This is a genomic window from Franconibacter sp. IITDAS19, from assembly GCF_023079515.1.
Classification (GTDB): Bacteria; Pseudomonadota; Gammaproteobacteria; order Enterobacterales; family Enterobacteriaceae; genus Franconibacter; species Franconibacter pulveris.
In genome coordinates, this window is sequence record NZ_JALJCP010000001.1 from 1 (window position 1) to 107,950 (window position 107,950).

Annotated in this window: 129 protein-coding genes, 2 tRNA genes and 4 pseudogenes (1 of these 135 cut by a window edge); 84 read left to right on the plus strand and 51 right to left on the minus strand. The window is 55.9% G+C overall.

Features of this window, described 5'->3' with window-relative positions:
• The first annotated feature begins 157 nt into the window (after positions 1-157).
• Positions 158-961, plus strand: coding sequence for a 2,5-didehydrogluconate reductase DkgB (gene dkgB / locus MT962_RS00005; protein ID WP_247363998.1), 804 nt, complete (start codon positions 158-160; stop codon positions 959-961).
• Positions 962-974: 13 nt separating this feature from the next.
• On the opposite strand, the gene yafC is transcribed toward dkgB, so the two are convergent.
• A complete protein-coding gene (yafC, locus tag MT962_RS00010) occupies positions 975-1,877 on the minus strand; it encodes a DNA-binding transcriptional regulator YafC (RefSeq protein WP_247364000.1) in 903 nt (300 codons plus the stop codon).
• Between the two features lie 106 nt (positions 1,878-1,983).
• Here yafC and MT962_RS00015 point away from each other — a divergent pair, with 106 nt between their 5' ends.
• Together MT962_RS00015 and MT962_RS00020 are read left to right on the plus strand one after the other, a co-directional pair.
• Positions 1,984-3,159 (plus strand): MFS transporter, encoded by a 1,176-nt coding sequence (locus MT962_RS00015; protein WP_024559204.1) that lies wholly within the window; start codon positions 1,984-1,986, stop codon positions 3,157-3,159.
• 126 nt (positions 3,160-3,285) lie between these two features.
• The gene (locus tag MT962_RS00020; protein ID WP_024559203.1) at positions 3,286-4,089 is read left to right on the plus strand and encodes an endonuclease/exonuclease/phosphatase family protein; all 804 of its coding nucleotides are present in this window, start codon (positions 3,286-3,288) and stop codon (positions 4,087-4,089) included.
• Positions 4,090-4,189: 100 nt separating this feature from the next.
• On the opposite strand, the gene mltD is transcribed toward MT962_RS00020, so the two are convergent.
• Entirely contained in the window at positions 4,190-5,560 is a 1,371-nt protein-coding gene (gene mltD, locus MT962_RS00025) for a murein transglycosylase D (protein ID WP_024561190.1), read from the minus strand.
• Positions 5,561-5,631: 71 nt separating this feature from the next.
• Positions 5,632-6,387, minus strand: a complete 756-nt coding sequence (gene gloB / locus MT962_RS00030) for a hydroxyacylglutathione hydrolase (RefSeq protein ID WP_247364001.1) — start codon at positions 6,385-6,387, stop codon at positions 5,632-5,634.
• 33 nt (positions 6,388-6,420) lie between these two features.
• On the opposite strand from gloB, the gene MT962_RS00035 reads away from it, so the two are divergent.
• The gene (locus MT962_RS00035; protein ID WP_024559200.1) at positions 6,421-7,137 is read left to right on the plus strand and encodes a class I SAM-dependent methyltransferase; all 717 of its coding nucleotides are present in this window, start codon (positions 6,421-6,423) and stop codon (positions 7,135-7,137) included.
• Here MT962_RS00035 and rnhA read toward each other — a convergent pair.
• Entirely contained in the window at positions 7,134-7,610 is a 477-nt protein-coding gene (rnhA, locus tag MT962_RS00040) for a ribonuclease HI (protein WP_024561191.1), read from the minus strand. The two genes, MT962_RS00035 and rnhA, sit on opposite strands and share 4 nt — an antisense overlap.
• A 51-nt stretch (positions 7,611-7,661) precedes the next feature.
• On the opposite strand from rnhA, the gene dnaQ reads away from it, so the two are divergent.
• Together dnaQ and MT962_RS00050 are read left to right on the plus strand one after the other, a co-directional pair.
• Complete coding sequence (dnaQ, locus tag MT962_RS00045; protein ID WP_024559198.1) at positions 7,662-8,396, plus strand: DNA polymerase III subunit epsilon; 735 nt, start codon at positions 7,662-7,664, stop codon at positions 8,394-8,396.
• Between the two features lie 133 nt (positions 8,397-8,529).
• Positions 8,530-8,606: transfer RNA gene (locus MT962_RS00050), tRNA-Asp, on the plus strand.
• Between the two features lie 56 nt (positions 8,607-8,662).
• On the opposite strand, the gene MT962_RS00055 is transcribed toward MT962_RS00050, so the two are convergent.
• On the minus strand, positions 8,663-10,144 hold the full coding sequence (locus MT962_RS00055) for an NCS1 family nucleobase:cation symporter-1 (RefSeq protein WP_247364002.1): 1,482 nt from the start codon (positions 10,142-10,144) through the stop codon (positions 8,663-8,665).
• A gap of 141 nt (positions 10,145-10,285) precedes the next feature.
• Between MT962_RS00055 and MT962_RS00060 the strand changes: the two genes are divergently transcribed.
• Genes MT962_RS00060 through puuE form a run of 3 tightly spaced genes read left to right on the plus strand, consistent with a single transcriptional unit; the run spans position 10,286 to position 12,706 of the window.
• Positions 10,286-10,999, plus strand: a complete 714-nt coding sequence (locus tag MT962_RS00060) for a GntR family transcriptional regulator (protein WP_247364003.1) — start codon at positions 10,286-10,288, stop codon at positions 10,997-10,999.
• Positions 11,000-11,001: 2 nt separating this feature from the next.
• Entirely contained in the window at positions 11,002-11,739 is a 738-nt protein-coding gene (hpxA, locus tag MT962_RS00065; protein ID WP_247364004.1) for an allantoin racemase, read from the plus strand.
• A 13-nt stretch (positions 11,740-11,752) separates the two neighbouring features.
• Positions 11,753-12,706 (plus strand): allantoinase PuuE, encoded by a 954-nt coding sequence (puuE, locus tag MT962_RS00070; protein WP_024559194.1) that lies wholly within the window; start codon positions 11,753-11,755, stop codon positions 12,704-12,706.
• A gap of 250 nt (positions 12,707-12,956) precedes the next feature.
• On the opposite strand, the gene hpxZ is transcribed toward puuE, so the two are convergent.
• The 4 genes from hpxZ to ggt are packed head-to-tail and all read right to left on the minus strand — an operon-like array spanning position 12,957 to position 16,488.
• On the minus strand, positions 12,957-13,340 hold the full coding sequence (gene hpxZ, locus MT962_RS00075) for an oxalurate catabolism protein HpxZ (protein ID WP_024559193.1): 384 nt from the start codon (positions 13,338-13,340) through the stop codon (positions 12,957-12,959).
• Entirely contained in the window at positions 13,337-14,713 is a 1,377-nt protein-coding gene (locus MT962_RS00080; protein WP_024559192.1) for an AtzE family amidohydrolase, read from the minus strand. The genes hpxZ and MT962_RS00080 overlap by 4 nt, the downstream gene beginning before the upstream one ends.
• A complete protein-coding gene (gene hpxX, locus MT962_RS00085) occupies positions 14,710-14,895 on the minus strand; it encodes an oxalurate catabolism protein HpxX (protein WP_247364005.1) in 186 nt (61 codons plus the stop codon). Before hpxX ends, MT962_RS00080 begins: the two co-directional genes overlap by 4 nt.
• Before the next feature lie 9 nt (positions 14,896-14,904).
• Entirely contained in the window at positions 14,905-16,488 is a 1,584-nt protein-coding gene (gene ggt / locus MT962_RS00090; protein ID WP_247364006.1) for a gamma-glutamyltransferase, read from the minus strand.
• A 115-nt stretch (positions 16,489-16,603) separates the two neighbouring features.
• Here ggt and MT962_RS00095 point away from each other — a divergent pair, with 115 nt between their 5' ends.
• The 6 genes and pseudogenes from MT962_RS00095 to MT962_RS00120 all read left to right on the plus strand — a co-directional run bounded on the left by MT962_RS00095 (position 16,604) and on the right by MT962_RS00120 (position 22,340).
• Positions 16,604-17,443 (plus strand): MurR/RpiR family transcriptional regulator, encoded by an 840-nt coding sequence (locus MT962_RS00095; protein ID WP_024559189.1) that lies wholly within the window; start codon positions 16,604-16,606, stop codon positions 17,441-17,443.
• A 201-nt stretch (positions 17,444-17,644) separates the two neighbouring features.
• A complete protein-coding gene (locus MT962_RS00100) occupies positions 17,645-18,886 on the plus strand; it encodes an alanine--glyoxylate aminotransferase family protein (RefSeq protein ID WP_247364007.1) in 1,242 nt (413 codons plus the stop codon).
• Positions 18,883-20,133, plus strand: a pseudogene (hpxK, locus tag MT962_RS00105) (allantoate amidohydrolase); the annotation flags it as partial. The gene MT962_RS00100 and the pseudogene hpxK, both read left to right, overlap by 4 nt.
• Positions 20,116-20,637 (plus strand): 2-oxo-4-hydroxy-4-carboxy-5-ureidoimidazoline decarboxylase, encoded by a 522-nt coding sequence (gene uraD / locus MT962_RS00110; RefSeq protein ID WP_268237259.1) that lies wholly within the window; start codon positions 20,116-20,118, stop codon positions 20,635-20,637. The pseudogene hpxK and the gene uraD, both read left to right, overlap by 18 nt.
• On the plus strand, positions 20,634-20,969 hold the full coding sequence (gene uraH, locus MT962_RS00115) for a hydroxyisourate hydrolase (RefSeq protein ID WP_024559186.1): 336 nt from the start codon (positions 20,634-20,636) through the stop codon (positions 20,967-20,969). Before uraD ends, uraH begins: the two co-directional genes overlap by 4 nt.
• 27 nt (positions 20,970-20,996) lie before the next feature.
• Positions 20,997-22,340, plus strand: coding sequence for a nucleobase:cation symporter-2 family protein (locus MT962_RS00120; protein ID WP_024559185.1), 1,344 nt, complete (start codon positions 20,997-20,999; stop codon positions 22,338-22,340).
• Here MT962_RS00120 and MT962_RS00125 read toward each other — a convergent pair.
• Together MT962_RS00125 and fadE are read right to left on the minus strand one after the other, a co-directional pair.
• On the minus strand, positions 22,333-23,103 hold the full coding sequence (locus tag MT962_RS00125; RefSeq protein WP_024560166.1) for an amidohydrolase: 771 nt from the start codon (positions 23,101-23,103) through the stop codon (positions 22,333-22,335). The two genes, MT962_RS00120 and MT962_RS00125, sit on opposite strands and share 8 nt — an antisense overlap.
• A 122-nt stretch (positions 23,104-23,225) precedes the next feature.
• A complete protein-coding gene (fadE, locus tag MT962_RS00130; protein ID WP_024560165.1) occupies positions 23,226-25,670 on the minus strand; it encodes an acyl-CoA dehydrogenase FadE in 2,445 nt (814 codons plus the stop codon).
• Positions 25,671-25,898: 228 nt separating this feature from the next.
• Between fadE and lpcA the strand changes: the two genes are divergently transcribed.
• Together lpcA and MT962_RS00140 are read left to right on the plus strand one after the other, a co-directional pair.
• Positions 25,899-26,480 (plus strand): D-sedoheptulose 7-phosphate isomerase, encoded by a 582-nt coding sequence (lpcA, locus tag MT962_RS00135; protein ID WP_247364010.1) that lies wholly within the window; start codon positions 25,899-25,901, stop codon positions 26,478-26,480.
• Positions 26,481-26,527: 47 nt separating this feature from the next.
• Complete coding sequence (locus tag MT962_RS00140) at positions 26,528-27,295, plus strand: class II glutamine amidotransferase (protein WP_024558407.1); 768 nt, start codon at positions 26,528-26,530, stop codon at positions 27,293-27,295.
• On the opposite strand, the gene dpaA is transcribed toward MT962_RS00140, so the two are convergent.
• Both dpaA and MT962_RS00150 read right to left on the minus strand, forming a co-directional pair.
• Positions 27,266-28,003, minus strand: a complete 738-nt coding sequence (dpaA, locus tag MT962_RS00145; RefSeq protein ID WP_024558406.1) for a peptidoglycan meso-diaminopimelic acid protein amidase — start codon at positions 28,001-28,003, stop codon at positions 27,266-27,268. The genes MT962_RS00140 and dpaA overlap by 30 nt on opposite strands.
• Before the next feature lie 261 nt (positions 28,004-28,264).
• The gene (locus MT962_RS00150; RefSeq protein WP_048887323.1) at positions 28,265-29,131 is read right to left on the minus strand and encodes a glycerophosphodiester phosphodiesterase family protein; all 867 of its coding nucleotides are present in this window, start codon (positions 29,129-29,131) and stop codon (positions 28,265-28,267) included.
• Positions 29,132-29,271: 140 nt separating this feature from the next.
• On the opposite strand from MT962_RS00150, the gene dinB reads away from it, so the two are divergent.
• From dinB to prfH, 4 genes are all read left to right on the plus strand, one after another.
• Positions 29,272-30,327, plus strand: coding sequence for a DNA polymerase IV (dinB, locus tag MT962_RS00155; RefSeq protein WP_024558404.1), 1,056 nt, complete (start codon positions 29,272-29,274; stop codon positions 30,325-30,327).
• A 224-nt stretch (positions 30,328-30,551) separates the two neighbouring features.
• Positions 30,552-31,025, plus strand: a complete 474-nt coding sequence (locus tag MT962_RS00160; RefSeq protein WP_024560161.1) for a GNAT family N-acetyltransferase — start codon at positions 30,552-30,554, stop codon at positions 31,023-31,025.
• A 253-nt stretch (positions 31,026-31,278) separates the two neighbouring features.
• A complete protein-coding gene (locus MT962_RS00165) occupies positions 31,279-32,418 on the plus strand; it encodes an RNA ligase RtcB family protein (protein ID WP_247364012.1) in 1,140 nt (379 codons plus the stop codon).
• Positions 32,415-33,032 (plus strand): peptide chain release factor H, encoded by a 618-nt coding sequence (gene prfH / locus MT962_RS00170; protein ID WP_247364014.1) that lies wholly within the window; start codon positions 32,415-32,417, stop codon positions 33,030-33,032. The genes MT962_RS00165 and prfH overlap by 4 nt, the downstream gene beginning before the upstream one ends.
• Before the next feature lie 112 nt (positions 33,033-33,144).
• Here the strand turns inward: prfH and pepD are convergent, their stop codons facing one another.
• Positions 33,145-34,602 carry a beta-Ala-His dipeptidase gene (pepD, locus tag MT962_RS00175; protein ID WP_024561762.1) on the minus strand — a complete coding sequence of 486 codons (1,458 nt, stop codon included), beginning with the start codon at positions 34,600-34,602 and terminating at the stop codon, positions 33,145-33,147.
• A 259-nt stretch (positions 34,603-34,861) separates the two neighbouring features.
• Here pepD and gpt point away from each other — a divergent pair, with 259 nt between their 5' ends.
• From gpt to crl, 3 genes are all read left to right on the plus strand, one after another.
• A complete protein-coding gene (gpt, locus tag MT962_RS00180; RefSeq protein ID WP_024558399.1) occupies positions 34,862-35,320 on the plus strand; it encodes a xanthine phosphoribosyltransferase in 459 nt (152 codons plus the stop codon).
• A gap of 108 nt (positions 35,321-35,428) precedes the next feature.
• Positions 35,429-36,676, plus strand: a complete 1,248-nt coding sequence (frsA, locus tag MT962_RS00185) for an esterase FrsA (RefSeq protein WP_024561763.1) — start codon at positions 35,429-35,431, stop codon at positions 36,674-36,676.
• Between the two features lie 57 nt (positions 36,677-36,733).
• A complete protein-coding gene (gene crl, locus MT962_RS00190; protein WP_024561764.1) occupies positions 36,734-37,135 on the plus strand; it encodes a sigma factor-binding protein Crl in 402 nt (133 codons plus the stop codon).
• Between the two features lie 108 nt (positions 37,136-37,243).
• On the opposite strand, the gene ompC is transcribed toward crl, so the two are convergent.
• Positions 37,244-38,350, minus strand: coding sequence for a porin OmpC (gene ompC / locus MT962_RS00195; protein ID WP_247364016.1), 1,107 nt, complete (start codon positions 38,348-38,350; stop codon positions 37,244-37,246).
• A 294-nt stretch (positions 38,351-38,644) separates the two neighbouring features.
• Between ompC and proB the strand changes: the two genes are divergently transcribed.
• The 3 genes from proB (at position 38,645) to MT962_RS00210 (ending at position 41,202) form a co-directional block, all read left to right on the plus strand.
• A complete protein-coding gene (gene proB, locus MT962_RS00200; RefSeq protein WP_024558395.1) occupies positions 38,645-39,748 on the plus strand; it encodes a glutamate 5-kinase in 1,104 nt (367 codons plus the stop codon).
• Positions 39,749-39,758: 10 nt separating this feature from the next.
• Entirely contained in the window at positions 39,759-41,012 is a 1,254-nt protein-coding gene (gene proA / locus MT962_RS00205) for a glutamate-5-semialdehyde dehydrogenase (RefSeq protein WP_247364018.1), read from the plus strand.
• Positions 41,013-41,126: 114 nt separating this feature from the next.
• Positions 41,127-41,202 (plus strand) — tRNA-Thr (locus MT962_RS00210).
• 14 nt (positions 41,203-41,216) lie between these two features.
• Here the strand turns inward: MT962_RS00210 and MT962_RS00215 are convergent.
• From MT962_RS00215 to MT962_RS00310, 20 genes are all read right to left on the minus strand, one after another.
• Entirely contained in the window at positions 41,217-42,335 is a 1,119-nt protein-coding gene (locus tag MT962_RS00215; RefSeq protein WP_247365039.1) for a site-specific integrase, read from the minus strand.
• Positions 42,257-42,607, minus strand: coding sequence for a helix-turn-helix domain-containing protein (locus tag MT962_RS22290; protein ID WP_247364020.1), 351 nt, complete (start codon positions 42,605-42,607; stop codon positions 42,257-42,259). The genes MT962_RS00215 and MT962_RS22290 overlap by 79 nt, the downstream gene beginning before the upstream one ends.
• 41 nt (positions 42,608-42,648) lie before the next feature.
• Positions 42,649-42,822: a hypothetical protein gene (locus MT962_RS00225; RefSeq protein WP_247364022.1), complete on the minus strand. Its 174-nt coding sequence runs from the start codon at positions 42,820-42,822 to the stop codon at positions 42,649-42,651.
• Positions 42,806-43,234: a DUF551 domain-containing protein gene (locus MT962_RS00230; protein WP_247364024.1), complete on the minus strand. Its 429-nt coding sequence runs from the start codon at positions 43,232-43,234 to the stop codon at positions 42,806-42,808. Before MT962_RS00230 ends, MT962_RS00225 begins: the two co-directional genes overlap by 17 nt.
• Complete coding sequence (locus MT962_RS00235; protein ID WP_247364026.1) at positions 43,231-43,611, minus strand: hypothetical protein; 381 nt, start codon at positions 43,609-43,611, stop codon at positions 43,231-43,233. Before MT962_RS00235 ends, MT962_RS00230 begins: the two co-directional genes overlap by 4 nt.
• Positions 43,611-43,856: a DUF4060 family protein gene (locus MT962_RS00240; RefSeq protein ID WP_247364028.1), complete on the minus strand. Its 246-nt coding sequence runs from the start codon at positions 43,854-43,856 to the stop codon at positions 43,611-43,613. Before MT962_RS00240 ends, MT962_RS00235 begins: the two co-directional genes overlap by 1 nt.
• A complete protein-coding gene (locus tag MT962_RS00245) occupies positions 43,853-44,512 on the minus strand; it encodes an MT-A70 family methyltransferase (protein ID WP_247364030.1) in 660 nt (219 codons plus the stop codon). Before MT962_RS00245 ends, MT962_RS00240 begins: the two co-directional genes overlap by 4 nt.
• Before the next feature lie 9 nt (positions 44,513-44,521).
• The gene (locus MT962_RS00250) at positions 44,522-45,766 is read right to left on the minus strand and encodes a phosphoadenosine phosphosulfate reductase family protein (protein WP_247364032.1); all 1,245 of its coding nucleotides are present in this window, start codon (positions 45,764-45,766) and stop codon (positions 44,522-44,524) included.
• 46 nt (positions 45,767-45,812) lie between these two features.
• A complete protein-coding gene (locus tag MT962_RS00255) occupies positions 45,813-45,980 on the minus strand; it encodes a hypothetical protein (RefSeq protein WP_247364033.1) in 168 nt (55 codons plus the stop codon).
• Complete coding sequence (locus tag MT962_RS00260) at positions 45,977-46,282, minus strand: hypothetical protein (RefSeq protein WP_247364034.1); 306 nt, start codon at positions 46,280-46,282, stop codon at positions 45,977-45,979. Before MT962_RS00260 ends, MT962_RS00255 begins: the two co-directional genes overlap by 4 nt.
• Before the next feature lie 202 nt (positions 46,283-46,484).
• Positions 46,485-47,357 (minus strand): ATP-binding protein, encoded by an 873-nt coding sequence (locus MT962_RS00265; protein WP_247364035.1) that lies wholly within the window; start codon positions 47,355-47,357, stop codon positions 46,485-46,487.
• 11 nt (positions 47,358-47,368) lie between these two features.
• Positions 47,369-47,527, minus strand: a complete 159-nt coding sequence (locus MT962_RS00270; RefSeq protein WP_247364036.1) for a hypothetical protein — start codon at positions 47,525-47,527, stop codon at positions 47,369-47,371.
• Positions 47,524-47,727, minus strand: a complete 204-nt coding sequence (locus MT962_RS00275) for a hypothetical protein (protein WP_247364037.1) — start codon at positions 47,725-47,727, stop codon at positions 47,524-47,526. Before MT962_RS00275 ends, MT962_RS00270 begins: the two co-directional genes overlap by 4 nt.
• A 68-nt stretch (positions 47,728-47,795) precedes the next feature.
• The gene (locus tag MT962_RS00280) at positions 47,796-48,038 is read right to left on the minus strand and encodes a hypothetical protein (protein WP_247364039.1); all 243 of its coding nucleotides are present in this window, start codon (positions 48,036-48,038) and stop codon (positions 47,796-47,798) included.
• 10 nt (positions 48,039-48,048) lie between these two features.
• Positions 48,049-48,207, minus strand: coding sequence for a host cell division inhibitory peptide Kil (locus tag MT962_RS00285; protein ID WP_247364041.1), 159 nt, complete (start codon positions 48,205-48,207; stop codon positions 48,049-48,051).
• Positions 48,197-48,364: a hypothetical protein gene (locus MT962_RS00290; protein ID WP_247364042.1), complete on the minus strand. Its 168-nt coding sequence runs from the start codon at positions 48,362-48,364 to the stop codon at positions 48,197-48,199. The genes MT962_RS00285 and MT962_RS00290 overlap by 11 nt, the downstream gene beginning before the upstream one ends.
• Positions 48,361-48,636, minus strand: coding sequence for an antitoxin (locus tag MT962_RS00295; RefSeq protein WP_247364043.1), 276 nt, complete (start codon positions 48,634-48,636; stop codon positions 48,361-48,363). Before MT962_RS00295 ends, MT962_RS00290 begins: the two co-directional genes overlap by 4 nt.
• Before the next feature lie 126 nt (positions 48,637-48,762).
• Positions 48,763-48,969, minus strand: coding sequence for a DUF551 domain-containing protein (locus MT962_RS00300; RefSeq protein WP_281732597.1), 207 nt, complete (start codon positions 48,967-48,969; stop codon positions 48,763-48,765).
• 255 nt (positions 48,970-49,224) lie between these two features.
• On the minus strand, positions 49,225-49,548 hold the full coding sequence (locus MT962_RS00305) for an antitermination protein N (protein ID WP_247365047.1): 324 nt from the start codon (positions 49,546-49,548) through the stop codon (positions 49,225-49,227).
• A gap of 364 nt (positions 49,549-49,912) precedes the next feature.
• Positions 49,913-50,548, minus strand: coding sequence for a LexA family transcriptional regulator (locus MT962_RS00310; protein ID WP_247364044.1), 636 nt, complete (start codon positions 50,546-50,548; stop codon positions 49,913-49,915).
• A gap of 109 nt (positions 50,549-50,657) precedes the next feature.
• Here MT962_RS00310 and MT962_RS00315 point away from each other — a divergent pair, with 109 nt between their 5' ends.
• The 18 genes from MT962_RS00315 to MT962_RS00400 all read left to right on the plus strand — a co-directional run bounded on the left by MT962_RS00315 (position 50,658) and on the right by MT962_RS00400 (position 60,079).
• Positions 50,658-50,873 (plus strand): helix-turn-helix transcriptional regulator, encoded by a 216-nt coding sequence (locus MT962_RS00315; RefSeq protein WP_247364045.1) that lies wholly within the window; start codon positions 50,658-50,660, stop codon positions 50,871-50,873.
• Positions 50,874-50,998: 125 nt separating this feature from the next.
• Complete coding sequence (locus tag MT962_RS00320) at positions 50,999-51,280, plus strand: lambda phage CII family protein (protein WP_247364046.1); 282 nt, start codon at positions 50,999-51,001, stop codon at positions 51,278-51,280.
• Between the two features lie 36 nt (positions 51,281-51,316).
• Positions 51,317-52,069, plus strand: a complete 753-nt coding sequence (locus MT962_RS00325; RefSeq protein ID WP_247364047.1) for a sigma factor-like helix-turn-helix DNA-binding protein — start codon at positions 51,317-51,319, stop codon at positions 52,067-52,069.
• Positions 52,062-52,211, plus strand: a complete 150-nt coding sequence (locus tag MT962_RS00330) for a DUF2740 family protein (RefSeq protein ID WP_247364048.1) — start codon at positions 52,062-52,064, stop codon at positions 52,209-52,211. Before MT962_RS00325 ends, MT962_RS00330 begins: the two co-directional genes overlap by 8 nt.
• Complete coding sequence (locus MT962_RS00335) at positions 52,204-53,118, plus strand: DNA replication protein (RefSeq protein ID WP_247364049.1); 915 nt, start codon at positions 52,204-52,206, stop codon at positions 53,116-53,118. Before MT962_RS00330 ends, MT962_RS00335 begins: the two co-directional genes overlap by 8 nt.
• Entirely contained in the window at positions 53,108-54,508 is a 1,401-nt protein-coding gene (locus MT962_RS00340) for a DnaB-like helicase C-terminal domain-containing protein (RefSeq protein ID WP_247364050.1), read from the plus strand. The genes MT962_RS00335 and MT962_RS00340 overlap by 11 nt, the downstream gene beginning before the upstream one ends.
• Positions 54,508-54,807: a hypothetical protein gene (locus MT962_RS00345; protein WP_247364051.1), complete on the plus strand. Its 300-nt coding sequence runs from the start codon at positions 54,508-54,510 to the stop codon at positions 54,805-54,807. The genes MT962_RS00340 and MT962_RS00345 overlap by 1 nt, the downstream gene beginning before the upstream one ends.
• Entirely contained in the window at positions 54,804-55,256 is a 453-nt protein-coding gene (locus tag MT962_RS00350; RefSeq protein WP_247364053.1) for a hypothetical protein, read from the plus strand. Before MT962_RS00345 ends, MT962_RS00350 begins: the two co-directional genes overlap by 4 nt.
• 202 nt (positions 55,257-55,458) lie before the next feature.
• Positions 55,459-56,133 carry a hypothetical protein gene (locus tag MT962_RS00355; RefSeq protein WP_247364054.1) on the plus strand — a complete coding sequence of 225 codons (675 nt, stop codon included), beginning with the start codon at positions 55,459-55,461 and terminating at the stop codon, positions 56,131-56,133.
• Positions 56,130-56,459 carry a hypothetical protein gene (locus MT962_RS00360; RefSeq protein ID WP_247364056.1) on the plus strand — a complete coding sequence of 110 codons (330 nt, stop codon included), beginning with the start codon at positions 56,130-56,132 and terminating at the stop codon, positions 56,457-56,459. Before MT962_RS00355 ends, MT962_RS00360 begins: the two co-directional genes overlap by 4 nt.
• A 180-nt stretch (positions 56,460-56,639) precedes the next feature.
• A complete protein-coding gene (locus MT962_RS00365; protein WP_348773161.1) occupies positions 56,640-57,185 on the plus strand; it encodes a DUF551 domain-containing protein in 546 nt (181 codons plus the stop codon).
• 272 nt (positions 57,186-57,457) lie between these two features.
• Positions 57,458-57,907 carry a recombination protein NinB gene (locus MT962_RS00370; RefSeq protein WP_247364057.1) on the plus strand — a complete coding sequence of 150 codons (450 nt, stop codon included), beginning with the start codon at positions 57,458-57,460 and terminating at the stop codon, positions 57,905-57,907.
• The gene (locus MT962_RS00375) at positions 57,900-58,070 is read left to right on the plus strand and encodes a NinE family protein (protein ID WP_247364058.1); all 171 of its coding nucleotides are present in this window, start codon (positions 57,900-57,902) and stop codon (positions 58,068-58,070) included. The genes MT962_RS00370 and MT962_RS00375 overlap by 8 nt, the downstream gene beginning before the upstream one ends.
• Positions 58,063-58,221: a hypothetical protein gene (locus MT962_RS00380; RefSeq protein WP_247364059.1), complete on the plus strand. Its 159-nt coding sequence runs from the start codon at positions 58,063-58,065 to the stop codon at positions 58,219-58,221. The genes MT962_RS00375 and MT962_RS00380 overlap by 8 nt, the downstream gene beginning before the upstream one ends.
• Positions 58,214-58,849, plus strand: a complete 636-nt coding sequence (locus MT962_RS00385) for a recombination protein NinG (RefSeq protein WP_247364060.1) — start codon at positions 58,214-58,216, stop codon at positions 58,847-58,849. Before MT962_RS00380 ends, MT962_RS00385 begins: the two co-directional genes overlap by 8 nt.
• A 94-nt stretch (positions 58,850-58,943) precedes the next feature.
• Positions 58,944-59,087 (plus strand): hypothetical protein, encoded by a 144-nt coding sequence (locus tag MT962_RS00390; RefSeq protein WP_247365053.1) that lies wholly within the window; start codon positions 58,944-58,946, stop codon positions 59,085-59,087.
• A 148-nt stretch (positions 59,088-59,235) separates the two neighbouring features.
• The gene (locus tag MT962_RS00395; protein WP_247364061.1) at positions 59,236-59,463 is read left to right on the plus strand and encodes a hypothetical protein; all 228 of its coding nucleotides are present in this window, start codon (positions 59,236-59,238) and stop codon (positions 59,461-59,463) included.
• Position 59,464: 1 nt separating this feature from the next.
• Positions 59,465-60,079 (plus strand): hypothetical protein, encoded by a 615-nt coding sequence (locus MT962_RS00400; RefSeq protein WP_247364062.1) that lies wholly within the window; start codon positions 59,465-59,467, stop codon positions 60,077-60,079.
• A 732-nt stretch (positions 60,080-60,811) separates the two neighbouring features.
• On the opposite strand, the gene MT962_RS00405 is transcribed toward MT962_RS00400, so the two are convergent.
• Positions 60,812-60,997, minus strand: a complete 186-nt coding sequence (locus tag MT962_RS00405; RefSeq protein WP_247364065.1) for a hypothetical protein — start codon at positions 60,995-60,997, stop codon at positions 60,812-60,814.
• A 353-nt stretch (positions 60,998-61,350) separates the two neighbouring features.
• Here MT962_RS00405 and MT962_RS00410 point away from each other — a divergent pair, with 353 nt between their 5' ends.
• The 26 genes and pseudogenes from MT962_RS00410 (at position 61,351) to MT962_RS00535 (ending at position 82,456) form a co-directional block, all read left to right on the plus strand.
• On the plus strand, positions 61,351-61,737 hold the full coding sequence (locus tag MT962_RS00410; RefSeq protein ID WP_247364067.1) for a hypothetical protein: 387 nt from the start codon (positions 61,351-61,353) through the stop codon (positions 61,735-61,737).
• A gap of 4 nt (positions 61,738-61,741) precedes the next feature.
• Positions 61,742-62,011 (plus strand): hypothetical protein, encoded by a 270-nt coding sequence (locus MT962_RS00415; RefSeq protein ID WP_247364069.1) that lies wholly within the window; start codon positions 61,742-61,744, stop codon positions 62,009-62,011.
• Positions 62,008-62,556: a glycosyl hydrolase 108 family protein gene (locus MT962_RS00420; protein ID WP_247364072.1), complete on the plus strand. Its 549-nt coding sequence runs from the start codon at positions 62,008-62,010 to the stop codon at positions 62,554-62,556. Before MT962_RS00415 ends, MT962_RS00420 begins: the two co-directional genes overlap by 4 nt.
• Positions 62,553-62,897: a hypothetical protein gene (locus tag MT962_RS00425; RefSeq protein WP_247364073.1), complete on the plus strand. Its 345-nt coding sequence runs from the start codon at positions 62,553-62,555 to the stop codon at positions 62,895-62,897. The genes MT962_RS00420 and MT962_RS00425 overlap by 4 nt, the downstream gene beginning before the upstream one ends.
• Entirely contained in the window at positions 62,894-63,184 is a 291-nt protein-coding gene (locus tag MT962_RS00430; protein WP_247364075.1) for a hypothetical protein, read from the plus strand. The genes MT962_RS00425 and MT962_RS00430 overlap by 4 nt, the downstream gene beginning before the upstream one ends.
• A gap of 129 nt (positions 63,185-63,313) precedes the next feature.
• Positions 63,314-63,529, plus strand: coding sequence for a hypothetical protein (locus MT962_RS00435; protein WP_247364077.1), 216 nt, complete (start codon positions 63,314-63,316; stop codon positions 63,527-63,529).
• 53 nt (positions 63,530-63,582) lie between these two features.
• Complete coding sequence (locus MT962_RS00440) at positions 63,583-63,816, plus strand: hypothetical protein (protein WP_247364078.1); 234 nt, start codon at positions 63,583-63,585, stop codon at positions 63,814-63,816.
• Between the two features lie 326 nt (positions 63,817-64,142).
• Positions 64,143-64,610, plus strand: a pseudogene (locus MT962_RS00445) (phage tail protein); the annotation flags it as partial.
• A gap of 285 nt (positions 64,611-64,895) precedes the next feature.
• Positions 64,896-65,162 (plus strand): hypothetical protein, encoded by a 267-nt coding sequence (locus tag MT962_RS00450; protein ID WP_247364079.1) that lies wholly within the window; start codon positions 64,896-64,898, stop codon positions 65,160-65,162.
• A gap of 50 nt (positions 65,163-65,212) precedes the next feature.
• Entirely contained in the window at positions 65,213-65,455 is a 243-nt protein-coding gene (locus MT962_RS00455; RefSeq protein WP_247364080.1) for a DUF2560 family protein, read from the plus strand.
• Positions 65,456-65,466: 11 nt separating this feature from the next.
• Positions 65,467-65,922, plus strand: coding sequence for a terminase (locus MT962_RS00460; protein WP_247364081.1), 456 nt, complete (start codon positions 65,467-65,469; stop codon positions 65,920-65,922).
• Entirely contained in the window at positions 65,922-67,379 is a 1,458-nt protein-coding gene (locus MT962_RS00465) for a terminase (protein WP_247364082.1), read from the plus strand. Before MT962_RS00460 ends, MT962_RS00465 begins: the two co-directional genes overlap by 1 nt.
• Positions 67,379-69,568: a portal protein gene (locus MT962_RS00470; RefSeq protein ID WP_247364084.1), complete on the plus strand. Its 2,190-nt coding sequence runs from the start codon at positions 67,379-67,381 to the stop codon at positions 69,566-69,568. Before MT962_RS00465 ends, MT962_RS00470 begins: the two co-directional genes overlap by 1 nt.
• A gap of 13 nt (positions 69,569-69,581) precedes the next feature.
• Positions 69,582-70,493: a scaffolding protein gene (locus MT962_RS00475; RefSeq protein WP_247364086.1), complete on the plus strand. Its 912-nt coding sequence runs from the start codon at positions 69,582-69,584 to the stop codon at positions 70,491-70,493.
• A complete protein-coding gene (locus tag MT962_RS00480; protein WP_247364088.1) occupies positions 70,493-71,797 on the plus strand; it encodes a P22 phage major capsid protein family protein in 1,305 nt (434 codons plus the stop codon). Before MT962_RS00475 ends, MT962_RS00480 begins: the two co-directional genes overlap by 1 nt.
• Positions 71,798-71,836: 39 nt before the next feature.
• Positions 71,837-72,079 (plus strand): hypothetical protein, encoded by a 243-nt coding sequence (locus tag MT962_RS00485; protein ID WP_247364089.1) that lies wholly within the window; start codon positions 71,837-71,839, stop codon positions 72,077-72,079.
• On the plus strand, positions 72,057-72,569 hold the full coding sequence (locus MT962_RS00490; RefSeq protein ID WP_247364090.1) for a packaged DNA stabilization gp4 family protein: 513 nt from the start codon (positions 72,057-72,059) through the stop codon (positions 72,567-72,569). Before MT962_RS00485 ends, MT962_RS00490 begins: the two co-directional genes overlap by 23 nt.
• Entirely contained in the window at positions 72,529-73,950 is a 1,422-nt protein-coding gene (locus MT962_RS00495; RefSeq protein ID WP_247364091.1) for a packaged DNA stabilization protein, read from the plus strand. The genes MT962_RS00490 and MT962_RS00495 overlap by 41 nt, the downstream gene beginning before the upstream one ends.
• Positions 73,950-74,645, plus strand: a complete 696-nt coding sequence (locus MT962_RS00500) for a phage tail protein (protein WP_247364092.1) — start codon at positions 73,950-73,952, stop codon at positions 74,643-74,645. The genes MT962_RS00495 and MT962_RS00500 overlap by 1 nt, the downstream gene beginning before the upstream one ends.
• Positions 74,642-75,097, plus strand: a complete 456-nt coding sequence (locus tag MT962_RS00505) for a DUF2824 family protein (RefSeq protein ID WP_247364099.1) — start codon at positions 74,642-74,644, stop codon at positions 75,095-75,097. Before MT962_RS00500 ends, MT962_RS00505 begins: the two co-directional genes overlap by 4 nt.
• A gap of 8 nt (positions 75,098-75,105) precedes the next feature.
• Positions 75,106-75,780, plus strand: a complete 675-nt coding sequence (locus tag MT962_RS00510; RefSeq protein ID WP_247364100.1) for a DNA transfer protein — start codon at positions 75,106-75,108, stop codon at positions 75,778-75,780.
• 10 nt (positions 75,781-75,790) lie between these two features.
• Positions 75,791-77,125: a phage DNA ejection protein gene (locus tag MT962_RS00515; protein ID WP_247364101.1), complete on the plus strand. Its 1,335-nt coding sequence runs from the start codon at positions 75,791-75,793 to the stop codon at positions 77,123-77,125.
• A complete protein-coding gene (locus MT962_RS00520; protein WP_247364104.1) occupies positions 77,126-79,513 on the plus strand; it encodes a lytic transglycosylase domain-containing protein in 2,388 nt (795 codons plus the stop codon).
• Between the two features lie 232 nt (positions 79,514-79,745).
• A complete protein-coding gene (locus MT962_RS00525; RefSeq protein WP_247364105.1) occupies positions 79,746-81,512 on the plus strand; it encodes a phage tailspike protein in 1,767 nt (588 codons plus the stop codon).
• 323 nt (positions 81,513-81,835) lie between these two features.
• On the plus strand, positions 81,836-82,075 hold the full coding sequence (locus MT962_RS00530; protein WP_247364108.1) for a DNA polymerase V: 240 nt from the start codon (positions 81,836-81,838) through the stop codon (positions 82,073-82,075).
• A complete protein-coding gene (locus tag MT962_RS00535) occupies positions 82,076-82,456 on the plus strand; it encodes a S24 family peptidase (RefSeq protein WP_247364109.1) in 381 nt (126 codons plus the stop codon).
• A gap of 681 nt (positions 82,457-83,137) precedes the next feature.
• Here the strand turns inward: MT962_RS00535 and MT962_RS00540 are convergent.
• The 3 genes from MT962_RS00540 to MT962_RS00550 are packed head-to-tail and all read right to left on the minus strand — an operon-like array spanning position 83,138 to position 84,412.
• The gene (locus MT962_RS00540) at positions 83,138-83,533 is read right to left on the minus strand and encodes a hypothetical protein (protein ID WP_247364110.1); all 396 of its coding nucleotides are present in this window, start codon (positions 83,531-83,533) and stop codon (positions 83,138-83,140) included.
• On the minus strand, positions 83,511-83,924 hold the full coding sequence (locus MT962_RS00545; RefSeq protein ID WP_071788782.1) for a polymorphic toxin type 44 domain-containing protein: 414 nt from the start codon (positions 83,922-83,924) through the stop codon (positions 83,511-83,513). The genes MT962_RS00540 and MT962_RS00545 overlap by 23 nt, the downstream gene beginning before the upstream one ends.
• On the minus strand, positions 83,921-84,412 hold the full coding sequence (locus tag MT962_RS00550) for an Hcp family type VI secretion system effector (RefSeq protein ID WP_024560485.1): 492 nt from the start codon (positions 84,410-84,412) through the stop codon (positions 83,921-83,923). The genes MT962_RS00545 and MT962_RS00550 overlap by 4 nt, the downstream gene beginning before the upstream one ends.
• Positions 84,413-84,751: 339 nt before the next feature.
• On the opposite strand from MT962_RS00550, the pseudogene MT962_RS00555 reads away from it, so the two are divergent.
• The 3 genes and pseudogenes from MT962_RS00555 to MT962_RS00565 all read left to right on the plus strand — a co-directional run.
• A pseudogene (locus MT962_RS00555) lies at positions 84,752-84,934 on the plus strand (transposase); the annotation flags it as partial.
• A 277-nt stretch (positions 84,935-85,211) separates the two neighbouring features.
• The gene (locus MT962_RS00560) at positions 85,212-85,739 is read left to right on the plus strand and encodes a hypothetical protein (RefSeq protein ID WP_247364111.1); all 528 of its coding nucleotides are present in this window, start codon (positions 85,212-85,214) and stop codon (positions 85,737-85,739) included.
• Positions 85,740-85,836: 97 nt separating this feature from the next.
• Positions 85,837-86,490, plus strand: a complete 654-nt coding sequence (locus tag MT962_RS00565; protein ID WP_247364112.1) for an AbiV family abortive infection protein — start codon at positions 85,837-85,839, stop codon at positions 86,488-86,490.
• A gap of 150 nt (positions 86,491-86,640) precedes the next feature.
• Here MT962_RS00565 and MT962_RS00570 read toward each other — a convergent pair whose 3' ends face one another.
• Positions 86,641-87,636 carry a hypothetical protein gene (locus MT962_RS00570; protein ID WP_247364113.1) on the minus strand — a complete coding sequence of 332 codons (996 nt, stop codon included), beginning with the start codon at positions 87,634-87,636 and terminating at the stop codon, positions 86,641-86,643.
• 336 nt (positions 87,637-87,972) lie between these two features.
• Here MT962_RS00570 and MT962_RS00575 point away from each other — a divergent pair, with 336 nt between their 5' ends.
• From MT962_RS00575 to MT962_RS00585, 3 genes are all read left to right on the plus strand, one after another.
• Positions 87,973-88,299, plus strand: coding sequence for a darcynin family protein (locus MT962_RS00575; RefSeq protein WP_247364114.1), 327 nt, complete (start codon positions 87,973-87,975; stop codon positions 88,297-88,299).
• A gap of 322 nt (positions 88,300-88,621) precedes the next feature.
• Complete coding sequence (locus tag MT962_RS00580; protein WP_247364115.1) at positions 88,622-90,766, plus strand: hypothetical protein; 2,145 nt, start codon at positions 88,622-88,624, stop codon at positions 90,764-90,766.
• Positions 90,736-91,443 (plus strand): DUF3142 domain-containing protein, encoded by a 708-nt coding sequence (locus MT962_RS00585; RefSeq protein ID WP_048887315.1) that lies wholly within the window; start codon positions 90,736-90,738, stop codon positions 91,441-91,443. The genes MT962_RS00580 and MT962_RS00585 overlap by 31 nt, the downstream gene beginning before the upstream one ends.
• A gap of 56 nt (positions 91,444-91,499) precedes the next feature.
• On the opposite strand, the gene MT962_RS00590 is transcribed toward MT962_RS00585, so the two are convergent.
• Together MT962_RS00590 and pepT are read right to left on the minus strand one after the other, a co-directional pair.
• Complete coding sequence (locus MT962_RS00590; protein WP_024560490.1) at positions 91,500-91,946, minus strand: hypothetical protein; 447 nt, start codon at positions 91,944-91,946, stop codon at positions 91,500-91,502.
• Positions 91,947-92,075: 129 nt separating this feature from the next.
• Positions 92,076-93,305 (minus strand): peptidase T, encoded by a 1,230-nt coding sequence (gene pepT / locus MT962_RS00595; protein ID WP_024558385.1) that lies wholly within the window; start codon positions 93,303-93,305, stop codon positions 92,076-92,078.
• Between the two features lie 117 nt (positions 93,306-93,422).
• Between pepT and MT962_RS00600 the strand changes: the two genes are divergently transcribed.
• Positions 93,423-95,018, plus strand: coding sequence for an ABC transporter substrate-binding protein (locus MT962_RS00600; RefSeq protein WP_247364119.1), 1,596 nt, complete (start codon positions 93,423-93,425; stop codon positions 95,016-95,018).
• A 53-nt stretch (positions 95,019-95,071) separates the two neighbouring features.
• On the opposite strand, the gene MT962_RS00605 is transcribed toward MT962_RS00600, so the two are convergent.
• The 3 genes and pseudogenes from MT962_RS00605 to MT962_RS00615 form a co-directional block, all read right to left on the minus strand.
• Positions 95,072-95,458 carry a thioesterase family protein gene (locus MT962_RS00605; RefSeq protein ID WP_247364122.1) on the minus strand — a complete coding sequence of 129 codons (387 nt, stop codon included), beginning with the start codon at positions 95,456-95,458 and terminating at the stop codon, positions 95,072-95,074.
• A gap of 90 nt (positions 95,459-95,548) precedes the next feature.
• Positions 95,549-95,752 (minus strand): annotated as a pseudogene (locus tag MT962_RS00610) (UbiD family decarboxylase); the annotation flags it as partial.
• A gap of 156 nt (positions 95,753-95,908) precedes the next feature.
• Positions 95,909-96,637 (minus strand): metallophosphoesterase, encoded by a 729-nt coding sequence (locus tag MT962_RS00615; protein WP_247364125.1) that lies wholly within the window; start codon positions 96,635-96,637, stop codon positions 95,909-95,911.
• Between the two features lie 141 nt (positions 96,638-96,778).
• Between MT962_RS00615 and MT962_RS00620 the strand changes: the two genes are divergently transcribed.
• Positions 96,779-98,362 carry a methyl-accepting chemotaxis protein gene (locus MT962_RS00620; RefSeq protein WP_247364128.1) on the plus strand — a complete coding sequence of 528 codons (1,584 nt, stop codon included), beginning with the start codon at positions 96,779-96,781 and terminating at the stop codon, positions 98,360-98,362.
• 54 nt (positions 98,363-98,416) lie between these two features.
• Here the strand turns inward: MT962_RS00620 and MT962_RS00625 are convergent, their stop codons facing one another.
• The 3 genes from MT962_RS00625 to MT962_RS00635 all read right to left on the minus strand — a co-directional run bounded on the left by MT962_RS00625 (position 98,417) and on the right by MT962_RS00635 (position 100,987).
• Positions 98,417-99,154, minus strand: coding sequence for an SDR family oxidoreductase (locus MT962_RS00625; RefSeq protein WP_024557726.1), 738 nt, complete (start codon positions 99,152-99,154; stop codon positions 98,417-98,419).
• 76 nt (positions 99,155-99,230) lie between these two features.
• Positions 99,231-99,608: a DUF4440 domain-containing protein gene (locus MT962_RS00630; RefSeq protein ID WP_247364131.1), complete on the minus strand. Its 378-nt coding sequence runs from the start codon at positions 99,606-99,608 to the stop codon at positions 99,231-99,233.
• Positions 99,605-100,987 (minus strand): MFS transporter, encoded by a 1,383-nt coding sequence (locus tag MT962_RS00635; protein WP_247364133.1) that lies wholly within the window; start codon positions 100,985-100,987, stop codon positions 99,605-99,607. Before MT962_RS00635 ends, MT962_RS00630 begins: the two co-directional genes overlap by 4 nt.
• 106 nt (positions 100,988-101,093) lie before the next feature.
• Between MT962_RS00635 and MT962_RS00640 the strand changes: the two genes are divergently transcribed.
• Positions 101,094-101,981: a LysR family transcriptional regulator gene (locus tag MT962_RS00640; RefSeq protein ID WP_247364135.1), complete on the plus strand. Its 888-nt coding sequence runs from the start codon at positions 101,094-101,096 to the stop codon at positions 101,979-101,981.
• On the opposite strand, the gene MT962_RS00645 is transcribed toward MT962_RS00640, so the two are convergent.
• Positions 101,950-103,200, minus strand: a complete 1,251-nt coding sequence (locus tag MT962_RS00645; protein ID WP_247364136.1) for an MFS transporter — start codon at positions 103,198-103,200, stop codon at positions 101,950-101,952. The genes MT962_RS00640 and MT962_RS00645 overlap by 32 nt on opposite strands.
• A gap of 330 nt (positions 103,201-103,530) precedes the next feature.
• Between MT962_RS00645 and MT962_RS00650 the strand changes: the two genes are divergently transcribed.
• From MT962_RS00650 to MT962_RS00660, 3 genes are read left to right on the plus strand one after another with little or no spacing between them, the layout of a single operon-like run.
• Positions 103,531-104,538, plus strand: a complete 1,008-nt coding sequence (locus MT962_RS00650) for an ABC transporter substrate-binding protein (RefSeq protein ID WP_247365058.1) — start codon at positions 103,531-103,533, stop codon at positions 104,536-104,538.
• Complete coding sequence (locus tag MT962_RS00655; RefSeq protein WP_034882056.1) at positions 104,538-105,584, plus strand: iron ABC transporter permease; 1,047 nt, start codon at positions 104,538-104,540, stop codon at positions 105,582-105,584. Before MT962_RS00650 ends, MT962_RS00655 begins: the two co-directional genes overlap by 1 nt.
• Positions 105,581-106,339, plus strand: coding sequence for an ABC transporter ATP-binding protein (locus MT962_RS00660; protein ID WP_024557733.1), 759 nt, complete (start codon positions 105,581-105,583; stop codon positions 106,337-106,339). Before MT962_RS00655 ends, MT962_RS00660 begins: the two co-directional genes overlap by 4 nt.
• Positions 106,340-106,387: 48 nt before the next feature.
• Here MT962_RS00660 and MT962_RS00665 read toward each other — a convergent pair whose 3' ends face one another.
• Positions 106,388-106,804: a CopD family protein gene (locus MT962_RS00665; protein ID WP_024557734.1), complete on the minus strand. Its 417-nt coding sequence runs from the start codon at positions 106,802-106,804 to the stop codon at positions 106,388-106,390.
• A 160-nt stretch (positions 106,805-106,964) separates the two neighbouring features.
• Between MT962_RS00665 and MT962_RS00670 the strand changes: the two genes are divergently transcribed.
• Positions 106,965-107,489: a GNAT family N-acetyltransferase gene (locus tag MT962_RS00670; protein ID WP_247364137.1), complete on the plus strand. Its 525-nt coding sequence runs from the start codon at positions 106,965-106,967 to the stop codon at positions 107,487-107,489.
• 146 nt (positions 107,490-107,635) lie between these two features.
• On the opposite strand, the gene MT962_RS00675 is transcribed toward MT962_RS00670, so the two are convergent.
• Positions 107,636-107,950, minus strand: the 3' end of a protein-coding gene (locus MT962_RS00675; protein ID WP_024557736.1) for an alpha/beta hydrolase. Its footprint extends 507 nt past the window's final position; only the last 315 of its 822 coding nucleotides appear in the window; its start codon lies off the right edge, out of view; it ends in the stop codon at positions 107,636-107,638.

The window sequence follows — 107,950 nt, forward strand, 5'->3', positions numbered from 1 at the left end:
TTATTATGAAGCCCTGAGCATTAGCTCAGGGCTTTTTTGTTTCTGCAGCCCCATTATTGCTTTAACAGCAATAATCCTCTGTCACTAGCGATCTTTTTCTTCTGCAGCTGACCCTCGATAATCTTCTTTCTCAACGAAAATGAGTTAAAGAGGATTTATGACAGTTCCTGCATTTGGTCTTGGTACCTTCCGTCTCAAAGATGACGTCGTCATCGCGTCCGTTAAAACCGCTCTTGAGCTGGGTTATCGCGCTATCGATACCGCACAAATTTATGACAATGAAGCAGCTATTGGTCAGGCTCTCGAAGAGAGCGGCGTTGCACGTCGCGATCTCTACATCACGACAAAAATCTGGACCGAAAATCTGAGCAAGGAAAAGCTCATTCCCAGCCTGAAAGCGAGTCTGCTAAAACTCCGCACTGATTATGTCGATCTGACGCTGATTCACTGGCCATCGCCTGGTGATGCCGTGGCGGTTGAAGAATTTATGCAAGCGCTGCTTGAAGCGAAGAAAGAAGGGCTGACGCGTGAAATCGGTATCTCTAATTTCACCATTCCGCTAATGGAACGGGCCATTGCCGCTGTCGGTGCTGAACAGATTGCGACTAATCAGATTGAGCTTTCGCCTTATCTGCAAAATAAAAAGGTCACGGCATGGGCTAAAGCACATGGTATCCCTGTTACATCGTATATGACGCTGGCTTACGGCAAGGCGCTGGAAGACGAAGCCATTGCCCGTATTGCGGCAAAGCATCAGGCTACGCCTGCGCAGGTTATTCTGGCCTGGGCACTGGCGCTGGGGTATGCCGTCATTCCGTCTTCAACGAAGCGAGCAAACCTGCAGAGTAACCTGCAGGCGCAACAGCTAACGCTTGATGAGGAAGATATGAACGCCATCGCCGCGCTCGATCGTAACGAGCGTCTGGTAAGCCCGGAAGGTTTAGCGCCCCAGTGGGACTAAGCGTCTGCTCTATTTACAGCCCTTCACGGGGCTGTTTCACATGTTCGCTCAGAAAATCGATGAATGCCCGGATGCGTGTACTAACGGCACGGTCGCTGTAATAAACTGCGCTAAACGGCATTTCTACGGGTAAGCGATGCTCAGCGAGCAATTCCACGACCTCTCCACTCGCTATTTCTTTATCAATCATATAGTCCGACAGACAGGCAATCCCATTACCTGTCAGACAGAGTTGCTTAATTGTCTCCCCGCTGTTGGAAGATAATCCCACCTGAATATCATGCAGCTGACCATCCTGCCGCGCCACCGGCCAGGTATTCAGCGACACGGGTTCGGTAAAGCCAAGGCAAACATGATCGTCGAGATTTTCGACGGTTTGCGGTACGCCATAACGATCCAGATAGTCAGGCGAGGCGACGAGCTTACGGTAACTGCTGAACAGAGGGCGAGCCCGCAGGCTGGAGTCTGTCAGATTACCGGCGCGAATAGCCACATCCACTTTACGCTCAATGAGATTGATAAAGGTTTCAGAGGAGACCAGCGAGAGCGTGACCTCCGGATAGCGTTCACGAAAAGGTTTGATTAGCGGCATTAAAAAATGCAGGACTACAGGCGTAGCGGCATCAATCCGCAGTAAACCGCGCGGCGTATGGCGGGTTTCCATTAGCTCATTCTCGGCGGCAGCCATCTCCTGCAAAATTTGTTGAACGCGACGGAAATAGCGTTCGCCTTCTTCGGTGAGACTAAGCTGACGCGTCGTGCGGTTCAGCAGGCTCACGCCAAGCTTCATCTCCAGCTTCTTAACCGATCGACTTACCGCCGAGTTCGCGAGCCGTAGCTGTTCTGCCGCCCGGCTAAAGCTGCCGCTTTCCACCACCGCGACAAAAATAGCTAGCTCTTCAGATGTTGCCTTCATTGTTGCTTCTCCGGCAAAATTTTATTGTGATTTTGAATATTTTTGTTATTTAAGCATTTCTCCATACTGCACGCCAACACTGAACCACTGCTTATGGAGATAAATTATGCCTCTGGCATTGCTCGCTCTGACCATCAGTGCCTTTGCAATAGGCACGACCGAATTTGTTATCGTTGGCCTTGTGCCCACTATCGCTGAACAGCTTGGCGTCTCGCTGCCTTCTGCGGGACTGTTGGTTTCGCTTTATGCTCTGGGCGTGGCGGTTGGCGCGCCGGTATTGACCGCGCTGACGGGAAAAGTGCCGCGTAAACAGCTGCTGGTCGGGCTGATGGCGCTTTTTACCGCGGGCAATGTGCTCGCCTGGCTGGCGCCGGGTTATGAAACGCTGGTTGTGGCGCGAGTGCTAACAGGCCTTGCGCACGGCGTTTTCTTTTCAATTGGTTCGACTATTGCCACAAGTCTGGTGTCAAAAGAGAAAGCGGCTTCCGCCATTGCCATTATGTTTGGCGGCCTGACCGTCGCGCTGGTCACCGGCGTGCCGCTGGGGACTTTCATCGGGCAGCACTTTGGCTGGCGTGAAACGTTTCTTGCGGTCTCGGCGCTTGGGGTGATTTCGCTTATCAGCAGCCTGATTCTGGTGCCGAAGGACATTCCTGGTCGCGCCGTTGCGGGCCTTAAGGCACAGCTTAACGTGCTGACGCATCCCCGCCTGTTGATGATCTACGCGATAACTGCGCTGGGCTACGGCGGCGTATTTACTGCGTTCACCTTCCTTGCGCCGATGATGCAGAGTCTGGCGGGTTTTAGCCCTGCGGCAGTGAGCTGGATCCTGCTCGGGTATGGCGTTTCTGTTGCTGTCGGCAATATCTGGGGAGGTAAACTGGCCGATCGCCATGGCGCAGTGCCTGCGCTTAAGTTTATTTTTGCCGCGCTGGCGTTGTTGCTGCTTGTCTTCCAGTTCACCGCTTCCATACAGTATGCGGCGCTGGCGACCGTGCTGGTAATGGGCATCTTTGCGTTTGGCAACGTGCCGGGTTTACAGGTTTATGTCGTGCAAAAGGCGGAGCAGTATGCGCCGGATGCTGTCGATGTCGCTTCCGGGTTGAATATCGCGGCGTTTAACGTAGGAATAGCGATGGGATCGGTCATAGGCGGCCAGACGGTAGCGCATATCGGGCTTGCCCAGACGCCGTGGATTGGCGCGGTGATTGTGGCTGTCGCCCTGGTGCTGGTGAGCCTGAGCGGCCGTCTCGATAGCAAGCCGCGTCTGGCGCTGGGTTAACTTTAGCTAAAGACAGTTCGTACATTTCCTCACTGCCTGGCGTTGAAACTGTGAGCTAAAATCCCTATAACTGATAAGCCGTCACGTCATTGTGACGGCTATCTCAACGGAGGCATTCAGCGAAACGTGCGAAAAACAACCTATGCCATGCGCTACATTGCCGGCCAGCCAGCAGAGCGAATCTTACCGCCAGGCTCCTTCTCGGGCATTGGCCAGGCGCTGCCGGCGGGGGAACCGTTGCCCGGACATGATGTGCTGCGTGTGCTGGTATGGAACATCTTCAAACAGCAGCGTGCCGAATGGTTATCCGTATTACAGACCTTTGGTAAAGATGCTCATCTGGTTTTGCTCCAGGAGGCGCAGACCACGCCTGAACTGGTCTCTTTCGCCACTAAAAATTATCTGGCTGCCGACCAGGTGCCTGCTTTCGTGCTGCCGCAACACCCCTCCGGCGTAATGACGCTGGCTGCGGCTCACCCAGTTTATTGCTGCCCATTGCGTGAGCGGGAGCCCATCCTGCGTCTGGCGAAATCGGCGCTGGTGACGGTCTATCCTTTGCCGGATAGCCGCATGCTGATGGTGGTGAATGTGCACGCGGTAAACTTCAGCCTTGGGGTGGATGTTTACAGTAAACAGTTAGGACCGATTGGCGATCAGCTGGCGCATCACAATGGTCCGGTCATTATGGCAGGGGATTTCAACGCCTGGAGCCGGCCGCGTAAAAACGCGTTATATCGCTTCGCCCGCGAGATGGCGCTGCGTGAGGTTCGCTTTACTGACGACCAGCGTCGTCGCGCTTTTGGCCGTCCGCTCGATTTTGTCTTTTACCGGGGATTAGCCGTGCATGAAGCTTCCGTGCTGGTTACCCGCGCTTCCGACCATAACCCATTGCTGGTCGAATTCAGCCCGGGCAAGCCTGAGAAGAAATAGGGTGGCATAAACGCGTTTGGTCGCCCGCTTAGTCTGAAAGCGGCGCAATAAAAAAGGCACCGGGGGAATCGGTGCCATTTTTAGCATTTTCGCGTTACGATCAGGAGTCCGGCGTCGCGCTATCGTTCACGAAGAGCGTGAGCTGGTCGCCAGGCCGCAATTTATCCGCATCGCTATTCCAGCGCATCACATCCTTGATGTTTACGCCGTGGCGCTTCGCAATGCTCGACAGAGAGTCGCCTTTACGCACGCGATAGGTAATGCTGTCGCTGTTGCTGGCGAGGCTTGTCGCGCCGCTGGCGCTGCCTACTGTTAACGTCTGGCCGATTTTCAGGTTCGCGCCGCGCAGGTTATTCCAGCGTTGCAGATCCTTCGTCGAAACGTTCATTCGCGCCGCGATAGTGGAAAGCGTATCGCCGGAGCGCACTTTATAAGTGCGGCTTTCAACCGGGCTCGCATCCGCCAGCATCTGCGGCTGGATAGCTTCGATTTCCCCGGCCGCCAGCGAGCTTCTCAGCTGCTCAGCATGCTTTTGCGGCACCATGACGTATTTCGGCCCGCTTTTGCCCAGCGTATCGCCTTTCACGCCCGCATTGAACGTTTTCAGCTTGCTGACAGGCATGCCGGCCATTTCCGCCAGCTGATCCATATCAACCGGGTTATTGACCTTCACGCGCGCCAGCGCACGACTTTCGTCGGACGTAGGCAAACGTACCCCGTAACGCTTGCTGTTTTTGAGAATATCACTCAAAGCCAGCATCTTAGGCACGTAGATTTTGGTTTCCTGTGGCAGTGAAAGCGACCAAAAATCCGTGGATTTTCCTCGTGCTTTATTCGCTTTCATTGCCTTCAATACACGACCTTCGCCGCTGTTATAGGCCGCCACGGTGAGTAACCAGTCGCCGTCAAACATGCGGTTAAGACGCTGCATCATATTGAGCGCGGCGGTTGTTGAGGCCACCACGTCGCGACGCGCATCATAATTGCGGGTCTGTTTTAAACCATAATTACGCCCCGTGCTCGGCACAATCTGCCAGATGCCAGCGGCATTCGCAGCCGATGTGGCGTGGGGGTCAAAAGCGCTCTCCACTATGGGTAGGAGTACCAGCTCCATCGGCATGTTACGTTTCTTAACCTGCCCGGCTATCCAGTACATATACGGCTCTGCCCGTAAAGTTACATCGTGGAGATAGCTCTTGTTTCTCAAATACTTCTGTTTTTGATCGCGGATCCGGTCATTTTCCGGTATCCCCATCTTTAGCTCGTCGCCAATGAAAGACCACAGGTCCTGATCTTGCGCGAGGAAGGTTCCATCGTCCATCCATCGCGCAGTCTGACCAGCAAACTTTCCTGCTTCCCCTTGACCAGCCGCAGAAAGGCTCTGTGCATGCTGTTGAACGCCGGCGTCTTGCTTGGTTGCCTGGCACCCCACAAGCAGGACAGAGGCGAGTAATATCGCTTTTGCCTTCATGTGTGTGTCAATAGTTGCTTAAAAGACGAGCGATGATAACTTTGAAGACCGCAGAGCACAAGCAGAAATTTTTAGAAACTATCTTTCTTTGCCCGTAACCAGGCGAATCGCTCTTCAGGGTGTTGCAAAGTTGTTTCTGTGTTTATTTTATTAATTAAATCAATATCATTCACGCGGAGAAATAAGTTGATTTGCCGTTCTTTTTTCAGATTTGAGGGGAGTGTTTTTTGGTTTTTTGCACGTAACTCTTTAACTTCTCGATAATATTGGGTTAAGTGCATATCCTCAGGCAGGATAGCCACTGAAAACGTTAAATTGCTTAACGTATATTCATGCGCGCAGCAAATCAGGGTTTCTTCCGGCAGCTGATTTAATTTTTGGAATGATTGGTACATCTGCGCTGGCGTGCCTTCGAAGAGACGACCGCAGCCTGCGGAAAACATCGTGTCGCCGCAAAAAAGATAAGGAAAACTGAAATAAGAGAGATGTCCTAAAGTGTGACCGGGCGTGGCAATAACGCTGAATTCATGCCCCAGTATGACAACCGCATCGCCTTCATGGACTATCTTCGTGGTTCCTTTGCCCGCCGTCTCCTGCGGCCCATACACAATGAGGTCAGGATAACGCGCCAGCAGCGCTTTAACGCCGCCTGTATGGTCATCGTGATGATGCGTCAGCAGAATGGCGACCGGCTGCCACGCGTTTTCCTCTATCGCTTTCAGAACCGGTGCGGCTTCGCCTGGATCGACAATCAGGCACTTTCCTTGTTCATCGCTCAGCACCCATATGTAGTTGTCCTGAAAAGCAGGAATACTGTTAAGATTCATAAATCACCTCACATTACGTTACGGAAGGTTGTGATGAAACCTGCAAGGACCCCTGCGGCCTTCACCGCGCCCGCTCACTGGAGCCAGTTGCCCTGGGGCGACTTTTACCGCGCGGCGCTGGAGCAGCAGCTTACGCCATGGCTTGGGAAGATGTATGGTTTTCATCTGCTTAAGATAGGCAACCTGAGCGCGGAGGTCAGCACGGAAGCCTGCGCCATTTCACATCAGGTTAACATTGCCCCGCAAGGGGAAACGTTGCAGGTAAAAGCTGACCCGCTTCATTTACCCTTTGCCGAAAAGTCGGTGGATGCCTGTCTGCTGGCGCATACGCTGCCCTGGTGCCCGGATCCGCACCGCCTGCTGCGGGAAGTCGATCGCGTATTGATTGACGACGGCTGGATGATCCTCAGCAGCTTCAGTCCGTTAAGCCTCCTCGGTGCCGGGAAAATGGTGCCTTTCCTGCGCCGCAAAATGCCCTATAACAGCCGCATGTTCACCATGATGCGCCAGCTGGACTGGCTCACCTTATTAAATTTTGAAGTGATGCATCACGGGAATTTTCAGGTGCTGCCCTGGCACCGGCAGGGCGGCAGGTTGCTGAGCACGCACCTGCCGGCGTTGGGCTGTATGCAGCTTATCGTGGCCCGTAAGCGAACCATTCCCCTTACGCTCAACCCAATGAAAGCGCGCAAAGCCAAAGCGCAGCTGCGCCCCGCCGTCGGGGCGACAAGGCAATACCGTAAACCTTAAAGCGCGGGCGCTTCGGGCAGATAACCCACATCTTCAAGCGTCGGGTTATTAGCCGCCTGGCGTGCGAGCTCATCGCAGCGCTCGTTTTCCGGGTGGCCCGCGTGGCCTTTCACCCACTCCCATTTAATCTCATGCTGACTAAGCGCCGCATCCAGCCGCTGCCAGAGATCGACGTTTTTAACCGGTTTCTTTTCCGCCGTTTTCCAGCCGCGCTTTTTCCAGTTGTGGATCCACTGGGTTATCCCCTGGCGGACATACTGGCTGTCGGTGCTGAGGGTGATAATGCAATGCTCGCGCAGCGCTTCCAGCGCCACGATAGCGGCCATCAGCTCCATGCGGTTGTTAGTGGTAAGACGATAACCCGCGCTGAACGTTTTCTCGTGCTGCTTATAGCGCAAAATAGCGCCGTAACCGCCGGGCCCCGGGTTGCCAAGGCAGGATCCATCGGTGAAAATTTCTACCTCTTTACGCATCTCTGGTAGACTTCCTGTGATTAAAAGCCCAAGTCTGACACAACGAGCGCTATGAGCACAGCTATTACAAGACAGATTGTCCTCGATACAGAAACCACCGGTATGAACCAGATCGGCGCTCACTATGAAGGGCACCGTATTATTGAGATCGGTGCGGTCGAAGTGATAAACCGCCGCCTGACCGGCAACAACTTTCATGTCTACCTGAAACCCGACAGGCTGGTGGACCCGGAAGCCTTCGGCGTTCACGGCATCGCCGACGAGTTCCTGATGGATAAGCCGACGTTCGGCGACGTGGTGGAGGATTTCCTCGACTATATTCGCGGCGCCGAACTTATCATCCATAACGCCTCGTTTGATATCGGCTTTATGGATTATGAATTCGGCATGCTCAACCGCGGCATTCCGAAGACAGAAACCTTCTGCAAAATTACCGACAGCCTGGCGCTGGCGCGCCGCATGTTCCCGGGCAAGCGCAACAGCCTTGACGCGCTCTGTTCGCGCTACGAAATCGACAACACCAAGCGTACCCTGCACGGCGCGTTGCTCGACTCCCAAATCCTGGCGGATGTCTATCTGGCGATGACCGGCGGCCAGACGTCGCTGAAATTCTCTATGGACGGCGAGGGGCAGCAGCAGCAGGGCGGCGAGGCGGCAATTCAGCGCGTTGTCCGTCAGGCCTCGTCGCTACGGGTGATAAGGGCCAGCGATGAAGAGATAATGGCGCACGAATCGCGTCTGGATCTGGTGCAGAAAAAGGGCGGCAGCTGCCTGTGGCGCGCCTGATGGCGGGCTATAATGAAGAGAAATTCAACGGCCGGGCGAAATTTGCAGCAAACGGTTAAAAGTGTGAGAAAAAGCGTTGACGGCCCTGGGGGCAATCCGTAATATGCGCCTCGTTCCCCAACGGGAACAATGCGGAGCGGTAGTTCAGTCGGTTAGAATACCTGCCTGTCACGCAGGGGGTCGCGGGTTCGAGTCCCGTCCGTTCCGCCACTATTCAGAAAGCCTGAATCAGCAATGATTCAGGCTTTCGTCTTTTCCGCCTTCGGTTATTCCTTCGACATCGCCACCTGCGCCGGGAAGCCGCTGACGTCCGTCGCGCGTTCATGTCGCGCCACCCAGCGGTAGCAGCCCGCGCCCAGCGCCGCGCCGATAAACCAGCTAAAGCTCGCCACCTCATGCAGCCCTGGAATAAAGCTGATGATCAGGCCTACCGCCACGGATGGAATGAGCGCGAAAATCGCCTTCGGATTAAAGCCGTTCTTGTACCAGTAGCGGCCTTTCGGCGTGTCATCGAAGAGGTCGTCGACGAACACCTTGCCGCGCTTAATCAGGTAGAAATCCGCCAGCAGAATGCCGAACAGCGGGCCGATAAACGCCCCCAGCACGTCCAGCGTATAGTGAATCAACTCGGGCGACTGGAACAGATTCCACGGCGTCAGTAAAACGGAACCTACCGCCGCGATCATCCCGCCGGTGCGAAAGCTAATCTTTTGCGGCGAGCAGTTAGAGAAGTCAAACGCTGGCGAGACAAAGTTGGCCACGATATTAATGCCGATGGTGGCGGTGATCATCGTCAGCAGCCCAATCGCCATGGCGAGACTGTTGCCCACGCGGCTGACGGTCTCGATCGGGTCCGTTATCATCTGGCCGAACAACGACTGCGTGCCGGAGACAATCACCACGGTGACGATGGAAAACAGCAGGAAGTTAAACGGCAGGCCCCAGCGGTTGCCGCGCTTAATTTCGCTCATGCTTTTTCCGTAGCGCGAGAAATCGCCAAAGTTCAGCAGCGGGCCGGAGAAATAGGAGACGACCAGCGCCGTGGCGGTAATCATCTGCCAGGTCTGCTCGCCAGTAGAAAGCGATTTGCTGGCAAGCGTAAAGGAGATGCCGTCAAAGCCGGTCTGATACAAAATCCAGCCCGCCAGCGCCATCATTACCACGTAAACCGCTGGCCCGGCGACGTCGATAAAGCGCTTAATCGCATTCATCCCGTGCCAGAACACCATCGCCTGCAGCACCCACATAATGCCAAAGCAAACCCAGCCTAAGTGCGAAAGGCCAAGGAAATGCCCCTCGGTCATGGTTGCGAGAGAAGGCCAGAACTTCAGCGCCACCAGCATTAACGCATTCGCGGCAAGGTAAGTCTGAATGCCGTACCAGGCGAAGGCGATAAGGCCGCGGATCACCGCCGGGATATTCGCGCCAAACACGCCGAACGCCTGGCGGCAGATAACCGCGTAAGGCACGCCCGCCATCTGGCTCGGTTTCGCCACCAGATTGGCGCACAGTTGCACGATGCAAATCCCTACCAGCAGACAGAGCAGTACCTGCCAGCTGGCAAGCCCCAGGGTGAAGAAGCTGGCGGCGACCACGTAGCCGCCCATGCTGTGCACATCCGACATCCAGAATGAAAAGATATTGTACCAGGACCAGGTCTGGTTGCGGGTAGGGGCCAGGTCGTCATTACAGAGCCGGGGGCTGTATCCGGCATTCGGGTTCACTTCTGCGGGCTCATGGTTTGGCATGGAATCTGCTCCTCTGAACAATGGCGACGAAATGTCTGCCATTGTCTTTGCAGGAACCAGGCCAGGTTTTTCTTTTTTGTGTACAAGAGAATTATTTGTTGTATACAAGAAGTGAAAGCCGACCATAGACGGGAGCTATAAATGAAGCGTGAAACGGGCTTAAGCGCCCCGCAGGAATTACCGGATAAAGAAGCGCATATCTGGCACTCGTTGCTGAATGCGATTGTCGAGCACCAGCTGCCGCCGGGCTGCAAGCTGCCGGAAGAGGCGCTGGCGGAGGTGTTTGGCGTTAGCCGCACCGGCATCCGTAAAGTGCTGACGCGCCTTGCGGCGGTGCAAATGATCGACATGACGCCCAGGCGTGGTGCATTTGTCGCCAGCCCCACGGTGGAAGCGTCAAAAGCTATCTTTCAGACCCGCAGCGTCATTGAGTGCGCTAACCTGCCGCACGTGCTTGCCCGCCTTCAGCCGCCTCATCTGGCGGGGCTGGAAAAGGTCGTGGCGCTGGAAGAGCAGGCGCACCGCGAAGGCGACGGCCCGGCGGCGATTCGCCACTCCGCCGCTTTTCATATTCAGCTACAGGCTATCTCCGGTAACGCCGTACTAACGGAGATGGTGACAAGCCTTACCCAGCGCTCCTCACTCGTTATCGCCGCATGGGGATCGCCCTGGCAGCGCGGCTGTCGTTGCGACGATCACGAAAAGCTTATCGATCTGCTGCGCGAAAAAGATCTCGCCGGGCTGACGGACGCGCTGGCGCACCATTTCACCCACATTGTAGAAAGCCTCTGCTTTGAACGCAGTGGAGAAACCCTGGCGGATTTCACCCGCCTGTTTGGCAAGGCGGAGGCGTAGTCATGAGCGGTTTTCGTATACAAGTTATCAACCCCAACACCAGCGTTGAGATGACGCGCACCATCGGCGAGGCGGCCCGCGCTGTCGCCATGCCAGGCACAGAAATTCTGGCGGTTTGCCCGACGCAAGGGGTGGAGTCCATCGAAGGGCATTTCGACGAAGCTATCGCCGCCGTCGGGGTGCTTGAGCAGATAAAGCGCGGTCAGGCGCAGGGCGTCGCCGGGCATATTATCGCCTGCTTTGGCGACCCGGGTCTGCTGGCGGCGCGGGAGCTGGCGAAAGGGCCGGTGATTGGCATCGCCGAGGCGGCCATGCACGTGGCGACGCTGGTGGCGACGCGTTTTTCTGTGGTCACCACGCTGCCGCGCACGGTCATCATCGCCCGCCATTTATTGCGCCAGTATGGCTTTGAACACCACTGCGCAGCGCTGCACGCCATCGATTTACCGGTGCTGGCGCTTGAAGATGGCACGGGTCTTGCTCAGCAGAAAGTACGCGAGCGTTGTATACAGGCGAAGAACGAAGACAACAGCGGGGCGATTGTGCTCGGCTGCGGCGGCATGGCGAACCTTGCCCGCGAGCTGACCGCCGAGCTTGGCATTCCGGTCATCGACGGCGTAACGGCGGCGGTGAAAATGGTGGAATCCCTGCTGTCGCTCGGTCTTGGCACCAGTAAACACGGCGACCTCGCGTATCCCAACAAAAAGCCGCTCACCGGCTGTTTTGAAATGCTGAGCTAAGAGGATACTAAGGATGCAAACTGTACCGGATCACCGCCATCACCTGAATGAAGCTTACCCGCGAGACATGCTGGGCTATGCAGGCAAACCGCCCCATGCCCGCTGGCCGGGAGAGGCGCGCATCGCCGTGCAGTTTGTGTTGAATTACGAAGAGGGAGGCGAGAACCATGTGCTGCATGGCGACAGCGGCTCCGAGCAGTTTCTCTCCGATATCATCGGCGCGGCAAGCTACCCGGATCGCCATATGTCGATGGACTCGCTCTATGAATATGGCTCCCGGGCGGGCTTCTGGCGCATCCATGAAGAGTTCCAACGCCGGGGCCTGCCGATGACTATCTTCGGCGTGGGTATGGCGCTTGCCCGCAACCCGGCGATTGTCGAGGCGATCAAAGCGGCGGATTACGACGTGGTGAGCCACGGCTGGCGCTGGATCCACTATCAACATATGAGCGTGGAAGAGGAGCGCGCGCACCTGCGTCAGGCCATCGACACGCTGGAGACCCTGTTTGGCAAAAAGCCGCTCGGCTGGTACACCGGGCGCGACAGCCCCAATACCCGCAGGCTGGTGGTGGAGCAGGGCGGGTTTCAGTACGACAGCGATTATTACGGCGACGACCTGCCGTTCTGGACGGAGGTGGAGTGCGAAGATGGCGGCCGCAAGCCGCATCTGGTCATCCCCTACACGCTGGATGCTAATGACATGCGCTTCGCCACTGCCCAGGGTTTCAACACCGCCGAGCAGTTTTATACCTATCTGAAGGACAGTTTCGACGTGCTGTATGCCGAAGGGGAGACCGCGCCGAAGATGATGTCGGTGGGCATGCACTGCCGCCTGCTGGGTCGACCGGGGCGTTTTCGCGCGTTGCAGCGTTTTCTGGACTATGTGCAGAGCCACGACCGCGTGTGGGTCTGCCGCCGCCAGGATATCGCCGACCACTGGCTGAAAACGCACCCCTACGCGAAGTAGCCCCTCACCCCGGCCCTTTCCCCGGCAGGGAGAGAGAGTCGGTCAGCTTTGCGGATGTGGGAGAGGCGCGTGTAGAGCGGCGAAACCCGGGTTCCCTTTCCCCTGGGGTGAGGGGCGCCGGAAAGCAGCTTGGCTTTATGGATACGGTTTTTAGCCTGAGCGCGGTGAAAATGCCCTGACCAACGGCGTATACCGTTTCCCTCTCCCCCATGGGGAGAGGGTTAGGGTGAGGGGCCGCAGCGAAACGCCGCTATTCCATCAAACTCACATGTGCGGCCACAATGCGCCAGCCGAACGGAAACTTCACCCACGTCTGCATCTGACGGCCGATGCGATCGCTGCCTTCGCGGGTGAACTCGGTGCTGGCGACCGCCATCTCGTCGCCGAAGGTGGTGATGGTGGTATTGCGCAACGTACGGTCTAAGCCCTGCGAAGGGCGCGCCGCGCGAAACGCGCGGATTTGCTCAATGCCATACAGGTTTTCCGTCGCGCCGTAGCGTACCGTGCGCTCGTCCACCCAGAAAAGCGCATCCAGCGTCGCCACATCATTCGTGACCAGCGCCTCTTCGTAGCGATAAAAGGCGGCGCGAACTTCGTTTAACACCGCCGGGCGATCGATATTATCCCTGTTCATCTCTTCACCTCCACGTTGACCACACCCAGATTTTCAAGCCGTTTCGCCGCCTGCAAACATGTCGCCTCCCGCCACGGCGCCCCGATAAGCTGCACGCCGATGGGCAACCCCTTCGCGGTCATCACCGGTACGGTAACGACCGGCAGGCCAAGAAACGAGATGGGCTGCGCCAGCATTCCCATGCTCGCTTTGACCGGCAAATCGGTATGGTTGATACGCATTGTCGCCGCGCCGATTTCCGTTGCGCAGCAGGGCGTGGCGGGGGCCAGCAGCAGGTCGACATTATCGAACAGCCCCAGCGTCTGGTCGCGAAACCAGCCGCGAAAACGCTGCGCCTGCGTGTACCAGGCTGAAGGGGTCATCGCGCCCGCCAGCAGGCGTTCGCGGGAGTTGGGTTCAAAGCGGTGCGGCTCGGTTCGAAGCTGCGGCAGATAGTGATTTCCTCCCTCGGCGGCGGTCAGCAAAAACGCCGCCTGACGCGCCAGCTCCGCTTCCGGCAGCGTCAGCGTTTCCTGGGCGCCGAGCGCTTTCGCCACCTGCGCCACCGCCGTGCGCGCGTCTTCATCGCACCAGGTATCGAAGTAGCCTGTCAGCACGGCGCAGCGCAACGGCGTCTCTGCTGCAAGCCGCGTTGCCGCCGGTTCAACCGGGCGGGGCGACTGAAAGCGGTCTGTCTCATCCGCGCCCTGCAGCGCGTCGTAAACCTGCGCCAGGTCTTCCGCTGAACGCGCCAGCGGGCCGATGTGGTCAAGGCTTGCGACAAACGGCACGCTGCCGCTGCGCGAAAGGCGTCCGAAAGTGGGTTTCAACCCCAGCACGCCGCACAGCGAGGCGGGCACGCGTATGGAGCCGTTGGTGTCGGTGCCGAGCGTAAAGTTCACCATTCCGGCCGCCACCGCCGCCGCGGAGCCGCCCGAGGAGCCGCCCGCCACCCGCGTCAGGTCGTGCGGGTTATGCGTGGCGCCATAATGGCTGTTCTCGGTGGTAAAGCCGTAAGCGTAAGCGTCCATGTTCAGCGCCCCGCCGAGCAGCGCCCCCGCGCGGCGTAGTTGCGAGACGGCGAACGCGTCTTTCGCCGCGGGCGGCTGCTGGCTGAAAAGCGCCGCGCCCGCAAGCGTGGTTACGCCGTCGATGTCGAAGAGATTTTTTACGGCGTAAGGCACGCCGGCAAGCGGTGGCAGCGGCTGGCCCTGCGCACGAAGCTGGTCGACGCGCGCCGCCTCCTGCAACATTCTCTCCTGCGAAACGTGCGTGAACGCGTTCACCGCCGGGTTGCTTCGCTCAATGGCGGCAAGCGTCTGTCGCGCCAGCTCGGCGGCGGAAAAATGGCCCTGCGCCAGCCCTTCACGGATAGCCTTAATGGATAAACTCATAGCCGGTACACTCCCGCCACTTCCTGGCGCTGGTCCAGCGGGAAGGCGAGCAGCGGCGCGGCCATGCTGGCGATGCGCGAAAGCTGGGTTTCAAGCTCGGCGCGCCGGGCATCGTCCAGCGGCACGGCCAGCAGCTGTTCCATCAGCCGGATGTAAGCCGGCCATTCGAAAGTTTCGTTCATTTTCTCTCCTTAAAATCCGGCGGCGCTGCCGTTGCTGCGCGGGTCGAAGGCGCCTTCCAGCATGCCGTTGGTATGGCGAACAATCGCCCCCGCGTGGCCCACCGCCTCGCTGAAGTCGGGCAGCGCTTCCACCTCATGGCCCAGCTCGCGCAACCGCTGGAAGGTCTGCGCGCTGAAGCGCCCTTCAAGCTTGAGGCTATCGCTCGCCTGGCCCCAGGTACGTCCGAGCAGCCAGCGCGGCGCGCTTACCGCCTGCTGCAATCCCATCCCCTGAATCACATGGCGGGTGAAAATGGCGGCCTGAGTTTGCGGCTGGCCGTCGCCGCCCATGGAGCCGTAAACCAGCGTGCGGCCATCCGCCAGCCGGGCGGCGGCGGGGTTGAGCGTGTGGAATGGCTGTTTGCCGGGGGCGAGCGCCAGTAAATGCGCCGGGTCGAGGCTGAAGGCGGCGCCGCGGTTTTGCCACAGCACGCCGCTTTGCGGCAGCACCACGCCGCTGCCGAATTCATGATAAATGCTCTGGATGAACGACACCGCCATGCCGTTGCTGTCGATAACTCCCATCCACACCGTGTCGCCCGGGCCTTTGCCGGCGCCCCATCCGGCGGCGCGGTTGTCGTCCACTTCCGCCGCCAGCGCCGCCAGCTTGTCTGCCTCCAGCAGGCTTTGCACCGGCAGCGTAACGTGGCGCGGGTCAGTAATGTACTTATCGCGCAGCGCAAACGCCTTTTTGGTCGCCTCGACGATGCGGTGTACGGTTTCCTCTTCGTCGGCGTGAGCCATATCCAGATGGTCGGTGATGCCGAGAATGGCGAGCGACACCAGCCCCTGGGTCGGCGGCGTCATGTTATAGATTTCGCCATGGGAGTGGTGTAGGCGCAGCGGCACCCGCTGACGGGCGCGGTGAGCGGTGAGATCCTGGTACGTTATCGGCATGCCGAGCTCCGCCATCTCCTGCGCCATCAGCTTTGCCAACGGCCCGCGATAAAAGCTCTCCAGCCCTTCGGTGGTCAGCCGCGTCAGGGTTTGCGCAAGCTTCGGCTGGCAGAAACGCGAGCCGGGGCGCGGTGTTTCGCCCCGGGTGAGAAAGGTCTGCGCAAAGCCTGGCATCTCCACCAGTTCAGCGTATTTATTCTCTGTGGCGTGCGCCTGAGAGAGCGTAACGGGAATGCCGTCGGCGGCGTAGCGGATGGCGTCGGCAAGCAGGCGAGACAGCGGCAAGCGCCCGCCGCCCCAGCGGGCGGAAAGCTTCAGCGCCTCATCCCAGCCGCTTATCGTCCCCGGCACCGTCAGCGCCGCGCGGGGGCCGCGATGGGGAATGGCGGCATGGTCAGCGTACCACTCAAGTGTGGCGAGCGAACCCGCCGCGCCGCTGGCGTCTATCGCCACCGGTTCGCCCTCCGGCGGCACAATCAGCCAGAAGCCGTCGCCGCCGATGCCGTTCATGTGGGGATACACCACGGCGATGGTCGCGGCGGCGGCCACCATCGCTTCTATCGCGTCGCCGCCGTGGCGCAGCACCGAAAGCGCGGTTTCGCTGGCGAGGTGATGCGGTGTTACCGCCATGCCGGAAGGGGCCATATTGCTTTGCATCGTGTTGCTCTCTTATGGGCAAGTCAGGTAGGGGGTGAGGCAAAAACCGTTCCAGGTTGACCGTATTCGTTTCATTGTGCGAGGGTAAGATGAAACGAAAGTTACAGGAGCAGCCATGCAACAGTTAGACGAGCGCCTGCGCGCCTGCTACAGCCAGCTTTCCGTGCAGGAGCAGCGCGTGGCGGCTTTCATTATGGATCATTTCGACGACCTGATTAGCTACAACAGCGTCGAGCTGGCCCGCCTTAGCGGGGTATCGAAAGCGACGGTAAGCCGCCTTTTTAAGCGCCTTGGCTACGATCGTTATAAGGCGATGCGCGAAGAGCTGCGCGAGCTGCGCCAGAGCGGCATGCCGCTTGCGGAGAACCGCGACGCGGTGCAGGGCAACACGCTGCTGGCGCGCCACTACAAGCAGGAGATGGCGAATCTGGCGCAATGGGTGAACGCGCTGGACGCGCAGCAGTTCGCCGGGGTGGTCGGCGCGCTCGGCAGCGCGCGCCGGGTTTTTATTCTCGGCCTGCGCAACAGCGCGCCGGTGGCGCTGCATCTGCGCCAGCAACTCTTGCAAAGCCGCGGCGGCGTTACGCTTATCCCGCAGCCGGGCCAGACGCTGGCGGAAGAGCTGGTGGATTTAACCGCGGAAGATTGCGTGGTGGTGGTGGCGTTTCGCCGTCGGCCCCGCGTTATCCGCCCGCTGCTTGCGCAGTTGAAGCAGCAGGGCGTCCCGGTGGCGCTTATCAGCGAACCGCAGGCGAGCGGCCTGAGTGGGCTTGCCCGCTGGCATCTCGCCACGCCGCTCGACAGCGTGTCTGCCTTCGACAGCTACAGCGGGGCGATGAGCCTCGTTAATCTGCTGGCCAACGCCGTGCTGCACAACACGCTGAGCGAAGGCCGTCAGCGCATTCATCATATCGCCGCGCTCTATGGCGAACTGGACGAACTGGAGCAGCGTTAACGCCCTTTGGTGGTGCAGTTGCACCACCGGGATGTCCCGCTTTGGTTCAGCGCGTCATTTCGCACCTTTTCCCTTTCCGGACGGAGGCCGCGAGCTTTCTCGCTTTCGCCGTTGTTTTTGCCAGTGGCACATTAGTTGCAAAATAATTCTTAACGAATCGTTTGTTTCATGTCGCCCGGCCAGACCATAAAGGAATTTCTCATGTCAGCAAATGCACACTACCCGCAGATCAACCCGCCGCACCGCCTGCTGATGGGGCCGGGGCCGATTAACGCCGACCCGCGCGTGCTGCGCGCCATGGCGAGCCAGCTTGTCGGCCAGTATGACCCGGTGATGACCGGCTACATGAACGAAGTGATGGCGCTCTACCGCGACGTCTTTCGCACGCAAAACCGCTGGACAATGCTGGTGGACGGCACGTCGCGTGCGGGCATCGAGGCGATTCTGGTCTCCGCCATTCGCCCCGGCGACAAAGTGCTGGTGCCGGTGTTTGGCCGCTTCGGCCATCTGCTGTGTGAAATCGCCCGCCGCTGCCGCGCCGAGGTGCACGCTATTGAGGTGCCGTGGGGAGAGGTGTTTACCCCGGACCAGATTGAAGAGGCTATCAAAAAAGTGAAGCCGCGCCTGCTGCTTACCGTGCAGGGCGACACCTCCACCACCATGCTCCAGCCGCTGGCGGAGCTGGGCGACATCTGCCGTCGCCACGGCGTGCTCTTTTATACCGACGCCACCGCGTCGCTCGGCGGCAACGAGCTGCAAACCGACGCCTGGGGGCTGGACGCTGTCTCCGCCGGCCTGCAAAAGTGCCTCGGCGGCCCGTCCGGCAGCTCGCCTGTTACCTTGAGCGCGCAGATGGAAGAGGCTATCCGCCGTCGTAAGCACGTGGAGGAGGGCATTCGCACCGCCGCCCATGAGGATGGCGATGAGGAGATGATCTACTCCAACTATTTCGACCTCGGCATGGTGATGGATTACTGGGGGCCGGAGCGGCTGAACCACCATACCGAAGCCACCAGCATGCTGTTCGCCGCCCGCGAGTGCGCGCGGATCATGCTGGAAGAGGGCATGGATAACCTTATCGCCCGTCACGCACTGCACGGCGACGCGCTGCTGGCGGGCATTCAGGGCATGGGGCTTGAGCCGTTCGGCGATCTCCGTCACAAGATGAATAACGTGCTCGGCGTGGTTATCCCTTCGCAGGTGCACGGCGAGGCGGTGCGCAAGCTGCTGCTGGAAGATTTCCATATTGAGATTGGCACCTCTTTCGGCCCGCTGCAGGGGAAAATCTGGCGCATCGGCACCATGGGCTACAACGCTCGCAAAGACTGCGTGCTGCAAACCCTGACGGCGCTGGAGGCGGTACTCAACCGCCTGGGCTTTAAAACCACCCAGGGCGCGGCGATGCAGGCGGCGTGGGACGTTTATGCGCGGAGCGCCGTATGAATGCACTGATGACCAGCCACGAGGCGAGCCTCGGCGCCGCGCGCGTTATGCAGCGCTGCGACCAGCTTGCGCACATCAGCGAAACGCCGGGGCAGCTCACCCGTGTTTACCTCTCGCCGGAGCATTTGCGCGCCAACGCGCTGGTGGCGCAGTGGATGAACGACGCGGGCATGCTCACCTGGCAGGATGCGGTGGGGAATATCTGCGGCCGCTACGAGGGGGCGACGGAAGGCGCCAGCGCCGTGCTGCTCGGTTCGCATCTGGATACGGTGCGCAACGCCGGGCGCTACGACGGCATGCTGGGCGTGATAAGCGCGATTGAGCTGGTCGACTGGCTCAACCGCCATAACCTGCGTCTGGCGCAGGCGATTGAGATTGTCGGCTTCGCCGATGAAGAGGGCACCCGCTTTGGCGTTACGCTGCTTGGCAGCCGCGGGCTGACCGGCAGCTGGCCCGCAGGCTGGCTGGAGGAGCGGGACGCGCAGGGCGTCACGATGGCGCAGGCGCTGGTTAACGCCGGGCTTGACCCCGCGCGCATCGGCGAGGCGGCGCGGAACGCGGCGGACTTCAGCGCTTACCTGGAGCTGCACATTGAGCAGGGCCCGGTGCTGGAGCGCGAAAACCTGGCGCTGGGGGTGGTCACCGCCATCAACGGCGCGAAACGCCTTGCCTGCCGCTTTACGGGCGAGGCGGGGCACGCGGGCACGGTGCCGATGAGCCACCGCCGCGACGCGCTGGCGGCGAGCGCCGAATGGATGGTGTTTATCGAGCAGACTACCCGCAGCTGGGGACCGGAGCTGGTGGCGACCGTTGGCACGCTCGCCTGCGAGCCGGGCGCGGTGAACGTTATCCCCGGCGCGGTCAACCTGACGCTGGATATCCGCAGCCCCAGCGACGCGCAGCTGGAAACGCTGCTGGCCCGCCTGCTGGAAGAGGCGGAGCAGATAGCGATCCGCCGGGGGCTCACCTTCAGTCAGGATACCTATTACGCGATCCCGGCGACGCTTTGCGATCAAACCCTGCAGGAGACGCTGGCGGGCGCGCTGGAGGCGACGCAGGGGCAGGCGCTGCGGCTGCCGAGCGGCGCGGGCCACGACGCCATCGCCATCGCCGAACGCTGGCCGGTCGGCATGCTGTTTGTGCGCTGCGCGGGGGGCGTCAGCCATCATCCGGCGGAAGCGGTGCAGGAAACGGACGTGGCGCTGGCGTTGGTCGCCCTGAGCCAGACGGTGACGACGCTTGCGCAGCACGCCTCGCCGCTGGCGCGCTTCAACGGCGCGAGCGAAGAGGACGCGGCGGCGATGATCTCTCCCTGTGTGGCCCTGCCGCACTGGACGGCGTCGCTGGTGCGGGGGCGGCCTTACGCCTCGCCCGGCCACCTGCTGGATGAAGCGGATGCGCTGGCGCGCGGCTGGAGCCTTGACGACCTGAACCTGGCGCTGAGCGCGCATCCGCGCATTGGCGAAAAAGCGCGGGGCGAAAGCAAAGAGGCCGCGCTTTCACGCGGCGAACAGGCGGCGGTTAACGCCCGGGACGCGGCGCTTGCCGACGCGCTGGCGGCTGGCAACGCCGCCTACGAGGCGCGCTTTGGCCGCGTCTTTCTTATTCGCGCCAGCGGGCGCAGCGGCGAGGAGATCTTAAGCGAGCTGTCGCGCCGCATGGAGAACGATGCTGAGCAGGAAGCGGCGGAAGCGCTGGACCAGCTGCGGCAAATCACCCTGTTACGGCTGGAAGGAGCCTTGCACCCATGAGTTCGCTCTCAACCCATATTCTCGATACCGCGCTCGGCAAGCCCGCCAGCGGCGTGGCGCTTCGCCTGGAGCAGCAGACGGCGCAAGGCTGGGAGACGCTTTGCGAAGCGCTGACCGACGCCGACGGCCGCTATAACGCGTTCACGCAGGCGCCGCTGAGCGCTGGCCGCTACCGGCTGACGGCGGAAATTGGTCTCTATTTTGCCCAGACCCTGCGCGAAACGCTCTACCCGACGGCGCAGATAGATTTCGTCGTTGCCGCAGGCGGCGGGCATTACCATCTGCCGTTTTTGATCTCTCCCTGGTCGTGGTCCACCTACCGCGGCAGCTGATTCTCACTCACGTAACGGAAGGGCACTATGAACAGAGAAAGCGCCTGCGCGCGCCCGGAAGACCAGCGTTACCCGGCGGTAAAAACCTTCGCCTGGGGCTTACAGCACGTGTTGACCATGTACGGCGGCATCATCGCGCCGCCGCTGATTATCGGCTCCGCCGCCGGGCTTTCGGGGGAGGATATCGGTCTGCTGGTGACCGCCGCGCTGTTTATCAGCGGGCTTTCCACGCTGCTGCAATCCTTCGGCCTGCCGTTTTTCGGCTCAAAGCTGCCGCTGGTGCAGGGCGTCTCCTTTGCCGGCGTGGCGACGATGGTGACTATCGTCTCCGGCGGCGGCGGGCTGCCGGTGGTCTTTGGCGCGGTGATCGCCTCTTCGCTGCTCGGGCTGCTGATTACGCCTTTCTTTGCGCACATTATTCGCTTCTTCCCGCCGGTGGTGACAGGCTGCGTGATTACGGTTATCGGCCTGTCGCTGATGCCGGTGGCGGCCCGCTGGGCGATGGGCGGTAACGCGAAAGCGCCGGACTGGGGCGCACCGTCGAATATCGGCCTCGCCGCGCTGACGCTTGGCGTCATTTTGCTGCTCAACCGCCTTGGGCGCGGCGGCGTTACCCGCATCGCGGTGCTGGCGGCGATGGTCATCGGCACGCTGGCGGGCGTCGCCGCCGGCAAAGCGGATTTCAGCGCCGTTTTTCAGGGCGACTGGCTGGCGATGCCGACGCTCTTCGCCTTCGGCATGCCGGTGTTTGACAGCGCCGCCATTCTCTCCATGTTCCTGATCGTGTTAGTGCTGCTGACCGAAACCACCGCCGGGCTGATGGCGGTGGGGGAGATTGTCGGCACCGACGTCAACGGGCGGCGCATCGCCAACGGCCTGCGCGCCGACATGCTCACCAGCGCGCTGGCGCCGGTGTTTAACTCTTTCCCGCAGAGCGCCTTTGCGCAGAATATTGGGCTGGTGGCGCTCACCGGCATTAAAAGCCGCTTTGTGGTGAGCGCGGGCGGGGTGATTTTGCTCGTGCTCGGCCTGCTGCCGGTGTTAGGCCGCGTGGTTGCCGCTATTCCCATGCCGGTGCTGGGCGGCGCGGGCGTAGTGCTGTTCGGCTCGGTGGCGGCGAGCGGCATCCGAACGCTGTCGAAAGTGGATTACAAAGAGAATATGAACCTGGTGGTGGTGGCGACGTCGCTGGCCTTCGGCATGATCCCCATCGTGATGCCCGCTTTTTACGATCAGTTCCCCGGCTGGGTACGCACGCTGTTTCACTCGGGCATCAGCGCCACCTGCCTTGTCGCCTTCGTGCTGAATATTCTGTTTAACGGCAAGTTTGTCGCCCTCGCCGCGCGGGGGAGGGCGAAGACGGTTAGCTAAGGGTAAACGGGTCGGCGTCCTGCCAGGCGGGGAACTTCTCGCGGTACTCGCGCAGGGCGCTGAGCGAGAGCTCGGCGTCAAGGCGCATCGCCTGATGGGCCACCCCTTCAGCCAGAATCTCCCCCTGCGGGCTGACGATGCGGCTGTCGCCCCGATAGTGGTGGCCGTTGCCGTCGCTGCCGACGCGGTTGCAGCCCGCCACGTAAGCCTGGTTTTCAATGGCGCGCGCCACCAGCAAGGATTGCCAGTGCAGCGAGCGCGGCGCGGGCCAGTTGGCGACATAGAGCGCGAGATCGTAGTCGTTGCGGTTGCGCGACCAGACCGGGAAGCGCAGGTCGTAGCAGACCAGCGGCAGGATGCGCCAGCCGCGCCACTCGATAACCAGACGCGCTTCGCCCGCCACGTAGTGATGATGCTCGTCAGCCATGCGGAACAGGTGGCGCTTGTCGTAAAAATGCACGTTGCCCTCCGGCTCCACCAGCAAAAAGCGGTTAACCGGGCCGCGTTCAGTTTGCAGCGCCGCGCTGCCTGCGACCATCGCGCCAGTCTGCTGCGCTTTTTCCCGCAGCCAGGCCACCACTTCCGCTTCCGGCATTGACTGCTGCGCCGCTTCCATGGCGAAGCCGGTGGTGAACATCTCCGGCAGCACGATAAGATCCCGTCCGGTAATGGCTTCCAGCTGAATATCGAAATGACGCAAATTGGCAGGGCCGTCCATCCAGACCAGCGGCTGCTGCAACAGGGTGAGTTTTAAACCAGGCACGATTAAGGCTCTCTGTAAAAAGGGCGATGTTTCCACTGTAGCACGAGAGGCGAACAAACTGGCAAGAAGAGCAAGAGGCAAAAGGTGGGATAAAAAAGCCCCGCATGTTGCGGGGCTGAGGGTTAAGCGGCTTCTACGTTTCGCACGTTATCCGGCAGCTTTACCGGCTGGGTGGCGAGCGCTTCCGGCTCGAAATCGTCTACGTTAATACTGCGCAGACGGCTCGCTTCGGCGCGGGTCAGAATTTCCGCTTCCTGCGGATTGATGCGACCTTCTTTGAGCATCAGCGCCGCCAGCTCATCCAGACGGGTGAACGGCATGTTGTTGCCCAGCTCTTTGCACAGACGCAGGTGAATCGGCTCGGCGGCCATCACATCCGCCAGCGCCGCCTCCAACAGGCCCGCCGGGTTATGCTCGCTCGGCGTCAGGTACTGGCCGCGGCCAAGGCGGGAGCGGGTTTCCGACGGGATTTGCAGGATCTTCGCCACTTTATGGTCAAGCTTGTCTGAAGGCGCGTCATAACGGCGGCCCAGCGGGAAGATAGCCAGACGCAGCAGGCCCGCCACCGCGCCGTTCGGGAAGTTGCGCAGCAGGTCGTCAATCGCCTGTTCCGCCTGATAAAGCGCGTCCTGCACACCCCAGTGCACCAGCGGCAGATCCGCCTCGTGGCGACCTTCGTCGTCATAGCGCTTGAGCACTGCCGAGGCGAGATAGAGCTGGCTTAACACGTCGCCCAGACGCGCGGAGATGCGCTCGCGGCGTTTCAGGCTGCCGCCCAGCACCGCCATGGAGACATCCGACAGCAGCGCAAGGCTAGCGCTCAGGCGATTCAGGTGTTGATAATAGCGCTTCGTAGCGTCTTTGGTCGGCGCGGCGCTGGTCAGGCCGTTGGTCAGGCCGAGCCAGAAGCTGCGCACCGTGTTGCTGCCCACGTGGCCGATATGGCGGAAGAGCAGCTTGTCGAACGCATTCACATCGTTGTTCTGCGCGGCGGCCATCTCTTCCAGCACGTACGGATGGCAGCGGATGGCGCCCTGGCCGAAGATCATCATGCTGCGGGTAAGGATGTTGGCCCCTTCCACGGTGATGGCGATAGGCGCCCCCTGGTAACCACGGGCCAGAAAGTTGCTTTCGCCAAGCATAATGCCTTTGCCGCCCGCGATATCCATCGCATCGATAATCGAGCGCTGGCCGCGGTGCGTGCAGTGGTATTTCACAATCGCCGACAGCACCGCCGGTTTTTCGCCAAGCATAATGCCGTAGGTGATAAGCGAGGCGGCGGCGTCCATCACATAGGCGTTGCCCGCAATGCGCGCCAGCGGCTCTTCGATCCCTTCCATCTTGCCGATAGAGATTTTGAACTGGCGGCGAATATGAGCGTAAGCGCCCGTCGCCAGCGCGATGGTTTTCAGGCTGCCGGTGGAGTTAGAAGGCAGGGTGATGCCGCGGCCCACGGAGAGGCATTCCACCAGCATACGCCATCCCTGACCGGCCATTTTCGGTCCGCCAATGATGTAGTCGATCGGCACGAAGATATCTTTGCCGCGGGTCGGGCCGTTCTGGAACGGCACGTTCAGCGGGAAGTGGCGTCTGCCAATCTCCACGCCCGGGGTGCTTGTCGGGATAAGCGCGCAGGTGATGCCGAGCTCTTCCTGGTCGCCCAGCAGATGGTCCGGGTCGGAGAGTTTAAACGCGAGGCCCAGCACGGTGGCGATAGGGGCAAGCGTAATGTAGCGCTTGTTCCAGGTCAGGCGCATGCCGAGCACTTGCTCGCCTTGCCACTCGCCCATGCAAACCACGCCGGTGTCGGGAATAGCGCCTGCGTCGGAGCCCGCTTCAGGGCTGGTGAGCGCGAAGCAGGGGATCTCCTGGCCGCGCGCCAGGCGAGGCAGGTAGTGATCTTTCTGCTCATCGGTGCCGTAGTGTTGCAGCAGTTCGCCCGGGCCGAGGGAGTTCGGCACGCCGACGGTGATGGCGAGAATGCCGGAAACGCCCGCCAGTTTTTGCAGCACGCGAGACTGGGCGTAAGCGGAGAACTCCAGCCCGCCGTACTCTTTCTTGATGATCATCGCGAAGAAGCGGTGCTCTTTTAAGTACGCCCACAGTTCCGGCGGCAGATCCGCCATTTCATGGGTTATCTGGAAATCGTTCGCCATGCGGCACGCTTCTTCTACCGGGCCGTCGAGAAACGCCTGCTCTTCGGCGGTCAGCTGCGGTTTCGGGTAGTTATGCAGCTTCTGCCAGTCCGGGTTGCCGCGGAACAGGTCGCCTTCCCACCAGGTGGTGCCCGCATCGATCGCTTCTTTCTCGGTGCGGGACATCGGCGGCATCACTTTACGGAAGCCGCGGAATACCGGCGCGGAGATAAGGGCTTTGCGCATTGGCGTAAAGAGGAAGGGGACAAGAATAATCGCCAGCGGCACCAGCACCCAGATGGACCACAGGCCCGCCGCGCCGAGCGCCGCTGTCCACGCCAGCAGAATCAGGCTGCTTAGCAGAAGGCTCACCCGGTGATAGAAGAGCGCACCGAGCAGAATGACGGTTGCAACAATACTCAAAATCATCATAGAGAAAAGCTCCCTGGCTTGTAGGAGGTCTGACCACTTGTGATGTTATGGTTGTAGAGGATGTGACGTTTTTTAGCAATGTGTTCACAAAATAATTACAACCTGGCTCACATTGTTGCCGCACGGAAAAACAAAACCGCCGCCGCGCTCACCCCGCGACGCTTCTCGCTTTCGGCGCTATCCGGTACACTGCGTGGTGATATTTTCTAAATGCTGAAGGACATCCTCATGTACCAGGATCTGATTCGTAACGAACTGAACGAAGCGGCGGAAACGCTGGCGAATTTCCTGAAAGAAGACGCCAATATTCACGCCATTCAGCGCGCGGCGGTGCTGCTGGCGGACAGCTTCAAGGCGGGCGGCAAAGTGCTCTCCTGCGGCAACGGCGGCTCCCACTGCGACGCCATGCATTTCGCCGAAGAGCTTACCGGGCGCTACCGTGAAAACCGTCCGGGCTACCCGGCTATCGCCATTTCCGACGTCAGCCATATCTCCTGCGTCGGCAACGATTTCGGTTACGACCACATCTTTTCCCGCTATGTGGAGGCGGTCGGACGCGAGGGCGACGTGCTGCTCGGCATCTCCACGTCTGGCAACTCCGCTAACGTGATTAAAGCGATTGAAGCGGCGCGCGCGAAAGGCATGAAGGTGATTACTCTGACCGGTAAAGACGGCGGCAAAATGGCGGGCTCGGCGGATATCGAAATCCGCGTGCCGCACTTTGGCTATGCTGACCGTATTCAGGAAATCCATATCAAGGTTATCCATATCCTGATCCAGCTTATCGAAAAAGAGATGGTGAAGGCGTAAGGCAGTCGGGGGCCGCGGCCCCCTTTTCAGCGCGGTGGGAGGTGGAAATGTGTGAACTGCTCGGGATGAGCGCCAATGTGCCAACGGATATTTGCTTTAGCTTTACCGGCCTGGTGCAGCGCGGCGGCGGCACAGGGCCGCATAAAGACGGTTGGGGCATTACCTTCTATGAAGGCAAAGGCTGCCGCACGTTTAAAGATCCGCAGCCAAGCTATAACTCCCCCATCGCGAAATTAGTGCAGGATTACCCGATAAAATCCTGCTCTGTTGTCGCGCATATCCGCCAGGCGAACCGCGGCGAGGTGGCGCTGGAAAACACCCACCCCTTTACCCGTGAGCTGTGGGGCCGCAACTGGACCTACGCCCATAACGGCCAGCTTAAAGGCTACAAAACGCTGCAAACCGGTCAGTTCCGCCCGGTGGGGGAAACCGACAGCGAAAAGGCGTTCTGCTGGCTGTTGCACAAGCTGACCCAGCGCTATCCGCGCACGCCGGGCAATATGGAAGCGGTGTTTCGCTATATCGCCACGCTGGCGACCGAGCTTCGCGAGAAAGGCGTTTTTAACATGCTGCTTTCGGACGGGCGTTACGTGATGGCGTTCTGCTCCACTAACCTGTTCTGGATAACAAGGCGCGCGCCGTTTGGCGTGGCGAAGCTTTTGGATCAGGACGTGGAGATAGACTTCCAGAAAGAGACCACACCTAACGATGTGGTCACGGTGATTGCCACTCAGCCGCTGACGGGCAATGAAACCTGGCACAAGATAATGCCAGGCGAGTGGGCGTTATTCTGCCTTGGGGAGCGTATAGTTTGACGCCAGCTGCGGGTGAACCACCTGGCTGCTGATAGGCTTGCTCACCACGTAGTTGCCGTTAGAGACGGAAACCACCGGCGGCTGGCGGGTCATGGCGAAGTAGTCGTAGCCCGGCTTCAGCTGTTTCCAGAAGTTGATGTAGTAGGAGTACTTGTGGCGCTCCATGTTGGCGTCGGTCATGCGGAACGGGTAGATGCTTATCTGCACGCGAGGCTGGCCGAACACCAGCGCGCCGGTCACGAACTGGAAAATCTCGTCGATATTTTTGTCCGTCATGGCGTAGCAGCCCACCGACACGCAGGCGCCGTGGATCATTAAATATTTCCCTTCATAACCGTGTGCGCGGTCATAGGCGTTCGGGAAGCCGATGTTGATAGCCTTATAGAAGCGGCTGTCCGGCTTAAGCTGCGGACGCTCCACGGTGTAGAACCCTTCCGGGCTTTTAAAATCGCCCTGACGCTGTTTCGGGCCCAGACCGCCGGAGTAGTTACAGATTTTATAGCTGTCGAGCAGTTGATACTGTTCGCCCATCTTCACGTAAAGATCCAGCGTGCGCTCTTCTTTGAAGATCTGGATATAGACCGGCGAACCCATTAACTGCTGTTTTAGTTCTGATTTGATAGGGGTGTTACTGTCGCTGCTGAGCAAACTGGCAAAAGACATGCACGGCATCAGGAGCATTGCGATAAACAATGCAATTTTACGCATACTGCTTATTTCCTTGATAAATCTGTAACAATGCCAGGACGGCGAGAGAGCCCAAAATAAGATTATTCTGTCTCGGGAGCGCTCACATTAGCACCGCTGTTATTTTTCGCAAGCGTTGACTGCTGCGTTTACACTTCAGTTTTACTTAAACCGCCAAAGCGCTGCGTAATGTGACCGGAGACGAGCCAGAAGGTTCGCAAAAAACGTCTGGCTTAAACGTAAAAATTCAGATGACGCGCGCCGCTTTCGCGGCGCGAAACGTTAACCCTTGCGGGCGCTAAACTGACTCGGCGCATCCACCATCACGCCATCGGCGTTCAGTTCCACCGCTTTTTCATAGTCCTGTGGCGAATTAACGCCGAAAAAGAGGATGTGCGCTTCGCCGTGCGAGCGAAAGCACGCCATTGCCTCTTTATCCCAGGTCAGCGTCGCAGCGGAGACGCCTTCGCCCAGCGTGAATTTTTCCACCACCTCCACGTTGCGGTTCAGTTCAAGCCCATACCAGCGCGGTTGTTCATCGGCGACAGGCGGCGGGCACTGGTGCGAGAGCGAAACCGTAGCCAGCCGGGTGCGGGTTTCGCTGCGGGTGACGAAGCGCGGCACGGCGGCGGGCAGGGCGCTGATATACCGGTCTTCCGTTGAGTAGACACGCACGCGCCCGAGGCTGCGCGTTTTCTCAAGCACCGCCAGCAGCCGTCGCCCCATCTCCTCCGGCGCGGCGTCCGGCGATTTGATGTCGAGATAAAACGGCGTTTGCGGCCACCTTTGCAGCACGGCTTCCAGCGTCGGGATGGTGGCGCCTTTGCCGCGCCAGGGGTGCGTGGTGTCGCCCCATTTCCAGCCCGCGTCGATGGCGCCGAGCTCTGCAGCGGTGAAACGGGAGACCGGGCCGTTGCTGTTCGTCAGCGCGCTTAAGTCGCTCGGGCGATAAAGCACCGGCACGCCGTCTTTGCTGAGCTGCACCGTTACCCACACCGCGTCGGCGCGGTTTTTTAGCGCCAGCTCGATAGCGGGCAGGGTGTTTTCCGGCGCGTCGCCGGTGCCGCCCCGGTGGGCTATCAGCTGTGGGCTGGCGCAGGCCAGGGTGGAGGCGGCAAGCAGCAGCGTGGCAAGCGAAACTCGGGTCATGCTTTTCTTCCTTAATCTTTATTATTCAACAGGCGGCGGAGGCTTCTTGGTATCACAGCTTTATGACAGTGAATGGAGGGTGGTTGCCGCCGCGCCCATTTTTTGCCAGACTGTATGAACATACAGTGCGGGGCTTCGCGATGCGTAAAATCATTCATGTCGATATGGACTGCTTTTTTGCGGCTGTCGAGATGCGCGACAATCCGGCCCTGCGCGATATTCCGCTCGCCATCGGCGGCAGCCGCGAACGGCGCGGCGTAATCAGCACCGCGAACTACCCGGCGCGTAAATATGGCGTGCGCAGCGCCATGCCCACCGCCATGGCCCTCAAGCTTTGTCCGCACCTTACGCTGCTGCCTGGGCGTTTTGACGCCTATAAAGAAGCTTCCGCCCATATCCGTGAAATCTTCTCCCGCTATACCTCGCTGATTGAACCGCTGTCGCTCGACGAAGCCTATTTAGATGTCACCCACAGCCCGCACTGCTACGGCTCCGCCACGCTGATGGCGAAAGAGATTCGCCAGACTATTTTGGACGAGCTGCAGCTCACCGCGTCGGCGGGCATCGCGCCAGTGAAGTTTCTCGCCAAGATAGCCTCCGATCTCAACAAGCCCAACGGGCAGTATGTGATAACGCCGGAAGAGGTGCCGGAGTTTCTGCGCACGCTGCCGCTCGGCAAGATCCCGGGCGTGGGGAAAGTGACGGCGGCAAAGCTCGAAAGCCTCGGGCTGCGCACCTGCGAGGATGTGCAAAACAGCGATCTCGCCGCGCTGCTCAAGCGCTTTGGCAAGTTTGGCCGCGTGCTGTGGGAGCGCAGCCAGGGAATAGACGAGCGCGAGATAAGCAGCGACAGGCAGCGTAAATCGGTAGGGGTGGAGCGTACGCTTGCACAGGATATTCATGAATGGTCCGAGTGCGAGGCGATTGTCGAGCGCCTTTACCCGGAGCTGGAGCGCCGCCTCGCCGCCGTACAGCCGGATTTGCGCATCGCCCGTCAGGGGGTGAAGCTGAAATTCAACGATTTCCAGCTCACCACGCAGGAGCACGTCTGGCCGATGCTGAACAAAGACGATTTGCTCGCCACCGCCCGTAAAACGTGGGAAGAACGCCGGGGCGGGCGCGGCGTGCGGCTGGTGGGGCTGCACGTTACCTTGCTCGACCCGCAAATTGAGCGTCAGCTGGTGCTGGGGCTTTAAGGGCAGGCAGGAGTGTTCTGCGGTGGCGCTGCGCTTATCCGCCCTGGGTATGCCGTAAACCCTCACCCTGGCCCTCTCCCAGGAAGGGCGAGGGGAAAAGGCGCGGACCTGCGCGGGCGCCTATTCACTCGCTGGCCGGTTCCCTCCCCGCCGGGGTGAGTGGCTGACGACAACACAAACGTAATGCGTTACGCTTCCTCCAGCAGCCGACCGGAAAAATCACGATGAACCATGTCACCCTTCGCGACTACCAGCCGCAGGATCTCCCCTGGCTGGCGCAGCTGTTCATTCTCTCGGTTACCGAAGTGGCCAGCCGGGACTATAGCCCCGCCCAGATCCGTGCCTGGGCGCAGGTGGACGAAGCCTGCTGGCGGGAACGGCTCGCCCGCGCCCGCGTTTTCGTCGCCTGCGACGGTGAAAAGCGGCTTGGGTTTATCTCGCTTGAGCATGAAGGGCATATCGATTTGCTGTTTGTCCACCCGCAGGCCCTGCGCCGGGGAGTTGCCGCCGCGCTGCTGGCGCGTCTGGAGCAGGCGGCCCGCCAGCAGCGGTTAACCCGTCTGACTACCGATGCGAGTATTACCGCGCGGCCGTTTTTTGCGGCCAACGGCTTTAGCATTGAGCAGGTGCAAACCGTGGCGCTGCGCGGAGAAACGTTTACTAACTACCGCATGGTAAAAACACTGTCGACAACATAAAGCAGCCCGGGCTGCTCCTACCTAAACTAATAGGCAGGCGCTTTTTTTCGCCGCTGGCGGTTGTGGCGGGGTGGCCATGTGGTTATTATGCAAGCCGTTTTTTTCCATTCTCTTCATCTGCAAAGGAGGCACATCATGACTTACTCACCGCTGATTACGCTTTGCAGACTGACCCAGGAATAATTTCCTCGCTTTTTTTGCCCGGGTTTTCGTCTGCCACATCCTTATTTTTTTCCTGTTACAGGATGGGTATATGGGCAATTTTATACGTCCCTTATCTGACGCCGTCGCTTACGTTGCGTCGGATGACCTCTGGATCGAAAGCGACGCCACCCGGCAGCTTTTAAACACCGCCAGATTGCCGGGCATGACGCGCGTCGTCGGCATGCCGGATCTGCATCCAGGCCGCGGGTATCCCGTCGGCGCGGCATTTTTCTCCGTTAACCATTTTTACCCGGCGCTGGTAGGCAACGATATCGGCTGCGGCATGGGGCTGTGGCAAACCTCGCTGCAGAGCCGCAAAGTGAATCTCGATAAGCTGGAAAAGCGTGCGCAGAGCTACAGCGATGCGGCGCCGCCAGAGTGGCTGGAAGCGGCTTTGCCGCCGACGCTGGCGGCGCACCCCTATGCCGCTTCTCTCGGCTCGGTCGGCGGCGGCAACCACTTCGCCGAATTGCAGCAGGTGGAGAGCGTTTACGATGACGAGGCGGTCAGCGCGCTCGGCATTAACGCAAAGCAGCTGTTGCTGCTGGCGCACAGCGGTTCGCGCGGCTTGGGCCAGCAGATCCTGCGCGCCCACGTGGAGCGCTTCTCCCACAGCGGTCTGGAAGAGGGCAGCGACGCGGCGAACGATTACCTGGCGCAGCATAACGACGCGCTTACGTTCGCCGTCGCCAACCGCGCGCTTATCGCCCGTCGCCTGCTTGAGCACTTCAGGGAAGAGGGGGAGCGGCTGCTCGACGTGAACCACAACCTGGTAGAGCCGTACGTTTTCAACGGCCAGCCCGGCTGGCTGCACCGCAAGGGCGCCACGCCCGCCAGCTGCGGCCCGGTTGTTATTCCCGGCTCGCGCGGCGATTACAGCTATCTGGTGCAGCCGTTAAACAGCAGCGATGCGCTTGATTCGCTGGCTCACGGCGCCGGGCGCAAATGGATGCGCACCGAGTGCAAAGGGCGGCTTTCCGGGAAATTCAGCCCGGCGCAGCTTGCCCGTACGCCGCTTGGCAGCCGGGTGATTTGCCGCGACCGCCAGCTTATCTATGAAGAGGCGCCGCAGGCGTACAAATCAATAGAGAGCGTGATGGAATGCCTCACGGGCGCCGGGCTGGTGAAGCCGCTGGCGCGCCTGAAGCCGGTGCTGACGCTGAAAACCAGCGGGGAGCGAAGCGAATGAGGCTGTTGCAACTCTCCTCCGCTCAGGGGCCGGACGAATGCTGTCTGGCGGTGAGCAAAGCGCTGGCGCGGCTGGCTGAGGAGGCCTGCGCCGCAGGCGTAACGCTGAACAGGGTGGAAGAAGAGCCGGGACGCGTGGCGGGCACGCTGCGATCGGTGCTGGTTTCGCTCACGGGCGAACAGGCGCAGGCGCTTGCCGAACGCTGGCGCGGCACGTTGCAGTGGACGTGCGAAAGCCCTTATCGCCCGCGCCATGGCCGCAAAAACTGGTTTATTGGCGCGGAGGTATTTACGCCGGTGAGCGAGGTGCCGGAAAGCGACATTCGCTTTGAGGCGCAGCGCGCCTCCGGGCCGGGCGGCCAGCACGTCAATAAAACCGACTCGGCGATACGCGCCACGCATCTGGCGAGCGGCATCAGCGTGAAGGTGCAGTCAGAGCGCAGCCAGCACGCCAATAAAAAGCTGGCGCGGCTGCTGATAGCCCACAAGCTGGAAGCGTTGCGGGAAGCGCAGCACGCCGGACAGAAGGCGCAGCGGCGGCGGTTTCATCATCAGATAGCGCGCGGCAACCCGCAGCGCTGCTTTACGGGCAAAGGCTTTACGCCCGTGAAGTAATAAAAAACCCCGCCCTGGTAAGGCGGGGTTTTTCGTTCTGCGGGGGAGTGTGCTGAGTAAGCGCGACAAACAAAAAAGGCGGCCCGCTGGCCGCCTTATTACACGCTTTCGCTTACTTAGCCGGAATGGCTTTCAGCAGCTCGGTCAGCAGCGTCCAGTACTGGCCCACGCTTTCAATGTGAACCTGCTCGTCCGGGGAGTGCGGACCGGTAATGGTCGGCCCGATGGAGACCATGTCCATCTCCGGGTACGGCTTCTTGAACAGGCCGCATTCCAGGCCAGCGTGGATAACCTGAATGTTCGGCGTCTTATTGAAGAGCTTCTGGTAAGTTTCACGCACCAGCGCCATTACCGGGGAAGAGGCGTCCGGCTGCCAGCCCGGGTAGCTGCCTTTGGCGACGGTTTCGGCGCCTGCAAGCTGGCCCAGCGCTTCCAGCGTCTGCACCACGTAATCTTTGCCGCTGTCGATAAGCGAGCGGATAAGGCAGATGATTTGCGCTTTGTCGGCATCGGTCGTCACCACACCGAGGTTCAGCGAGGTTTCCACCACGCCTTTAGCGACGTCGGAGTTGCGGATAACGCCGTTCGGCGTGGCGTTCAGCAGGCCGATAAAGGCATCGCGGCATTTCGCAGTCAGCGCGCCATGCTCAGCCGTCGCCTGCTCAACCAGCACGGTGATGTTTTTTTCTTTTGCAGAGAGTTCGTTATTCAGGATATCAAGGTACGCCGCCGCCAGGGTTTTCAGCGCATCGGCTTTATCCGCCGGAACGGCAAGCGTGGCGAACGCTTCACGCGGGATAGCGTTGCGCAGCGTGCCGCCGTTAAGGTCTATCAGGCGCGCGTCCAGTTCTTTGGCGTGAGCGAACAGGAAGCGGGCCAGCAGCTTGTTGGCGTTGCCGAGGCCTAAGTGAATATCCGCGCCGGAGTGGCCGCCCTTAAGGCCTTTTACCGTCAGCTTAACGGTCTGGTAGCCCGCCGGCACCGCTTCGCGCTCAAGCGCAAGGGTAGTGATGAAATCGATGCCGCCTGCGCAGCCCATGTAGATTTCACCCTCTTCTTCGGAGTCGGTGTTAATGAGAATATCGCCCTGCAGCCAGTTCGCCTGCAGACCAAACGCGCCGTCCATGCCCGCTTCTTCGGTCATGGTCAACAGCACTTCCAGCGGACCGTGCTGAACGGCGTCGTCCGCCAGCACCGCCAGCGCGGAGGCCATGCCGATGCCGTTGTCGGCGCCAAGGGTGGTGCCGCGCGCTTTCACCCATTCGCCGTCAACGTAAGGCTGGATAGGATCTTTGGTGAAGTCATGAACGGTGTCGTTATTTTTCTGCGGCACCATGTCGAGGTGCGCCTGCAGCACCACCGGCTTGCGGTTTTCCATGCCGGCGGTGGCCGGTTTGCGGATCAGAATGTTGCCTACCTGGTCGCGCTGCGCAAATAGCCCCTTTTCCTTCGCCCAGCCCATGATGTGTTCGGCGAGTTGTTCTTCATGGTAGGAAGGGTGAGGAATGGAGCAGATTTTAGCGAAAATATCCCACAGCGGTTGGGGGGAAAGCTGAGACAGTTCAGACACGTTAAGTCTCCTTGACGACGACCCGGCGAAGCCTCGCTGGCGGGTCACAGGTTATCATTGAAATGTGCCGCAAGCCTTGCCTGGGCGATGGGCTGAGAATACCACTTTATGCTGCGCCATGTAGCCCGCAGCGAGTAAAAACCAAGGCGCACCCGCGCAAGGCTGGTTTTTAGTGCGCCAGATCTCTATAATCTCGCGCAACCTATTTCCCCCCTGAACACTTTTTAAGCCATTTTTTTAACTGGCCGGGACACTTCACATGAGCGAAAAATACGTTGTCACCTGGGATATGTTGCAGATCCACGCGCGCAAGCTGGCAAGCCGCCTGCTGCCTTCTGAACAGTGGAAAGGCATTATTGCCGTTAGCCGCGGCGGTCTGGTGCCGGGCGCTCTGCTGGCGCGCGAACTGGGTATTCGCCATGTCGACACCGTTTGCATCTCCAGCTACGACCACGATAACCAGCGCGAAATGAAAGTGCTTAAGCGCGCCGAAGGCGACGGTGAAGGCTTCATCGTGGTGGACGACCTGGTTGACACCGGCGGCACCGCCGTCGCTATCCGTGAAATGTATCCAAAAGCGCGTTTCGTCACCATTTTCGCCAAGCCGGCCGGTAAGCCGCTGGTGGACGACTACGTGATCGACATTCCGCAGGATACCTGGATTGAACAGCCGTGGGACATGGGCGTGGTCTTCGTGCCGCCGCTGTCCGGCCGTTAATCGCCATTCTTACGATGTTTTACGCCCGGCTTTGCCGGGCGTTTTGTTTTTTTGGCGCCCGGGCGAGTACAATTAGAGTTCCTGTTGTTTTCATGGAGCCGGAAAGCTATGTCGCAGGCCAACCTTAGCGAAACCCTGTTCAAGCCGCGTTTTAAACACCCCGAAACCTCGACGCTGGTCCGCCGCGTGCATCACGCGCCGGCGCCGCATATTGAATCCACGCTGGAAGGCAAAACGGTGCCGCACTGGTATCGCATGATCAACCGCATTATGTGGGTCTGGCGCGGCGTCGACCCGCTGGAAATTCTCGACGTGCAGTCGCGCATCGTGCTGAGCGACGCCGAGCGCACCGATCCGGCGCAGTACGACACGGTGGTCGGCTATCGCGGCGGCAACTGGATCTATGAGTGGTCGAAGCAGGCGATGGCGTGGCAGCAGCGCGCCGCGCAGGAAACGGATGAAGCCCGCATCGGCAAAGCCTGGCTTCAGGCGGCGAACCTCTACAGCATCGCGGCCTATCCGCACCTGAAGGGCGATGAACTGGCGGAGCAGGCGCAGGTGCTGGCGAACCGCGCCTATGAAGAGGCCGCCACCCGCCTTGCCGGCAAACTGCGCGAGCTGGAGTTTACTGTTCCCGGCGGCGCGCCGATTAACGGCTTTCTGCACCTGCCTAAAGGCGGCGACGGCCCGTTCCCGACGGTGCTTATCTGCGGCGGGCTCGATTCCCTGCAAAGCGACTACTATCACCTTTTTGAGCACTACTTCGCGCCGCGCGGCCTCGCCATGCTCACTATCGACATGCCTTCCGTCGGCTTTTCTTCTAAATGGAAACTCACCCAGGATTCAAGCCTGCTGCACCAGCATGTGCTGAAGGCGCTGGAGAATCTCCCGTGGGTGGATCACACCCGCGTGGCGGCGTTTGGTTTTCGCTTCGGCGCCAACGTGGCGGTGCGGCTGGCGTATCTTGAAGCGTCGCGCCTGAAGGCGGTGGCCTGCCTCGGGCCGGTGGTGCATCAGTTGCTGAGCGACCCGGCGCGCCAGGCGCAGGTGCCGGAGATGTATATGGATGTGCTGGCAAGCCGTCTCGGCATGTATGACGCCTCCGACAGCGCGCTGCGCGTGGAGCTTAACCGCTACTCGCTGAAAACCCAGGGGCTGCTCGGCCGCCGTTGCCCGACGCCGATGCTCTCCGGTTTCTGGCAGGACGACCCGTTCAGCCCGGAAGAAGAATCGCGTTTAATCACCTCGTCATCTGCCGATGGCAAGCTGCTGGAGATCGCCTCCAGCCCGGTATACAGCAACTTTGACAAGGCGCTCACGGAAATTACCGGGTGGATGATTCATAAACTGCGTTAATTGATTGCTAAATTCCATCGGTTTGGTAAAACAGTTGCATCACAAAAGGAGATCGCAATGACGTTACCGAGTGGACACCCGAGAAGCCGATTGATCAAGAAATTTACTGCCCTTGGCCCGTACATCCGGGAAGAGCAATGTGAAGGAAACCGCTTCTTTTTTGACTGCCTGGCCGTTTGCGTTAACGTGAAGCCTGCGCCGGAGAAGCGAGAGTTCTGGGGATGGTGGATGGAGCTGGAAGGCCATGAAACCGGCTTTACCTACAGCTGGCATTTTGGGCTGTTTGATAAAGAAGGGAAATGGGTTCCGACCGTCATCAAAGACAGCGAAGTGACCGCGAAGCTTGAGCAAACGTTGCAGGGCTTCCATGAAAGGCTGCGCCAGCTGTTAGCTTCACTGGAATTAACGCTGGAGCCGGCGGAAAATTTCAGCGAGCAGTTACTGAAAAGAACCGCGTAATCGCGCGCTGAATAAAAGACTAACCCCGCCATTGAGCGGGGTTAATTTTTTATCGTAGCCACACGATTTATTTTGGGCGCCCTTTATTAAGGACGCCCGGGGTATTAATCAGAACTGGTAAACCATGCCTAACGCGACAACGTCGTCGTTGTTGAGATTAAGCGCGTTATTGTCATCCAGCTGGTTAATTTTGTAATCAACAAAAGCGGACATGTTTTTGTTGAAGTAATAGGTTGCCGCCACGTCGATATATTTCACCAGGTCAACATCGCCAATGCCGTTTTCCACATCTTTGGCTTTGGACTGAACGTAACCCACGGACGGACGCAGACCGAAATCGAACTGGTACTGTGCGACCACTTCGAACGCCTGGTTTTTGTTGGCGAAGCCGCTGACGCTGGCGTTGGCGCCGTTAATCACCGCGGTGCCGGAGAACGGCGTCATGTTGCGGGATTCGCCATACATGGCGGCCAGGTAGATGTTGTTGGCGTCATACTTCAGGCCGGAGGTCCAGGCTTCGGCGTTGTCGCCCTGGCCATACACGCCGCGTTTCTGCGTCAGCGTGCGGTTAGAGTTCGCGTAGGCCGCGCCCACGCTCACGCCGCTGTCGCCCAGCGCGTAGGTCAGAGAAGCGCCGAAGCCGTCGCCGTTCGCTTTGCTGGCGGCGCGGCCGTCGTTCTCGTTTTTACCCTGGTACTGAAGGGCGAACTTCAGACCGTCAACCAGACCGAAGAAATCGGTGTTGCGGTAGGTGGCGACACCGGTGGTGCGCCCGGTCATGAAGTTATCGGTTTTCACCATCGAGTCGGCGCCAAATTCCGGGATCATATCGGTCCAGGCTTCCACGTCGTACAGCACGCCGTAGTTACGGCCGTAGTCGATAGAGCCGAAATCGGCGATTTTCAGGCCCGCAAACGCAAGACGGGTTTTGGTGGCGCTGTTGGTGTTGTCGCCTTCCACACGGTTAGCGGCAACCTGATATTCCCACTGGCCGTAACCGGTCAGCTGGTCGTTAATTTGCGTGGCGCCTTTAAAACCTAAACGGATATAAGACTGGTCGCCGTCAACGGACGCGTTATCGCTGATATAGTGTTCCGCTTTTACGCGGCCATATAAATCCAGTTTATTTCCGTTCTTGTTATAAACTTCAGCGGCCTGTGCGGAAGCGGCAACCATTACGCCAGTGATCACTAATGCCAGAGTGCTCTTTTTCATTTTGAAATCCCGATAAGTAAAACGCGCTAATATTCGCGGGTCGTGAGACCTGTGAAAAAACAAGGAGCGTTTTAACGGTTCGAAATGAAAGATTTATTACAGATTCAGAAAAATTTTAAATTCGCTTAAAAAAGTGTAAACGTCATAAAAATGTCAATATCCGCCGTTACGCTTGCCGATCCTGCTCAACATCCGGTGCGCTTTTCCCGGGCAGCAGTTGGCAAGAAGGGCCGCGCCTGTTACAACGTCTCTTTGGTTTGAATTTTTCCATTTTCGTTGAAACGGCAGAGAATCATGAGTGACAGCCAGACCCTGGTGGTCAAACTGGGGACCAGTGTCTTAACCGGCGGATCGCGCCGCCTGAACCGCGCCCACATTGTCGAACTGGTGCGCCAGTGCGCCCAGCTTCACGCCGCCGGGCACCGTATTGTTATCGTCACCTCCGGGGCCATCGCCGCCGGGCGCGAGCACCTGGGCTACCCGGAGCTCCCGGCGACCATCGCCTCCAAACAGCTGTTAGCCGCGGTGGGGCAGAGCCGCCTGATCCAGCTCTGGGAACAGCTTTTCTCTATCTACGGCATTCATGTCGGGCAGATGCTGCTGACGCGCGCTGATATGGAAGACCGCGAGCGCTTCCTGAACGCCCGCGACACGCTCACCGCGCTGCTCGATAACCGCATCGTGCCGGTCATCAACGAAAACGACGCCGTCGCCACTGCGGAAATCAAAGTGGGCGACAATGACAACCTCTCGGCGCTGGCGGCCATTCTGGCTGGCGCCGATAAGCTGCTGCTGCTCACCGACCAGCAGGGCTTGTTCACCGCCGACCCGCGTAGCAACCCGGACGCGGAGCTGATTCAGGACGTGTATGGCATTGACGATGCGCTTCGCGCTATCGCGGGCGACAGCATCTCCGGCCTGGGCACCGGCGGTATGGGCACCAAACTGCAGGCTGCCGACGTGGCGGGCCGCGCCGGCATCGAGACCGTTATCGCCGCGGGCAGCAAGCCGGGCGTGATTGGCGACGTAATGGAAGGGCTGCCGGTGGGCACGCGTTTCCACCCGCAGCAGTCGCCGCTGGAGAACCGCAAGCGCTGGATCTTCGGCGCGCCGCCCGCAGGGGAAATTACCGTGGATGAAGGGGCGCAGGCGGCCATTCAGGCGCGCGGCAGCTCGCTCTTGCCAAAAGGCATCAAGAGCGTTTCCGGCAACTTTTCGCGTGGCGAAGTCATTCGCATCCGCAGCCTTGACGGGCGCGACATCGCCCACGGCGTGAGCCGCTACAACAGCGACGCGCTGCGCCGTATTGCCGGGCATCACTCACAACAGATTGACGCTATTCTTGGCTATGAGTATGGCCCGGTAGCCGTCCATCGCGACGACATGATCATCAGCTAAGGAGCCTGCAATGCTTGAACAGATGGGCAAAGCCGCCAAAGCGGCTTCTTACCAGATGGCGCTGCTTTCCTCGCGCGAGAAAAACCGCGTGCTGGAGAAGATCGCCGATTATTTAGAAGCGCAGGCGCAAGAGATCCTGCTCGCCAACGAGCAGGATCTGCTGGAAGCGCGTCGCAACGGCCTGAGCGAGGCGTTGTTAGACCGTCTGGCCCTCAACCCGCAGCGCCTGCACGCCATCGCCAATGACGTGCGCCAGGTGTGCAACCTCGCCGACCCGGTAGGGCAGGTGATAGACGGCGGGCTGCTGGAGAGCGGTTTGCGCATCGAACGCCGCCGCGTGCCGCTGGGCGTGGTGGGGGTGATTTACGAAGCGCGCCCGAACGTGACGGTGGACGTCGCTTCCCTGTGCCTGAAAACCGGCAACGCCGCCATCCTGCGTGGCGGCAAAGAGACGTGGCGCACTAACGCCGCCACGGTAAAAGTCATCCAGCAGGCGCTGGAAGAGTGCGGCCTGCCCGCCGCCGCCGTGCAGGCGATTGAAAGCCCGGACCGCGCGCTTGTGAACGAGATGCTGCGCATGGACAAGTACATCGACATGCTGATTCCGCGCGGCGGGGCGGGGCTGCATAAGCTCTGTCGCGAGCAGTCCACCATTCCGGTGATCACCGGCGGGATTGGCGTGTGCCATATTTTTGTGGACGACACGGCGGAGTTCGCCCCGGCGCTGAACATCATTGCCAACGCCAAAACCCAGCGCCCGAGCACGTGCAACACCGTTGAGACACTGCTGGTGCATGACGCGATTGCGGCGCGTTTCCTGCCGGAGCTGAGTCAGGCGATGAGCGAGCGCGACGTGACGCTGCACGCGGACGAGAAAGCGCTGGCGCTGCTGGCGAACGGCCCGGCTAAGGCGGTGGCGGTGCAGGCGGAGAACTACGACGACGAGTGGCTTTCGCTGGACCTGAACGTGAAGCTGGTGAGCGGCCTTGACGGGGCGATTGAGCACATTCGCGAGCACGGCACCCAGCATTCAGACGCCATCCTCACCCGCACGCTTCGCAACGCCAACCGCTTTGTGAACGAAGTGGACTCCTCGGCGGTGTATGTGAACGCCTCCACCCGCTTTACCGACGGCGCGCAGTTTGGCCTGGGCGCGGAAGTGGCGGTGAGCACGCAGAAGCTGCACGCCCGCGGCCCGATGGGCCTGGAGGCGCTGACCACCTACAAGTGGATTGGCTTTGGCGACGATACCATTCGTGCTTAACTGAGGGCAGGGTGATGCAAAAACAGGCGGTTGAAACAACACCGTATTGACGCATCACCCGCTTTTGCTTACCCTTTTACACCGTGCTTCACGCTCGTGGACACATCTCTCAGGGCCGGTATAGCTCAGTTGGTAGAGCAGCGCATTCGTAATGCGAAGGTCGTAGGTTCGACTCCTATTACCGGCACCAGTTATATCAGGCACTTACACATCATTCGTTCCCTCCTGTTTTCCCATGTGGGACAGATTTGGGACAGAAACACCGAAAATAGAGTCGATTTGCTTCGCGTGCTCCGTCAGGTGATTCGGTGCAAGGTGAGCATAACGACGAACCATTTCGATAGACTCCCATCCCCCCATTTCCTGCAGAACAGAAATTGGTACTCCTGCCTGAACTAACCAGCTTGCCCAAGTATGCCTCAGGTCGTGGAACCTGAAATCCTCAATTCCGGCTCGTTTAAGCGCTGCTCTCCATGCTGTGTTTGCGTCGTAACGCATTTTACGAACTGTGGGCGCTTTCGTTCCGTCCGGCCTTGTGCTGCTTTCCTTGTAAACAAAAACCCATTTGTGATGGTTGCCTATTTGCCTTTTCAGCACGCGACATGCAGTATCATTCAGCGCCACGCCAATGGCCTGATTTGATTTGCTCTGCTCCGGGTGTATCCATGCCACCCGGCGCTGCATGTCTATCTGCTGCCATTCCAGATTGATGATGTTCGACCTCCTCAGCCCCGTAGCCAGCGCAAACTCGACAACGGACTTAAGCGGATCCGGGCATTCATCAATCAACCTTTTCGCCTCATGTGGTTCCAGCCACCTTATGCGCTTATTCTTCGGCTGCGGAACCTTCACAATTGGCGCCTTATCCAGCATCTTCCATTCGCGCTCGGCGGCCCGTAACAGTGCCTTGATGAAGGAAAGATGAGTGGCTTTGGTGGCAGTCGCTGCAGGGCGAGGAACATATGGCGGAACTGGTTTTCCCTTCTTCCTTAATGCCTCTTCCTTGAGCTTCCAGTTTTCCTCGTGCCGGCGGTTGGTCATCTTCTGGATCGCGTTATAGATTCGCGTCTCAGTGATGTCCTTCAGTTGCATCCCTGCAAAATGCTGTAGCCAGAATCCGATCCGGCTTTTGTCATCGTCCAGTGATTTCTTGTGCGCCTTCTCTTCAAGCCATCTGACGCACGCTTCCTCGAACGTCATATCCGGCGTTTCGCCAAGCTTACTTACCCGCCAGGCTTCAGCCTTCAGCTTGTCATGGAGTTCCGTGGCCTGCCTTTTGTCCTTTGTCCCAAGAGACTGCTTAAATCTTTTGCCGTCCGGCAATGTGAAACTGGCGTACCAGGTCTCACCTCTGCGGAAGAGTGACATATCAATTCCTCTCGTATGCCATCACCCGCGCTCACGGCGACAGTATGCAGCGGAGATTTCAGGGCTGCAATGCAAGCCTGGCGGGTAGTAAGATATGGGGATTTTGGTTTTGAGGGGTCTTTACGGGTTGCCTGTAGTCGTCCTGACTTTATCCAGCTTGTGGCGGTTGGTCTGGATATGCCGAGCATTGCGCAGGCTTCATCGAGAGTAATGCTGTATTGTTCCACTGCTTTCCTCCACGCATTAAAAAAGCCGCTGGGTTAGCGGCTTATTCGATATTTGCGCAGCATAGAAGGTCTATCAAAGCATCCTTCAACCGCTGATCACCTTCGCCATTAAACCTGCGTATGGCTTCCTCTAAAGCGTCGTAACAAACACTGGCCTCATCCATTGTCATTGAAATGAATACGCAGCCTTCTTCATGGTCATGATTGGCTTGCATTGCTCTCTCCATTGCTTAGCGCCTCATACTGCTGAGAAGTTGTATCGATGGGTTGGTTGACAGCAGGAGGGGCGGGGAGTGGCATCCAATGCGTCGGATTGGACATCCTGGTAGATTCTTCGATGATTATCCTGTCTGAGTATTCGTAAAACTCACCACTCGAAAATACTGCCGGATAAACATCGATGCCATGGTCGCAAACTGTAACCAAATCACCCTCATTCGGCATCCTGTCCGCGCACGCTATCCAGCCACCCTCTCCCTGCTCAGCCTTAAGCGCCTCCCTGCTTGCCTGCCATGCCTCCCACTGGCGCTGCTTGAGTCGGTTGATTGATATCAGACCAATACCATTTTTTTTCATTGCCACCTGCCTCGGCTGAAACCACGCCTCAAACTGCTCGCGATCACTCATTTGGTCTCCTTTGATGTGAGCATGGCGGCGCGGCAGACGTTCCGAATTTTCTGCGCCAGAAGCTTGTCACCAATGTTATGCGCTAACAGGCTTACAATCTGCCCCGCTAGCCCTTTTGGCATCTCATCAGGCACAACCATCGACTCGCGCTTGCGTCCTTGACTGTCCGAAGGCGCAGGCGGGGCAGTGCGAAAAGCTGCGGTTAGCATATCCACAGGCGCGGGCTGCTTTTCGTGCTGACTCTCAAGCCTGCTGTTTCGCTCTTTCATCGCCTGAACCGTTACAGATAGCAGGTCGATATCCGTTACCTTGCCGTGTAGAATTACCGCGATGCGCTCAACGATAGCGCGATAGTCTGGTTGTCTGGACTCTTTCATCACTCCCTCCCATACTCACGCGGCAGACACTTAAGCCGCCGCTGACCCGTCATCGCTGTTGCTACGTAGCTTTCCTTGCCGTTCTTCACTTCCACGCGAATCTTCGCTCCTTCCGCTCTGACCATGTAATCCGTTACCACTCCCTGCTTCCCGTAATCGCCGAACTTCTCCAGATGAGCTTTGAGCGCAAGGTCGCAGGCTATGCGCCCAACGGGGCTTTCTTTGCTGCGGTTGATTAGCCTCATGCTGCCTCCGTCTTCACAGCGTCAATGGCGCAGCCCGGCAGAAGCTCTACCGCTGCCGCCGCGCACTGATCGCCCCAGTGGTGCCAGCCTGGCGCCGCACTGCGGCTGAACAGTTCAATGCGAGGAACGTCGCCGTAAAGCAGTTCGAGACGGTGACGCACTTCCCACGGCTTCTCACTGTGCGCGCCGAGCGGGCTGTAGACGACCTGCTTAATCCCGGCGTTCTGGCGTTCAAGCCCGGCGCCGCAGGTAGCGATCAACAGGTCTTCGGTATTGGCCCGGGTGTGGTTTCCGCCGTTCATGCGCGTTTCGGCGTTGAGGAGGTCGAGGAAGTCGTAGAAGTCGCTGATCTCACCCTCGGCCAACGCCTTGTTAATGCGTAGCTCGGCGTTCTGATTCAACTTCACCCAGGTAAAACCTTTCATAGTGCGTACGGTGAATCCCCAGGCTTCGGCTAGTTCGATCGCCTCCTGGTTATGCGTGCCGGTGTACCACATCGCAAGCACCGCATTCTCTGCGGCAAGCTCCCATACAGGGAGCCGCTTAAGGTCGATGAGGCGCATAGTGGAGTAGTGGTCGGCAGCAGCGCCGTTGCTGATGGTGTTGCTGTAGGACCAGGGGGGATCGGCATAGATGAGAGAGTATTTGCCGTTCATGATACATCCTCACTCACAAAGCCCGTAGCGAGACGAGCACACCGACGTATCAAGGCTCGCTTTCACCAGGTCATAAACCTTCCCGCCGCGGCCGGTTTTGGCCCACTCCACCACTTCATCAACGCCCGGTGAATTCAGGTTTCCTCGCGGACCATAAAACCCGGACCAGTCGATATGCTGTACATCTGGCTGTATCCCGTAGATCTGCACTTCGCGACCAAGTGGCAGGTCGAACTGCTTCATCCAGCGCTGGCTAACTTCACCGACGCTCATCCAGTGCACCCAGCGGGACGTCAGGCGGACTTTTAATTCCCATTCTTTATGCTTATGGATATGCTCTGGCCAGCGCGCCGCCGTCTCCGCGATTTCTTCCTTATTGCACAGCACGCAGTTCATGCAGCCAACGCGCGCTGCACCCTGGGTATAAAGCGGATTAGGTTTAATGCCGAAATGTTTGTGCAGAGCAAATACGTCAGTGGCTGCCCACTGGTGAATAGGCAGAAAGTTATAGAGAAATTCCGGATCGCGATTGTCTGTTGAAAATCTCTGGTATCCGGATCGCTTGGACGATTCATCCGCCCGAACGCCGGACCACTGCACGACAACATCACCTTCATCGAGCATCGGTTTCATCGCGGATTCGAAAGCTATCTGGATTTTGAGCTCGTCAGTGCAAAACCTGTCGCGCAACATTGGAAACTTTCCATGCAGAAGGGCACAGTCCAGAAAGCTGTTACCGCTCGGATGCATTACTGACAGAGCAGCTTCCAGAGCCGTTTCAAATTCAATGCCCCACCTCTCAGCAGTGCGAAGCCATGCCTGACCAAACTTAGTATCTGAACGGGCAAGCGAAGGCATAACAATGCCTCGGTACGCACCCATGCGGATGACCTGTCGCTTCGGCCAGTTCTTTTTCAGGTATTCACGGCGGCGCAAAAAGTCCGCCTCGGTGTAGGTTTTCTTCACCACCTGCACCGGCGCGCAGCCGATTTGTTCGTGGATGGTTTTGCCATACGCGATCGTGAGTTCATGTTCATTATCTGTGTCAGCCATGACACCCCGTACTCGGTCTCCGTAAAGAGCATACGCCACCGCCAGAGTAACCGTGGAGTCTTTACCGCCTGAATAATTGACCACGATTTTGTGGTCGTCAGGGATGCGAAACTCAGTAAGATAGTGCTGATATGCAGTTTCGATTTCGCGTATCTTTTGGCTAATGTCGGTTGGGACAATAATCATTGCTGCTTCAGTCATACTTCCTCCCGGCCTTTGTTAATTGCCGCTTTTTGTAATGTGATTTTCATAAGCGACGCTCCGGATCGAATTGCGGCCAGTTGTTCCGCTCGAAGTTAGCTTTAAGCCGACGCTCTCCGACTTCTTCCACGGTACGCCCGGTTATCTCCGCCACTTGCTCATTGTTGTGGCGCCAGAGAAGCGCCAGTTCTTCTGATGTCCACTGAGTGCTCATTCGCTCCTCCAGTGTCCGTAACGCCCCCTAAACGAGCGCGCGCGGATATCGGTGTATTCAGGTTTAACAGGGCCGACAACAAGCCATCGCGGATAGAACGAAGCCGCCAGATTGCGGTGATTCAATCTGCTGTCTGCCAGTGCGTCAGCCTGTCGGGTCATGCGAGCTTCCTTGCTCTCTGTTTCGTACTGCTTTCCAAGCGTCTCTTGCAGGTGAGATTTGATGCGCTCCAGCACCTCTTCACGGGTGCCGGGCGAGGAAAAAGGGCGCAGAGAACCCGCCCCGGGGAGAGGTGATTCCATCGGCAACTCCATAGCTATCTAACTTTGAGGCTAAGATTCAGGCGCTTAGCCATCTGGCGAGTGGCTTCATATGAACGGTTTAGAATGCGAGCTATCAGCTTAGGCTTTGTTCTCCCTGCAAGCTTTTTAAGTAACTGGACATCCATTTCCAGCCAGTCGCGGCCAACCGTAACCTGATTACCGCGTCGGCTGCGATATTGCATCATGCGGCCCCTCCAGCCTTCTCCAGCTCAGACTTGCGAAGGTCGTAAACCTCTTTGGCTTTGGCCTGATGCTCAGAGCCGCGTAGCGTTCGCCATGCCTCTTCAAACATTGGCTTCAGAGATTCCATTGACTGTGCCGACGAGGCATCTGCAACAAATTGCTTGAGAGCCTCTTCACGCGGGTCTGCGCCAGATTCCAGCCAGTTCAACAGCTGCTTGCCGGTTTGCTCGCTGAGCACTACAGGATCGGAATTACTAAAGAGTTTTGTCCTGTCCTTGCTGGCGATCGCATGATGCGTTTCGTGTCCGATATCCAGAACTGTGGTGAATTCGTACTCGACACCGTCACGTTGCTCTGACTTCATGCCAAGCTTGGCGACCTTCTTACGGCCGTTCTCTTCTACCTGGGCCGTCTCCGTCTTGCTGCGCATGGTTGCGATGATATGCATTGAGGAACGGAGGATAGCGTCAAGGAATGACCTGTGCCGCGGGTTGATTTCACTCCATGCTGACCAACTGTTCCCTCGGTACTTTGTTTTAGCTATGGTGTCTACCAGCTCCAGACAACCACCAACGCCGCCCCACTCATGAGTGATGCTGTCGATGATGAGGCTGTCATAACCCGCCTGTTCGGCAGCATTAATTGCCTCAATAAATCGCTCGGGAGTGAAGGGCGGATCCAGCTCTAACACATCGAACTCTGCGACATCAGAGTAGAGCGATGCGCTACCCTTTTCCGTGTCGATTACCGCTATGCGTCCGCCAATTCCTTTGGCTACCAAAAGGGCACTGTATGTTTTCCCTGAACCGCTTGGCCCGGTAAGTGCCAACCGTAGTCTGGCTTTCTTCCTCATGGCTTTTTCGAATTTCATGGCTATCTCTCTTAGTTAAAGTTACCGGCGAATTCATCCCAGCTAACGACCGGGTTTCGCCGTTCTGCATCCAAATTTACTGGCTGCTCTTTTCTCTCTTCGGAATCGGCGATGACATCCTTCATCAGCCGGACAAACGCATCGTCATCCCATTGTTCTAATGCGCTCATGCTGCGTTCTCCTGCGCTACAGTGACGATGTAACCCTGCTCAGCCAGCCATTCAGCCACAACGTGCTGGTCAAGCTGTGAGAGGACTTCCCGAGTGTCGTTTGTGCCGTCGAGAACAACATCCTCAGCGACAATTGTTTGCCTTCCTGCGTGCGAACTTGAGCGCATAGCAGCATATGTAGTGGTGAATTTGAGTTGCATTGAACCCTCCTTCAGATAAAAGGATTACCGGCTCTTGATAGCAGCCAGACTGTTAAAAGAGTGGGGGATTACATGTCGAACGGGACGCGGATGTATTTCCGCTTTTTTAGCGGGAAGAAAAGATAACCGTAAAAACAGTCTTCACAAGGATATGAGCTATGCTGCTCAACAAGAACGTATGGCATCCCGTGAATCGTGTCCTCTTGCTTCTCTAGCCCTGACTCATTTTTCATTTCGATGATTTCAGGGAACCCAAGAGTGCAGTCGTCGTAATACTCTCTGACTCGCTTAATAAACTGAACAAGCTCCATCTCACTCTCCTCAGTAACAAACGGGCACAGAGTCACGTTTATGCCACGGCATCCCGATAGCGCTTTTGATTTGCTCGTGCGCCTGCATCCACATAGCTCCATCACCCAGGAAGCGAGCGATGGCGGCTTTACTCTGCGCTGCACGAAGCAGGCTTTGATTAATTTGCATCTTTCAACTCCAGTACATGCGCCAGACCTGCAAGCAGCATCTGGTCACGATTACGGGTTTCTTTGTTGCGAGGGTTTCCGACCTCTACAAGCTGCCAGTGCAGACCGTCCGCCATGCGCGTTACGGTGTACTGCTTTCCGTTGTGGGTGACGGTCATGAGGCCTCCATGCCAATTTCCTCGGCAATAATCTGAAGTTTCTCAACTGATACGCCTTTTCCGTTACCTACAGGCTTTTCCATCCAGTCGAGCGAGATTAGGCGGCCATCGTCGATAACACCGATATTGAAGTCATCACAGCCGGCAACTTCAAAGCCGTGAGAAATTGCTGTTTCCCGCTTATCAAATTTTTCCAAATCTGAGGAATAACCGATGCCGAAACCGTGGTCGTTTGACCAGGCATGCTGCTGGATAACGATAAATGCTTGCATACATATCTCCCCGCTTATCGCCGCGGCGCGGAACGTTGAACATTTACTCGCGTGTCTGTTGCCAAAAAAGAAGCCCACCCGGAGATGAGCTTTTGTTTGGGCAAAAAGAAACCCGCCGGAGCGGGTCTATTCTTTTGGTGGCTCAGGGAGAGGCATCCAGTGGCTAACTCCTCTCCAGATGCCGTTATGATTTTCAAAGCGTGGATTCCTGCCTCTTTCACTCTTTGCTATGCGATTTTGTTTATAAACGCACTGACTGACAAAGTGGCCATTCCAGGCGATTACTTTTTGATTTAGTTCAGGCATCCTTTCGCTGCACTTTACCCACTCCATCTTCTTTCCCCTCTCTCTGTATAAGAAACCCGACCGGCTATCTCGCAGCCAATAAAAAAGGCCGCCATCAGGCAGCCTTCAGTGAGTATTCCCGAGCCTGTCGACGATTCTTCCAGGCAGGTTGCAGGTAGCAAGTGCGGAGGCTCAGGTGTTCGCGGTACTTCGCAGCCTGTTCACGGTAATCAGCTACGTCCTCGCGACACTCAGAAGCGTAAAACGCGTAATTGCTCTTCTGTAGCTCTGTCATGCTTAACCTCAAACAAGTGGAATTGATTTGCCTTTCATCTTCTGGCGCCCAGAGCAGGTGATTCCGCGCTCACCGGGCTTGCTGTACCAGGTGCGATGATTTTTGCGCTCAATCGCATTTGCTCGCGTTTCCAGCTGCTCGCGGTACTCAGCCAGCGCCGTAAGGTCAATCGGGTTGAGAGCGCTTTCTACGCGTGATTTCGGCTTGCGGCTCAGCGAGAGAACAGGGCGGTTATCAGGTTTAGCGCTCACCCCAACTAACAGGGGATTTGCAGCTTTCCATTCAGCCTGTTTCTCAGCGCGGCGCTCGCGGCGGCGGTCTTGTGCGTTCATGGTCATTCTCCTGTCAGTTAGCTTTGGTACAGGCGCCGGAACCTGTTTCAATTTCCGGATTTCAAGTTGCTTCATAGTCCGGCCCGAGTGATTTAGGCCTTAGCTCCACAACACGCCTGTCCAAAGCTTGCTGCTTTGAATGTTTGCGCTTTCTCAGCGCCAGATTTTTAAGAGCTTCACCGTCCTGGTGAATAGTGCGTCCTGCCGATGAGTAGATAATCACATATTGTGTTTTACTCGTCAACACGATTTGTGATTGTTTTTATCACAATGCGTGTTTTATTTGATTTATAAGGAGATTTATTTTCGCGAAGGCAATAAAAAACCCGCCGAAGCGGGTTTGGTGGGATATATGCAGGTTATATCAGGGTAATTTCATCATCATCTGAACAGCTACGCCGATGATTTTGCAGTTCCCGTTAATGGGGATCAGCGGATAAGCCGGGTTTAGTCCTTTCAGGTATTTGTTGCCACCATCAATGACCAGCTTCTTAAAGGTGGCTTCATTGGCGTCAGTAATTTTGGCGATCACAAGACTGCCGTTAGCTGGTTCTTTACCGGTATCGAAGAGCACAAGCATTCCTTCAGGTACGCTAAGACCAGTGGGTGCAGTCATTGAATCACCCTGCACACGAAGCCAGAAGCCTTCACCAAGAATATGGCAATCCGACTCATACCATTCATCGACTTGTTGGAGATTATACGGCTCACAGGCCTCACTCCATTCTCCTGCGCTAACCCAGCTAATCAATGGAAACTTATCCCCTGGCTTGTATGGTCCCTGGTAATCGTCGCCGAACAGAAGTTCTGCCGGGCTGACACCTAACGCCTTAGCAATTACCTCGGCATCATCAACACTAACGCTTCTTGAACCTGATTCATAGTTTCCAATACGAGACTGTGAAGCCCAGCCGCAAAGCTCCGCCAGAGCCTTCTGTGAAAGACCCCTGCCTTCTCGTAAGCGCTTAATTCGCGCGGCAATCGATTCTGTTCTGTTCATGCGCACTTTATAACACGCTCCGTGTTGAAAGGCTTTACACGATTCGTGTTGACAGATAATCACAAATCGTGTTGAATAAGATGTGAGTGAACGAGCTGTAAGGAAAACCATGAACAACATCGCCACTGAACGGAAAAAACTTGGCATCACTCAATCTGCGCTGGCTGGCGCGTGTGGCTGGAACCAGTCGCGTTTAGCCAACTATGAGTCCGGCATCCGGGCGCCAGATTTAGAGTCGTGCCGACGCCTTGTCGAGGCGTTTAACGAATTAGGGAGCAAGACGGACCTAGACGCCTTGTTCCCGCGGAAAAGAACCGCAGCATAAGAACAACCTGCTCTTACACATCTCTCGCTGAAAAAGCGAATTCAATCAAAACCTAACAGGCTTTGTGCATCACGCACAAGGCACAACCATTTTTTAACTAACCAATCACAAAGGAATTATCACAAATGCATGACGCAAATAGTCGCAAACGTAATGCGCTGAAGATTGAAAGCGCACTGCTTAACAAAATCGCTCTATTGGGCGTGGAAAAAGTCTCGGCAGCAGTAGGTGTCGATAAGGCTCAGATCAGCCGGTGGAAAAGAGACTGGATTCCGAAGATGTCGATGCTTCTCGCGGTACTGGAGTGGGGAGTGGTAGACGACGATATGGCAAGGCTTGCTGAGCAGGTAGCCATGATTCTGACAAAAGAAAAGCCCCAAGAGAGCGGTAACTCTTTTAGGGCCTAATCACTGTGTTACGCCAACAACGCAACAGGAGAGATTATGCCACTGATTAAGCTAGAAAGGAAATATTACCCGCAAGTTTGCGAAGCTTATAAGGCGGGGAATACGCACATTGAAGTGGCGGAAATGTTTGGCATCTCCCGCGAGAGGGTCAGGCAGATCTTGGAAGAAAATGGATTGAACCGGAAAGATGGCGGCGTCAAGAAGAAAGCCGCCAAAAGGGAAGAGCAACGCCGAAAGGATTTCTTCAAAAAATATGGCTGCACCAGAGAGCAATTTAACTCTGTATGCGGCCATTACTCCGAAAAATCTAAATCTCCTTACTACGCATTCCTTATGCAAAAAAGGAATGCCAAAGAGCGCAACGTTGAGTGGCGTCTCCTGTTCTGGGATTGGTGGAACATATGGACTGAATCAGGGAAATGGCTTTCCAGAGGTCGAGATAGTGGATGCTTTTGCATGTGCAGGGTTGGGGATTCAGGAGCCTATGAGACTGGAAATGTCTACATAAGCACCGTTAATCACAACACATCGCTTGGTAAGACCCTGGCTGCCGAAAGGAAGGTTAAAAGAACCTTTGTTTACAGCCTAATAAAACGAGCGGGCGGCCCATTGAAAGTATCTCAAAAAATAGGGATTAACCCTGCCTACATATCCCAACTCGCCAATAGAAACATCATACCAACCAGATGGTTCTCCGATGGAAAGGTATCTCTCATATCCAGTTTGACTGGCGGGAAGATAACACCTGAAGAAATACAGAAAAGAACAGGAGCGACTAAAAATGCCTAAAGCCAAGCGTTTTTACCAGGACGAAATACACAAGAACGTGATTCGCGGTCGCTTTCTCCGCTCAGTCAGTCAGGTCACAGGCGAGAAGCTGCGTGACCTGCTGAACCAACATAAAGCCAAAAAGGAGGCTGACCGTGAATAACATTACCAATCTGGCCGCCGCCCGGGAGGCAAGGCGGCCTTATCAGCCGCAAGATTCAGGCGGTAAGGGGTATGCCTTGCTGCATCGCAAAATCAAGGACCTGCCTTTTTACAGAACGGATTCTGAAGCTGTTCATCTGTGGGTCCATATCATCCTGTCAGCCAACCATGCCCCCGCTGTTGTCACCACGGAGTTTGGTGAAACGCTGGTCAAGCGTGGCGAGTTCATTACCGGCAGAAACACCCTTGCTGCTGAGACAGGTATCGGTAGCGATCGGATTAAATATTTGCTCAATAAGTTCGAAAAGCTGAGCATGATTACCCGGGCAGCTAACAAAAAATTCACCGTCATTTCTGTTCAGAAATATGACGATTATCAGCAAAATCTAGTGCCAACAGATTGCCAACAAAGTGCCAACGCAAACCAGCCAGTATCAAGGCCTGCGGAGGAGGTTGTGCCAACAGATTGCCAACAAAGTGCCACAAACAAAGAAGTAATTAATAACTTATTACCTAAAGGTAATAAGTATGTCGCAAATGACCAATCCGGAAGCCCTCAAAAACCCGTCGAGCAGAAGCCAAAACTTTCCTGCGAAGAAGTCTGGCAATGCCTGAAAGACGAATTGCCAGAAGCCAGAGGATGGAGATGTCTCACTGATGAGCGTCGTAACCTCATCCGCAGCTTCTGGGGTAAGGCGAACAAAATCGCCCGCAATCTGGATGGCAAGCCTCTCGACATGGAAGGGTTCAGGGGATACCTGAAATACATCAGCGAAAACTGCCGCTGGATGCTGGAAGACAGACCCGACCAGAAGACAGGCAGAACGTGGCGCCGCATGAAGTTCGACAGCTTCCTTAACTCGAAGCTTTACATCGAAGTACGTGAAGGTGATCGCGATGACCGATGACATCAAAACCCCGCCATGTAACTACGAAGCTGAGCAGGCCGTTCTTGGTTCGGTGATGCTTGACCCTCAAAGCGACAGCGTGCAAAGAGCTTTATCACTGCTAAGCCCGGAAATGTTCTACAACCGGCAGCACGGACGCATATTCGAATCACTGCAAAGCCTTAACGCGAAGGGCAAAGCGATGGACCTGCTTACCCTGTCAGACGCCCTTGAGGTTAAAGGCGACCTTGAGAACGTCGGCGGATTCGCTTACCTGGCTGAAATCTCAAAGAACACGCCCAGCGCTGCAAACGTCCTGCACTACGCAAACGTCGTCAAAGACAAGTCCACTGAACGCATGGCAATCGCCCAGGCTACGCAGATGCTTGAGGTGCTTTACTCGCGCTCCGGGATGACTACGGCACAGAAGCTGGAAGCCGTTCAGTCGCTGGCGATGAAGGTCGACGAGAAGGCGAAAACCGGGAACCACCGTGGCCTGATGACGTTCCGCGATGCGTTCAAAAAATGGACTTATCAGGTGGGCGACCGTCTGGAAGGAAACACAGCGTCGATAGGCCTGACGTCGGGCATTCAGGGGCTGGACGAGATGCTGGAGCCAAAGCGAATTGTACGCGGATCCCTTTTCGTTGTAGGCGCTCGTCCGAAGATGGGGAAAACGACCGTCTACCAGAAAATGGCTATCCACTGCGCACTGGTAGAAAACCTGCCAACCCTCGCTTTCAGCCTGGAAATGCCAACCGAGCAACTTGTCGAGCGAATCATCTCTCAGCACTCCCGGGTTAAATCGGATGTGTTTTACCAGAACGGATACAACGAGAACCAGTTCGCTCAGGCGCTGGCGAAGGGGACAGAGCTGGCTGACACCAACAACCTCTACATCGACGACACGCCGGGACTTTCTCTGGGCCACATCGTTGCTGAGTCCCGGCGCATCAAGCGTGAACGCGGGGAGGTGGGGATGGTCCTTGTCGACTACCTGACGCTTATGACCGCCGAGAAAGCGGATACGGAAGCGCAGGCGTATGGAATCATCACTAAAGGCCTCAAGGTACTGGCGAAGGAACTGAACTGCGTTGTGGTGCTTCTCACGCAGCTTAACCGCGGCTCTGAGACTCGCGCCAATAAAAGGCCTGTTCCAAGCGACTCCCGTTCTACCGGACAAATTGAGCAGGATTGCGACTACTGGCTTGGCATCTATCGCGAGTCAGAAGACGACGAGTCCGTCAGCTCATCCGAAACAGAACTCATCCTGCGACTTAACCGTCACGGCGGCACAGGCGTTATCTACGCTGAACAGCGTAACGGCATCCTCTACGACATCGACCAGGCTCAGGCGCGTGACCGCATTGCTGAGCGTGAGCGCAAACCGAACAAGAAAGGCGGCTTCTGATGAAAGAGCTACGCAATACCCGCGAAATCATCAACGAGTGTTATCCCGAATTCCCCGAAACCATCCTCAATGCCGAACTCTGTCGAGCCATGGCCCGTATTGAAGGCCGCAGCATAAAGCAGGCGCTTAAAGCATACGCTCAGGCCCGCATCCCAAAGGTCGAGAGTAAGCCGCTAAAAGGCGCACTGGAGCAGATGGCTGTCAGCCTGTTCCCTGAGACCGAAATCAACCGTATCCGTGCATGCGTGGGCAGGATGGAGTCTGCGCTGGCTAAAACTTTTGGAGTGAAACGAGCGTGAGAGAGCAAATCACTAACTACCTGCAGAAGTGCGAGTCTGCAGGCGTGAAGGAAATCAGCCAGGTCATTGAGCACGGCATCTACGAAACCCGCCGTGAGCTAAATCGCATGGCTGCCGACGGTCTGCTCATCTGCAGCAAGCGTCGAAACGAAGGCTTTTACGGACTCACTGACACCTTCATAAAAGGCAAAGACCGCATCATTGCCTTTCTCAAAGAAAACCCGAACTCAAGCGCAAAAGAAATCGCTGCCGGCGCGAAGGTAGAGCCGGAATATGCCTGTGCCGTTCTCGTTGATTTGCACAAAGCAGGCCGGGTTACTCGTACATCAAAGCCTGTAACGAAGGTCTGGATTTATACGCATGCAGAGCCGACTCCATTCGGTTGCGGCAACCCCATGACGGTCATGTTTAACAGCCTGCTCCGGCAAGCAAGGGAGGTGAGGGCATGAGCAGGAAGATAGCGTTAATGACGGCCGCAATCATGATGGCCCACGTTCCAATGCATATCCGCACATGGAACGTATCAGAGATGTCGAGCTTTATGCATCCCACTGGATACCCTACCGGTGGAAGAAATACCGGAAAAGCAGCAGAGCGCCGTGAAGCCAAACGTCGTCGGAGAGCACGCAAATGAATGAGAAGGATAACAGCATGAGCACAGTAACAGTAAAAACGGCAGTTGAGCGCTACGACTTTGAAGATTACGGCACACTGGAAGAAAGCGGGCGCTATGTAAAGTTTGAAGACTACGCAGCACTCGCAGCACAGCGCGTCGCACTGGCGGCTGAGAATGCTGTTAGAAGCGAGTTTATCGCTCACTGTTTCCGCGTCGCTGCTGATGGCGGAACGCTCGACGGCGGGGATATTCAGGAGCTTGGCGAACGCCTTGCCCTTTTTGGGCGGGAAACGTACCAGCCAATCCTTCACGGCTACATCTGCGGGCATGAGGCCGGAGAAGATACGGTCTACGTGATGAAGAAAAATCCCGCAACAGACGCTTTCCTGCGAGAAGTAAGAGCGCAGGCTCGAAGCGAGGGCATTAACTATGCAGCCAGCCGCCTTGCCGCTGCATTCGATCACGGCTTCGTTGATAAGCCTGTTAAAGAGGTCGCCGATGTGGTCCGTATGATTCTGACGGCCAAAGATGAGTTAGCTAACGACCCACTGCCAGCCCCTGACGCCTTGTCAGGTGAATATGCAGAGCAGGCACTGGAAGAGTGGGCAACAGAGCTGCGTCAAGGCGGTGCGCAGAGCACAACAGACGAAATTCCGTTACCGGTAGAGCGCGAGCTGATGATGGCGCTGCGTAAAGGCGGTGCCGCATGACCGACATAGCAAAACTGAAAGCTGCGGCTGAGAAGGCAAAAGATAATTTCATTCCTAACTTTATGGTCTCAACGCGTGATGTGCTGGAGTTGATAGCTCAAACTGACGCGCTGGTCGCCGCTCACATCAACTTGAAGCTTCTAGCTGACGTGTATCGCCAGGCGTATGAAGAAGCGCGGGCGCGCATCGCTGAGCTGGAGGCGCGAACCGTAACGGTGGAATTGCCACGCGGCTACGCAGGGCCTTACGGCGCTCTGGTATACGACGCCGACGCTGTAGAAGCGGCGCTGGAATTGGCGGGCATCAACCTTGAAAAAGGGGGGTGAAGCGTGAGAGAAATAAGTGAATTCAGAGGTCCAGCAGCATTTCGGGTAGACCCTGGCGAAGGACCGTCGTGGCTGACGTTTCGTTGTGAGGAGGATTTGCGGGAAAGCGGGGTAATCACAGAAGGCGATAAGGTCGTTGCGCTTAGCGAACCGATGGCGCTGCGGGAGCGGGCGGAGCCTGTGGCGTGGACTGACGAGCAAGAGCTGCGGGACGTTGCTGAGCACGGCTGCGGTTATCTGTTTACTGTTAACCCGATCACTCCGCACGCCGACCCGCGGCGCGTCATTAAACTGTACGCCGAGCCGCCCGCGCCGGTTGTGCCTGATATCGAAGAGCTTGAAAAGGTTCTGGCATGGGTGGGGGATCTCCCTGTTCCTACTCATGGCGCAACGTTAAATTACAGCCGCCTACAAAAAGTTATAGACGGCTGCCGCGCCGCCATCGCAGCAGCGCCAGATTTTCGGGAAATATCAAATTCGTCAACCAACAATTTTCGGGAAAATGCGGAAACGTCAACCAGTGGCTGGATTAAGTGCAGCGAGCGGATGCCAGCGCATAAAACCGCTGTGCTTGTCGGGTGCTGGTTCGGTCGTGAATGGGCATCTAAGTGGGGAATCTACATCCCTGGTCATCCCGTCGCGCGCGACGGGTGGATAATTCCAGGCGCGTCGTGGAAGCCGACCCACTGGCAGCCGCTACCAGCAGCGCCGGGTAAGGAGGGGTGATGGCAATGGAATATTGGCCTGAACTCCTTCCGCCGCCAATCAAAAAACAAGGCTCTTTGGAGCCTTTTTCTTTTACTCCATTCGAAGCGAGTAGGTTATAATTAAAGGGTCAGAGCCTGAACAACTCTGGCAATGGCCCGAACAGCCAAAAACTCGCGTGTCATAGATGAGATAAGGTCTATGACACAAAACAACGCTAAATATCCTCTGTCACCGATGCCTCACAGCACCGGCGATTCTCTGCATTCTGCGCTACCTCTCTGGGGTGGCGCATGAAGACTCAATACTGCCTCGTTAACGACAATGTGAAGCGCAACGCTATCGCATTCATTCAGAGCATCGAGTCCAATCCTCGCGCTCCGATTGTTATCGATATTCGCGAAGAAACGCGTACCGACCGACAAAACAGGCTCCTCTGGCCATTACTCAATGACCTGTCAAAACAGGTCACATGGTACGGCGAAAAACTTTCCGACACCGAATGGAAAGACCTCATAACTGTATTCGTTGAGATGAGCAACGGCACGCAACAAAAGTCGGCTCCTGCAATTGAGGGTGGCGGGCGTGTCTATTTCGGCGTGCGCACTTCCAAATCAAGCCGCAAGTACATGATTGACGTCATCGAGGCCATTTACTGGTTCGGCACTCAGCAGGGCGTCAAATTCAGCGAAAGCTCAAAGCATCGTATCGAATGGGCTCAGCGGGGTGGCAAGTATGAATAGCCCACTCGCCAGAGTTATCAACAACCACATTTTCAGGGTTCACAAGCCTAAGCGCCGGCAGGCGGAACTCTCACCATCCCAAATCCCAACACTAAAGGGCTACACCGCGCATCTCGTTGATGTGAAGTGGCTGCGCCTGTCTGCAAGGAAGAATCATGGTTAAAGGAATTATGCTCTGCCTGGCCATTTATGCCGCATACAAGATGGGTTGGTGTGCTGCTCATAGCATGATTGCGGAAGAGTGCCGCAGGAATGGCGGTTTCTTCGTCGGAAAATCCACCTTCAAGTGCACGGAGGTGAAGAAGGATGACTAAACCACATCGCCGCAAGTGCAAGGTATGCAATGAATGGTTCATACCCGCTTACGCCAATATCCGTTGGTGCTGCCCTGAGCACGGTGCCATATACGCTCTCGAACTCCGCGCAAAGGAGAAGGTGAAAGCTGAGGCTAAGCGCATCAAGGCGCAGCATGAGGCGGAGAAAGAAGGCCGCAAACGTCGCAGGGCCGGAATCGCAGAGTTACGTACTACAGGTTACTACAAGGCGCAGGCTCAGCAGGCGTTCAATGCGTTCATTCGGGCCAGGGATGCCGGTCTGCCATGCATCAGCTGCGGAGTGACCAACCCTCCAGATCTGCATGGCGGTCAATGGGACTGTGGGCACTTCAAAACAGTCGGCGCTAATCCTGAGTTGCGCTTTGAAGAGCGTAACGCCCATAAGCAATGCAAATCATGTAATGCAGGTGCAGGGAAATACACCGCAAAAGAATCGACGGTAGCTCAGAAATACGAGGCGGGCTTAGTCGCTCGTTATGGGCAGGAGTACGTCGATTGGCTCAATGGCCCCCACGAAATGACCAACTACCGCCGCGAAGACTTCATCCGCATCCGCGACGAATACCGCGCAAAACTCAAAATGCTTAAACAGCAGGAGGCAGCATGAACTACCACGACTACATCACTATCGGCTTTTTGCTGCTCCCGGCGGCTCTCCTGTTCAGCGAATGGCTTCACCTGCGAGGTAAGCGCAAATGAGCATTCATAAATCATTCGAGTGGTATATGCGCCTGTGGCATGGCGACAGATACGACCTTACGCGAGATACGGATGGCATGTATGCGCGTGAAGTAGTGAAGCGCATGTTTGAGGTTTGGTGTTATTGCCGGGGCGTTAAGCCATGACCAGAGACCAGATAGAGCGCTACGAGCGTGAAAGCGTATTGCGCGCCATGGGTCAGCATCGCGGCCCCGGAGACGACACGGCACAGAAACTCATCGGCAACAGTGAGCGCCGCAAGTCAAAGAGAAAGCAGAACGCAGGAGAGACGGTATGAGCACAACAGCAGACCTTATCGCAGCAGACCTCAAGGAAAGCAGCGTACGCGGCAAAAGATACCGTCAGTCATCTTCGCTAAGCCAGCACGAAAAATACGAGCACAGGCCTAAGCCGCGACCATACCGCAGAGATAGGGTTCTCCGCAAGTTGATGAATATCAATATGCAGGCGGCAGTAAAGTTGGCTCGCAAAGAATCAACCGATGAGATTAAAGGGGCGTAGCATGAAGAGCGAAGCATTATCTCAACTGGCACTGGTTATGCGTAAGTCAGATTTAAAGAAGCGCTACCTCAAGCCGGTTCAGTTAATAACACCACTGCAATCGGCATGGGTTCGCTGCCTTCTTGATGTGTGGGGCGGTAAGTACGGAGGCAGTGTTGGGCCGGATACAGCAAAATCATCCGTGATAGGACACCTGATGATTCGTCAGAACTGGAGTGATAAAGACTCTGAACGAATCTTTAAGGTGGTCATGGACCTGCATAAGCAAGGCTACAGCGGAAACGAACTGTTCACGAAGGCTCAGCAAATCATTCTGCTTAACGACAAGGTAGGCTCTCTTCTGGAACGCGCCAACGAACAGGAAGATGCCGACTTAGTAGAGCAGGTGATGTGCAAGCTTTTCACAGCAGACAATCCGATCCGCGCTGTAGCCATTAAACATTACTGCGAACGCAAGTGCGCGCAACATATCGCGGCTGAATTATCGAAGATGACGGGAATGGATATCGAAAACGCCAAAACTCGCATTCGATGGTGCAGGCAATTATTGGAGGCATCTGTATTTCACGCTATCAGGCAAGAAATTGACGCTATCCGTCACGATATTGCAGCCTAAATGCAAAAACATGCAAAAATAATTTGCAAACGTCACCTGAAACCATTACATTTCAGGTATGCTCAGGAGCAAAAGCGAACAGAGCAGGTTGATGGGTAAAGTGAGGCGGCAACCATCAACGATCCCGCCTAGTTGGTCTAGCTTCGTGTTTGCGAAACGACTCCAACCGTACCGGCTGAGAGGTCGGTGCCAATTCAAACCACTGGTTAACTCCGGTGGTTTCTTTGTCTCTGAAATCCATATGGATTAAGTGAATATGAAAACTGGATTCGGTGAAGGTTAATTAGCAACGTAAACAGCAAAACACGGCGTCATCGTGACGGCGTTATCTTGCATGAGGTGGAAGAGTAGCGCTCCTTCCCGTCAGCTCCACGAAACGGAGCTCATAACAGGTAAGAGCATTAGGCAGACGGCAATCCTTATTCCCCGATTAGCAGATGCTAAAGGTTGATTTGGAATTGTGGCGACGCTCGTCAGTGCTCTTTCCGTTGTGGTGAGTGCCCAGGCTGATGGGCAGTAAGCGAATGCCGGAAGCAGAACCGGCTTAACAAATGCGTACGGTGGTCATCGCCCACTAGACATGCCGGATTTCAGCGCCGGCCACCACAACAATATTCGGCTCACAAAACCACGATATTTGAGCCAAATCCCTGAGCTAATCGGCTCACCAAAGCAAATCGAAAAAGCACACTGATTAGCCCGCCATTACAGCGGGCTTTTTGTTTACGGCAGCTATTTCTTAATGCTCTCAGCAAGCATGTTAAGAGCCTTAGTGACTACAGCAGCCTGTGATTCACCGGTCTCCTCAGCAAGCCGTTCGAGTAGCGCGATAGTGTCAACGTGGAGCTTAATACCTTTAACCTTCACGCCGCGTTTATCGTCACTGCGTTTCTGAATGTCTGATGTTGACTGTGCCATGTTGCAACCTTATATTTTGAGTTGTGGGTTGGAGGGGATTTCTCCCCTCCGCCTGACTGTCTTAGTAAGCCGGCAAGCTAATCACTAAGAGAACAATCAGGATGATGATTAACTTCATCATAACCCTTCCTCATGTTGGCCTCTGCTTCGGTAGGGGCCTTCCCGTTTCAGCGTCTTGCTGATGAAATAAATTATAGGTTAACCTATATCATCAGGCAAGCATTATTTTGCTGAAATCATAAAATAATCAAATTATTAGGCTCGCTTCGGCGGGCCTTTTTTGTTTCGCGCCTGAGATATTCCCTCTCTCTTCCCTATGGCGCTTTTTTACACAGCAGGCCGGAGCCAGCGCTATGGCGTTAGAGATATTAACTAAGGAGTTCTTTGTCGGTGTGGCTGCAGCTATACCGGCGGCGCTAGGTGGTTGGGCCGCCTTCGGAAGGATGCGCAGCACCAACAAGGCGCTTAACGCCGCTGACTCACAGTCTGTAGCAATGATGGATCGCCTTGTGAAAGAAAACGAAGGCCACAAAGAAACCATCAAAGAGAAAGAAGAGGAGATACGACAGAAGGACGCTCAGATTCGTGAGTACTTTGAATCCTCTGTTAAGTCTCAGGCCCGCCTGGAAGCTCTGGAGAGTTCTATGGCCTATCTCCGGGAGCAAAACACCATGCTCACTAATCAGGTGCGCGAGATGACACTGGAAATCAGCCACCTTCGCTCATCATTACGGAGCTAATGATATGACCGGGACCGCTAATCACATTCCCGAACCAGATATGACCCGTGAAGAGCGAATACGAAACTGGATAGGCGTGCTGATTATCATCACCTCATATCTTGGTGTTTTCGCAGGTGGGGTCGCATCCGGTTACTTCTATTTCCGATCGGAAACACTGCCCCGCACGGAGCAGCGCGACAAAACAGTTAACGAAATAAAGCAGAAACTCGACACTCTTCCCGAACAAACCGCAAAAGAACTTAAAGCCACTGAGAAAGGTGATCTGAAATGACTAATGTGGACGCAGTCAATAAGGCCATCGAAGCAACCATTGGCAAAGAGGGCGGTTACTCCAACAACCCTAACGACACCGGCGGCGCCACAATGTGGGGCATCACCGAGAAGGTTGCTCGCGCTCATGGCTACGCGGGTGAAATGCGTAATCTCCCCCGCGCTAAAGCGGTAGAGATTTACGAGGCGGATTACTGGTATGGGCCTCGATTTGACCAGGTTGCCTCGTTATCGGAAAGCATCGCAACAGAGTGCTTTGATACCGGTGTGAACATGGGGCCATCCGTTGCATCGAAATTCCTGCAACGCTGGCTAACGGCAATGAACAACCAGGGCAAGCTTTATCCTGACCTTGCAGCTGACGGCATGATTGGCCCGCGCACCATCGCGGCGCTGAAGAGCTACCTGTCTGTGCGTGGGAAGAAGGGAGAGGCGGTTCTGTTGAAAGGCCTGAACTGTAGTCAGGGAGCCCGGTATCTTGAGCTTGCAGAATCACGACCGGCAAACGAAGAGTTTCTTTATGGCTGGATGGAGCGTGTGCAATGACTTTGATTATATGGCTGGCAATCATAGCAGCGATTGCTATCACGTTTATCCTGCTGCAGCGCTACACGAAACTTGAGTTTGTGGCGCATGCAAAGCTCCTGTTTAAAGCCTGGTCGGTCTGGCTGGCATCAATCGGGGCAACGTTAAGCGTGTTTCTGATGAGTGCCCCGGACACGCTGCTAAGCGCCTGGTCGGCGATGCCTGAAGAGATAAAGAGCTTAATCCCTCCATCATGGCTGGCTTACATCGGGCCGGGGCTGGTAATGCTTGGCGTTATCTCTCAATTTATTCGCCAGCGTAAGTTACTGGACGAGAAGCGCCAGATGGAGCGACGGCTATGATGGACTTCTTCACCTCATTCGGCGGAGTAACCATAGTTGGCTCCATCATCGGCATTATCGTTGCGTACTTCACCGGCAGATCAAAAGGGAAGGCTAAAGCCGAGAAAGAGTCATCTGAGCAACAAACGAAACAGATCCTCGACGACATCAGGAAAGAAGCAGAAGTGCGTCAGCAATCCGCAAGTGAGGCAAAGAATGTTCAGGAAACCGTTACTCGCATGCCTGATAGCGATGTCCGTGACAAGCTGCGCGGGAAATGGCGCGTACCAGCCGACAAAGATAATTGATACCGGTTGCGACTGGACCTCTTACATCTACCTCTCTGACAAAGACATCGACACCATCTCCGAACCGGCGGCCCGCCAGATACTGACGCATAACGAAACCCGACAGTCACGCTGCGAAAAGGAAACCAAATGAGCATCTACACGCTCTGGAACATTGCCGCAGCGTTCGGGCTTGGCGTTCTGTTCTGGAATCTTCGCACGCAGCACAGAGAGCGGGAGCACCTGAAAGAGATTCAGCGCCTCAATGAAGAGCATCTTCGCTCTATCAGCAGGATGCGTGATGACCACCTGAGCAGCCTGAATAAAGCGATGGACGACATCAAAAGCATCATGGGCAAGAAGTAGCCATTACAAAGCTCATCCATGGGTGGGCTTGATAATGGTTAAAGGAGAATGTCATGGCAACTAAAGAAATCAACCTCACCGCTGAATGGGTGCAGATAACCGATGGCACACAGACGGTCCAGATTCAGGTGATGGGTGGCACAATGTGGCTTCGTGATTCTCCCACCAAGCCATCTGCTAACGCTAAAGGTCATTCCGTTTCGTCACCTGGCTGGATAGGCGTGACACCACCTCAGCAAATGTGGGCTCGCTCTACTGGTGGCACCACTTCAATCATGGTTACGTGAGGTGAGCTATGCCGCTATATCCACAAAACGGATTCAGTCCCGTCGAGAGAGTCACGACAGATCGCGTCACCACCACTGAGCTAAAAATAGGTAAGGTTGTCACTAACCAGCCAGACCAGGGTGCCGGCGCGTCGATAACCGGAGAGGCGCCGAAGCAGGAGCTCAACCTTGCAATACCGAAGGGCGTCGATGGCGTATCTCCTGAGCCAAATACGATATCAATCGGAAATGTAACAACCAGCAATCCTGGAACGCAGGCAAGCGCAAGCATCACCGGAAAAGCACCATCTCAGACCCTCAACCTCACAATACCTCGCGGCGTTACCGGAGAAACAGGACCGCAGGGTCCAGCAGGCCCGCAAGGCGCCTCCGGCGCTCAGGGGCCGAAAGGTGACAAAGGAGATAAAGGTGATCAGGGGCTCCCAGGAGATCAGGGATTGCCTGGCGAAAAGGGTGAGAAAGGCGATACAGGCTCGATGGGCGCTCAGGGTATTCAAGGCCCCAAGGGAGATGCGGGCGTTCAGGGTCCTAAAGGTGATACCGGATTAACTGGTCCAGCAGGCCCTACAGGCCTAAAAGGGGATACAGGTGCGCAAGGCCCGCAAGGGCTAAAAGGTGAAACCGGGGCAGCCGGTCCATCGGGGCCAAAGGGGGATACCGGTCCACAGGGCGCACAAGGGTTGAAGGGTGATACGGGTCTTCAGGGATTGCAGGGACCAAAAGGCGACAAGGGGGACACAGGAGCAACCGGTCCTACTGGAGCTACTGGACCTCAAGGGCCAAGAGGCACATCGCTTTACTCTGAGCAGGTAACTGTAACCGTTGTTACGGCGGGCCAGAAAGTGGCTGTGAAGTTTTCTAACACTTACACCACTCCGCCGGTAGTTGACGGGATAACGTCGTGGAACGGCAATCAAATGGTTTCCGGGTTTGCTTCTGAAATCACCACAACAGGTTGCAACGTGACGGTAATGCAGTCACGAGCGACTCTTTTACTATCATCGGGGCCATTCGAAGCGGCTGGCGCCGGGGTTACATGCAGGCTTTTAGTTGTTGGCTCATAACCACAGGAGACAATCATGTCACTCAAGCGAAAAGAACTGCCGCGTTATAAAGGCAAAGAGAACCAGGTGCTGGCGCTGAAGATTAAAGAAGTTCGTCAGGCCGTGGATGGCACCGGAGTTATTGTGCCAGAGGATGAATTTTATCCGGAGTTTGAAGTATCCGGTGAATACATGAGCAAGAACCAGCCGAAGAAAGGCGGCTACTACGTTGAGTCAATCGACGGTCAGCCGTTCTACATGGAAGCTGGCGATTTCTCCAAGCAGTACTCACTGATGAAGTGAGCATTACAGAGCATCTTAACGGGTGCTCGATAATGACAAAGGAGACCACCATGGCCGACGAAAACCTGCAATCATCGCTGACACCTCAGCAAAAGCTTCGCCTCGATATTCTCACGCTTGTGCAATATGACACTGCCGCTGCGCAAGAGGCTATCAGCGAAATCGGTGATGACCCGCTGAAGGTAGAATTATTCAAGCGTCAGTACGCGCTTTCACAAAGCGAGCCTACTGCCGTATCACGCACAACCAAAGCGCTACAGGGCATGAAAGAAGCTCTGTCGCTGTTTCAGTAAGAGAGAAGCACATGGCGACTGAAAAGAAAGTCGGTCGCCCCACGGCCTACAAAGAAGAGTATGCCGAGCAAGCGAGGAAACTTTGCTTGTTGGGGCATACCGATGCGGAAATGGCTGAGTTCTTTGAGGTTAGCGAGCAAACAATCAATGCCTGGAAGCATGCTCATCCCGATTTTCTTGAGTCCATAAAAAAGGGCAAGGAGTTTGCTGACGCCGATGTAGTGAGCAATCTCTTTAACAGGGCGATGGGCTACACAGCGAAAGAGAAACGTGAAGAGCGGACTGCTGAAGGCTTCAAAGAAATTGACGCTGAGAAGCATATCCCCGGCGATGTCACCGCAATGATTTTCTGGTTGAAGAACCGTCAGAAATCAAGGTGGCGCGATAAGCAGGAAATTGAGCATTCTGGCGTAGTAGGCTTGGTTGAGCGCATCCAGGAGGCAAGGAAACGAGCAAGAGGTGAGTGATGTCAGAATTCGAGGCAATGCTTGCCGAGGATATGGGTAGGTTCTTCTATGACCCGCTCGGATTTGTCCTTTATGCGTTTGAATGGGGATTGGGAGAGCTAGAAGGATTTGACGGCCCTGATGACTGGCAGAAAGAGTTTCTGACAGATTGGGGTGACGCAATCAGGACGAACAACTTTGACGGCGTCAAGCCAGTTGAAGCCTATCGCTGCGCTACCAGCTCCGGTCACGGTATCGGCAAAAGTGCCCTAACTGCATGGGTCATTCTGTACATCCTCAGCACCCGGCCATTTTGCAAAGGCGTCGTAACAGCCAACACCTCTGAACAGCTACGCACCAAAACATGGGGTGAGCTTGGGAAGTGGAAGAAGCGGTGTATCACCGGCCACTGGTTCGAGTACAACAACGGCAAAGGCAACATGAACATCTACCATGTGGATCACATGGAGTCATGGCGCTGTGACGGCCAGACGTGTCGCGAAGAAAACAGCGAGTCATTTGCTGGCCTGCATGCTGCTAACTCAAGCCCGTTCTACATCTTCGATGAAGCCTCTGCGGTCCCGGACAAAATTTGGGAAGTAGCAGAGGGCGGTCTTACTGACGGCGAGCCTTTCTGGTTCGCATTCGGAAACCCGACGCGTAACACTGGGCGCTTCCGTGAGTGCTTCCGCAAGTTCAGACATCGCTGGCGTCGACGTCAAATTGACAGCCGCCTGGCAAAGATGACCAACAAAGAACTCATCGAAGAGTGGCGCAAGGATTACGGCGAAGACAGCGACTTTTTCAAGGTGCGTGTTCGCGGGCTATTCCCTTCGGCATCAGAAGTACAGTTCATACCTCAGGCGTATGTCGACGATGCTATGTCTCGCACCCTTGAGCCTGGCTCTTACACGTTTGCATCCAAAATAATCGGCGTTGACCCTGCTTACACCGGCACTGACGAGGCTTCAATTTATCTACGTCAGGGTCTTCATGCACGCCTGCTAGGCGCCTACCCGAAAACAGATGACGACGTTAAGTTCGCGCAAATCGTGGCTGGTTTTGAGGATGAACACAAGGCAGATGCAGTCTTCATAGACTTCGGCTATGGGACCGGAATCCACTCAATCGGTCGCTCATGGGGCAGGAAATGGCAGTTGGTGAACTTCGGTGGTGAATCCAAAGACCCCGGCATGCTGAACAAACGCGGTGAGATGTGGAACTCAATGAAGTCCTGGCTCAAAGAGGGCGGCAGCATCGATGACCAGCAGACAGCAGACGAAATCGTCGCCCCCGAGTACAGAGTTAAGCTTGATGGGCGCATCGTACTTGAGGCCAAGGAGGACATGAAGCGCCGCGGCGTTCCATCACCAAACCGCGCCGATGCATTAGCCCTGACGTTTGCTTTCCCGGTAGTCAAAAACAAACCAACTAAGCCATTACCGGCTCCAATTCGCCCAATTCCCCGAGGTAGATAATGGCCGAAGATACCAACGACAAATTGCAGACCATTCTCCGGAAGTTCGACCGGGACTGGACTGCAAGCGACGAGGCCAGAACCGAGGCAACAAACGACCTGTTCTTCAGTCGGGTTAGCCAGTGGGATGACTGGTTATCAGATTACACAACACTTCAGTATCGCGGGCAGTTCGATGTCGTCCGCCCGGTAGTGCGTAAGCTTGTCGCAGAAATGCGCAAGAACCCCATTGATGTGCTGTATAAACCAAAGGACGGCGCTTCACCTGACGCTGCCGATATCCTTATGGGCATGTACCGTACTGACATGCAGCACAACACAGCGAAAATATCCGTTAACGTCGCAGTACGTGAGCAGATAGAAGCTGGCGTCGGTGCTTGGCGCCTGGTGACAGAATACGAAGACCAGAACCCGACGAGCAACAATCAGGTTATCCGCCGCCTGCCGATTCATGAAGCGTGCTCTCATGTCGTATGGGACAGCAACGCAAAGCAACTCGACAAGAGCGACGCAAAACACTGCACCGTTATCTCTGCGATGAGTAAGGACGGCTGGGATGCGTTTGCTGAAGAGTATGGTCTTGATAAAGACGATTGCCCGACCTTTCAGTCTCCATCCTCAAACTGGATATTCCCATGGACCACTAACGAAGTGTTCTATGTCGGGGAATATTACGAGGTAGAGGAAAAGAAAGAGACGGTATACATCTATCAGGACCCGCTTACCGGCGAGCCCGTCAGCTACTACAAAGACGATATCAAAGACGTTATCGATGAACTGGCTGACCGTGGGATGGTAAAGATTGGCGAGCGCAAAGTGAAGCGCCGCCGGGTCTATAAGACACTTCTCACACAGACGGAAATCCTCAAAGACCGCGAGCGAATTGCTGGGGAGCATATCCCGATTGTTCCGGTCTTTGGTGAATGGTCATTTGCTGGCGACAAGGAGGTTTATGAAGGGGTGGTAAGGCTCACCAAGGACGGCCAGCGCCTGCGCAACATGATAATGAGCTTTAATGCAGATATCGTTGCCCGCACGCCTAAGAAGAAGCCGTTCTTCCACCCTGAGCAAATCGCCGGTTACGAGCATATGTATAACGGGAATGATGATTATCCCTACTACCTGCTCAACAAGACTGACGAGAATGGAGGGGACCTTCCTCCACAGCCAGTGGCCTACATGGAGAACCCTGAGGTTCCTCAGGCCAACGCATACATGCTTGAGGCTGCCACCAGCTCAGTAAATCAGGTGGCAACAGTCGGCGTGGACCCGGAAGAGGTAAATGGCAGCCAGGTGTCTTTCGATACCGTTAACCAGCTAAACATGCGCGCCGACCTTGAGACGTATGTTTTTCAGGATAACCTCGCTACAGCCATGCGCCGTGATGGTGAAATTTACGCATCAATGGTGAATGACATCTATGACGTTCCTCGGAATGTGACAGTCACTCTTGAGGATGGCAGCGAGAAGCAGGTTCAGCTTTACACTCAGATGGTTGACCTTCAGACGGGTAATTCCGTAACGCTCAATGATATTCGCGGGCGCTACGAGTGTTACACAGACGTTGGCCCGTCATTCCAGAGCATGAAAGACCAGAGTAGGGCGCAGATAGGTGAACTTCTCAACGCTCCTGGTCTTATTCAGGCCAACCCGGACATCTGGAATATCTTATTGCTTCAATTCCTTCAGTTGCTTGATGGTAAGGGCATAGACATTACTCGTGACTATGCAAACAAGCAGCTTATTGTGCGCGGACTCAAGAAGCCTGAAACCCCTGAAGAGCAGCAGTGGCTTATTGAAGCTCAGCAGCAACAGCAGCAGCCGAATCCTGATCAACTTGTGGCGCAGGGGCAGTATATGGCTGGCCAGGCCGAGCTTATCAAAGCTCAGAACGAAGATAAGAAAATCGCAGTTGAAGCGGCCAAGGTGGAAGCTCAAAGCCAACTGGCAGCAGCCAAGATTGCCGAAATTCTTAGTGGCGTTGACCTCGATAAGCAGAAGGAATTGCGTCAGGCCCTTGAATCCATCGCCAAATTCCAGCAACAGCGCAGCGACGATGCTCGTGCTAATGCTGAGTTACTCCTTAAAAGCAACGACCAGCGCCACAAACAAGGCATGGACGTAGCTAACATCCTGCAATCGCAGAGAGCAAATTACCCCTCCGGCGGCGTAGCCGAGATACCTCAATAAGAGAGAGTTAATCATGCAAGACACCACCGAAATTCAGGCACCTGAAGAATCACTCCTGCCCGGCAATCAGGCGGCGGCATCCGCTGATGGCTCTGTTGTCGATAATGCCAACGACAACGCAGGGCAAGAAGAAGGCTTTGAGATTGTCCTGAGTGACGATGAGAACAAACCAAAGCAGGACCCGGCAACTAATGCCGAGTTTGCCCGCCGCCGTCTTGAGCGCAAGCGTCAGCGCGAGCTTGAGCAACAGATGGAGGCGGTCAAGCGCGGAGAATTGCCGGATAACCTGCGGGTAACCCCTGAATTACCGCCTCAGCCAAACGCTAACGACTATTTCTCCGATGAAGCTATGGAGAAGTACGGATGGGATGCCAATCGCGCACAGGCTGCTTTTACGCAGGCTAACAACGAATGGCTCATCAAAGCTCAGGACGCACGCAGTAATGCTGTTGCCGAGCAGGGGCGCAAGACTCAGGAGTTTACCCAACAATCAGCACAGTACGCAGAGGCCGCTCGTAAGCACTATGACGCAGCGGAGAAGCTAAACATCCCGGATTACCAGGATAAAGAGGATGCATTCCTTCAACTGGTTCCTCCTCAGGTAGGAGTGGACATCATGCGGTTATTTCCTGAGAAGTCAGCTGCACTGATGTACCACCTCGGCGCCAATCCGGAGAAAACCCGCCAGTTGCTGTCAATGGACGGCCAGTCTGCGCTGATTGAATTAACACGACTATCCGAACGTTTAACTCTCAAGCCGCGAGCAAACCAGGTATCGAAGGCCCCGCCGGCAGATGAGCCGGTGCAGGGAAGTGTTGCTGCTGCAAATGTCTCAGCCATTCAAAAACAGATGGAGAAGGCCGCAGCGAAAGGTGACACAGAGACATATCGCAAGCTTAAGGCTCAACTTAAAGGATCACGATAATGGCATTAACCGAAGGCCAAATGATTACCTACGCTATCGACGAGGTAATCGAAACTGTACAGAACCTCACCCCGATGGCTGAGCGCGTCAGCAAATACACCCCGCCGGGCGCTTCAATGCAGCGATCCGGTAACACGGTGTGGATGCCGCTGGAGCAGGAGGCGCCAACCCAACGCGGGTGGGATTTAACCGACAAAGAAACCGATATTCTGGAGCTTTCCGTTAAAGTTAACCTTAACGAGCCAGATAACGATTTTTTTGCACTGCGCGCTGATGATGTACGTGATGAGCGCTCTTACCGACGCCGCATTCAGGCTTCCGCTAAGAAGCTGGCGAACAACGTAGAAGCTGAAATCGCGCGTCAGGCTGTTGAAATGGGCTCACTGGTTGTAACCAGCACCGGGCCAATCGGCAACGCCAACACTGGCTGGGACTTCATCTCTGAAGCTGAGTCACTGATGTTTGCTCGCGAACTAAACCGCGATGCAGGCCTGAGCTTCTTCTTTAACCCGAACGACTATCGTGGCGCGGGTCGTGACCTCGCCGGTAAGGACTTCTATGGTCGCATTCAGGATGATGCTTACCGTAACGGCGTTATCCAGAAGCAGGTCGCAGGTTTCGATGACGTGCTGCGCTCTCCGAAGCTTCCGACGCTGGTCGGCTCCACTGTTACTGGCGTGACCGTAGCTGGCGCTCAGAAATTCAAGCCTGAAGCGTGGCGTCTGGACACAGATGGAAACCGGGAGAACGTGGACAACCGCACTGCTACCGTTGCTGTAAGCTCAGGCACTGGCTTTAAGCGCGGCGATAAAATCTCTATCGCTGGCGTGAAATTCCTGTCGCAGATGGCTAAAAACGTACTGGTTCAGGATGCCACCTTCTCTGTGGTTGCGGTGAATGGTAATAACCTGACTATTACGCCGAAACCTATCGCGCTGGATGATACAACGCTTACTGCCGAGCAGCGCGCTTACGCCAACGTAAACACCTCCCTTGCTGCAGGCGCGGCAATCACACTCCTGAACACTGACACGGCGCCGACTAACGTGTTCTGGGCTGATGATTCTATTCGCCTGCTGTCTCAGCCGATCCCCCTCGACCACGACCTGTTTGCAGGGATGAAGTCTCAAAGCTTCAGCATCCCGGGAGTAGGTCTGAACGGTGTAATCGCCTTCCAGGGTGACATCGACATTCTCGGCGGCAAATGCCGTATCGCTCTGTGGTACGCGGCAACCGCTGTGCGCCCCGAAGCAATCGGTGTTGGCCTGGCAAATCAGGACGTCGCCACTGCGATTGAAGGCTAAAAATAAGGGGCTCCGGCCCCTTTCTTACTGGAGATAGCAATGAGCGTAATGCTTTACAAAGAAGGTAATGGTACTCGTGTCTGGGGCAAAGAGTATAAGACAACAATCGTTCCAGAACACGACGTCGAATCAATGATTGCTGAAGGATGGCATAAGCATCCTGACGAGGTCATGTCTCAAAAAACAGAGCAAACAAGAATCAAACGTACGCGCAGAACAAACTCAGAAGCGGCAGAAGAACCTCAAGAAGAGGTAAGTGATGAACATAAAAACGAAGGGTGATTTGGTTAATACAGCCCTGCGAAAGCTTGGTGTTGCCTCTGACGCCACCCTGACCGATGTAGAGCCGCAGTCTGTAGAGGACGCTGTACTTGACCTCGAAATGATGATGTCGGAATGGTATCAGGACGGAGCGGGGATTGACGCTGGATATTCATTTGCAACTGATGAGCCTCCTATGGATGGCGACGAGCATGGAATGAAGCCGTCAGCCGTGAGCGCTGTTGTGCATAACCTTGCCATCCGCATAGCTCCTGATTACGAAATAGAGCCAAGCGCAAAGATAGTTACCACAGCCCGTTACGGTAAAGAATTGCTTTACAAGGTAACAGCGCTGAAGCGTGCAGAAAAAGCCGGCGCCATGGGCTATCCAAATCGTATGCCAGTAGGTTCTGGAAACAGGTGCGCAACACTGAGCAGCTGGAACTACTTCCACAGACGGGATAATAAAGATGCCGATAGTTCAACTCCCCCTGATGAAGGGAACGGGTAAATCATATCGAAGCGCTGACTATGTGGACCTTTTGCCAGTAAATATGCTGGCAACTCCAAAGGAGGTGCTTAATTCTAATGGTTATCTCAGATCTTTTCCCGGCGTAAAAAAAAGGAATGATGTGGCCGGATTTTCACGTGGCGCAATATTCAACTCTCAGCAAGGCGTTGTTTATCGGGTATGTGGCAGCAAGCTTTACCGGAATGAGCAAGTTATTGCCTCTATTGGCGGGCTGTCAAGGGTAAGCATGGCCGCCAGTTATACAAGCCATGCTGTTTGCGCAGAGGGAACGGTAAGGCTATTCCGATACGACGGAGCTATAAAAGACATATCGAACTGGCCGGCAGATTCTGGATATACGCAATACGATCTGGGCAATGCGCAAGAAGTATGCCGGAACAGGTCTCGCTATATATGGAGCAAAGAGGGCTCGGATTCTTTTTTTATAAGCGATCTTGAGGATGAGTCAAAGCCAGACAGATACAGCGCACAATATCGCGCCGAAAGTCAGCCAGATGGTATTATTGGCATAGATGACTGGCGAGACTTTGTGATTTGCTTTGGCGCGAAAACTACCGAATATTTCTCTCTTACCGGTAACTCGTCGGCCGTCGGCTCAGCTCTTTATCAGGCTCAGCCATCAATGATGGTAACAAAGGGTATTGCCGGTACATACTGCAAAACAAAGTTTCTCGAAGCTCACGCTATAATAAGCCATCCCGCAACCGGAGCCCCTTCTGTCTATGTCATAAGCGCCGGAGAGGTGCAGCAAATTGCCACATCACATATAGAAAAAATCCTTCAGAGTTACCCTGCCGGTGAATTGGCATTAGGAGTTATGGAGGCCGTACGTTTTGAATCGCATGAGCTTCTTATAATTCATCTGCCAAGACATGTTCTGGTTTATGATGGCTCAGCAAGCCAGTCCGCGCCGCAATGGTCCGTATTAAAAGGTGGGCTTTTTGATTCTGTTCACCCTGGAATTGATTTCATGTATGAGGGGAATGCCATAACCTGCGGCGATAAGGCGACAGGAAGGATTGGCGAACTAAATACATCAACATCTGAGTTATATGGCGCAAGCCAGGAGCATATACTATATACGCCACTTTATAAGTCTGATAACGCAAGAGCTTTTGACTTTGAGTTAGAGGCTTCGACCGGTGTTGCCCAAATTGCAGACAGGTTATTTATTTCGGCAACTACAGATGGAATAAATTATGGAAAGGAAATGCTTATAGAGCAAAATTCGCCATTTGATTACGACCGCCGAATTCTTTGGCGAAGAATCGGGAGAATACGGAAAAATATAGGATTTAAAATACGTATCGTGACTAAATCACCAGTAACGCTTTCTGGGGCACAGATAAGGCTGGAATAATGGCAGAGCAACCCAAAAAGGTAACCGTGAAGTCTAGCAGGATAGACGCTTCGATTTTGCCGTCAGTGTTTTCTCTTCCCTACCGCTTATATGTAATGCAGCAAACTTCTGACCTTCAAGACCTTGCCAATTCTTCCAATAATGCCAACGACATCGCTTACCAGGCGACGATTAAGAATGAGGATCAGGATGCGGAGTTACAAAACCATGAACAACGAATATCTGATTTACGTGTTGAGGTAGACGAACACGAGGTCAGAATTACCGCTAACTCAGGAAGAATAGCAGAAGTTGAGTTAAGACTTACATCTGCTGAGGGTGAGATAACCACCATCAAGGCAGATATTAGTGGCATTAAAACAAGGCTGACAGGTGCGGAAAATGCCATCACCGCAATCCAGGGTGATTATATATCAAAGACAATCACCTCATCTCAATCGCTGGCATCGTCACTAAACGTTGCTTCATCATATGCCGTGAACGGCGTAAAGGTTGTTGGACCCAGAGTAACAGGATGGACCGCTGCTACTGGGACATCTTATCGTGGAGCCTTCAACGCAAATGCATCAATGCCGGTGAGTGCAACGTATACACAGTCAGAGGTGCAGGCAATATCTAATAATCTGCTCGCCACCATCCAGAGACTAAAGGGTCTGGAAGATGCTGTCAGGGCGCATGGGTTGATAGACGGATGATTACTTTCAAGCCTACTAGAAACATCGATCTGATAGAAATTGTCGGCAATCATCCTGCCATTATCGCAGGAAGCAATAACGGTGATGGTTATGATTACAAGCCAGAGTGCCGATACTTTGAAGTTAATGTGCATGGCCAGTTTGGAGGCATTGTCTATTACCAGGAGATTCAGCCGCTGACCTTCGAATGTCACGCCATGTACCTGCCAGAGATTCGTGGGTTCAGTAAGGATATCGGAATAGCGTTCTGGAGGTATATTCTCACCAATACCACTTTTCAATGCGTCACGTCATTTGCGGCCCGAAAATTTCGTCACGGGCAGATGTACTGCGCCATGATTGGCCTTAAACGCGTAGGCACCATCAAGAAGTATTTCAAAGGCATCGATGATGTAACTTTCTACTCTGCAACCCGCGAAGAAATACAAGAATTCCTCTCCCGTCATAAGTAGGTAAAACCATGCTCATTTTTCAATTAGCGAGTAAGCATCTCGAGAATCGCCTGTACCTGAAAGGCGGGAAGGGCGGAGATGGCGGAGCCAGTGCGCAAGCCAAAGCCCTGAACAAGCAAACCGATCTGCAGCGTCAGCAATGGCAGACCGTGATGAACAATCTTGCGCCATTTACACCACTGGCTCAGCAGTATGTCTCGCAACTGCAAAACCTATCGTCTCTTCAGGGCCAGGGAGATGCCCTCAATCAGTATTACAACTCACAGCAATACCAGGACCTTGCCGGGCAGGCGAGATATCAGTCTCTTGCTGCCGCTGAAGCAACGGGAGGGTTGGGGTCTACTGCAACCAGCAATCAACTGGCTACCATTGCGCCCACCTTGGGCCAATCATGGCTTAGCGGGCAGATGCAGAATTACAGCAACCTGGCGAATATCGGGCTTGGAGCGCTGCAAGGGCAAGCTAATGCTGGCCAGACCTACTCCAACAATATGGGGTCTATCTATCAGCAACAGGCAAACCTTGCTGCTGCTAATGCCAGTCGACCATCATCATTCCAGTCGGCCTTAAGCGGTGGAATTGGAGGGGCAGCAACAGGCGCAGCTATTGGCTCTGCTTTCGGTGGACCTGGAATCGGAACTGCAATCGGCGCCGGTATTGGTGTTCTTGGGTCGCTGTTCTAAGGGGGAATTCATGGCTACATGGGATATGGGGAATGGCGGAAACCTCCTTGCCGGACTCGGAGGCATTAACTCTAATGCGCCATCCGTAAGCGACTCTAACGCCGCACTGGCTCTTATTCGTGAAAATAACGAACTTCAGCGTTCAGGTGCCAACAACGTTGGTCTGCAGGCTTTACAGGGCATTGGTAGCGTAATGCAGGTTCAACAACAGGCGCAACAGCAGCAAAGGCAGCAGGAGTTTCAGCAGGCATACGCCAACGCATACGCCACTGGAGATCGCAATGAAATGCGCAAACTTGCAGTGCAATACCCTGAACAGTTCGATGCTGTGCGTAACGGTATGGGTTTCATTGATGAAGACCAACGCAACACGGTGGGTAATCTCGCTGCCGGCGCGCGTCTTGCCTCCTCTTCTTCTGATTCAATGGCTAACTGGCTGAAGTCCAATGCCGGTGAACTGGCTCGCGTTGGCGTAAATCCGCAGGATGTCGCGCAGATGTACCAGCAGAATCCGCAGCAGTTCGGAGAGTTTGTTGACCACCTCGGTTTGACCAGCTTAGGTCCTGAGAAGTATTTCGACCTGCAGGATAAAATGCAGGGGCGCCAGGTGACCATGCGCGGTCAGGATATAGACGCTCAGACAGCAGCCCGTAACCAGGCAATTACGATGCGCGGCCAGGATATTCAAGCTGACCTTGGTCAACAAAGAATTAATCTGGACGCAGAAACAAATCGAGTTAACAACGAAAACAAACGTCTTGACAGAATGCTTGCGTCAGAAACTAACGACCTAAAACGGCAGGAAATACAGAGCAGGATTGACGCAAATAACCAGAAACTGCAGCAGAAGCAGCAGACACTTAATGATGGTTACAAAGACGGCATAAACACGCTGACGACCAGCATGTTTACGTTGAATGACATCGTAAGTTCTCCGGCACTCAAGAGTATTACTGGACTGCGCGGCGCGATTCCTAATGTCCCGGGGTCACAAGCTGCTGACACGCAGGCGCGACTGGATACCTTTAAATCCCAGGCATATTTGACCGCAGTGCAAGCAATGAAGGGAATGGGGGCACTATCTGATGCTGAAGGTAAAAAGCTTGACCAGGCTGTCGGCTCTCTTCAGAACTCGCAGAGCGAAGAATCTTTCCGTCGAAACGCTGGCGTCATCCTGAACACATTAAACCAAAAGCGTAACGAGGCGGTTGGTAAGTACGTTCAGCAAAACGGCATTAAGCGCATGGAAGCTCCGCAGGCTTCTATCGACTACCTGAAGCAGCATCCAGAGCTTTCCACAGACTTTATTAACCGCTACGGATATCTTCCACCTTTGGGGCAGTAAATGGCTAATTACCGTGATTTGTTAGAGCAGGCTGGCGCACGTCACGGTGTGCCAGAGGGCTTGATGACTGCGTTAGGTGGAAAGGAGTCATCCTATAACCCTAGTGCGGTCAGTTCTGCAGGTGCCGTAGGATTAACTCAGGTAATGCCGGGAACATGGCGTGACATGGGTTACACTGATGAGCAAATGCAAAGCCCTGAATACCAGGCTGATGCAGGCGCTCGTTATCTGGCGCAGATGTACCAGCAATTTGGTAACTGGCGTGACGCTCTTCAGGCTTACCACGATGGCCCTGGAAATGTCATGAAGGCGAAGCGTGGTGAATACACTCCGGGCCCGGAAGGGCGGGGGTATGTTGATAGCCGGTTTGCTCAATGGGCTAGAGCCCCTGTAACGGATACAACAGCAGAACAGCGCGCCACGTCTGCAAAGGTTCATCCTCAGGAAGACCCGAACAACCCGTTTGCTCAACTTGAATCTCAATCATCCTCCCAGGAAGTGGCGCCGGGTGTGCAGTCAGATCCAAACAATCCATTTGCTCAGATAGAGCAGCAGGCTACCAGCCAGCAGCCACCTCAATCGACAGCAGCGAGCGCACAGCAACAATCTCAGCAGCAAGGTGGAATTATGTCTGACCTTGGCAATGGTCTAGCTGAAACTGGCCGTGGCTTGCTGCAGGCTGGCGTCAATGTGGCCAACATCCCTGCTGAGCTCACCGATGCCGTCACAAGTGCGGCCGCCTGGGCGGGAAATAAGCTCGGTATCGGCGACGGAACATATCAACCAGCGCCGCGTGTCACCACTCAAGGACTTGAGAAGGATTTCGGGTTGCAGCCTGGCGCGTTAAGCCCACAAACAACCGAGGGGCGCATCTTTGCTGATGCCCTGCCTTACCTGACACCTGTTGGTGTGGAAAGAGCAGCGGCGGCAGCGCCGGGCCTCGCTGGTCGTATCGCTGAAGGTGGCTCACGCCTACTGGCTGAGAACGCCGTTGGTTCACTGGCTGCTAATAGCGATAAAAACGACGCTGGCGCGCTGGCAACAGATTTAGGGCTTGGTGTTGGTCTTGGGGCTGCCGCAAACGGCGTAGTCAGGGCCGCAGGCGCTGGGTATCGCGCACTGACTGGCTCAATGGCACCCGAAGCCGCGCAAGCTATCCGCTTTGCTGAGCAGAATAACGTTCCGCTAACCACCACGGACGTAATCTCTCCAACATCACGTGTTGGCCGAGCCGCACAAACGACTGCTGAGAACATCCCCTTTGTTGGCACGTCCGGGATGCGGGCGGCTCAGCAGGAGTCTCGCAGCCAGCTCGTTCAAAACTTTGCTAATCGTTTCGGTGAGTATAATCCGTCAGAAGTGGTAAGCAGCCTGAAATCCAAGACATCTGGCATTAAACAGGCCGCAGGTCGCCGTCTTGAACAGGTGCAGAACGCAATGGCAGGGATAAATATCCAGCCATCTCGTGCTGTTCAGCAGATTGATAACGAAATATCAAATCTGCAAAAGCTAGGGGAGGTTGCCGACCATGAGACGATTTCTAAACTCCAGTCGTATCGCGACGAGCTAGTTAGAAACGCAAGCCAAAATGGTCCGGTTAGTCTTGATTTGAAGCAATTAAGCGATTTGCGAAGCCAGTTCAGGATAGACGTGAAAGGGGAAAGGCCATTACTTCCTAACCGATCAGATGCTGCCGTTCAGCGCGTGTACAGGGCAATGTCAGATGACATAAACAACGCAATTGGTAAGAGCCTCGGAAGTGAAACGCTGCGTAAATATCGTCAGGCCAATGCAGTTTACGCAGATGAAGCTACCAAATTGCAAAACACGCGCCTGAAGAATGTGCTGATGAAGGGGGACCTGACCCCTGAAGTAGTGAATAATATGCTGTTCAGTAAGAACAAGTCAGAGATTCAAAGCCTTTATAACTCAGTTGGCCAGGCCGGACGTGTGCAAATGCGCAACGGGATCATCGGCAAGGCAATGGAGAAATCAGGAGGATCACCTGACCAGTTTCTGCGCCAGCTGAATATCATGTCGAACCAAACTGGAATAGCATTCAAAGGTGATGATGCGGCCTATATACGAGGCCTCAAAAATTATCTTGAGTCAACGAAACAGGCCGCAAGGGCTGGAGTGAGCACACCTACCGGTCAGCAGGCAGTGCCACTGATTATGGGGTTTGGCGCCGCTGCTAACCCGGCAGCAGCAACTGCGGGGGTTAGCTATGGACTAATTGCGCGCATGTATGAAAGCAGGACAGTGAGAAATGCAATGTTGCGCATGGCGAATACTAAGCCTGGAACGACCGCTTTTGAACAAAGAGCTGAAGAGTTATCTAGGCTCATAAATGCAATATCGCAAGGAGCTAAGTCATCTTCTGATTAAGGACTTAACTTCATTCCACGCAATAATCACCGCCAGCGAAAGAAACGCGAAAGCAAATGCTCCATATGGTTGAGATCTTGTTTCAGGAAACATGCCGAACCCAAAGCAGGTTAACGAAACAAAAAATGCAACGCCCTTCATACACTGAATAGTTTTATTCATTTATTTCTCCAATATTTATTAATTAACCAACCCCGGCTTGCCCGGGGTTTTTTATGCCCGGAGCTAACCAATGGCAGACATTGTTGCAGATTTTTTTATAGGCGCCCCAACTTCACCGTTTACCACGCCAAAAACATTAAAGCCTATTTCTGGCGGGAAAGTTTATGTAGGTCAGGTGGATACCGACCCTACATTGCCTGAAAATCAAATTCAGGTTTACCTCAAGGGAGAAGATGGAACTCCGGTGCCAGTCCAGCAGCCAATAACATTAAACTCTGGTGGTTTTCCAGTTTATAACGGTCTGGTTTCAAATTTCTACACATCGCAAAGCTATTCAATGGCTGTTTACGATGCATTTAATGCTTTGCAGTTTTACTATGCAAAAGCCCCATTGAGTGATGCATCTGAATTGAGGGAGCAACTTTCAAGTGCCGACGGTGTTAATTTAGTTGGCAATGCTGTCGATAAAAGAGGCGATGAGTTTTCAGGTGAAGTAATAGCTCCGGCCTTAAGAATTAAATCTACTTATGGCAATCTTGTTGTAGGCGATCAACCCGTAACGCCAGCGGATGCTTTACGTGATGCTATTAACGTTTCAAGAAGGCTTGATAACTCACCTACAAACTGCCACGCATTTGCAGATAAAACCGTTATTAATCAGGCTACAGATTACGGTGGTTACGGCGCTTTTGACTCAACAGTCATAGTATCCGGAACCAACACACACAATCACGCATACAGTTTTCAGGACCGCATTAATTATGCAGGAAGTGGTGTCCTTCAAAACATGGAGGGCTTGTATTCATCACCCACTATTACGGGTAGCGGTACTGTTGAAAGCCGTATGGGTGTATTTATTAATAATGCTGCAGTGACTAATGGCGGAAAGCTACTTCAGCAAAACGGTATTTTTATTGAAGACCTTTTCAGCGCAACAACAAATGTCGGCATTCACGTTCGCCAGACTCAGGGGCTTGGTTATTACGCACCAAATTTCGGTAAAATGTGGCAAAACGGTGTTGCTGGTTTTGGCATAGATCCGTCGCAATTAGCTAACGCCATAAACTGGCGAGGTGGGGCTACTGGTAGTTTTTATGGTTTCCTGACAACCGATCCCAATGGGACATACCTTGGCACAACAGGAGATACGCCATTAAAGTTTGTGTCAGGTGGCGAAGTGCGCCTTCAGATTAAAATTGCATCTGGTGCTCAACGGGCTCTTACGCCTGGTAACGACAATCTAACGCCTCTTGGCGATATAGTAAATCGCTGGAGTACTGTGTTTGCAGGGACCGGGTCAATTAATACTTCAGACGGCCGTGAAAAATCACAGCCAGTCACTGCGTCAGAGCTATCTAAATCCATGGCTGCTGATGAAAATGCAATACTTGACGCGTGGGGTGATGTATCAATAATCGTTTTTCAGTGGCTGAATTCTATTAAAGAAAAGGGGCAGAATGAAGCACGCTGGCATTTTGGCGTTATTGCACAACAAGTTAAAGATGCATTCGAGTCAAAAGGAATCGACGGAACACGTTTTGGCCTGCTCTGTTATGATGAATGGGATGACCAGTATGAAATTTTACCCGAAGAAGTAAAACAGCACCCCGCCGAATATTCAGCAGAACCGGATGAATCAGGACGTCGTGCTATTCTTAAAGAAGCCTGGACAGAGGTTGTAAAGCCTGAGGGTAGAGTTCTGGTTACGCCGGCGGGAAATCGCTGGGGCATTCGTTCAGACCAGTGCCTGTGGTTAGAAGCTGCATATCAGCGGAGAGAACGGCAGAAACTGGAAGCCAGAATTAGCAAGCTTGAGGATTTATTTTCCAGTAAATAGCTATTGCTTGTGCTTCCATAGCGAATACTCATCCCATAGCCATATCGCTATCATAGCGATATCAATACCAACGAAGCCCTTCGCAGAAGACATGCCTGTTAGCAACATCAGCAGGCATGCAATCCCCATCGTCCTGATAAACCAATGACTTACTTTCGCAAATGTATTCATGGGATATGACCTCTTATGAAGACCAAAAGGGTACAGTCACTTGAGCGCTTAATCAATATCAGCGCGATAGATCAATAGGCCGCTCCGTCTTGATCTCCCCTCTCGATAAAACTACTGTATATACAAACAGTATAATTTTATTGGGAGGGGATATGCCGCGCAGAGAAGATATTGAGTTCGCGTTTCGTAACGCTATGGAGATAGATAAGAGTGGGCGCCGGGTTGTAACGACCAGACGATTCGTTGAAGAGCTTCACGCTGTTAACTGGATGTGGACGATGCGTGAGGCCAATCGATGGATAGAGTTAAGCGTCAGCACGTTCAAAGACGTCTCGACGGAAGAGGGCGAGAACCGTACGTTCGCGCTTTACAATCCGAACGGAGGGCTGTGAATGTTCGCCAGCCCCGCTACAGATTATCTTGAGCCAAAGATATCGCTCGATGCGCTCTGCGTCAGGAGTCCGGCATCCACTTACTTCCTCCGCTCCAGTAACTCATACTGGAATGCCGGCATCCTTAACGGTGCTCTGTTGGTCGTCGACATGAGCGTTAAGCCCTGCGACGGGTCAATCGTTGTATGTGCATATGAAGGGGAGCTGGTGCTTCGTCGGCTTAAGCTAATCTCTCGCCGCTGCCTGCAGAATATCGACCACCCAAACTTTTCATGGCCGCTTCCGGTCGAGGATGACGACACGCGTCAGGTTTATGGCGTGGTGACGTATGTCATTAATGATGCACGGGGAGGGGAGTTCGACGATTCGCCGGTGATGTAGGTGGGACAGATGTGAGACACGCAAGGCTTTGCACCGGTTTGCAGGGCTTTGCATGTTTTCGCGTCATGGGACGTGTGAGCGCAGGGATGACGCGGTAAGTTACTGTGTTAAAAGGTAGTTCTTATAATTCGTAATGCGAAGGTCGTAGGTTCGACTCCTATTACCGGCACTCACACAAAAAAATATTGTAAAAAACAATCAATTATACAGATTTTCGCTCTCAGGCTACGATCTCTTTTTACAATATTCTATGACCAACAGTTGCCGCTATGGTTAATCGTGGCTATTCAGGGATGTTAGTACGTAGCGGCCTGGAGTTCTGTAGTTGTAAAGCTCGAACAGGTACAAAGCGTGAACAGTCCCCACGGACTGCTCTCAACTCGAAGCTGATGACGCTGCCAACGGCTCTACATCCTCCCGAAGCAGATTATCAAACGCATTTAAGCCCGATGTGCGGCCTTGTGGCTGCGTAAACTAATGCCCCGGTAGCTACAGATCCGGCTCTGCCAGCGCTTCGCTCACGTTCCGAAAGGTACACGAGTACTCTGATAAGGTGTGCTCCTTCTGACAATCTGATGAAATTGCTACGCTCCGCTTGTTGCTAATACCACTAACGGGGCTTTATGGCTTCTGTTGTCTGAAATCAGAAGAAAAGAGCCAGCGTTAAAGCTGGCTATGCTCTTAGAATGGTGAAGCATTCAGATAGATCGTGATTGAGTAGCTCGCCCCATTGGTGAAGCGGTACACATCGCCTTTCACGTTCAGATGAATAGCACTATCACGTATCGCGATCTTTGCGTTGCCGTCAGACGTTGATAAAAATGGCTGATACTTATCCCCGATACCTTTCAGGAAAGTCGCTTCCGTGACTTTTGGAGGGACTAAATAAAACTGGTACACAAAGGCTGTGGTAGCACCTGCGCTGCCCTCTGTGACGTACAGTGACACCTGTGAGTTAACCTTCTCAACCTTGTAAACAGTTTGGTCGATTGGCGAGTTGAGCGCCTTATACGCGCCATAGCAAGCCACGACGAGCAAGAGCACCACCACCCACTTAAAAACCCGAACGTTTCGCATAGTCTATCCCTGCTCTTATCCAAGTCTGATCCTGAGGATCATCACCATATGAATTGGGCCCTGGATAATCCGCAAACTCCGGACGGCTTGTACCTGCGAGAATTTGCGCAGCACCTGCACCACGTAGCAAGATCTGATCCGGGATACCCGCAGCCGCTCCAACCGCACCATAGTTAAAGTTACCAAAGGCTGCATATTTACTGCCACGTTGCTTATAGTCCCACGGTCCATGATTCCTTACCTGATAGTAAAACCAGACATAGGTGAGGGCTGACGGGCCACGGTGAAAGCGAGCCATCATCATGTTATTGACAACACTCACACCAGGCGGGGTTATAGCAGATAACTCATACGGCGGGTGAGGATTTGCCGCTAATGTCGGATACCTCATGCTTGCGCTCTTTCGTTCCAGCTATCGGTAAACATAATATTGCCGTCGCAGTGCTTCCAGGTGATCTTCTCATAACGGAACTCGACACACTCAAGGTGGTTATGCTTCTCCTTGCTCGCGTCTTTGGTATCGTGCATAACGGGAGAAACACCTACAATCTTCACACCTTCTAACAGCATGTTGAAGTATTCCACTTCCTGCCCTGCATCGTTGATCTTGTACCATTTGAACTCAGCAGATTTAAGCGTCTGACCTGTGGCAACAGCTTTGTAAAGGTACGGGCTGGAGCTATCAAATTCCTTTTGGATAATCAGCGCGGAGTGTTTGCGAGTCCCGGTAATCTTCCCGGTCATTGGGTCTGTGGGAATGTTTAAGCTGTGGGAGAATCCGTTAATCTCAATGCTGCCGTCACGGTCTTGAACGTCTACAGATCCCTTGATATCTGCGCCGCCGTCATCTTTAAGCCATAGGTAAGCTGGAATAGCCATTTTCTCTTTTTCCTTATGTTGTTATAAAAATCCATAAAGAAAGTGTACCTATAACGCCGGGTGGAAAGTAAAGGATCAAATGTAACAAATTCACTAATATAAACGTGGCTAGATTTTAGTTAAATAACACTAAGGGAAGAGGCCGCAACGGTGCTTTTACTTTTCGCTGCTATCGAACATTTTCATACTTTGGGAATGCTTTCTGTTCGTTTTATAGACGAAATCGTGGATGGAATTGCTATAGCGGCACAGCGTCTCTTTGGCTGTTGTAGTGGCACACTGCAGTAGGTCACCTGAAAAGAGGTGATATCCTTACCTCAGAACAATACAGGTGTCCAAATGAAAAGAAGACGTTTCAGCGCAGAGTTTAAACACGAATCCGCTCCACTGGCTCTTGACCAGAAGTACACCGTTGAAGATGCGGCCACTGCTATGAGCGTTGGTCTTTCTACTATGGCGCAATAGGTAAAGCAGTTGCGGGATGAACGACAGGGCAGAATGCCAAAAACTTCCCCCATAACTTAGGAACTGATGCGGTTCGTTCGGACTGACCGACCATGCCGGGCAGTATAACGACATTAATGATTAACTCTTAGGGAGCCAGACAGGACTGTCAATTTGTCCGCTCTGTGCCAGGAGCTGACATTCTTTATACGATTGAATTAAATTATAATTACTCATATATATTACTTACAGGTGGACTCGCTTGTTAGGCGGTTTAACCCGTGGTTAAATATGAGGCTACCGTTAAAATAAGCATCAGGCTATTCTGAAATCTATCTACCGCCAGGGAGACATTATGCGAATTCCAACGAGTCGTAACCCCAAGCTGACGGCGAGCCTCAACCCAAACCTGACGAGCAGTATCAATCCTCGTCTCACTAGCAGCATTAATCCAAAGTTAACGTCTAGCATCAATCCCAAACTAACCTCAAGTATTAACCCTGTACTTACATTGAGCATTAACCCCAAATTGACTAGCTCCATCAACTACAAGCTCACGTCAAACAGAAATCCAAATCTCACGTCAAGCATCAATCCCAAGCTAACTTCGTCCATCAACCCAAATATATCATCCAATATTTCTGGTCTATATCTATTTGATCTAGCGCTCAATACGGTAGGCTTCACAGTATCGTCAGATCCTAACTATTGGCTGTTGTTCGATCCACTATGCCACTTTACTGGTGTTGCTGTGAGTTCCCGGCAGAACGTCTTCGTTGAGTTTGATTTAGACAATAATTTTGTTGGATTCTTTATTCATGCCAAAGCTCAAAGCTGGCTACGATTCAACGTAAATAACGATTGGGTGGGGTTGACTACATGATCCTAACAATGTGAGTCACGGTACCCTATTTACAATATGGTTTTGCCGCTCTCAATCGGAGCGTATGCTAAGCGTAAACCTTTGAAACGGAGTATCAGTGAAAAAGCAAGAAGGCATTTCAAAGTATAAGCTAAATAAAATAGCCGTAGAGTCATTGAGAAATACTATCCGTCTTCATTTTGACTCAATGCTACTTTATGAGAACGGTTCGTACCCAAGTGCATTTCAGCTTTCAGTCTTGGCGCTTGAAGAGTTCTCAAAAGCCATCTGGGTGGATCACTACATTTGGTCATCTGAAACTAATGAGGGCTATCCAGATGTTCAGTTTGAGCAGGCATGGTTAAAACTTCTATATCTACATCCAAAAAAACAGTGGAACTTTGTAGCAAGAGAAATAGATGATTACTCTCCAAGTTTTGTTTCCATGATCCAGAGCAGGAAATTAGAAGAAAAAAAACAAAATTCTATATATGTTGGTTTGTCTCGTTCGAAGGGGGGGATTGATATACATAGCCGAGTCTCTACCCCATCGGAAATTAAAAAAAAAGATACAAGGCAGTTTATTTCAGTAATCAATGCTGAATTACTCAGAATAGTTGCAAGAATTGAGAGTGATGAATTTTATTTCGAGGGTGGCAAAGGAATGGATGAGGTGTTTAATTATGAAATCTATAAAAATCTTTTACAATGGCCTCACAAAAGCGGAATAAAAAATAATGGTTGGAGAAGGAAGAAACATCAACGAAAATAATAATCGTGGGTTGGTGGTTTTCTCCCCCAGCGCTCCTAATCAGCCGTCCGCTCCTCGCTCACAGCGGGTCTTCAACCTAGTATACTCGCCCGCTTCGTGCCAAGAGCGGACGTTGCTACTACTCACCGTAAATTAAAGAAATTGTACTCATTAAATAGTGGTAATTCCGAAGATCTTAGGGTCGGCGCAAAAAATATGAGAATGGGCTTGATAAGCGGCCAGTACGTTAAAGCGTTCAAGTAACCTAATATTATTGTGATGATGCTGTGCTGAGAATTTTATATTGATTGATTCTATTTGCCCCCTCATTCGTGGCGGAATCTGTACAAGGGTCTGCTTTGACAAGTCCACCACATTGAATGAAGCAAACGCACTACGACTCAAATTAAAAAGAAACATATTATGATTGGGATCATCAGTTCCTTGAAGGTAGCCTGTATCAGGTACAGCTACTCTACAACCCGGAATGTCGTCAAAGGTTGCTACTATCAGATGACCCATCTTTCCCTTTGACTCAAAAATCTCCTCAACAGACGACTCTAGGATACTTTTTTTTGCTCCGGGTGGAGTCATTAATGCCAGAAAAAGAATCTCCAGCCACTGTAAATACTGCTCACTCGTCACCCCAAACTCTGCGCAAACCTCGGCTAAATGAGGTTTTATTCCCGCGCGTATATCGGAGAAGTGGGCTAGCAAAAGAGGATCAGTTGGATGCATCCCCACTAATTCCTTAAACATATTAATTGTTCGAACAATTAAATAGGGATTTCTAATCCACCCCATGAATTTTGCTTTGAACACTCGTTCAGCGGCGCCTTTCAAAACATCGCTTCCAGAATTTACCTTTAATACGGAGATAAGGAGGCCAGTTGCTGTTACTAAGTCCATTTCAAATTTCTGAAAGAAATCCTCTAAATTTTTTCTTAATCTTGAGCTTTTTACATCGAAACTAAAGAGATCATTAAAAGAGAGGTTCGTCTTTATCTTGACGCCTTCAGTATTTGTCAAGCGAACAACGCTATTTTCGCGATCTGCAATTTCAAATTTGTAGATTCGCTGCTTATTTTTTGGTCTGCTCTCGTCAATGCAGTTATTGCGCTGCTCTGTTTGAGATATAAAATGTTGATTCCTCGTTAGATTATCCATAAGTTCTCCTTACTGCTACGATTCACCGGGCGTGTAATTGACCTGCTCTTCATTGATTAATATGCGGTAATGTTAGCAATACCTCCATCGACTTTGAGGACAACTGTGAGCTTCCGCTCCTCGCTCATAGCAGGCATGACAGCTATCTCTTCTCTCCGGTCGTGCCAGAAGCAGATGTTCCTCGCACCCCGTTTCCCGGTGTGGCAATTAACAGATCGGGGTTTTCTGCCACGCCTGGGTGTTCAATAATTTTTTGTTACTAAAAGAGTAGCTGGTAAATAAATTTGCTGAACAAAAACATGGTAACGTTTTAAATACTCCACACATGAGGTACTTATGATAACCGTTTTTGTTTTACTTAAGACGACAAAGGAATGGCTCCGTCTGGAGCGCGCTGAAAGAAACCGCATTGCTGATAGCGTATTATCTACCGTTTTGTCCGATAATAAAGTCACGCTAAGAATGTTTGACGCCGAGGCGTTTACCACAAAATGTACTGATGTCGCTATGTTCCAGGCAGAAGACATGCAGGCATTTTATTTTGCTATTGAGCGGCTAAGGGACTCGGAACTTATAACCAGACCTTATTTTGAAATGGTGGAAATTATTCCTACTATTGAAGATGGTTTTAAAGCTTTCGAGAAGGCCAGTATTCCTAAATAATAACTCTGGTCAGAGGGAGTAACAATGAGGGTTGCTACTCCCTCTGTTGAGACTTATCTTTTTAATGGTTAAAGCAGGATTAACGACCCGGCTTTTGATTCTTACACTTGTTTTTTTAAGTGATTAACCAGTGTCTGCTTCGTCATTTTTAGTTTATTCACATTGCAATATTAAATATAAAAAGCGTTTACAGTGCAGCCAGGCAATGGACAACACGCTTGCCCGCGCCTCGTTCATAACAGACTCCCCAAAACCCATTGCCGCCAAAACCATTCCCCTATATAAATCTTGCCCATAAAAAACAACCACAAGGACTGACGCTATGGTCAGGAAGATCTCCCTTGCAGTCACCGTAAGCCTGCTGTTAGCTCACACCCCGCATGCCTTCGCCTCTTCCGATATTGAAGATTGCACCTGGAGCGACGACACCTGCCTGCTGAAAGGCGCTCCTGTTCTGGCGCCGGATAATGATTCCCGCGACAACCTGCTGCGCTTGCTGAGTGAGGCAAAGTCGTTCGCGCTGCCCGTGCAGCCGATGCCTGCGGATATTACGCGCTCCCGCGATTTCTACTTCGCTTACCATCCGCAGTGGGATGACGTTAACCCACAATCTACCTCTGCCGACGCTGCGCCAGTCGAAGATAAAACCCTCGCTGAACAACTGGCCGCGCTGCAAATCGACCCCGCAGCAATGCGCGCCGATAACGGCGAGCAGGAAAACCGCTTCGTCTCGAATAACACAGAAAGCGTAAGCCAGTTTTTTGCAGCGCTGCTGGCGGATGGCGCATTAACGCCTGAGCAGCGCCACGCGCTGGCGCAGGCGCGGGTGGCGCTTTTATCCGGCGCGACCAGCGAGCAGGTTAGCGCTTCGTTAGCCGCGCTCCCGGCCGGTGCGCCTGCGTTATATAAAGCGTATCTGGACGCCGCCGCCCGGTTCTATGAGGGGGATTACGCAGGCGCTGCGCAGGGGTTTAGCGCGCTGGTTACAAGCGATAGCCCATGGTTAGCTGAAACCGCGCAGTACATGCTGATGCGCACGGCGCTTAACAAAAGCAGCCAGCAGAGCACGGGCGAGTATGGCGATTTTGACGTGACGCGCGTCAGCCATGACGATGTCGTCCAGGCGCAAAACGCGGCGCAGGCTTATCTGCAACGCTGGCCGCAGGGGCGCTATGCCGACTCCGCACGCGGCATGCTGCGCCGCATTAACTGGTATCTGCAGGCCTGGCCGCAACTGGCGGAACGCTACGAGCAGGCATTCCAGCACGCCGCCAGCCCGCAGGCGCTACGCGGTCTGGTAACTGAATACGATAATGTCTTTGGCATGCAGTTCTACGAGCAACCCCTAACAGAAGCGTTTCCCGAAGCGTCGCTGGTGAGCTTTATCGAACTGCTGCGCGCCCTTCGCCTCAACAGCGACAATAAACCGGTACTGACGCAGGACGCGCTGAATACCAGCAAACCGGCGTTTGAAAAAGGCGGCAAGCTGCCGCTGTGGCGCAACCTGCAACTCAACCTGTGGATGGCGACGGGCAACTACGCCGCTGTGCTGCAGGAGGTGGCGCCCGCACAGACGCTCCCCGCGCACGATATCCTCGTCTTCAGCGAGCAGGTTATCTACGGCGAGGCGTTGATGGCGCAACAGCAGTGGCCCGCCGCGCGTGATTTCTGGCTGCGGTTGCTGAAGCTTAGCCAGGATAACGAGCAGCAGCAGTATGTACAGGCTAAGCTCGCCGCTACGCTGGTTTACATGGGCGACACGGCGGCGGTATTCGCGCCAGGCAGCGCCGTCACCAGTCTGCGCTATCGCTCCCGCGTGCTGAAAACCCAGGCTTCGCCGGAGCTATTGCGCCAGCAGGCGACAAAGGGGCCGAACAGCGAGGAGCGCACCATTGCCCTGCACACGCTGCTGGTGCGCGATTTAACCGAAAACCGCTTCGGTGACTGGTTGAATGACAAAAAACTCGTCAGCGCCATTACGCCGCCGGTCACTGGTGAAGCCTTCGACGACGTCAACCTGAGCATTTTCGACTGGAACGGCGACACCACGGAGCCGGGGTACGTCTGCCAGAGCCTGCATGAAACCGTCACCGTGCTTGGCAAGAACGCGAAAGACCCGCACGCGCTGAACTGCCTGGGCGAGTTTTTCCGCACCACGCGCACGCAGGTTGATTTGTGGAAAGAGAGTGCGGGCAATGGCGTCCTCGAAGCGGCAATCTCCCGCAAGGAGCCGTTCGGCCAGTCCGATCGCCAGCGCTATTACCAGCGCATCATCGCGTCACCCAAAGCAGAACCTGAAGATAAAAGCTATGCGCTCTATCGCGCCATTATGTGTTATGCCCCCTCCGGGGCGAACGACTGCGGCGGGGAAGAGGTCGATAAGCTGAAGCGCAAAGGGTGGTTCACACAGTTAAAAACGCAGTATCCGGGGAGCCCGTGGGCGCAAAAGCTCAAATACTACTGGTAACCGCGCTGCTGGCAGGCCAGGCGCAGGCGGCGGAGACGGTGTCGGCAAGCCGCCACGCTGCTTTCTGGCTGTGGTCCGGCGTGAAGGCCAGCGACGAGCTGCGAAACGCGCAGACGGTCTATCTTCATCAGGGCGAGGTGCTGACGCGCTCGGGCCAGGTCGTGTTTCAGCGCCTCGGGCTGCCGGTCAGCCGCCTGACGTTTCCGTCCATCTGGCTAACCGTGCGCTTCACCACGCTGGAGGTGCCACAGGCGATCCCGGCGCGGCTTGTCCGGCTGATGCAACGCTGGCAGGCGGCGGGGAACCATGTGGTGGGGTTGCAGGTCGATTTTGATGCGGCGACGCATCAGCTTGCAGACTACGCCCGTTTTCTGCGTGAGCTACGCCAGCAGTTGCCGCCGGAATTCGCGCTGGGCGTTACCGGGCTGCTCGACTGGGCCAAAACGGGCGAGGTGGCCACGCTGAATGCGCTGCCGGTGGATGAGCTGGTGGTGCAAAGCTATCAGGGGCGGCATACGGTTGCGAATTATCAGGCGTACCTGCCCGCGCTCGCCCGGCTGCGTATCCCGTTTAAGCTTGGGCTGGTGCAAAACGGCAGCCGCGAACCGCAGGCCGAGGCGCAGCTAAATGCCTCACCCTGGTATCGCGGCACCGTGGTCTTTATGCTTAAGCCATAAGGCCGATGGCGCCGGGCAGCGCAAAAAGCCGGTGAAGAAAAAAGAGCAGGGCAGGGCTACTCGCACCCCTGAGCCGAGTCGATGTCGCACGTCAGCTTCTCTGATAACTCATTCAGGCGATCCACGGCCGCAGACGTGCACTCGTAAGTATAATCTTTGCTGTTTTTCAGGTTAATGACGGTCACGCCGCGGCGCTCTTGATTACCTTCTTCATTGCTGAACACCAGATACCGGTATCCGCCATTGCTGAAGGAGACATTCAGGTAATCCGTCTGGTAGCGGGCGTAGTGATTATACGTAAAGCCCGCAAAATCTTGCCCCTTCGAGGCAAAACTGAACGCCTCTTTGCCGTTTTTGGTCATCGTGTAGTGAAGCACGCCGTTCGCTTCTTTCAACGCGACCGTGCCTTTCCCGGTTTCGCATGAGAAATAGGTAATGTCTGCGTACGCAGGTAAAGACAAACCAATTAACCCCGCCATAATCAGGCCGTTATAACCCTTCATTTAACCCTGTCCTTTTTTTACTTTCAGCGAAACAGCATCGCGTTGATAACCTGCGACATAAATACCCTGGCGAAGCGGAGGTAGCCAGCTACCAGAAATAAAAAAGGCCGGTCTCCCGGCCCCTTAACGTTATTTCGCCGCCAGCAAACAGAGCTTCAGCGCCACGTGATAAGACGCCTCAAATGAGGTAATCGGCAGGAACTCAAAGCGCGAGTGGAAGTTGTGTGCGCCGGTAAAGAAGTTCGGCGTTAATAACCCTTTGGCGGAAAGCGCCGCGCCGTCGGTGCCGCCGCGCATTGGAATGGTTTTCGGCGTAATGCCCAGCTCATCCAGCGCCTGATAAATCAACTCAATCGGTCGGCGGTCTTCGCCAATCGCGTTGCTGATATTGCTGTACACGTCGCTGATGCTCACTTCCACCTTCGCCGTCGGATGTTCGGCGGCAATCTTCTGCGCCACATCGTTGAGCTGCTGCTTGCGGCGCTCAAAAGAGGCGAGGTCGAAATCGCGAATGCTGGCGTTCAGCAGCGCGCTGTTCTGGCTCGCCTGCATGCCGTTAAACCAGATATAGCCCTCGCGCCCGGCGGTGTGCTCCGGCGTCTGCTGGCGGTCGAAGTGATTGATGAAATCCGTCGCCATCAGCAGCGGGTTTACCAGCACGCCTTTAGAGGCCATCGGGTGCGCCGTCACGCCGGTAAAGCGAATCTCCGCCTGCGCGGCGTTGAAGTTCTCATACACCACTTCGCCCAGCTCGCAGCAGTCGATGGTATAGGCGAAGTCCACGTCGAAACGCGTCAAATCCAGCGCCTTCGCGCCGCGCAGGCCGACTTCTTCATCCGGCACAAACGCCACCACGATATCGCCGTGCCGCATCTCTGGCGTCAGGTTCTCCAGCAGCGTCATCACCACTGTCACCGCGGCTTTGTTATCGGCGCCCAGCACGCTGGTGCCGTCGCTGAAAATAATCTCTTCGTTCGGGTAAGCCTTGATCTCCGGGCGTTCGTTTACCCGCAGCCAGATCCCTTCTTTCGCATTCAGACAGAGATCTTCACCGGTAAAGGTGAGGATCTGCGGATGAATCTCCGGCGAGAGGCCGACGTCCACGGTGTCGATATGGGTGATAAACCCGATGCGCGGCGCGCCCGCCACATTGCCTTTTTTCACCGCGGTGACGGTGGCGTGTTCGTCTATCTCTATCTGCTCCAGGCCCAGCATTCTCAGCTCTTCCGCCAGCGCGCGCGCCATCTCATGCTGGCCCGGCGTGGTGGGGAGGGTAGTGGCGGACGCATTACTCTGGCTGGTGATAGCGAGGTAGCGAAAGAAGCGTTGGGTTAATTGACTACCGAGCGCAGATGGCATGGTGGATCCTTCTCTATTTGTGTTATCAGGTGTTTGCGTTGTGTTTTTAATGTTATTGATGAGTGACGAAGAATCAGAATCCTTTGGCACGTAGTAAAAAAACATAAAGGAATTACGATGATTAGCAAGCACACGATTCATGCTCTGACGCTCGCCATCCTGACAGCCAGCTCGGCGGCTGGCGCTAAAACTCTGGTTTATTGCTCTGAAGGTTCACCGGAAAACTTCAACCCGCAGCTCTACACCTCCGGCACCAGCGTGGACGCCAGCGCTGTGCCGGTCTACAACCGGCTGGTGGATTTTAAAACCGGCACCACAGAGCTGGTGCCGAGCCTCGCCGAAAGCTGGGAGGTGAGCGAAGACGGCAAGGTTTACACCTTCCATTTGCGCAAGGGCGTGAAGTTTCAGAGCAATAAATACTTTAAGCCGACGCGGGATTTTAACGCCGACGACGTTATCTTCTCGTTTATGCGCCAGAAAGACCCAAAGCACCCGTATCACAACGTCTCTAACGGCAACTACTCTAACTTTGAAAGCCTGGAGTTCGGCAAGCTCATCACCGCGATAGATAAAATAGACGACCACACCGTACGCTTTACCCTGGCCCACCCGGAAGCGCCGTTCGTGCCCGATCTCGCCTGGTATTTTGCCTCTATCTTGTCGGCGGAATATGCCGATGCGATGTTGAAAGCGGGCACGCCGGAGCGGGTGGATATGGACCCGATCGGCACCGGGCCGTTTAAGCTCACCCAATATCAGAAAGACTCGCGCATTCTCTTCACCGCGTTTGATGACTACTGGCAGGGCAAGGCGAAGCTCGACCGGCTGGTCTTCAGCATCACGCCCGACGCCTCGGTGCGCTATGCCAAGCTTGAGAAAAACGAATGCCAGGTGATGGCCTTCCCCAACCCGGCGGACCTGCCGCGCATGAAGGCGAACCCGGATATCAACCTGATGAGCAAATCGGGGCTGAACACCGGCTTCCTGGCGCTCAACACCCAGAAGCCGCCGCTGGATAACGTGAAAGTACGCCAGGCGCTGGCGATGGCCATTAACAAGCCGGCCATTATCGATGCGGTTTTCCAGGGCACCGGCACCGCGGCGAAAAACCTGCTGCCGCCGGGCGTCTGGAGCGCCGATGAGAGCTTACAAGATTATGCGTACTCGCCAGAAAAGGCGAAGGCGCTGCTGAAAGAGGCGGGGTTGCCGGAGGGCTTCACTATCGACCTCTGGGCGATGCCGGTGCAGCGCCCCTATAACCCGAACGCCCGCCGCATGTCGGAAATCATCCAGGCCGACTGGGCGAAAATCGGCGTGAAGGCGAAAATCGTCAGCTACGAGTGGGGCGAATACCTCAAGCGCGTGAAGGGCGGTGAACACCAGGCGGCGCTGATGGGCTGGACCACCGCGACGGGCGACCCGGATAACTTCTTCGGCCCGCTTTTCACCTGCCAGTCCGCCAACGGCGGCTCGAACTCGGCGAAGTGGTGCTACGCCCCGTTCGATAAGCTTATCAGCGAGGCCAAAGCCACCACCGATCAGCCGCAGCGCGCCGCGCTCTACGTGCAGGCCCAGCAGATGATGCACGAACAAATGCCGGCGGTGATGATAGCCCACTCGACCATCTTCGAGCCGGTGCGCAAGGAGGTGACGGGCTATGAAATCGACCCGTTCGGCAAGCATATTTTTTATCAGGTGGATATTAAAAAGTAAGCGTGGCGAAACGGCGGGGTGAAGGACCCCGCCGGGTCAGAAAAGGCGCGGTTTTAGTCGGCCAGATAGTCCGCAATGGCGGCCGGTACGCAGGGGCGGCCGTTCTCAAGGCAGGTGGCGACAAATGTCGCTTCCGCGTAGACCTTGCCGTCCACCAGAATCTGCTGCTCGAAGTTCACCCGGTTGCGCTTCTCGTTTTTCACAAGCTGGCAGGTCACTTCCATCTCGTCGCCCTTTTGCAGGCTCTTGCGAAAGCGCAGCGTATACTCCAGCACCATGTACAGGCGGCCTGACTTGAACTCCTCTTCAATATCGATGCCCAGCCCTTCCCGCATGTAGGCGTGGCGCGCCCACTCCATGTAGAACGGGTAATAAAGACCGTCTACCACGCCCTGAAAATCGATATGCTTTTCATCAACCGAATAGTATTTAGCGAACATCTACTTATCCTTTTTCAGCATTAAGTCATGCGCCCATCAGATCATAATTCAGCGGATGAATAAAGCGGGAGCGGCGGCGTGCCCGTGGGGTTACGGTTTTTTCGCCCGTTTTGCCAAATAGTCCGGCGCGAACGGGCGGGGGTCGACATCCGCAAACGGCGCGCGCTCAAAGCGCGACTTCAGCGCCCAGGGCACGGTGCAATCAAAGATAGTCTTGCAGGTAATGCCCTGCCCGCGAATGGAAGGGCTGTAGTCCGGCATCTGCGAAGGGTCGAGCTGGTGGCCGCGAACGCCGATGCGATGCGCCTTGAAAATGTGGCCTGGCTCGATGCGCTGGACCGCCCTGAAGAGAGCGAGCAGTGCGTGGTTTATCACCCGCTCAGAAGCGGTCAAAAATCCATCGCCCTGTTAGGCAATGCATCGGCAAATGAATTGTCGTCCTTACTCACCCTAAACGCTCACCTGGCTTGCCACGAGACCACCGCCTCGCAGGTCATAAATCATTAGTCCCGCCGGGTCGGTTACCGGCGGTATCCGGCTTTCGTCCAGCCATAACGGATTCGCAGGGCAGATTGAACCGCAAATATAGGCAGGCACGCCGCTTATTGTCGTCGACATGCTGCGATGCACGTGGCCGCTGCACACCGCGAGCGGCGCAACGGGATTGCCTGCTATCACCTGCCAGAACGCCGCGTCGCCGCCGCACATCACCTCGTCAATCGGCGCGATGCCGCAGCGAAAAAGGTGATGGTGCGTGAAGATAAGCGCGGGCTGCGTAAAGCCCGCCAGCTTTTCCGTCAGCCACGTCAGATGCGGGGCGATATCGCCCCGGGTTTCACCGGGCAGGGTGGTATCGATGCCGATCACGGGAACGCCATTAATCACGTCGCTAAAGTGCAGCGCGCCGCAGAGCGGCCAGCGCATCGTTTCCTGCCACACATGGCGCATGGCCTCCCGACTGTCTGCGTTGCCCGGCAGCATCAGGAGGCGGCACTGTGCGCGCATCAGTTCGGCTTCGACGATCGCGTATCCCTCATACCAGCCGTCATCCACCAGGTCGCCTGTCACCACCAGCAGATCGGGCGCGAGCGTCTCCAGCCAGCGTATAACCCGGCGCAGTCGCCCCAGATTGCCGTTATCGGGCGTGGCGTGAATATCGGTAATGTGCGCAATGCGCATCGCTTCCTCCTGTAACCGCCGGTTGATTTCAGCTTATCAGCGCCGTGCACACTGTGCCTGTATAAGTGGTTGTACCAGTTAAAGCAATCGATTAACAAGACGATAACTATATGAATAATAAAATTTTACATAAGGCTAAAAATGAAACTCCGTACTCACATTCTCTGGCTCTGTCTGGTGGCGCTGATTGGCGTCACGACGCTCGCCGCCGTCTCCCTTTCCACCCTCAAGCACACCATGCTGCAGGAGCGCACCGGGCAGGTCACCACGCTGGTGACGCTGGCGAAATCCTCCCTCGACAAACTCTATGAGCAGGAACAGGCTGGCAAGCTCACCCGCGAACAGGCGCAGGCGGAAGCCCGCCGTATTCTCGGCAGCCTGCGGCACGACCAGCTTTACTTCTGGGCAAGGGGGTATGCTAACGACGTCAACTACGTTCATCCGGATGCGAAGCGTATCGGCACCGTGGACGCCAAAGGCGGCAAAGAGGCGGGCGTACGCTATCGCGCGGCGCTGGAAGGACGGGAAACCGCCACGCTGACCGCATGGGGAACCAAGCCTGGCGCAACGGAGAAAGTACAAAAGCTCTACGGCGTTGTCTGGTTTAAACCCTGGGACTGGATTGTGGGAACCGGCGATTACATTGACGATATCGACACGGCCTTCTGGCAGAGCGCGAAAGCGTTGCTCGCGATTGGCGGCGTGCTGATGCTGGTGATCGGCCTGCTGGGCTGGACCCTTGCCCGCAACCTGTACCGCAAGCTTGGCGGCGAACCGGATTACGCGGCGCTGATCGCCAAAAAAGTGGCCAGCGGCGATCTCACCTCTTCGGTGGCGCTGAAGCCGCACGACAGCAGCAGCCTGCTGTTCAGCCTGAATGAAATGCAATCGCAGCTTGCGGGCATCGTGAGCGGCATAAAACTGTCGGCAAGCGCCGTTTCCAGCGCTTCTGGCGAAATTGTGATGGGTAATGCCGACCTCGCCTCGCGCACCGAAGAGCAGGCCGCCGCCATTGAGCAAACCGCCTCCACCATGACCCAGTTGACGGAAACGGTTCGCCAGAATGTGGAAAGCGCGCATCAGGCCAACATTCTTGCGAAAGATGCCGACAACATTGCCGGCGACAGCAACGCTGCGGTGCAGCAAATGGTCAGCACGATTAACGACATTCGCGCCGGTTCAACCAAAATTTCTGAGATAACCAATATCATTGAAGGCATCGCTTTCCAGACCAACATCCTCGCGCTGAACGCCGCGGTGGAAGCGGCGCGCGCGGGCGAGCAGGGGCGCGGCTTTGCCGTGGTGGCCGGGGAAGTGCGCACGCTGGCGCAGCGCTCCGCCACGGCGGCGAAAGAGATTAAGGATCTTATCGCCACTTCGGTTTCATTAATTGAAAACGGCTCCGCGCAGGCGACGCAAGTAAGCGGGACCATCGGTGACGTGAAAGGAGCGATTAAGCGGGTCGCTGATATCGTCAGCGAAATCGCGCTTGCCTCCAGAGAGCAGGGCGAGGGCATTCAGCAGGTGAGCCAGGCGGTGAACCAGATTGACGCGATGACGCAGCACAACTCGGCGCTGGTTGAGCAATCCGCCGCCGCCGGGCAGTCTTTACAAGACCAGGCGACGCAGCTGAACACCTCCGTTTCCACTTTCCAGCTGCCGGCTAACGGCGATGAAAAATCGCTGCAACCGATAGCGGCGGCGCTAACGCCCGTCGCGGCATAAAAGCGCTAACCGCGTGACGCAAAAAGCCGGGTAAGCCCGGCTTTTTTGTCGCGTTCACTCCATCGCCGTTGGGCGCAGCAGGATCTCGTTAATATCTACCGACTCCGGCTGGCTGATGGCGAAGGCGATGGTTTCGGCGAGCGTGTCGGCGGAAATGGCCATCTCGTGCACCTTGCGCACCTGCTCGGCCACCGCTTCATCCGTGACGCTGCCGGGCAGGTCCGTATCTACGGGGCCGGGGGAGATAATCGTGCTGCGGATATTCCACGGCGTCATCTCCATGCGCAGCCCTTCTGCAATCGCCCGCACGCCAAACTTGGTGGCGGAATAGACCGCGCTGGTCGGGCGCACCCGGTGGCCGGAAAGCGAGGAAATCGTAATAACGTGCCCGCTTTTTTGCGCCTTCATCGCTGGCAGGACCGCCGCGATGCCGTAAAGCGTGCCCTTCAGGTTGATGTCGATGGCGCGCTCCCAGTCTTCCACCCGCAGCTGGTCGAGGCGCGAGTTCGGCATAATTCCGGCGTTGTTGATAAGCACATCCACCCGGCCAAACGCGTCGAGCGCCTTTTGCACCAGCGCCTGCACCTCTTCGCGCTTTGCAACATCCGTCTGCGCCACTTCCGCTTTTCCGCCCGCCTGCGTAATCGCCTGCTTCAGGGCTTCAAGCTTCTCCAGCCGCCGCGCGCCCAGCACCACGCTTGCCCCTTGTGCGCTCAACAGCCGCGCCGTCGCCTCGCCAATGCCGCTGCTGGCGCCGGTAATCACCACCACTTTGCCGCTGATGTTATTCATCGCTTCCTCCTTCGCTGAAAGCAAAAACTGCACAGCGTTTGAGTATGGGCGTAAACCGCTTTTGCTGCCGGGGAGGTTAGCCTTCCGCCGTCTCGTGCAGGTGGCGCCACAGCGGCTGGCTCTCTTTTAAGGTGAAAATGACGGTAGAGCGGCGGGTGGTCGCGGGCTGTCCCGGCAGGCTCTGGCGTTCGCGGTAGCTCACCACAGCGCCTTGCGGCCACTCGGCAAGCAGGCGCATCTCATCCACTTCAATGCGCAGGCCTGGCTTTGCGGCGCGCTGCGCGAGAAAAAACTGGCTCAGCTGCTCGTGGTTCAGCACCGCGCCGGAAAGCGTAATCATGGAATAGTCCGGGCTAAAGCGGGCGATAAGGGCGTTCACGTCGCCATCGCCTTTGCCTAGCCAGGCTTCAATCGCGACATGGGCTTGCAGCACTTCGGTAAAATAAGGGTTCATGAGGTCTCCTGTTTCGGTACGAGGCGCAGCTTAACCGCGCGGTTATCAAGACGAAAGCAGAGCGGCAGCGGCAGCAGCGTCGCCAGCGCGGCGCACCAGAATGTCCAGCTATAAGCCTGCGCTGGCGCGAGGTGCGCGCAGAGCTGGTCAAGCAACAGCGTAAAAAGCGCCACGCCAAAGCAAAAGCTGAGCTGGCGGTTAATGTTCCACAGCGCGGCGGCGTCCGGCAGGGCGGCATTCGGCGTGTTAAGAAAGGCGCTGCTCTGGGCAGCGCTGCTGCACAAACTGCCGCCCACGCCCATCAGCGCGAAGGCGCCAGCCAGCGCGGCCTGCTGCTCGCCGCTCTCAATCTGCGTGAGCAACGCGATCCCCGCCGCCTGCAACAGGCAGCCCGCCATAATCAGCGGCCTCGGCCCCAGGGCGTTGAAGGTTTTGCCGGTCAGGCAAATCGCCAGAAACGAGCCGAGCGACCAGGGCATCATCAGCATGCCCGCGGCGCTGGGCGTCAGGCCGAGCTGGTTTTGCAGCCAGAGCATGGCGACCAGGCTGATACCGATAAACACGCCCGGCACGCCCTGGTACACCGCCATAGAAAAGCGCAGCAGCGGGTCGGCCAGCAGGTTCAGGTTGAGCACAGGGGCGGGGCGTTTACGACAGCGGCGCGCAAACAGCGCAAGCAGGGTTCCGCCTGCCAACAGCAGCAGCGCCGCAAGCCCCGTTGCGTGCGAGTCGCTAAGACGCGTAAGGCCGAACAGCAGCAGAAACAGCGCGCCGCACCCCAGGGCTAACCCGGTGGTGTCTGGCGGGGCCGACCGGTCGGCAGGCGCTTCGCGGCGCAGCCAGCAATACGCCAGCGCAAGCGTGGCCAGCGCCAGCGGCAGGCTGGCGAAAAAGACCCCGCGCCAGCCGAGCGCCGTAATCAACAGGCCGCCCGCAGCGGGCGAAAGCGCCGGCGCCAGCAGGCCCACCAGCATGACCGCCGAGGCGATTTTCGCCCGCTCATGCGGCGCATAAAGCCGCCAGGCCAGCGCCTGGCCTACCGGGATAAGCAACCCGCCGCCCGCACCCTGCGCCACGCGCCAGAACACCAGGGCGCTGAGGGAATCCGCGAAGCTGGCGGCGGCGGTGGCAAGGGTAAACAGCGCCAGCGAGAGCAGGAAAACCTGCCGCGCCCCGGCCCGCTGCGTAAGCCAGGCGCTCAGGGGAATGGCCAGCGTCAGACCCATAATGTAGCCGTTGCTGACCCAGGCAAGTCCGGCGACGGAAGCCCGCAGACTATGCGCTATCGCCGGGTAAGCGACATTCGCGATAAACATATTAATCAGGTCGATGAAAAAGCCGAGCAGGTAAACCACGGCCACTTTGCAGCGATAAGACATAACGCCTCCTCCGGTAGACGCCTACTGTAAGCGGCGGCACAGGGCGGATAAACGGGGGGCGGGCTGATACACTGTCAACCTTATTTTGACAATCGGCAGGGCAGGTATGCTGAATTTGCAGCGGGTGGCGGCCTTTGTGGCAGTGGCGGAGGCGGGCAGCTTTACGGCAGCGGCGGCCGCGCTTGGGATGACTAAAGCGGTCGTGAGTTTTAACGTCCGGCAACTGGAAAAAGAGTTAGGCGTGTCGCTTTTGCTGCGCACCACGCGGCGGCTGGCGCTGACGGAGGCGGGAGAAGCCTTTTACCGGCGCGCCGCCGCGTTGTTGCAGGAGGCGCAGGCGATGCGGGAAGAGGCGCAGCGTCATCACGGCGGGCTGCGCGGCGAGTTGCGCATCACCAGTACCAGCGAATATGGCGCGCAGGTAGTCATTCCGGCGCTGGCGGCGTTTCGGCGGGCGCATCCGGCGCTGCGCATCCGCCACGTCTCGTCGTCGCAGCATGCCGATCTGATCGCCGAACGCTTTGATGTGGCGATACGGCTTGGCACGCTGGCGGACTCTACCTACCGCGCGGCGCTGCTTACCCGTTTTGAGGTGCTGCCCGTCGCCTCGCGGCAGTGGCTGAAAGAAAACCCCATTGCCTCGCCCGAAGCGCTGGCACAAGCAGAATGGATAATCCATAGCCGTCTGCCTTCGCCTCTGCGCTGGCAGCTCACCGGCCCACAGCGGCAGACGCTGGATTTTGCCATTACCCGGCCCGCTGTGCTGTCGGCAGACAGCGCCTCGGCATTGCTGGCGTTCGCCCGGGAGGGTAGCGGCGTGGCGTTGCTGCCCGACTGGCTGGCGCGACCGTCGCTGGAAGCGGGCGACCTGTGCCATCTGCTGCCGGACTACCGCTTTCCGGCGCAGGGCGTTTATGCGGTCTACCCGGACACCGGGCACGTGTCGGAAAAGGTGCGCGCGTTTATCGACTTCCTGCGCGGGCGGCTCGCGTAAAAGGACGGCAGATAAACACCATCGCCAGCGCGCTGCACAGCGGCACGGCGGCAAGCCACAGCCAGGGCAGCGCCGCCTGCGGCGAAGGGGTCAACGCATGGTCAAGCTGGCCGCCCAGCGCAAAGTTGCCCGCCAGCACGGCAAGGCCGCCCATGGAAGCCAGCGCGCCGTAATGCGCGCCAAGGTTCTGGTCGCTTGCGAAGCGGGGAATTAAATCCATGCCCACCGGCACAATCAGCATCTGACCAAGCGTCAGCAGCGTCACCATGCAGACGGCGGGCAGCAGCCGCTGCCAGCCTTCGGGCGGCGTGTCGGCGGCGAACAGCGCCACGCTTGCAAAGGCGGCGGCCAGCAGCGCGAAGCCCAGCGGCAGAATGCGCGCCGCGCCGCAGCGCCGGGCGAGGCGCGCCAGCGGCAGTTGCAGCGCGATAATCAGCAGCGAGGCGAGCACAAAAAGCGGTCCGAGGTCGCTCTCGCTGCTGCCGGAGCGGCGCAGCTCCACCGGCAGCGCCAGGTAGAGCTGGTTGTAACTGAAAAGGTAGGCGCTGTAAGCGACGATAAACGCCACGAAACGGCGGTTGCGGAAGGTCTGCCACCAGGGGGCGATGTGCAGCGCCGCCTGCTTGCGCGGGGTACGCGGCAGGGTGAAGAAAAGCACCAGCAGCGCCAGCACGAATACGCCCGCTCCCGCCAGCGCCACCCGCTGGAAGCCGAACCCCGCCAGCAGCGAACCAAGCACCGGGCCAAGCACCGCGCCAAGCTCGCCGCAGACCGCGAACAGGGCGAACCACTCGGCGCGGCTACGCTTGCCTGCCGCCTCGCTTTGGGTGCCCGCCTTCGCCAGCAGCGCTTCAATCGACGGGGAGAAGAGCGCGCCGCCGATGCCGGTTAAGCAGGCGCCCAGCACAATCGGCCAGAGCGTCGCGCCGAGCGCCAGCAGCAGGTAGCCGGAAATGCGCACCAGGCAGCCGCAGAGGATAACGCTGCGCGCGCCGAAGCGGTCCGCCAGCGCGCCGCCCAGTAAAAACATCCCCTGTTGGGAGAAGGTGCGTAAGCCAATCACCAACCCGATGGCCCCGCCGGAAAGGCGCATATCGTCACGCAGAAAAATCGCCAGAAACGGCACCACGGCGTAAAAGCCGATGTTAAACACCAGCTGACTGCCTAACAGCAAGGGCGGCCAGAGGCGTGAAGGGGGGCGATAAAAAAAGGCAGGCATGCTCCATCCATCTGCGTTGTCCATTAGCGGCGCAAAAGCGTAGCAGGAATCGCGGCGTTGCGCTGCATCGGGTTAGCAGAATCGTTATGCGGCAAATAGTTAAAAGTAAAACTATTTAGCCGCCCTTAAGCGGCGCGGCGCCTTGATTGACAAGGCCCGGAGGCCCCGGTATAACCGCTCATTCGCTACGAATGAGTTTCATTTACATCGTCGCAGCGAACGGCCTGCCCGCAGAAAATGCAGCGACGAGCGTGCAGGCCGGGTGGTCAGGGTCTGCTCCGGCACGGGCGCAGGCGTGGGTGACAGCTTATAAAAAAAGAAAGGTTAATGATGAGAAGGGTAAAAACGCTGCTGCTGGCGGCAGGGCTTCTGATGGCAGGCAGCAGCGCGGCGCTTGCGACAGTCTATCCGCTGACGCTTGAAAACTGCGGCGAGAAAGTCACCTTTACACAGCCCCCGGCGCGCATGGTCGCCCTGGGACAGAACACCGCCGAGATAATGCTGCTGCTGGGGCTTCAGGACAAAATGGTCGCCAGCGCCTTCTGGCCGACGAAAGTGCTGCCAGCGCTTGCGAAGCAGAACGAAAAGGTTAAGGTGCTGACGGTGGAGATCCCGACGCTTGAATCTATTCTCGCGCAGTCGCCTGATTTTGTCGCCGCGCAGCTCCCGCTGCTGCTGGGGCCGGACAGCAAAGTGGCGAAGCGCGAAGATTTCGCGGCGGTGGGAATAAACAGCTACCTTTCGCCCGGCGTCTGCGTCACGAAAAAGAACACCGGCGATATCTACGGCAGCCGCAGCGAGCTGTGGAACATGTCCTGGCTCTATCAGGAGATAGAAGAGCTGGCGACCATCTTTAACGTCGAAGCGCGGGGCAAGGCGCTGATAGCCGATTTCAAAGCCCGTGAAAGTAAGCTTCGCGAGAAATTCGGCCACGCCGGCAAAGAGACCACTTACCTGTTCTGGTTCTCCAGCGCTTCACCTTCCTCAGACGCCTATGTGGGCGGTAAAAACAGCGCCTCGGGCTTTATCGCGAGCCTGCTTGGCGGTAAGAACGCCATACAGTCTGACAGCGAATGGCCGACGGTAAGCTGGGAGAGCATTATCGCCGCCAATCCGGATGTGATTGTGGTCTCGAACCTCGACCGTAACCGCTGGGCGCTTGATAACGCGCAGGAGAAAATTAAGTTCCTGAAAAGCGACCCGGCGGTCAGCCAGCTTGAGGCGGTGAAAAAAGGGCGCATCGTGGTGATGGACGGCCAGGCGATGAACCCCACCATCCGCACCCTGTACGGCGCGGAGCAGGTGGCCGGGCAGCTTGAGAAACTGGGGCTGAAATAATGACGATGGCGGCGGTTTCGCATCAGACGCGGAAAACGGCGCAGCGGCTGGGGTTGTTTCTCGCCTCGGCGGCGCTGCTCGGGCTGGTTATCGCCTTTGGCGTCGGGGTGGGCGAGCTTTCCATTCCGCTTAAGACCACCCTCCTTGCCATCACTAACCGGCTGGGGCTTACCGCTATCCCGCTGAACCGCATACATGAAACCGTTATCTGGGATTTCCGCTTAAGCCGCGCGCTGGTGGCGGCCTGCAGCGGCGCCGGGCTCGCCATCTGCGGCGCAGTGCTGCAAAGCCTGCTGAAAAACGCGCTGGCGGAGCCGTATGTGCTGGGGGTTTCCGCAGGCGCGTCCACCGGTGCGGTGTCAGTGGTGGTGCTGGGCGTGGGATCCGGCGCGGTGTCGCTCTCGGCGGGCGCTTTCACCGGTGCTTTTCTCGCCTTCCTGTTTGTGGCCGTGCTGACCAACGGCGCGCGGGGCGGCAATGAGCGAACCATTCTGGCTGGCGTCGCCGCGTCGCAGCTTTTCAACGCCATTACCGCTTACACCATCAGCACCTCCGCCAGCGCGCAGCAGGCGCGTGACGTGATGTTCTGGCTGCTGGGCAGTTTCAGCGGCGTGCGCTGGCCGGAGTTTCAGCTGGTGCTGGTCGTGGTCCTGCTGGGGCTTGCGGTCTGCCTCTACTACGCCAAAGCGCTCGATGCGTTTATTTTTGGCGATGACGCCGCGGCGTCGCTCGGCATACCGGTGGGCTATGTGCGCCTGATGCTCTTTGCCGTAACCGCGCTGATGACCGCAACCATCGTCAGCATGGCGGGGTCGATAGGCTTTGTCGGGCTGGTGGTACCGCACGTGATGCGCTACTTCTTCGGCCCGCTGCACCGCACGCTGCTGGTGGCATGCGCCATGATGGGCGCCATTTTTATGGTGCTGGCGGACATTGTCTCGCGCACCGCTATCGCCCCGCAGAGCCTGCCCGTCGGGGTGGTTACCGCGCTGGTCGGCGTGCCGTTTTTCGCCGTGATTTTATACCGCTCAAGGACCGCAGCATGAGCATTCGCGCAGAAAATATCTCCTGGCGCGCCGGGAAAAAATGTATCGTCAACAACGTCTCGCTTGAGGTGAAAAACGGGCAGACGCTGGGTTTGCTGGGGCCGAACGGTTCGGGAAAATCGTCGTTGTTGCGCATCCTCGCCGGGTTGCGCCGCCCCTGCGCAGGAAGGGTGCTGCTTGATGAGCGCGATATCGCCGGCATGGCGAAGAAAAGCGTGGCGCGGCGGGTCGCCTTTGTTGAACAGCACACCATGACGGAGGCGAATATTCGCGTGCGCGACGTGGTAAAGCTTGGACGCATACCGCACCACTCGCCGCTCTCCTCCTGGACACAGGAGGACGAGGCGATTATCAGCGCCGCGCTTGAGCGGGTAGAGATGCGCGATCGCAGCGAGCAGGGCTGGCAGAGCCTGTCGGGCGGCGAGCGCCAGCGGGTGCATATCGCCCGGGCGCTCGCGCAGTCGCCTTCAGAGATCCTGCTGGACGAGCCGACCAACCATCTCGATATTCACCACCAGATGCAACTGATGCGGCTGATAAGCGCGCTGCCGGTCACCAGCATCGTGGCGCTGCACGATCTCAACCATGCCGCCATGTTCTGCGACGCGCTTATCGTCATGTTGAAAGGGGAGGTCGTCGCGAGCGGCACGCCCGACGAGGTGCTGACCGAAGCGATGCTGCGGGAGGTGTTTCATGTGGAGACCCGCATTGAAGTTTCGCCCTACCACGGCAAAAAGCATATTCACTTTCTTTAAGCAGCGGGCGTCCGACCGGTGACGGACGCCTTTTCGCGACGCGGGCGCTTAAAACGGCCGGACGATCGCCAGCACGATAATGACGATGACTGCAACGATAAGCAGCGCAGGCGTCTGGCTAAGCCAGGTAAAGCGCGAACGCTCGCCGCTGTTAAGACGGCGCAGCGCCCCGGTAAGCAGGCCGTGCAGCGCCGAGAGCGCCACCACCACGACAATTTTCAGCACCAGCCACGCGTGGGGAAACTGGCCGTACATCACCAGCATCACCACGCCCGCCACCCACAGCACAATCATCGACGGCGTAGTCACCTGCCTGCTCCAGCGGCGCACCCCTTCCAGCAGCGCGCCGTGGCCTTGCAGATTGCGCGCCGCCACCGTATAAGCGAAAGCCATTAGCAGCAGGCCGAAAACCCAGAGCATGCCGGCGATAATATGCAGGGCGTTCAGCCACGCGTGTAGGTTCATAATCACTCCTTAAAAATGACGACAGTTGCTTCACAAGGGACAATAAAAAGCGGTGCGAGGGGCGGTATGGCTTGACGACAGCGTTCGCCCATTCATTCTGTTTATAGTTTTAACACAGCGCGCGGCCTGACAGTGCGCTTCATTGCACAAGGAGATAACGTTGCTGATAAGAAAAACAACGTCGGAGGATGTGCCGCTGCTGCCTGCGGTGGAAAGCGCGGCGGATGAGGCCTTCCTGACGCTGCCGGAACTCGCCTGGGTTGCCCGGGACGGCGGCTGGTCTGAGGACGAGCACAGAAAGCGGGTCAATGAAGGCTATTCGATTGTGGCCGTGGATGAGCAAAACAGCCCCGTGGGTTTTCTCATCGCAGAACGGCGGGGAAGCGAAAGCCATATTCAGGGGCTGGCGGTGGCGCGCGCCATACAGGGCCGCGGTGTAGGGCGGGCGCTGTTAAACCGGGCCATCGCCGATGCGCAAAAAGAGGGGGTGACGGCGATGACGCTAACGACCTTCAGAAACGTCCCCTGGAACCAGCCTTTCTATGAGCGGGCCGGGTTTCGCGTGCTGGAGGAAAGCGAGCTTGATGCGCGCCTCAAAGCGGTGCTGCTGGCGGAAGCGGCGCATGGTTTCGCGTATGACACGCGCTGCGCGATGCGGCTCAGCCTCGCTCAGCGCCAGCCATAAAAAAGCCGGTTACCCCTACGCAGAGGGTAACCGGCAACAGGCTTTGCTCCGCGTACCGCCAGGCGGCGCGCGGGTGGGACAGAAAGCCAGCGCTGTGAAGACAGCGAAAATGATGAAGATCCGACGGGGACGTTTTCCCCGGGTTGTTACAGCGACTGCAGGAAGGCCAGCAGGTCTTCGTTCAGCCGATCCTGATGCGTCACGGCAAAGCCGTGCGGCGCGTTGTCATACACGGTAAGCTGCGCGCCGCGGATCATCTCCGCCGCCACTTTGCCGGTGCTTTCAAACGGCACGACCTGGTCATTGCTGCCGTGGATAACCAGCGTCGGCACGTCGACTTTCGCGATATCCTGGCGGAAATCGGTTTCCCCGAAAGCGCTAACGCAGTCAAGGGTACCCTTGAGCGAGGCCAACAGCGCAATGTTCAGCGTCTGGGTCAACACGCCCTGAGAGACCGTCTG

Bases quoted from the DNA above. Each gene is read 5' to 3' on its own strand.
- dkgB (WP_247363998.1), top strand. From the start codon at position 158: ATGACAGTTCCTGCATTTGGTCTTGGTACCTTCCGTCTCAAAGATGAC.
- yafC (WP_247364000.1), bottom strand. From the start codon at position 1,877: ATGAAGGCAACATCTGAAGAGCTAGCTATTTTTGTCGCGGTGGTGGAA.
- MT962_RS00015 (WP_024559204.1), top strand. From the start codon at position 1,984: ATGCCTCTGGCATTGCTCGCTCTGACCATCAGTGCCTTTGCAATAGGC.
- mltD (WP_024561190.1), bottom strand. From the start codon at position 5,560: ATGAAGGCAAAAGCGATATTACTCGCCTCTGTCCTGCTTGTGGGGTGC.
- gloB (WP_247364001.1), bottom strand. From the start codon at position 6,387: ATGAATCTTAACAGTATTCCTGCTTTTCAGGACAACTACATATGGGTG.
- MT962_RS00035 (WP_024559200.1), top strand. From the start codon at position 6,421: ATGAAACCTGCAAGGACCCCTGCGGCCTTCACCGCGCCCGCTCACTGG.
- rnhA (WP_024561191.1), bottom strand. From the start codon at position 7,610: ATGCGTAAAGAGGTAGAAATTTTCACCGATGGATCCTGCCTTGGCAAC.
- dnaQ (WP_024559198.1), top strand. From the start codon at position 7,662: ATGAGCACAGCTATTACAAGACAGATTGTCCTCGATACAGAAACCACC.
- MT962_RS00055 (WP_247364002.1), bottom strand. From the start codon at position 10,144: ATGCCAAACCATGAGCCCGCAGAAGTGAACCCGAATGCCGGATACAGC.
- MT962_RS00060 (WP_247364003.1), top strand. From the start codon at position 10,286: ATGAAGCGTGAAACGGGCTTAAGCGCCCCGCAGGAATTACCGGATAAA.
- hpxA (WP_247364004.1), top strand. From the start codon at position 11,002: ATGAGCGGTTTTCGTATACAAGTTATCAACCCCAACACCAGCGTTGAG.
- puuE (WP_024559194.1), top strand. From the start codon at position 11,753: ATGCAAACTGTACCGGATCACCGCCATCACCTGAATGAAGCTTACCCG.
- hpxZ (WP_024559193.1), bottom strand. From the start codon at position 13,340: ATGAACAGGGATAATATCGATCGCCCGGCGGTGTTAAACGAAGTTCGC.
- MT962_RS00080 (WP_024559192.1), bottom strand. From the start codon at position 14,713: ATGAGTTTATCCATTAAGGCTATCCGTGAAGGGCTGGCGCAGGGCCAT.
- hpxX (WP_247364005.1), bottom strand. From the start codon at position 14,895: ATGAACGAAACTTTCGAATGGCCGGCTTACATCCGGCTGATGGAACAG.
- ggt (WP_247364006.1), bottom strand. From the start codon at position 16,488: ATGCAAAGCAATATGGCCCCTTCCGGCATGGCGGTAACACCGCATCAC.
- MT962_RS00095 (WP_024559189.1), top strand. From the start codon at position 16,604: ATGCAACAGTTAGACGAGCGCCTGCGCGCCTGCTACAGCCAGCTTTCC.
- MT962_RS00100 (WP_247364007.1), top strand. From the start codon at position 17,645: ATGTCAGCAAATGCACACTACCCGCAGATCAACCCGCCGCACCGCCTG.
- uraH (WP_024559186.1), top strand. From the start codon at position 20,634: ATGAGTTCGCTCTCAACCCATATTCTCGATACCGCGCTCGGCAAGCCC.
- MT962_RS00120 (WP_024559185.1), top strand. From the start codon at position 20,997: ATGAACAGAGAAAGCGCCTGCGCGCGCCCGGAAGACCAGCGTTACCCG.
- fadE (WP_024560165.1), bottom strand. From the start codon at position 25,670: ATGATGATTTTGAGTATTGTTGCAACCGTCATTCTGCTCGGTGCGCTC.
- lpcA (WP_247364010.1), top strand. From the start codon at position 25,899: ATGTACCAGGATCTGATTCGTAACGAACTGAACGAAGCGGCGGAAACG.
- MT962_RS00140 (WP_024558407.1), top strand. From the start codon at position 26,528: ATGTGTGAACTGCTCGGGATGAGCGCCAATGTGCCAACGGATATTTGC.
- dpaA (WP_024558406.1), bottom strand. From the start codon at position 28,003: ATGCGTAAAATTGCATTGTTTATCGCAATGCTCCTGATGCCGTGCATG.
- MT962_RS00150 (WP_048887323.1), bottom strand. From the start codon at position 29,131: ATGACCCGAGTTTCGCTTGCCACGCTGCTGCTTGCCGCCTCCACCCTG.
- dinB (WP_024558404.1), top strand. From the start codon at position 29,272: ATGCGTAAAATCATTCATGTCGATATGGACTGCTTTTTTGCGGCTGTC.
- MT962_RS00160 (WP_024560161.1), top strand. From the start codon at position 30,552: ATGAACCATGTCACCCTTCGCGACTACCAGCCGCAGGATCTCCCCTGG.
- MT962_RS00165 (WP_247364012.1), top strand. From the start codon at position 31,279: ATGGGCAATTTTATACGTCCCTTATCTGACGCCGTCGCTTACGTTGCG.
- prfH (WP_247364014.1), top strand. From the start codon at position 32,415: ATGAGGCTGTTGCAACTCTCCTCCGCTCAGGGGCCGGACGAATGCTGT.
- gpt (WP_024558399.1), top strand. From the start codon at position 34,862: ATGAGCGAAAAATACGTTGTCACCTGGGATATGTTGCAGATCCACGCG.
- frsA (WP_024561763.1), top strand. From the start codon at position 35,429: ATGTCGCAGGCCAACCTTAGCGAAACCCTGTTCAAGCCGCGTTTTAAA.
- crl (WP_024561764.1), top strand. From the start codon at position 36,734: ATGACGTTACCGAGTGGACACCCGAGAAGCCGATTGATCAAGAAATTT.
- ompC (WP_247364016.1), bottom strand. From the start codon at position 38,350: ATGAAAAAGAGCACTCTGGCATTAGTGATCACTGGCGTAATGGTTGCC.
- proB (WP_024558395.1), top strand. From the start codon at position 38,645: ATGAGTGACAGCCAGACCCTGGTGGTCAAACTGGGGACCAGTGTCTTA.
- proA (WP_247364018.1), top strand. From the start codon at position 39,759: ATGCTTGAACAGATGGGCAAAGCCGCCAAAGCGGCTTCTTACCAGATG.
- MT962_RS00225 (WP_247364022.1), bottom strand. From the start codon at position 42,822: ATGCAAGCCAATCATGACCATGAAGAAGGCTGCGTATTCATTTCAATG.
- MT962_RS00230 (WP_247364024.1), bottom strand. From the start codon at position 43,234: ATGAGTGATCGCGAGCAGTTTGAGGCGTGGTTTCAGCCGAGGCAGGTG.
- MT962_RS00235 (WP_247364026.1), bottom strand. From the start codon at position 43,611: ATGAAAGAGTCCAGACAACCAGACTATCGCGCTATCGTTGAGCGCATC.
- MT962_RS00240 (WP_247364028.1), bottom strand. From the start codon at position 43,856: ATGAGGCTAATCAACCGCAGCAAAGAAAGCCCCGTTGGGCGCATAGCC.
- MT962_RS00245 (WP_247364030.1), bottom strand. From the start codon at position 44,512: ATGAACGGCAAATACTCTCTCATCTATGCCGATCCCCCCTGGTCCTAC.
- MT962_RS00250 (WP_247364032.1), bottom strand. From the start codon at position 45,766: ATGACTGAAGCAGCAATGATTATTGTCCCAACCGACATTAGCCAAAAG.
- MT962_RS00255 (WP_247364033.1), bottom strand. From the start codon at position 45,980: ATGAGCACTCAGTGGACATCAGAAGAACTGGCGCTTCTCTGGCGCCAC.
- MT962_RS00260 (WP_247364034.1), bottom strand. From the start codon at position 46,282: ATGGAATCACCTCTCCCCGGGGCGGGTTCTCTGCGCCCTTTTTCCTCG.
- MT962_RS00265 (WP_247364035.1), bottom strand. From the start codon at position 47,357: ATGAAATTCGAAAAAGCCATGAGGAAGAAAGCCAGACTACGGTTGGCA.
- MT962_RS00270 (WP_247364036.1), bottom strand. From the start codon at position 47,527: ATGAGCGCATTAGAACAATGGGATGACGATGCGTTTGTCCGGCTGATG.
- MT962_RS00275 (WP_247364037.1), bottom strand. From the start codon at position 47,727: ATGCAACTCAAATTCACCACTACATATGCTGCTATGCGCTCAAGTTCG.
- MT962_RS00280 (WP_247364039.1), bottom strand. From the start codon at position 48,038: ATGGAGCTTGTTCAGTTTATTAAGCGAGTCAGAGAGTATTACGACGAC.
- MT962_RS00285 (WP_247364041.1), bottom strand. From the start codon at position 48,207: ATGCAAATTAATCAAAGCCTGCTTCGTGCAGCGCAGAGTAAAGCCGCC.
- MT962_RS00290 (WP_247364042.1), bottom strand. From the start codon at position 48,364: ATGACCGTCACCCACAACGGAAAGCAGTACACCGTAACGCGCATGGCG.
- MT962_RS00295 (WP_247364043.1), bottom strand. From the start codon at position 48,636: ATGCAAGCATTTATCGTTATCCAGCAGCATGCCTGGTCAAACGACCAC.
- MT962_RS00300 (WP_281732597.1), bottom strand. From the start codon at position 48,969: ATGGAGTGGGTAAAGTGCAGCGAAAGGATGCCTGAACTAAATCAAAAA.
- MT962_RS00305 (WP_247365047.1), bottom strand. From the start codon at position 49,548: ATGAACGCACAAGACCGCCGCCGCGAGCGCCGCGCTGAGAAACAGGCT.
- MT962_RS00310 (WP_247364044.1), bottom strand. From the start codon at position 50,548: ATGAACAGAACAGAATCGATTGCCGCGCGAATTAAGCGCTTACGAGAA.
- MT962_RS00315 (WP_247364045.1), top strand. From the start codon at position 50,658: ATGAACAACATCGCCACTGAACGGAAAAAACTTGGCATCACTCAATCT.
- MT962_RS00320 (WP_247364046.1), top strand. From the start codon at position 50,999: ATGCATGACGCAAATAGTCGCAAACGTAATGCGCTGAAGATTGAAAGC.
- MT962_RS00325 (WP_247364047.1), top strand. From the start codon at position 51,317: ATGCCACTGATTAAGCTAGAAAGGAAATATTACCCGCAAGTTTGCGAA.
- MT962_RS00330 (WP_247364048.1), top strand. From the start codon at position 52,062: ATGCCTAAAGCCAAGCGTTTTTACCAGGACGAAATACACAAGAACGTG.
- MT962_RS00340 (WP_247364050.1), top strand. From the start codon at position 53,108: ATGACCGATGACATCAAAACCCCGCCATGTAACTACGAAGCTGAGCAG.
- MT962_RS00345 (WP_247364051.1), top strand. From the start codon at position 54,508: ATGAAAGAGCTACGCAATACCCGCGAAATCATCAACGAGTGTTATCCC.
- MT962_RS00355 (WP_247364054.1), top strand. From the start codon at position 55,459: ATGAGCACAGTAACAGTAAAAACGGCAGTTGAGCGCTACGACTTTGAA.
- MT962_RS00360 (WP_247364056.1), top strand. From the start codon at position 56,130: ATGACCGACATAGCAAAACTGAAAGCTGCGGCTGAGAAGGCAAAAGAT.
- MT962_RS00370 (WP_247364057.1), top strand. From the start codon at position 57,458: ATGAAGACTCAATACTGCCTCGTTAACGACAATGTGAAGCGCAACGCT.
- MT962_RS00375 (WP_247364058.1), top strand. From the start codon at position 57,900: ATGAATAGCCCACTCGCCAGAGTTATCAACAACCACATTTTCAGGGTT.
- MT962_RS00380 (WP_247364059.1), top strand. From the start codon at position 58,063: ATGGTTAAAGGAATTATGCTCTGCCTGGCCATTTATGCCGCATACAAG.
- MT962_RS00385 (WP_247364060.1), top strand. From the start codon at position 58,214: ATGACTAAACCACATCGCCGCAAGTGCAAGGTATGCAATGAATGGTTC.
- MT962_RS00395 (WP_247364061.1), top strand. From the start codon at position 59,236: ATGAGCACAACAGCAGACCTTATCGCAGCAGACCTCAAGGAAAGCAGC.
- MT962_RS00400 (WP_247364062.1), top strand. From the start codon at position 59,465: ATGAAGAGCGAAGCATTATCTCAACTGGCACTGGTTATGCGTAAGTCA.
- MT962_RS00405 (WP_247364065.1), bottom strand. From the start codon at position 60,997: ATGGCACAGTCAACATCAGACATTCAGAAACGCAGTGACGATAAACGC.
- MT962_RS00410 (WP_247364067.1), top strand. From the start codon at position 61,351: ATGGCGTTAGAGATATTAACTAAGGAGTTCTTTGTCGGTGTGGCTGCA.
- MT962_RS00415 (WP_247364069.1), top strand. From the start codon at position 61,742: ATGACCGGGACCGCTAATCACATTCCCGAACCAGATATGACCCGTGAA.
- MT962_RS00420 (WP_247364072.1), top strand. From the start codon at position 62,008: ATGACTAATGTGGACGCAGTCAATAAGGCCATCGAAGCAACCATTGGC.
- MT962_RS00425 (WP_247364073.1), top strand. From the start codon at position 62,553: ATGACTTTGATTATATGGCTGGCAATCATAGCAGCGATTGCTATCACG.
- MT962_RS00430 (WP_247364075.1), top strand. From the start codon at position 62,894: ATGATGGACTTCTTCACCTCATTCGGCGGAGTAACCATAGTTGGCTCC.
- MT962_RS00435 (WP_247364077.1), top strand. From the start codon at position 63,314: ATGAGCATCTACACGCTCTGGAACATTGCCGCAGCGTTCGGGCTTGGC.
- MT962_RS00440 (WP_247364078.1), top strand. From the start codon at position 63,583: ATGGCAACTAAAGAAATCAACCTCACCGCTGAATGGGTGCAGATAACC.
- MT962_RS00450 (WP_247364079.1), top strand. From the start codon at position 64,896: ATGTCACTCAAGCGAAAAGAACTGCCGCGTTATAAAGGCAAAGAGAAC.
- MT962_RS00455 (WP_247364080.1), top strand. From the start codon at position 65,213: ATGGCCGACGAAAACCTGCAATCATCGCTGACACCTCAGCAAAAGCTT.
- MT962_RS00460 (WP_247364081.1), top strand. From the start codon at position 65,467: ATGGCGACTGAAAAGAAAGTCGGTCGCCCCACGGCCTACAAAGAAGAG.
- MT962_RS00465 (WP_247364082.1), top strand. From the start codon at position 65,922: ATGTCAGAATTCGAGGCAATGCTTGCCGAGGATATGGGTAGGTTCTTC.
- MT962_RS00470 (WP_247364084.1), top strand. From the start codon at position 67,379: ATGGCCGAAGATACCAACGACAAATTGCAGACCATTCTCCGGAAGTTC.
- MT962_RS00475 (WP_247364086.1), top strand. From the start codon at position 69,582: ATGCAAGACACCACCGAAATTCAGGCACCTGAAGAATCACTCCTGCCC.
- MT962_RS00480 (WP_247364088.1), top strand. From the start codon at position 70,493: ATGGCATTAACCGAAGGCCAAATGATTACCTACGCTATCGACGAGGTA.
- MT962_RS00485 (WP_247364089.1), top strand. From the start codon at position 71,837: ATGAGCGTAATGCTTTACAAAGAAGGTAATGGTACTCGTGTCTGGGGC.
- MT962_RS00490 (WP_247364090.1), top strand. From the start codon at position 72,057: ATGAACATAAAAACGAAGGGTGATTTGGTTAATACAGCCCTGCGAAAG.
- MT962_RS00495 (WP_247364091.1), top strand. From the start codon at position 72,529: ATGCCGATAGTTCAACTCCCCCTGATGAAGGGAACGGGTAAATCATAT.
- MT962_RS00500 (WP_247364092.1), top strand. From the start codon at position 73,950: ATGGCAGAGCAACCCAAAAAGGTAACCGTGAAGTCTAGCAGGATAGAC.
- MT962_RS00505 (WP_247364099.1), top strand. From the start codon at position 74,642: ATGATTACTTTCAAGCCTACTAGAAACATCGATCTGATAGAAATTGTC.
- MT962_RS00510 (WP_247364100.1), top strand. From the start codon at position 75,106: ATGCTCATTTTTCAATTAGCGAGTAAGCATCTCGAGAATCGCCTGTAC.
- MT962_RS00515 (WP_247364101.1), top strand. From the start codon at position 75,791: ATGGCTACATGGGATATGGGGAATGGCGGAAACCTCCTTGCCGGACTC.
- MT962_RS00520 (WP_247364104.1), top strand. From the start codon at position 77,126: ATGGCTAATTACCGTGATTTGTTAGAGCAGGCTGGCGCACGTCACGGT.
- MT962_RS00525 (WP_247364105.1), top strand. From the start codon at position 79,746: ATGGCAGACATTGTTGCAGATTTTTTTATAGGCGCCCCAACTTCACCG.
- MT962_RS00530 (WP_247364108.1), top strand. From the start codon at position 81,836: ATGCCGCGCAGAGAAGATATTGAGTTCGCGTTTCGTAACGCTATGGAG.
- MT962_RS00535 (WP_247364109.1), top strand. From the start codon at position 82,076: ATGTTCGCCAGCCCCGCTACAGATTATCTTGAGCCAAAGATATCGCTC.
- MT962_RS00540 (WP_247364110.1), bottom strand. From the start codon at position 83,533: ATGCGAAACGTTCGGGTTTTTAAGTGGGTGGTGGTGCTCTTGCTCGTC.
- MT962_RS00545 (WP_071788782.1), bottom strand. From the start codon at position 83,924: ATGAGGTATCCGACATTAGCGGCAAATCCTCACCCGCCGTATGAGTTA.
- MT962_RS00550 (WP_024560485.1), bottom strand. From the start codon at position 84,412: ATGGCTATTCCAGCTTACCTATGGCTTAAAGATGACGGCGGCGCAGAT.
- MT962_RS00560 (WP_247364111.1), top strand. From the start codon at position 85,212: ATGCGAATTCCAACGAGTCGTAACCCCAAGCTGACGGCGAGCCTCAAC.
- MT962_RS00570 (WP_247364113.1), bottom strand. From the start codon at position 87,636: ATGGATAATCTAACGAGGAATCAACATTTTATATCTCAAACAGAGCAG.
- MT962_RS00575 (WP_247364114.1), top strand. From the start codon at position 87,973: ATGATAACCGTTTTTGTTTTACTTAAGACGACAAAGGAATGGCTCCGT.
- MT962_RS00580 (WP_247364115.1), top strand. From the start codon at position 88,622: ATGGTCAGGAAGATCTCCCTTGCAGTCACCGTAAGCCTGCTGTTAGCT.
- MT962_RS00590 (WP_024560490.1), bottom strand. From the start codon at position 91,946: ATGAAGGGTTATAACGGCCTGATTATGGCGGGGTTAATTGGTTTGTCT.
- pepT (WP_024558385.1), bottom strand. From the start codon at position 93,305: ATGCCATCTGCGCTCGGTAGTCAATTAACCCAACGCTTCTTTCGCTAC.
- MT962_RS00600 (WP_247364119.1), top strand. From the start codon at position 93,423: ATGATTAGCAAGCACACGATTCATGCTCTGACGCTCGCCATCCTGACA.
- MT962_RS00605 (WP_247364122.1), bottom strand. From the start codon at position 95,458: ATGTTCGCTAAATACTATTCGGTTGATGAAAAGCATATCGATTTTCAG.
- MT962_RS00615 (WP_247364125.1), bottom strand. From the start codon at position 96,637: ATGCGCATTGCGCACATTACCGATATTCACGCCACGCCCGATAACGGC.
- MT962_RS00620 (WP_247364128.1), top strand. From the start codon at position 96,779: ATGAAACTCCGTACTCACATTCTCTGGCTCTGTCTGGTGGCGCTGATT.
- MT962_RS00625 (WP_024557726.1), bottom strand. From the start codon at position 99,154: ATGAATAACATCAGCGGCAAAGTGGTGGTGATTACCGGCGCCAGCAGC.
- MT962_RS00630 (WP_247364131.1), bottom strand. From the start codon at position 99,608: ATGAACCCTTATTTTACCGAAGTGCTGCAAGCCCATGTCGCGATTGAA.
- MT962_RS00635 (WP_247364133.1), bottom strand. From the start codon at position 100,987: ATGTCTTATCGCTGCAAAGTGGCCGTGGTTTACCTGCTCGGCTTTTTC.
- MT962_RS00640 (WP_247364135.1), top strand. From the start codon at position 101,094: ATGCTGAATTTGCAGCGGGTGGCGGCCTTTGTGGCAGTGGCGGAGGCG.
- MT962_RS00645 (WP_247364136.1), bottom strand. From the start codon at position 103,200: ATGCCTGCCTTTTTTTATCGCCCCCCTTCACGCCTCTGGCCGCCCTTG.
- MT962_RS00650 (WP_247365058.1), top strand. From the start codon at position 103,531: ATGAGAAGGGTAAAAACGCTGCTGCTGGCGGCAGGGCTTCTGATGGCA.
- MT962_RS00655 (WP_034882056.1), top strand. From the start codon at position 104,538: ATGACGATGGCGGCGGTTTCGCATCAGACGCGGAAAACGGCGCAGCGG.
- MT962_RS00660 (WP_024557733.1), top strand. From the start codon at position 105,581: ATGAGCATTCGCGCAGAAAATATCTCCTGGCGCGCCGGGAAAAAATGT.
- MT962_RS00665 (WP_024557734.1), bottom strand. From the start codon at position 106,804: ATGAACCTACACGCGTGGCTGAACGCCCTGCATATTATCGCCGGCATG.